Here is a 115,343-nt window from a genome sequence, read left to right on the forward strand (position 1 = left end):
CAAGATTGGGATAAGACCAAGGAAACCACGCAACATGACCGCTGCAAGAACTGTTATGACCACAGTAACGAGCGAGATTTCAATGGAAGTCAGTGACATTTGCGATTGACCGTCTACAGTGACTTTCGTTGCCATGTCTACTGCTACACCAGCCAGGCTCAGACCGATTACAACGATGACGGATGCGATGACAACTGGTGGCAGTACCCGATCGAGCCATTTGACTCCTGCCTTCTTCACGATCCCGGCGACGATGATGTACACAATCCCGGAAAGGAAGCAGCCTAAGAGTGCCGTCCCTACGCCATGCGATTGACTCACGACGATAATCGGACCAATGAAGGCGAAGGAAGAACCGAGATAGTTCGGAAGCTTTCCTTTGGTGATCCACAGGAACAGGAGTGTCCCGATCCCGCTCGCCAAGAGGGCGGTTGCAACATCCAGACCCGTCAAGATCGGTACGAGTACAGTCGAGCCGAACATCGCAAACAAATGTTGAATACTAAGTGGCAGCAATCGCGAAATATGTGGTGTTTCGTCTACATCGATGTAATTTTTTTGGCTCATGCCTGTATGCCCCCTGTGTTGTTTCTTTCATTCAAAAAGCTTCTTTTTATACAAAAAACCTCTTTGTGCGGACACAAAGAGGCTAGCTTCGCCATGCTCATGGGAAGTTTCTTGCCTCTTGCCGACCTCACGGGATCGTTTTTAAAGAGGAGATATTTTATTTTTACAGTAGCTGTCGGATGGACACAATGTCCATAACGTCCACTTCTGCCAATTGTACATCGACAATTTCCGTTCGAGCAGTTGGGAGGTTTTTTCCGACGAAGTCAGGGCGGATTGGCAGTTCGCGGTGACCGCGATCAACCAGAACAGCCAGTTGAATCATTCGTGGGCGACCGTTGTCAATCAGTGCATCCAATGCGGCACGCACGGTTCTTCCTGTGTAGAGAACATCATCCACCAGAATCACAGTCTTGCCTGTGATTTGATCCGGGAGCTTGGAGCCTTGCAAAATGGCATCTTCGGACTTGTGTTGCAGATCGTCACGATAGAACGTAATGTCCAGCTCACCGACTGGGACTTTCACATTTTCAATCATTTCGATTCTTTCCACAAGACGTTGTGCGAGGTAGATCCCTCTGGTCTTAATACCCACGATAATGAGATCCTCGACGCCTTTGTTTCGCTCGATAATTTCATGTGCGATTCGAGTGAGCGCGCGGCGGATTGCCGCTTCATCCATAATGACGCTTTTGTTGATCATCTCAATATCCCCCTTCTCGACGGGAACAGTGGACCTTACGAAAAAAGGCTCCTTGTCAGGAGACAAGAAGCCCTCGGACAAACTGACCGGACTGTAAGAGTCCCGCCTGTTTGTCATTCCGTGCCCTTGCCAGCCTCACTGGACTGGATTTAAAGGTTCCATTCGTCATGTAGAATTATGTCACGATTCTGGACGGGTGTCAATGCAGCCCAAAAAAGTCTAACTATTCCCAATAGACGCTGACCCAGGGTGGCAAGTAATTCGCATAATACCCAATGTCTCCTGTAATGTCTTTGATCAGCTCGACTTGTTTGTCCGCATCCTCGCCAATTCCTTGGATAAACAGGGAGCCATGCTCCGCTCGATCCAAACGCAAGAAAAGTAGCAGTTTCCCATCTGGAGACGGTGCAGGATAGTAGTCTGCTGTATGCGCTTCCCCTTTTGTCACCTGCTGCTCTGCTCCACCTGCGGACCGTCGCCAGATGCCTTGTTCCGGTACCATGACCTTTTTGGGATCATACGAATACGCTGTAGCCAAGCCTCTAGTGAAAAGCAGCGTGTACGGAGCTTTTGGAATCCATACCGGATAAGTGTCTACCACCACTGGACCAGGGCTGACTGTTTTGACCTTTCCTGCTCGATCGGCCAGCTTCACCTGCTTGTTAGTCGTGGCGATTCGGTCAGTGCCATCGACAAAAGCGAGCTGTTCGCCATTTGGTGTCCAGGCAAGCCAATCAGGATAAGCCAATCCAGTACCGAGCACTATTGGCTTTTTGGCAGGCTGTGTCAAATCAAACTGTTGAATAGGTACGCCATCAGCAGACAAGGAGCCGGAATTATACCGGACAAAGTAGGCCACAGCCTTCCCATCCGGGGATACTTGTAAGCCTGTCGCTGCCCATGGGTAGATACCTTCCTCCACTTTTGGCGGTTCTGCAATCGGGTAGGCAGCCAACGTTTTACCTGCAAGCGTGCGCAAGGCCAGCGTCATCGGCTTATTTTTTTCGGCAGGTAGCGAGACAAGCATGGTTTCCCCACCTGGCATTCAGGCAAAATCTGCGAAATCAGCCTTCGTTGTACTTTGCAAGGCTAATTCTCCCTGCTCATGGACGTCTTTTACTATCAGCAATGGTCTTGGCGCTTCATTACTACCGATATTTACCGTGTACGCTAGCTTGTTCGCTTTCGGGGACCATTTTGGCGTTTCAAAAACCGCTCGCTCGTCTACCTGCACAGCTTGGCTGCCGTCAGCTCTGACGATCCACACGTAGCCTGGTGTCGAGTAATTGTCGTTGCCTTTGTATTTTACGAACAGGAGCCACTTGCCATCTGACGACCAGCCTACGATCTGTGCATAGCCATCCTTGGTGATTTGCATTATCTTTCCCGTCGCATCCCGTCCATCCACCAAAAACAAATGCTGGTTGCTCGTAAATGCAATTTTTGCCGGAACGCTTATTTCCTTGTTCACACGCTCTGGCTGTTGGCTTTGGGCTGCCACCTTTGCTTCACCGTTTGCTGTGACAAGTACAACCAAAAGGACAAAAAGGCTGATCCGCTTCCCCCATTTTCCGTTCACATGCATTCACTCCTTACACTCTCTATTGAATGATAAAAAACGCCAGAAGAAAGTAATAAGCTCTCTACTAGCGTTTTCCAATCCAACTGCCATTATGTAAGTATCATAGGAAGACTGGCTGCAACAACAAAAAACGATTGCCATACAGATCCTCGAAAACAACCTCAATGCCATACATCACTTCGCTTGGTTCACTCACAAACTTCACGCCACGTTGACGCAGTGTTTCGTATGTAGACCCAAAATCATCCGTCTGCCAAACCCACATTGGATTTTTGCCGACCTGACGAAGCATTTCCTGCGCAACGTCTTCCCGATGCCAATGGGTAGGGTCATGCAATACGATCTCTATCTCCTCCCCTGGAAGACCGACAGTGAGCCACCGAGAACCATCATCCATACGAGAATCCATGCGTTTTTCAAAACCGAGTTTTTCCGTGTAAAACCGCAATGCCTCTTCACAATCGTGAACGTACAGCGTCACATGCGCTAATCTTTTTAGCACAGCTATTCCTCCTGTTCTCTTACGCTTGTCTGAGAACTTCGATGACGTCAAGCATTTCCTTCGGCATTGGTGCTTCGAACTCGAGCTGTTCTCCGGTACGGGGATGGATGAAGCCCAGTGTTTTCGCATGTAGAGCTTGTCCATCGAGCTCCAACGTATTTTTCGGACCGTATTTCGGATCGCCCGCCAGTGGATAGCCAATGTACTTCATGTGTACGCGAATTTGATGGGTACGTCCTGTTTCGAGTTTCAATTCCACCAACGTGTACTCCTTGAAACGCTCCAGCACGATAAAATGCGTAACAGCCGGCTTGCTGTTTTCAAAGACGACGGCCATTTGCTGGCGATTTTTCGGATCGCGCCCGATCGGCGCTTCAATCGTTCCCATTTCATGCGGGATGACACCATGAACAATCGCGACATACTTCCGGTTTACCGTATGTGCTTTCAATTGTTCAGCCAAACCCATGTGAGCCTTGTCGTTTTTGGCTACCATCAACAGGCCGGATGTATCCTTGTCAATGCGATGCACAATTCCCGGACGCAAAACGCCATTGATTCCGGACAAATCCTTGCAATGAGCCAAAAGTCCATTAACGAGTGTCCCACTGTAATGACCAGGAGCAGGATGCACGACGAGACCACGTGGTTTATTCACGACCACGACATCGCTATCCTCGTATACAATATCAAGCGACATCTCTTCTGGCTGGATCGCCATTTCTTTTGGCGGCGGAACACGGAGGGTCACTTCGTCCTCTGCCTGCAGCTTGTAGTTGTTTTTGATCGGTTCACCATTTACAGTGACACGGCCTTCCTTCACCCAAGCCTGCACCTGTGAACGGGACCAATCTTCATTTTGCAGCGTGATAAACTTGTCGATGCGCTCGCTCGTATCTGCTGGCTCTACCGTCCAATCGTAACGTTCAAATAATTGCGTGTCATTCATGTATGTTCTCCACCTATCCGAGCTTTCCCACTATTATTCTCATGACTATCTGTTTTTCTTCCCATCCAGAAAAACATCGAGAAGCAAAATCCCCACACCAATCGTGATGGCCATATCAGCCACGTTAAAGATCGGGAAGTTAATCAACGTAAAATCGAGAAAATCTACAACTTGACCGGTCATCGCACGATCAATGAAATTCCCGACGGCTCCACCCAAGACCAATGACAGCGCCAACGATGCACGAGGTTGTTTTTTTCCCAAGCGAATCAAGGAGATGACAATCCCAATCACAACGATAGTGGTGATGACAATAAAAAACCAACGTCGATTTTGCAGGATGCCAAACGCCGCTCCCATGTTTCGATGGGAAGTTAGATGAAATACGTCCGCGATCAAAGGAATGGATTCTCCCAATTCCATATACTTCACGACTAAATACTTTGTAAACTGATCAAGCGCAATAATTACTGCCGCAATGAGATAGTACAACAATGGAATGTCCTCCTTATTCTGCTTCGACCAGCAACTGTACAAACACAATGTCAAATGATCATTTTACCAGAGACAGCCTAGGTGAACAAGCGCTTTCCTTTTTTGTACAGTCGATAGCCTTTGCGTACGCCTTCCAGCATCCACAATGGGATTTTCCATCCACGATCCTTGATAAATGGCAGATACACCTTGTAATACGCCTTGCGTAAATCACGCCATTTCGTGTCTGTATCATTGACATAGTAATCCGATACGTCAATCAGATAACCTCGTCCCTGATCCATTAACACATTTTTCCCATGGACATCGTGCGGAAACAACCCCTTCCTGCGCGCCTCTTCTAGCGCTTCCTCCACGTCTTCAATCACCTGCGGAGGAATCGGAATACCAAAGCGAACACAGTCAAACAGGGGGATACCGTTCATCCGCGTAATGACCAAGTATCCTTCCCCATAATCATAACAGATGGGGAAGGAACGAGTCTCCCCAAGCTTGCGATAGACTTCGATTTCCTGTTCGGCTCCTGGTCTTCCAGGTGCGTACAGCTTGATCACTACCTTCGGATAGTCCGGGTGGGCAAATACGGCAGCATAATTGCCGGTACCGACCAGCTCCCACGGGTACGGCGTGTGGTGCACGACGACTGGGTCATCCGGTGACAGACTCTCCACTTGAACTTCCTGTAAAAAAGCTTGCAATATATGCTGATCGATCCGCATCGTTTCTCATCATCTCTCATCAGTTACCGACTTCGAACTACGTTAAAACAAAATTAATGAAGGTTCATCTACTACGATCATTCAGACACTTCCTATAAGGGGCAAAAAATCCTTTACACTGGTGAGGCCAGGAAGTCCTGTCCGATTCCAATGAAAGGATTGCATATGGACAAGAATACCTCATTTTTTTGATTTGGTAAATGGGTAGTGAATGTCCACCAATCATACCTGTTTGATGTAGTGTATAACGAATGATTCTATCTGATTCATTTAGAAATACGTCGTTGGTACGTTGCTGTAGTGCTGGGGAGGAAATAGGAGAAAACGCTCAGATTCTAGGTCCACCCTCTGTGGGATTGACTGCCCGGCTCCATGAAAAAAAGTGAAACCCGCGTCCAAAGTCGTCCATTCTAGGGGTATCTCAGAGGTGGACGCTAAGGGCTTGTTTCCCTTTTTTTCATTGCGCCTCGGTCGGTGTCCCTAAGATCTTCGCTTTTTTCTCCTGTTTCCTCTACGAGCTTTCCGTGTTAAACGGGTTTTTAAATCCTTAAAAGATTGAAGAATGTAACAAGTTACGACAGAGAAGAATATTTCCAGACGTAGCGACTTGTGGAGTCCGACCCAGCGGAGAAGGGATGAGCGGGCAAAAGAAACGCAACGTGCCCACGCGACGTAGCGGCTACCACTTTTGCGTTTCCCCGCGAATCCCTTCGGAGCGGACAGTCTCAGCCCCCAGCAGGACGGAGCCTGGAGCCTAGACTGGAAATATTCTTCTCTTCACCGCAGCCACATAACAGAAGCCTTTAAAAAAAGAAGAACCTAGCACATCCATGCAGGCTCTCCCCTTCGGAATCTACACATTAATTTCCAAAAACCATTCATGAATCGCATCTTGAAGCTTCTGTAAAGCCGTCGCATTCGTTGCTTCACAATAGATGCGTACCAACGGTTCTGTGCCAGACGGACGGATCAAGACCCAATGTCCTTCCTCGAGCAACAGCTTGACCCCGTCCACTCGTTGAATCTCCAAAACCTGATAAGGGCCAATGAGTGCAGGTGGCTTGGCGATCATTTGCTGTACCCATTGATCTTTTTCCGGCAATTTCATATCAAGCCGCGTATGGAACAGCTCGCCGAACTGCTCGTATACATCTCGCAATATTTGATCGATTCCTTTGTTTTCATACGCACACATCTCGGCGAGCAACAAATTGATGAGTACGCCGTCCTTCTCCGGGATATGACCGAGAATACTGGCCCCGCCACTTTCTTCTCCGCCGATGAGCACGTCACCTTTGCGCATTTCCTCCCCTACGTACTTGAAGCCGACCGGCGTCTCCACCAGTTCAAGACCATAATGCTCAGCCATCCGATCCAATAGATGCGTGGTTGCTACTGTTCTGACAATCCGTCCGGTCAAGCCACGATTTTTTCGCAAATGATAGGTTAGGAGCACGAGTGCTTCGTTTGGCGTGATGTACTGTCCGAAGCGGTCGACGACTCCGAAGCGATCCGCATCTCCGTCATTGGCAAGACCAAGAGAGGCTTGGCGTTCTACAACCTCTTTTTTTAGTAAATGCAAATGCTGATCGTTTGGCTCGGGCAAATCTCCTCCAAATGCCGCATCCGGGACTTCTCGGATTCCGACGTTTTTCACCCCCACCTCTGATAAAAAACCGCTTACATACCCCATACCTGCACCATGCATGGCATCGACAACGACGGACAAGGAAGCGTTTCGCAAAACATCCATGTTTATCATCCGTCTAAGATGCGCCTCGTAATGAGGACGCAGCACAATGACTTGCAGCAGCTTGCGGGCCTTTGCTTCCGCGAGGGAAATCGTGCGTACCGATTTCGTCTGGCAGGTTTCGGTGATCCACTCTTCCAATCTTTGCGTGATCGCAGGCGTTGCAGGTCCAGCATACTCTGGAATGTATTTGATGCCGTTATATTCGGGTGGATTGTGACTGGCCGTGATCATGATTGCGCCACTCGCTGCAAAATGCTTCACGCCAAAGGCTACGGCAGGCGTTGGTGCAGCTTCGTTCACCAAATAGGTACGAATGTCATTTGCGGTCAGGACTGCTGCAACCTCCTCCGCGAAGCGTCTCCCCAAAAACCGCGTGTCGTGCCCGACCAAAACAGGCTGCTCCTGTTGTCCGATTTCTTTGGTATAGCTGGCGATGGCTTGTGCGACAATGCGGACATTCTCGACAGTAAAGCCATCTGCGATTATGTCACGCCAACCGTCCGTACCGAAACGGATCGTTGTCATCTCCTCATCTCTCCCCTCGTTACCGCAACTCATTCACCTTTTCCAAATAACGCAAAACAGTGGCAACATAAGTAGCATGCGACCATGTCAGCGGTGCAACGGATACGGGAGCACCTGTATACGGATCGAGCTGTTCGGATAGCACGCCACTTTGTAGAGCATGGCGTACGACCCAGGCCAGTCTGTTCTTTGGCTCTTGGAGTTCATCGAGTGATTTTGCTTTGGCAATTTCCCAATCAGCCACCCATAAGGTGCAAATGATCCATGGATTTCCCGGCACCTTCGCCGTGTCATGTGATTTTTTGAAATAGTAGTCCCCTTGATAGCGAGCAATTCCACCGATCGAAGTATCTACCCGCAAACTCTTTTTGACAGCTTCCATGGTCCGCTCCACTCTCGGATCATCTACAGAAAACACATCAAGCGCAAACAAGGCGAACAAGCTGCTCTCCACCGTGAAATCTTTTTCGATACTCCCATCTGATCTTACATAAATCCCACGCAAAAAACGCCCGATTTCAGGGTCGTACAGATGTTTTTCCATTGCCTCACGAATGCGCTCTGCCCCTTCTGCGTAGCGTTTGTACCGCCGATCATCCCCGAACAACTGGGCGAAACGAGCCGCAGCCATTAAGCCTGCAAAAACCGTAGCACTGGTAAACGTAAAAATTCCCCGTCGCTCTTCCCATAAGTCGTAGCTTGGTTTTGGGAGCTGTAGCTCTGGATGGACATACGCCAGCAAAAAGCGAGCTGCCGGACGAACCAGCGTGGGATAGAGCGCCTGGCAGTCTTCAATTTGCTTGCCGCTCTTGTATTGCTCCCAGAGCGCGTACAGCACGAGCGCCGTCTCATCCTCCTGAATCGGGAGCTGAACCTCTCCGTCGACCATATACGGATGCCAACTGGAGCCGACAGACCCGTCTGGATTGTACTTGTGTAGCAAATACCCTTCCTTATTCAAGGCGTCCGCGCAAAATCGGAAAAATGGTGCGACCACTCCCGTATAGCCCGCTTTCGCCATCGCACTCGCAATTAATGCCCCATCTCTTGGCCACATGTAGCTGTAATGGTCGCGATTGAATTGGAGAATATCCGAGTCATTCGCAGCGAGAATAGCTCCGTTCTGATCAATTTGCGTGCGCACGAGAAGCAAGCTGGTCTTGTACAGATTGACAACCTCTGCCGGAAGATCAGCAAAGTCCCGCTCTTCTTTATTGACCCAACGCTGCCAATACACCGCGACCCGACTGAGCAAACGTTCCGGATCACTTTCAAGTACATACTGGTTCAATACTTTAACATCCTCATACGATTCACCAATGCACATCCAGTAAAAGAGTGCCTTCTCTTCTTTGGGTTGCAGGATGAGGGAAAAAGAGATTGTACTATCTACGGAGCCTTGTGCAATCGGATTTCCGGACAAAAGACCATCCTCCGCGTCCCTCCAGGTCCCCTCCGCATAGTTGAACCGCTTGATCCCGACGCTATATTGATCGATCCCACCCGTATCCGTTTTTCCATTCGCCATGATGTACACATTGCGCTTGTAGTGATAAATGGTGCGCAGGATGGGCTCAAAAACAGCGGTATCCCCTACCTCCGTCTCATTCAAGCTGAAATCGTGATTAAAAAACAGCCTGACCTCCCGCACCTCGCTCGTCAAATTCCGAACGCACACCTTTTTCAAGTAAATCGGATCTCGCTGATGCACCCCATCTGCAATTTGCAAGGAGATGCCCAGATGTTCATGATGCGCATGAACATCTGTCACCAAAGACTCCTGTCCGTATCCGAGCTTCCGCGTCCAGCCGTCTTCATCCAGCCAGGAAAAACGACCTTGCACCCATATCCCTAGCTTGCTAAAGTGTCCCCCGACATGATTTAGCTGACCAACATACGGAAAATAGAGATCTCGCATGTGCAGCTTGTCATCAAAATTAATCAGCAGTTTTCCGTTCCCGACGACGAGCGGTCTCGGCATGCCTTCACGTCCTTTTCGTTATAGGCTGTCGATCTCTCTCTTTTCGTGAAACTGATATTCGGCAATTCGCCTCGCGTAGGAAGAAGCAAGCGTAGCTGCGGTCTCTGCCGTCGCCCCTTGCGAAATCACTTTTACGTGCGAATCCTCTGAATCAGGTAAAATCAGCACCCAGCCGTTCGAATCGTATACCTTGATTCCATCGACGAGCTCCAGCAGCTTGCCTTTGTTTTCTTCCATCACTCTGCGCATGACCTTCCCTTTTGCTGCCCATGGACAAAAGACAGTCTTTTTCTCCATATGACAAGCTGGCAACAGATCAAGCAAAACGCTGAGCGGTTTTTCTTCAGAAGCGAGATACGAAAGAATTCTCATGAGGCTGTACACAGCATCAAACATCGGATGAAAGCGCTGCTCGCTCGATACCTCCATCATGGAACGTGGAGAGACCTTGGTCCGTACAACCTCCATTTGCAATAGCTGGGCCATATGCTCCAATTCAATCGGTGCACTCACAGGAAGACCGATGCGCCGGTGCTGACCACTGCAAGCCAGCAGTTGCAGAGCCGTGATCTGTTCGTTTGCGAGCTTCTCTCCCTGCTCGGTAAACAAGGTAAATTGCTCGCCATTTTTATCGAGTCGAACCCCTAAATCCGCTCCCTTTTTACGAATACCTTCTTGTATGGAACTGTAATGGGCACTGACTCCCAGTGCATGCATGAGTGGCGCAAGAAAAGTCGGAAAAAAACGCTGTTCACAATCGATCAGCAGATGGAAACGCTGACGCTGGATGGACGATACATTCAACTGCTGGACTAAAGCGTGAAGATAAGCTTCTTGTACTTGATGCTCGACTTTCAGTGCTCCCAATCGATTCAGGTTGCGAACATACGTCTCTTGCCAGTAAGCATTCTCAATTTTGCGTTCCCTATCACGAGAAATCGGCAAGCCCGCATGATCGATGAATTGGATGACAATCTCTTTATCATCGACTGGCTCTGCCATATAAATATGAATGCCGCCTTGGCAATCCAAGGAGCGCACGCCGTATCGAATCAAGGGGGAATTGCCAATCCCGAGATCGACTGTATCAATTCCGGAGGAGCACAAACTCGTCATGATGCTATGCTTCAATAGTTGAGCAAATGGGTGTGCGCATGCCGAGAGCGCAATTTTATCCCCCGCTTGTAATAAGTACGCGTAGGCAGCAGCAAGTCTTGTAACGAATTCGGGCGTGATGTCAACGTTGCCAATGCCCTTGATTCCATGCGTCCCAAACAAATTTTTGGTTTGCTTGGCACCGTAGATGAGAGAGGTGGTGACAGTCGCATTTTCCCCGACTTCCTTATCTGGCCAAATTTTGACCCCTGCCTTTACCACCGACTTCGCCCCAATGAGGCACTGATCTCCAATGACCGCCCCTTCCCCGAGTTGTACGCAATCTGCTATTCGGGTGTTGCGGCAGAGGGTCGTTCCTGTGATCTCTGTTTTTTTCCCAATGACACTGTTTTCCCAAATGATCGTCCTGGACAGCTTCGTACCAGAAGAAATCACGGTATTTTTCCCCAGAATGGAATAAGCACCAACGGCAACTCCAGCCTGCAAGTGTACATTTTCACTGATATAGACAGGGCCTTCCAAACGAACCGATGAATCGATGCGAACATCATTCTCCAAGAAAATGCGCGGTGCGATTTCCTGTGCTTTTATTTCGAGATGTACGCGTCCATCCAGCAAATCAAACTGGGCTTGCTGATAAACCTCCAAAGAGCCAATATCAGACCAATAACCGCTTGCCTCATATCCGAATAGAGGCTTTGCTGCTTCTAAAAAGGACGGGAAAATTTCCTTGCTGAAATCTACTTCCCGCTCTTCTTCTATATAAGACAAGACCTCGGGCTCGCAGACGTATATCCCGGTATTCACCGTATCGCTAAAAACCTCCGCCCAGCTCGGTTTTTCTAAAAAGCGGGTAATGCGTCCGCCCTCATCTGTCATGACAACTCCGAATTCCAGCGGTGTTTCTACACGAGTCAAAATCAACGTAGCCAATGCGTTATTTTGCTCATGAAAACGTATGGCTGCCGACAAATCGATGTCTGTCAACGTATCCCCACTGATCACGACGAAGCGCTCATCGAGAAAATCTGCGCAGTTTTTCACGCTGCCTGCCGTGCCCAAAGGAATTGTTTCTTCAAAATAGGCGAGCGAAACACCGTAGCGAGATCCATCACCAAACGTATCGCGGATGACATCAGGCAGATACTGGAGTGTCACTGCTATCTCTGTAATCCCATGCTTTTTCAATAGATCAATCGTGTACTCCATGCAAGGCCGGTTTAAGAGTGGCACCATTGGTTTTGGCGTATGGCATGTTAACGGACGTAGTCGTGTACCTTTTCCTCCAGCCATGATTACTGCCTTCATCTTCTTTTCTTCCTCCTTCATCGTTGCAATCTATGTTGTCATGCCGATTTCCGCGGGTACGCCAAGTGAACGGTATAGATCGATGGTTTGACTAGTCAGAAGAGTCCAGTTATAAAACTGTTTAACATCTCGCATAGCCGTCTGGGCCAGTTGATGCCGCTGATCAGGGTCGCGTAATAGCCAGCGGAGTTGATTCGTTAGCGATTCCGGGTCGCCTGTGTACATCATGGCGCCGTTTTCTCCATGGCGAACGATCTCCCTCAGCCCTCCCGTATCCGCAACAAGAACTGGCGTACCCAAAGCCATCGCTTCCAGTGCAACAATTCCAAAAGGCTCATACAAGCTCGGGAATACCGCCACATCAGCCAAGGCGAACAGCTTATTTCGCCTTGCGTCGTCTACAAAACCCAAGAAGTGGACTTGCTCAGAAAGTCCCATCTGATGAACCAACTGCTTCCACTCGTCTTGCATTGGTCCTCTGCCAGCTACAAGCAACATCACATGCGGAAACTCATTGCGCAGCCTTACCATGGCTTCCAACAATAGGTGAACACCTTTTTCCTGGACCAAGCGCCCTATAAAAAAGAGGACCGGTCCATCGCCTAATGCCAACTCCTGCCGAAGCTGTTCCCGATTTACATCCGGTAGGGGAATCAGATCGACACCATTGTGAATGACCCGCAATCGGGAGGATGGTGTTCCAAACAGCCGCATGACTTCCGACTCCATATACTTGCTGCAAACGATCATCGAGTCAGAGCTTTGTGTTAGCGTACGTTCACACTCATGAATCCTTTGCTGCAACGGTGTATGAATGCCTTGATGCCGACCATGTTCCAAAGCATGAATCGTGCTGACGAGCGGAAGAGAGTACCTCTGTTTCAGTTCGATTGCAGCCCAGCCGACAAGCCAATCGTGAGCGTGGATGACATCTGGTCGCACCCCGAGTGACCAGAGCTGGGAGGTAGCATCGACCATCGCCAAATTTAGTTGAAACACCCATGCCAGAAAGTCAGTTTGTTCGGAGGGTATGTACGTAGGCAAACGGTGTACGTGAACCCCTTCCATCGTCTCATCTATGGAGCATGAATCTGTTGCACGCGTCAGCACATGCACCGCGATTCCTTGCTGGACAAGATGCCTAGCGAGATCGTAGACAGCACGACCAAGCCCCCCTACCACATGAGGGGGAAATTCCCATGCAAGCATCAACACTGTTTTTGTCGAAGATTGATCTTGCGTAGCCGCAACCAATTGACGCGATACGTTCACTCTATGCGTTTGTTTAGGCAAATAGAACGTGATATCCAAGTCAGGAAAGACCGGAAAGTCAGCTTCTGCTTGTGTAATTGTCTCTTCATCCAGTTGATGCTCTCGATACATCGCCAAGAGGGCCCGCATGCGAACCAAGTGGTCATGAACGCGTTGCACTGCATACCGGGTGACCGTTTGACCATCTAAAATAAACGCCCAATCACTGCTTTGGGCCAGCATCAATTCGCGTGCAGCCTGCTTGAGGCACCGTAAAGAAAGCTGATCTCCTTTCTGCTCAGAAAAGGTCGTAATCGCTCCGATCAGTTCCCGCTCTGCTTGATGCAGATGCCTGTATATCCAGCCATTGTTCTCGTTCAGCCAGACTTCTCCGTAGCCATTTCTTCCCCATGTAGACATAGGCAAGTGACCGCGATCCTGCTCTGGATACTTCTCCAAATATTCTGATGGTGTCATTAATTTCACTTTTTTTGAATCACAAACCGTTTTCCGTATGAGGTCATCCAAAAACTGCGGACCCTCGAACCACCAATGCCCAAACAGCTCCGCATCATAAGTGGCGACGACCAACGGCATACGATCCATCCAGTGACTAGCTTCCTCCACTTGACGCTCTCGGTGATACAGGAAGTGTCCCGCATGTGACGCTGCTTTTTCCCGCGCCCAGCTTGGCTCATACCAGTCTTTATCCCCTTCTTTTCCGGTGATCCGATAGTATTTCAAACCAGTACGCACCCGAATGCCATCAGGATGGATGTACGGCTCGATGTAGCTCATCTCCCTTTCAAATCCAATATCCCGGTAGTATTCACGATAGTCATAGTCCCCTGGATATCCATCGTTCGAGCTCCATACCTGGCGAGAAGCTTCTTCATCTCTGGCAAAGGCAGCTACATCATGCGGCGTGAACAAGGGAGCGAACCCCCCTCTGCGAGGTAAAGGCGTCGCATGCTCTATCGTGTGACTGTCTACAAAGAAATACCGAAGCCCTGCCTCTTTCAGCAAGCGATCCAGTCCAGGTGTATACCCGCACTCTGGCAGCCAAATTCCCTTCGGACGCCTTCCCAGAATCCGCTCGTGTGTATCGATACCCACCTGAAGCTGAGCTCGAATCGCCTCTTCTGTTTCCACATAGGGCAAAAAGGAGTGTGTGGCTGCGCAAGTGATGAGTTCGAGGCATCCACTATCCGCGAAATGCCTAAAGGCCTTGATTAGTTGAAAATCCCACTTGCGGCAATAGGCAATGATGCTTCGAAAACGCTCCACGTACATTTTGGCGATACGGTGTTCTTGGGGTTGAGCTGCGGTTCGTTTGACTTCCTTCCCGGCCAATTCAACGGTCTTCGCTAGATGTGTGCGAAAGCGTGTCACGATCAGATCATCATCCAGCATGGAAAGTAATGTCGGAGAAAGAGCAAGGGTCATACGGAAAGCGATGCCGTCTGAGAGGAGCTTGTCGAAAACCATGAGCAAGGGAAGATAGCATTCCAGCATGGCTTCATACACCCAGCGCTCTTCCAGGCGATCGTCCCGATCCCCGTGTCGGACATAAGGCTGATGGGCATGCAACACGAGGGAGAGATAACCTTTGTGCACAAATGACACCTCACTTATTTGATGTTTTGGTATACAACGAGTAGGAGGAAAAGTTCTCAAACCAGGAGGGTGTAGCTGAATCGTGGACAGGCTCAACTAACGGCTCCCCCCAGCCAGCTTTTGAATTCTGCGGGGTAACTACCGTTTCCGAGCGTAAAATCGGACAAAACCGATTGTGTTCATATAAACCAAAATCAACAATGTATGTACGTCCTGGCTCTACATCTTTCACGTACCAGGAATGAGCCTCTTCATCTACGAGCACATCTCGGACGGAATGCGCATTTTTTCCATCAAATAACCGTTCCGTTACATCATACAAACGCAAGCCTTTCTGGATATGACGATAATCGGCTTGCAGGTACGATGCGACCATTCTCATGCGCGGCCAAGTGATCTCCCAATAGATAAATAACACAGTCGGTCCTTGTGTCATGACTTTGACAATGTCCCGACCATAAAACGCAGGCAATTGCCATTCTAATTCTGTTCTAGCGGGAGGTGGTGTCACTGGCTTCACACGGTCTTTTTGCAGGAGATACTTAACTTGACCGATCGTTAAACCACACTCTTTGGCAATTTGTGTAATGGACATGGATCGTGAACGCAGTTCGAGAATTTTTTCCAGCATCTTCTAGCACTCCCCTCCGCCAATTTCACCTATCTGTTCTTTCCCAATGTCAATCATAGCCAATGCTGCTAACAAAGACTGTCGAATGCTGGATGCACATCCCTTCTTCTTTTGTCGATCAACAATCAGGTTTTCGTCATAGGCAAACAAAAATCGCTCTCCTTTCATTCTTACAAAGCTACTTCTCTAGACATTCTTTTCTTTTTGCCAAATAGGAAAAAAGAGCCATATTCCCTCACCTTTTGTTTTATTTGTAAGGATTTTCATATTGGATACCGATACTATAAAATATTCACTTCTACTTCCAAAAAGACTGAAAAGGAGTCATAAAAGAAATGAATCATTCATGGATTAGCATGGTAACAGCAGGATCAATTGCAATTTCAACGGTAGCGGCAGGCTTGCCACTAGCAGCTCAAGCCAAAAGCACGCTGCCAAGCCCATCTCAAGAGCCCAATGATTCGCAGCTTGGTCATACACCGGTTCAGGAAAACATGTCGAAGAGTCAGTTGCGCCAAGCAGCCAAACAGGAGAAGTACAGCATCTCGCATCTGAAAACATTGGACAATTCAGAGCTTGTTGAATTGTTGAAGGAAATCAGTTGGACGCAAATCCCTGAGCTGTTTACTTACAACGACGACACCCAGGAATTTTATGAGGATCGGGAGCGTGTTCAGGCCATCATCGATGCCTTGCAAGAAAGTGGTAAGAACTTTACCAAGGATGACGAGCAAGGCATACATACATATGTAGAGGTTTTGCGTTCGGGTTATTACTTGGGGTATTACAATGATGAATTAAAATATTTGATGGAGCCAAAGTATAAGGAAAAGATTATTCCAGCACTTCAAGCAATAACTACCAATCCCAATTTCACCTTAGGTACAAAGACTCAAAATGAAATCATTAGTTCTACGGGAAAATTAATCAGCAACACGACTGTTGATTCTGAGACAATCGGCCTTCTGTCAAAAGTAATGGAGGACTTTAACGACAATCGGGATAAATGGTCAGATGATCGCGAAGCAAGCGAGGCCTTTTACAGCGTCCTCCAAGGTGTTGGCTATGTTCTGATTTGGGGAGTCGCTGATTCAGAAAGAGATGAGCTGGAAAGCAACATCGATGCATTTCTCGACCCCATTTTTGACATGGCGGAAAATGGTGAGACTTCCGCTGATCACGTATGGTTAACGAACAATGCCTTGTATTACACAGGGAAATTGGGAAGCTACTACAGTGATCCAGACAAAGCCAACGACATATTGACGAAAGCGATGAAAACTTATAAAAAGTGGAGCGAGCCATACTTCACTGCCGCGCAACAAATCGCGGAAACATATGGCGAGGATGCCAATGGTAAAAAAATCGACCTCGAGGAAATGAAAAAAGAAGGGAAAAAGCATTATCTTCCACAGCAATTTACTTTTGATGACGGAGCGGTTGTGTTCAAAACGGGAGATAAGCTAACAGAAGAACAGGTTGAGCGCTTGTATTGGGCATCTAAGGAAGTGAAGGCACAATTTCATCGTGTCATCGGGAATGACAAGGAGCTTGAGAGCGGTAATCCGGATGATGTACTGACCATTGTCATCTACAATACGCCTGATGAATATAAAATGAATCGCTTCTTGTACGGATACGACACAGATAATGGTGGTATCTACATTGAAGGTACAGGTACTTTCTTCACCTACGATCGGACAAAAGAACAAAGCATTTACAGTCTGGAAGAGCTGTTCCGTCATGAATTCGTCCATTATTTGCAAGGCAGATATGAAGTGCCGGGCATGTGGGGACAGGGAGAGATTTATGAAAACAGCCGCTTGCCTTGGTATGAAGAAGGCGGAGCTGAGTTTTTCGCAGGTGCTACCCGAACAGAAGGAATCAAGCCTCGCCAATCAGTTGTAGGCAATATCCGAAATGCATCGCCTTATCTCGATTACACAGCAGCCGATATGATGCGTGCCAAATACGGAACCCTGGCATTCTACGACTATTCATTCGCGCTTCAGTACCATCTGTTCAAGAATGATTTTGCTCGTCTGGATAAAATCAATGATACGATCCGTTCCAATGATGTATCTGCCTATGATGACTTGATCGAAGATTTCAGCCGTGATCGCGCTCTTGAACGTGGCTATCAAGAAACCTTAGAAGAATTGATCGACCAATATGAAGAGTTGGATGTCCCTCTCGTTTCAGATGATTACTTACAAAAAGTGGACGTAACGAGCAAAGAAGAGGTTTATCGTAAAATCGCAGAGGCTGCCGCTCTGACCGATGTAAAAACAGATGAAAAAGACTCTGGAGAATTCCGCAGCTTCACGTTGCGTGGGGTCTATACGGGAGGAGCTTCCCAAGGGGAATATCAGGATTGGCAAGAAATGAACCGCCTCACAGATGGATTCCTCAAGGAGCTATCGGATCTTTCCTGGAATGGCTATGACACGGTTACGAGCTACTTCACCAATTATCGTACGACAAAAGATGGACGATTTGCCTATGATGTCGTGTTCCACGGGAAGCTGGCTCAAGAAGATGGCTCCGAAACGGAACAGCCAAATCCAAATCCTGAGGAATCGTCTATTTCATTAGGTAAGCCGATCACCGGTATCATCCATCCACAAAAACCGAATCAGGAGTTCCGTCTCGATGTGAAATCAGCCCAACAGCTTCAAGTTGAGATGGAAACGAAGCAAGGGGATGGCGTGGCGTGGCTTGTATTCCATGAGTCCGATAGAGAGAACTACATCTCCTATCCCACCAAGCGTGAAGGTAACAAGCTGATCGGATCATTTGATGCGAAACCGGGGACTTACTATGTGACTGCTTATACGTATCGTACAGAGCAAGTGGACCAACCGTTTACGTTATTGGTTACGGGTGAAGATCGCCCGCAAGAGCAACTCTATCAAGAAAACGAGAGCAATGATTCTCCTGAGCAAGCAAATGGTCCATTGCCGATAGGTACGACTGTTTCAGGTGACATGAAAGGAAACGACTGGCAAGATATCTTTGCCTTCCAAGTAGATAAGCCAGAAGAAATACGTATTTCTCTGAATCCTCAGCAGGGACAAGGTGTGACTTGGATGCTATTCCACGAGGGAAATCAAGATCAGCCTGTAGCGTACCCGCAAGAGATAGAGGGAAATCTGCAAAGTGCCCATTATCAAGTAATGCCTGGCCGTTACTACTTGTATGTGTACAAATATCAAAATGAAGACGTGGTGTATACGGTAGAGACCAAGCAGCGCTAATTTGCAAAACAAAACCACCCCCAAACGAGCTGCAAAAATCGTTTGGGGGTGGTTCGTTTCTCCTATTTTTTTACAGTTATCGGCGCTTTGTAATTCGCCCAGAGCCCCCTACCTTCGTTCGTGGAGGCGATTTACTTTTCGGCGGGGAAAAGCTCGAGCGTTTGGATGAGACAGATCCACTCGACTTCGACGATTGTCCGCTGGAGGAACGAATAATTTTACCTGAACTACCGCTGGAAGATGACTCCGCCTGCTTCTTGAAAAGGCTGCCGTCAGAGCCTACCGTACCATCCGTGTTCTTCGCATTACTCCGTTTGAAAATACTTCCCGTACCCTCTTTGGTGATCGGCGGCGCAACTTTTTTGTCCTCGATTGTGGGCACGCGATACGTTCCGGAAGGCTTGTAAATATCCTTGCTAGAGTAGCCACGATAGCTACCCTTTGTACTTTTCTTGAGCCCGTCGAACAAATCATCCAGTACGCTGGCTACAATGTATCCCTGCAAAAACGAAGAATCGTAGTTTTGCCGGACGTACTCTTTGCTATCGACCTCGATCAACGTATCCGTCGGCTTGGCAGCGTCTTGCTGCAAATGGTATATCTCGTCCGGATAAATGAGGAACATATGCTGCGGATCTTCTTTGGAGATTTCATCTGGCGTATTCTGCTCCGCCAGCTCCAAGGCTACTTCCGGTACAGTCTTGTCTTCCGCACGATAGATGCGTGACGACTGTCCATTGTCCTTGGTTGAGACAGATTCAAGCGGATATGTCTCGCCAACCGCAGGACTGCCACAACCCGCTAGCGTAAGGAGGAACAACGCCGGAATCAGCAGGAGCTTGATTGATTTCATCCATGGATTTGGCATGTACTTGTCCCTCCTCTCTATGTGCCGCGCAGTACCTGCACATCCGCTGGCAGAACACTTTCTCCCTCATAGAGCATGAAACGGCCATCCTGCCACTCGATTCGCAGCAATTGGCGCTGATCCGATTGGAATTGCCAGATGTACTGCTCCCCTGAAGTGTGAAAGGGCGCTTTCCCCACAGTATGGACGGAGCCATTATATTGCTCCTCCAAATGGTAGGTGACGTCGTCCATCTCAATTGTGGTGGGTACTTCGTCTATTGAATCCAGTCGTCCATCAATCACGCTATACAGATGATAGACAATCTTCTCCCGTTCCTCGATGTACAGGTAGCGAATAGTCGTTCCATCCTGCAACGTAAGCATCGTGGCTTTGCGACTCGCATTGCTCGCCTTCCCGATTACTTGATAGGTAACAAGCGATACATCGACCACATCACCCGGTCCCACCGTCAGGATGCTCTTCTCCGGTGCAGGAGGCTCATGCTTGGCAAAAATGTTTTGGATTCGCTTCATCAAACTCATGCTGTACTCCCTTCCCTTTCACGTCTTACAGACATGCAGCCAAAATCAAGGCACCCACGAGATGGAATGAACCAGCCATCATGGCATGTGCCACTTTTCCTTCCTGCGTCCCTTTTTCCAGGTCCAGTCCGGCTACTTGCTTTAACAGCCATTCCACGATTCTCTCCAAAAGGAACAGAATGATAAATGAGAGCACAGAAACGAGCAGCGCTGTCCACAATAGGTTGGAGGTAATGATAGATTGCGATAAGATATATCCTTGCGCAAACAGCTTCATGACAAAACGCGTCGTGACCGCGATGTTTCCATTTTTGATTTCCGTGATGTCCTTGTATTTCGTAAACAATGAATCAATCCACATCAAAACAAAAAGCAAAACGCCGCCGGCTCCTGTCCAAACCAGCATCCCTAGTATTTCTGTCCACGTCAAAGCGAATCACTCCACTTTCGTCAAGGTGTGTAAGGTCTGAAAAAAAGGGAAACCGCCTGAAGCGGTTTACCCCTCATATTTTTTCATCAGAGCAGCCAGTTCGTCCTCAACGGCTTGATCCTTATTCAGCTTTGCAATTTCATCATCTAAAGAGCTCTGTTTTTTGTAAATCTCGCCGCTTGCTTCTGCTTCTGCTTCCATTTGCAGTGCTTTTTCTTCCATGCGTTTCAAGCCAGACATAGCCGAGTTCGTGTCGAAGCTACCCATCGCCTGATTGATCGTCTTTTGCGCTTTAGCTGCATTGACGCGGGCAACTAATGTTTCACGCTTGTTTTTCAGCTCGGTTATCTGTTTTTTCATTTCAGCCAGCTTCTCGCGCAATCCATCGGCTGCCAGCTTGTTTTTCTCGTAGCTGTCCTTGTATTCGTTCATTTTTTGCTCGGCGGCTTTCTTTTCTTCCAGAGCTCGTCGAGCCAGATCGATATTCTGAGCTTGTGCTGCAATATGAGCTTGCTCATCACGCTTTTTCACCAAGGCTTCCTGTTCTTCGTACAGCACCTTAAATTTCTTTTCCAAAGCAATTTGGGCGGCAACCGCTTTTTCTGCTTCATTCAAGTCTTCTTGCATATCACGCAAATACTGGTCTGTCATTTTGATTGGATCTTCTGCTTTCTCAATCAAAGCGTACAAATTGGACATGGTCAAATCACGCAGTCTTTTAAAAATGGACATGGATTATTCCTCCTTAAGTACGTGCTAGGTAGTTCGGCCTAAATGTGCCGCCTCCGTTATACCTGTATTTACGATGGTTACGCAAGTAAGTTTCATAAATTTATTTTTTTATTGCTACATTATGGCTCGAAAGTAAGTTCGCCCGATTCTACACTTTTCAAGATAAGCTTTGCTTGAAATGGTGTCCCGTCCTGACGTTCAAGCTTCATTTTACCCGTTTTGCCTTTTTCAATGAGTGCTTTAATCTGTGTATCCGTCAGCATACGTCCATAATTCTCTTTCCATATGACGAATTTACAGCCCACGTTGTAATTCGAACAACCGTAGCCTTTGCGTCCCATGAAAATGGAGCCTCCGCAACCCGGTCGTGGACATTTGGTGATGATACTCGAAGTTGTACTCGCGGTCTTTGCTACCGTTCGAGTTGAAGTCTTTGTTGTGGCATTCCTGCCACCTGATCTGCCTGTACTTCGCTCGCCAGCTCGTCCTTTTGTTTTCAAAGCTCCTTTCCGAGTCGTACCCTCACTCTCAAACAAGGTCTTCTCAGCACGAGATTGTACGCGAACCTTTTCGACGATCATCGTAGCGAATTTCTTCACATTCTCCATAAATTGCCCGTCGGAGGCGGTCCCACGGGAGATCTCATTCAAGCGTCGCTCCCAATGCCCCGTCATTTCAGGAGAGGTTAATAGTTCGATACCTGCTCCCCTAATCAATTCGATAACGGTACGCCCTTTTAGGGTAAGTTGAACCCTTTTCCCCTGCATCTCAACGTATCCGACCTTTTTCAGTCGTTCGATAGTAGCGGCACGAGTTGCCGGGGTTCCCAGACCCGATTCTTTCATCGCATCACGCAGTTCCTCGTCCTCGATTTGCTTGCCTGCGCTTTCCATGGCCTTTAGAAGCGTTCCTTCCGTAAAATGCTTGGGCGGCTGTGTTTCTTTCTCTTTTACCATCGCATCCGAGCATACTACGCTGGCATCAGGCTGAATGATAAAAGGCTCGTTCACTTCAATCTCTTCTTTATCCTCTTCTTCTTTGGCCGCACCTTTCCCATTCTTGGGCTTTTCCTTTTGCTGATCGGCATAAATAATCTTCCAGCCGAGACTTTTCCGTTCTTTCACCGACGTTTTAAACCTTTCATTTTCTACATCGGTTATGACCGTATGCATCTTATATTCAGCTGGCGGATAAAACTGTGACAGAAAGCGGCGAACGATCAAATCGTATAATTTCTGCTCATCTGGCGTAAGCCCTGAAGCCTTACGATTTGTCGGCAGGATAGCATGGTGGTCGTCTACTTTTGCTGGATTACATATAAATTTGTTGCCTTTATGAACCAAACTACGGTTTGCACCCTTTACCAGGTCGTCATATCCAGTGCCTTGCAAGGACGACAGGGTGTTGTGCATTTCGGGAATATTTTGCTCTGTCACATAGTTGGAATTCGTCCGCGGATAAGAAATCACCTTGTGTTTTTCATAGAGTGCCTGTGCTACATCCAAGGTTTTCTTGGCGGAAAAGCCGTATTTGCCATTGGCCTCACGTTGCAGCAATGTCAGGTCATACAACTTGAAAGGATACTCCTTCGTATCCTTTACTTCATAGGATGCGATCCGCCCTTGTTTTCCTTTCACTTTTCGAGCCAACATTTCTGCTTTGGATGGATCGGTTAAGCGATCCCCTTGCCAAAGACCTTTGTACGTCCTCTCCCCCTGTGAAAAATGCCCTTCCACTTGATAAAACGTAACCGATGAGAAAGCCTCTATTTGTTTCTGTCGATCATAAATGAGAGCAAGGACGGGTGTCTGTACTCTTCCTACAGAAAGGAGCACGTTATGTTTGGTTGTAAATGCACGTGAGCCATTCATCCCGATTAGCCAATCAGCTTCACTACGCGCTTTTGCTGCTCTTGTTAAGTTTTCATAGGCTGCGGCATCCTTCATCTCCGCAAATCCTTTCCTGATCGTTTCAGGTGTCAAGTCTGAGATCCACAGTCTTTTAACGGGGTGGCTCAATTTTAGATGTCGCTGAATGAGCGAAAAGATGTGTTGACCTTCCCGCCCGGCATCGCATGCATTAATCAGCAGATTACTTCGTTTGGCCAACTGCCCGATCATTTTTAGCTGATCGAATGTTTTCCGATTGGGCACCAGCTTAAATGGATCGGGAATGATAGGAAGATCATTGATGTTCCACTTTTTATATTTTTGGTCGTACGCCTCCGGTTCCGCCAGTTCAATTAAGTGCCCGATTGCCCACGTAATGATGTATTTTTCACCTTCTAAATAGGTGCGGTGATTTTTCGCTTTAGGATCTATTGCGGCGGCAATATTTCGTCCCATGTCAGGCTTTTCCGCAATAATGAGTGTCTTCACCTGTTTATCGCTCCTTTAAAAAAACTCTCAAAGCAAATGTATCGAATACATGCTTCTTTGAAAACCCTATCAAAATATTAATTAGTACTCGACCATATATTTTTTATCTGTGAAAATATAATTATATCCTATAAAAATAAAGACTGACTGCAAGTAATAGCTTGTACTAGAAACGGCAGGCGTTGCATGATCAATACGGGAGACGAATAATAAACCGACTTCCTTGATTCAGATTACTTTGTACTTCAAGGATTCCATTGTGAGAAAGTACATATTGTTTTGCAATGGCAAGACCTAACCCTGTCCCACCGCTGACCCTTGAACGCGCTTCATCGACGCGGTAAAAACGGTCAAACAAGTGTGGCAGGTGCTCAGGGGAAATACCGATACCGGTATCCTGAACAATGACTGTCAAATATTGATCATTCTCATTAAAAAGCCGGAGATAGATGGCTCCTGGGCTCGGCGTAAATCGGATTGCATTGGTAAGCAAATTCACCAAAACCTGTTTGATTCGATTGGCATCCGCGGATATGGTTGTCTGATTGGTCAATACATCTAGTTGAATAGAAATACCTTTTTCTTCCGCGATTTGCTCCATAGCTGCGAGGAGTTTTTTTGCTAGGTCTGCCATATTAGTAGGCTCTTTTTTTAATGGCAATTCTCCTGCTTCTGCTAATGACAATGTTCGCAGATCTTCTACTAATTGGTTTAGCCGAATGAGCTCGTCCTGTAGCGGCAACAATGTCTCGGGCGGTATCATTTTCCCCTGCTGTTGCAGTGAATCCAGCTTCCCTCCAATAATGGTAAGGGGAGTCCTAAGTTCATGTGCGACGTCCGCGGTTAGATTTTGACGTGCCTTTTCAGCTTGCTCTAGTTTTGTTGACATCACATTGATTGCATTCGCAATTTTGCCGTATTCATCGTGCGTGTTTACATTGGTTTGAACGCCAAATTCTCCTTTTCCTAACTGCTCAATCACGGGAAGTAGCGCTCGCAGCGGAGAGGCCAACCAGCGTGATAATTGGTAGGTGATAATAAGAGAGATGAGTATGAGCAACGCACCGCTAACAAGTAAGATGATCACGACGGATATTGGTATGCCAATCATGATTTTATTTAAGTTTGCAACTTCTGGATCATAATAAAAAAATTGACCGACGATTTGCTCATTGATCATGATTTCTTTATGAATACCCAGGTGAGTTATTAACGTTTCAGGTGAGTCTCCCAGATAACAAATGACGTTTTGATTACTGTCCATGACAATGATGCTCGGATTTTCCTGGTGAATATCTTGTAAAAGATTGAACTGTTGAAGCTTATCCCATGAATACTTGTTGTCTAGATAATAGTTCGATAATTTGTTTGTAAGTAATCCAACTTCTTTTCCCCTTGTTTCATTTATGCCCGCGTCAATCGCGTTCTTCACAATAAGATGAGTAAGGGTAATAAATATGATGCTAATCCCCACGACCGTAGAAGTCATTGTCAGGAAAATTTTCCAGTGAAACTTCATGGCTGGTCCCCAAATCGATATCCGAATCCGTATACGGTTTGAATGTATCTTGGATTCGAAATATCGTCCTCTATTTTTTTTCGCAATCGGCTAATATGGGCATCCACTGTTCGCTCCTCGTTAAATAGATCGTCTTCCAATGCAGCCTTTAAAAGCTGAAGACGGCTGTAGACAATACCAGGCTTGTCGGCCAGCGTCAATAAGAGCTTGAATTCCGTAGGCGTCAAACTGATTTCAACTCCACGCTTCCAAACCTGATACTGCGAACGGGAAATGGTTAGGTCGCCTCTTACCAAATGTTCCTCGAACGAGGGGCTGCCATCTATCCTGCGCATCACCGAACGAATGCGCGCCAATAATTCTCGCAATGAAAAGGGTTTTGTCAGGTAATCATCGGCACCGACCTCGAGGCCGACTACCTTATCCATCTCGTCTGCCTTTGCGGTCACCATAATAATGCCGACCCGGCTCTTCTTCCTCAGTTCACGACAGACATCCAGCCCGCTCATACCGGGCATCATCCAATCAAGCACGACCACAACCGGATTTGTTTCTTTCGCTTTAGCCAATGCCTCCGTTCCTGTTCGAGCCGTAACAACCTTGAATCCTTCACTCTGGAGAAATGAACGCATAAACTCAAGGACCTTTTCCTCATCATCCACCAGTAGAATGGTTTGGTCCATCAATCTCCCTGCCTTTCCAAAGCCTCTCTTTCGTTAGTATATCCTATAGAATATAACGCGTCATAAATGTCATGAAAGCCGCAACGGATCGTCATAAGTTCACAACATTTTTTTGTTACGGTTAACGGGAGCTAAGCTGCTCGCTCAAGAGCATTTGGCACTTATATTTGATAGAGGGTGATTACGATGGCATATAGGCTTAGTCAAAAGAAAAAAAGCTTTCTAGTGGCGATACACGTTATTGCAGTTGCTTCCTGGATCGGCGGAACATTGGGGATGATGCTGTTTGGTTTTTATTTACAAAATGCCGCTAATGGTGAACAGCTTGCTTATACATTGGTGAACATGGAGGTAATTGATGAAAATTTGCTTAAGTATCCTGCATTGTTGAGCTTGCTTACCGGCATCATGTTATCTGTGTGGACCCAATGGGGGCTTGTCAAGCACTACTGGGTCATGGTGAAACTTGTCTTGACGATTATGACGATATTGATCGGCATTTTCTTTCTAAACGATTGGACAGCTTCACTTGCCGAAATGGTAGAAAAGATGGGCTTTTCAACCTTGCAAAATCCGGATTTTCAAAATACATGGTTGTCCATCATCATCACGGCAAGCTTCAACTTGTTATGTTTAGTGCTGATGGTCTTTCTTACTTATTTCAAACCATTCGGAAAAACCAAAAAGAAATAGCTGCTCGAATCCAACGGAAAGGAATTGATTTTATATGGCATTATCGAAAGTTCTAAAAGACAACTTTCTTCTCATTCTTGGTCTAGGTGCTTTGGCGCTTATTCGGCCACTCATGAAAATGATCGGGTTCATGAACATAATCGGTCAGCAATTTGGCGCTATTTTGATGACGATCCTTATCTCATTGGCTTGGCTTGTCATCGTCGTAAAGAGAAAAGTCCCCAATCCAATCACCGTTCTTGTTTTTTCTGGTATGAGTTATGCCTTATTCGTAATTATTTTAAGCGGTATCTTATCGCCCATTCTCCTGGGGAATTTGCAAGGCCCTTTGACTAATCCACTTGCAATTGTCAGTGTTTTCATCACCAATGCGATTTGGGGCTTTGTTATAGGAGGAATTGCTAAAGCCACAGGCCGTGTACAGAGGTGCTAGATAAAACCGGCTTATGTTTGTAACGTGATGTTGAAAGGGAGGGAGCAACAAACTTCAAACGAATTTAATACGGATTAATCCCTTCCAAACATAATGACGCTAATAGAAATTAGCCTTGGGAGGTTCTTTTATTCAAAAAATGAAATCAATGGAAAAAAAGTGATAAGTGCCTTTTTGAAAAAACGAGAGGGCTGGATAAAGCTGGGTTAAAGACCTTCAGCCCAGTATTTGGGCATGCGGGAACCAAGGAATTGCCTCAGCTATTGCGTTCTGCCATACTCTACTGCATGCAAGCTCCACAAGTGCACTGGTGTTTACCATCCCAAGGCTCATCGGAGCTAGACCTTTACATGCTATCGTCATATTTAACTAAGGCGTGGTGACCGTAAATATTTATAGGCCATCCCTTACAGGGTGGCCTATAAATTTGCTTGACAATCATGTTTACTTGATTACAAACGCTGTCTCCGCTCATCTATTCTTTCGTTTTCGTCATTTCCCTCATAATCAACATCGAGTTCCAGAACAAGCCTAGCGAGATGACGGGATGTGCCGCTGCCGCGAATCCGATTTTTTCCGAGAAGACAGCCGTCGCGAAGATCAAAAGGGTTAGGCCGATCAGTACCAAATTCTGAATTTTTATGCCCTTGGGCAGTATGGCCGGAAAAGACAATATAAACAACAATACGGGGATAGGCGCGAAGTACATGGCGAAATTACCGTGCATCCTCCATTGAGTCGAATCTACGAACAGCGCGAGTCCAGCCAAGAACACCTGTACCGCGACGCAGATCGAAAAAAGCACGTTCAATATTCTAAAACCTAACCGTGCGTATTGAGCGGCTGCCGGCAGCGAAGAGCTTGTTGCGGCCATTTTGCGTACTTCCATCGTTTCATTCCTCCCTTAGACTGGCCTTTCGGAAACAGCGCGAATGAAGTAGGGGTACGGATCCAATTGAAACTCCCCTTCTTTAGGATCGAGAATCGTCATTCGAATAGGGTGAACTTCCGGAATCTTCATCGAAGGATACCACCCGATGGCCATATCCCCAAGGATGAACATTCCGTGCTCGTCACCGAGCATCTGAAACGTCTTTCCGTCCCCGTTATAAGGCATGACGTCAAATCGAGAATCTAGGCGCTGAATTGCCTCCGATACGCTGCCGCGAAGCGGAAAGCCGATCTCGCTGACATTCAGAATGGATTCGTGATCAAAAGGCTCTGTTGAGGCATTGTCCATTCGATGCCGAGCGATGAGCTCCACCAGATTCCCCGAAGGATCTTCGAAATAGAAGGCATGCGCATCCGTTCCTTCGAAATAAGCGATATCTTCGTTTGCCTGGATTCCTGCGAAGGGAAGGGGCGCAGCGGAAAGCACCTGACAGCCTTTGGCCAGAAGCCAACTTTTCGCTTCGCGAATTTGGTTCTCGGGGATATTCATTGCCAAATGGTAGGACGGCGGTAAGCTTCCCTCCTCCTCGTGAACGAAAGTCAATCGCGTTCCCCCGGTAACGATCGTGATTGAATGTTCCGTTATATCTGCTAAAACAAATCCAAGTCTTTCTGTGTAGAACACCTTCATTTCAGCTAACCGGGTAGTTTTCAGTTCCAATTCGATGATTCTCATCTTACAGCCTCCTCCAGATACTTGAGTTTGTCAGGATTTGCAACTGCATAGATGGAATGAATCCTATTGTCCGAAGCCTCGAACGAGTAAACGTAAGCAATACGTCCGCCGATCATCATTACGATTCCCGGGCTTCCGTTCACCGTCGTGATTATATAGGAATAGTGGCTGTCAGGACGCCCGAACCAATCCATCCATTGCATATAAAACGGAATGACTCGTGACACTCCGACGACGGGCCGCTGTGCAGCCGGCGCCTTGCCACCTCCATCTGTATAATGGACGGCGTCAGGAGACAGCAACTGCAACAGGCTGTTTGCATCGCCCGCGATCACGCTTTGGATGAATTGCCGCACTTGCGTCTCCGTAACGGTGCTCGTTGCTAAGTCCGGCGGTTCATGGCGGATACCTTTCTTGGCCCGATGGAAAATTTGCCTGCAATTGAAGCTGCTTTTCCCCACCATGTTGGCAATTTCATCGTACGGATATTGAAACATTTCCCGCAGGAGAAACACTGCCCGCTCGACCGCGCTTAGCTGTTGCAAAAGCATCAAATAGGCCGTTGAGATCGTTTCCCTTTGTTGATAAATTTCAGAAGGGTCCAAGCTTACGCCTTCAAGATGCACGAGTGGCTCCGGCAACCAGGTCCCCACGTAAACTTCCCGTTGTTTCGCGGACGATTGCAACAGGTTCAGGCAACGGTTCGTTACGATTTTGCACAAGTATGCCTTTTCGTTCCGGATATTTGCGTCCATAGGCAATTGACTCAACGCCAGGAAAGCATCCTGTACGATGTCTTCCGCATCCATGACGCTTCCCAACATTCGATACGCCAGTGAGAACAATAACATCCGATAGGTTTGATATAGTTGTTCCGTGTCCATACAGACCTCCTTTCCGAAATCGTCCGATTAGTGAGCGAGAATATGGAGGGAAGCTCGCTTCGCGCTTGCTGCCGCCCCGCCTGCCAAATATTCACCGTGTGACACCCAATCTCCAGCCACGTACAAGCCCTTGATCTGAGGGACGGCAGGACCCGGATTCTCGACCCGCTTCATATGTGGAAAGTCATGAACGACCGTCATCTTGGGCAAATACTGCTCCGCCACCACTTCTCGTCTCCAACCGGGATGAACGAGATCCATTGCTTGCTCAAGTTGTCTGCGGTCTCCTTGCGCATCGCTTCCTTGCACTTGGAACTTGATCAATTGAAACACTTGAACGTCATCGTTCTCGCTGAGCTCTAGCCCTTTGATTCGTGATTGGTTGATCATAAGGACCGGTTGATCGATGCCGTAGACGAATTGATGCTGTGGTACAGGAAGTCGACGGAGCCCAATATCCAAACAAGCGGCCGTGATCGGAATGGCCTGCTGCTCCCACGTCTGCAACGAAGTCAGTTCGACAGATGGAACCAGCCTGCTCGCTATCTGCGGCGATGTCGTCAGGATCACGTAGGGAACCTCAATCGTTTCGCCATTCTCGCAGCGAACTCGTTGCACCCGTCCGACATCATGCTCAACGATGTTGACTTTCCTACCTGTAGCCACTACCACGCCCAGCCGACGTGCTTCCGAACACATTTCCTCGATCAGGGATCCCCAGCCTTTCTTCAAATAATACACTCCCGTGATGGAACGTTGCATCTGTCTGAACAAGGGTCCCGCCACTTGTAAATCCGGAGCTTGCACGTATGTTCCTCCTCGGGCCAGTACGTACAGAAGATGACGTACCATCGGGCTTCCCACGTGCTCCTCCATCCAGTCGCGCAGACTCATGTGTGGAATCGTGGCCGTGTCAAGTTTGAGGATCTTCAAGAGGATGGCTCCGAACCTGTATTTGTCCGCCACCGTTAACAAGGGAGTCTTAAGCAGCGAACTGACCGCAGCCGGAAAAGGGTGCACCTGCTCTTTCCAAATTCCGTACGGGGTGAACTCGTCGACTTTTCGAAAAATATCCGGATTTAAGTTTAATTCCCGGAAAATGTCGTACGCATCCCCGGCATAGAGTGCATGCGAACCCAAATTGAAGCGTATTCCGTCCTTCTTGTTCGTGATTGCCCTTCCCCCCATCTGATTCTGACTTTCCAAAACTACGACGCGTTTTCTTCCTCTTGCTAAATAAAGAGCTGCGGTCAGTCCGGCAATACCTCCACCAACAACGGCCACATCATACTTTGCAACCATTCGAAGAAACCTCCTTCATGTGCTGTCATTAAACAAGACAGGAAGGAGGTCGAAGATGTGACAAAGTGGGAAGAACCGTATTACAAATAGTGGTAAGGTGGAAAGTGGAGATAACTATTGACAGGTCAACAGTCGGAAACTAACATTTTGTGCAAAAAAGTACTGTCATCACAGAGCATAAGAAGACAGGATTTGGGTTCCTAGAGTCAGTATCATTTAAATTGGGAGTTGAACCTTATGGCATTGGTCGAATCATTGCAGAAGGCAATCGATTACATGGAAGAACATTTGCTAGAGCAACTGACGATTAAAGTGATTTCCAAACAGGCGAATCTATCTCCTTTTCATTTTCAACGCACCTTTATGATATTGACAGATTTAACTGTCGGTGATTACCTCCGGCGACGCCGTTTAACGTTAGCGGCACAAGAGTTAACCAGCACGGTATGTAAAATTATCGACCTTGCCTATAAGTACGGCTATGAAACTCCCGAAGCTTTTTCAAAAGCTTTCCGTAAACAGCATGGCATTACTCCAAGTGAAGCTCGAAAAGGGATCGGAAAGCTGCAATCTTATAACCGCCTGACGATTCAGGTGAGTTTGAAAGGAGCAGAACCCATGAACTACCGCATTGTTGAAAGAGAGGCTTTCCAGGTAGTAGGCGTAAAACGGATATTTCCTTGCGGCGAGAAGGCGGAAGGTCCGGGTATTCCAGAATTTTGGGCTGAAGTGAATATAAACGGAACGGCCAACCAGTTGATTCAAATGCTCAACGGTGAGATAAAAGGTTTATTGGGGATGAGCATCTATAAAGAAGAGATAAGCACGACTGATTACTGGATTGCTGCTGAACATGTCGGAGATGTGCCGGAAGGTTTCGCGTATTTTGATTTCCCTCCATCGAAATGGGTAGTTTTTGAGGTGCAGGGGGAATTTCCGACCTCAATTGTAAATACTTGGAAACAGATCTATTTGGAATGGATCCCTTCTAACGGATATATGCTTGCTGAACTTCCGGCTATAGAGGCTTATATTAGTCCCGATCTCAATAGTCCGAATTCCACGAATGAAATCTGGCTTGCCGTTAAATAATTGAAGCAGAGACCACCGATCCAGATTGCATGGCGGTGGTTTTTACAAGTTTGTAATTGAGTTTTACCACGAGGGAGAAGTAATAATAGGGTTAGAAAGTTCAAAAATCCAAACATAAAGGCAGCCTTAACGATGGGCTGCCTTTTCTACGCTAACGGGTAGAATAGCATAATGATATTTAAGGTTTATAACACGGTATGAGAATCTACATAAGAATACTAATAGCTAGTCGACCCCCAAATCATCTAGACTCGCTGTATACTCACCGGTTTTATCGAGTTCAATCAAACTCACGTTAACTTTTTTAATCTTTAGGATCTATTGCGGCGGCAATATTTCGTCCCATGTCAGGCTTTTCCGCAATAATGAGTGTCTTCAAATCATAATCGCTCCTTCTAAAACTCTCTAAGCAAATCTACCTATCATCTTCTGCCATGATCATAACGTTTTAAGTATTCTCGTTCTGGCTGCGACAGCCCACTCGATTTTTGTCAATACCTGGCAGTACGCTTCACTCATCTCTGCTACATTTGCTGTCTCCTCTGCTTGAGTCAGCACACGCCATACGTCACTCTTGCTTTTATACCAATCTAACTCCTTTGGCGGATCATGGTGCACAGGTCTCCAAACTTGACGCAGCGTTGGGGAAAACATCCGTTTTGCCTCTGAGCGTAGCTGACAGTTCATTAGTTTTACCTGATAAGGCTTGCCAGGATCTGTATTATTCACATCGTGAAAGAGATGGGGCCAATAATCTTTTCGCGAACCTGTGTGTGGCTGTTCCAATGCCCAAGTGTACGCTGCCTCCTGCCTTTTCTGGCCCCCGAATAGCAGACTGTACAGCCTTTTTCCCAAGCTGATTCTCTCTAATAAAGAGGCAAAATGAAACACTCGCTCACCCGCGAGCTGCAAGGAGCTTCCCTGTTCATCAGCCACTGTCCGATGGGGAAACAAGATCATATTCAGTTGCAAAAGCTCCTGTAGGGCAAACGGGATTGTGCGGACAACTGAATTTTGATAGGCCGGTTCTTTCATGACCTGTTCTTCCAAGTAGTTTTGTTCATTGATAATCAAGCCAATGGTGAGCAGCTCTTTGTCGGTGGTCTTCCAGAAATGATTCCAGATCGCCTGCATGAAAGTAGAGACGCCCAGATGAGGAAGTATATAAAAAAGGTTGGTCTGTCGCCTCACACTCTCTTCATACAGTAACAATTGAGGGTACGCATCGTGAAAAATCAGCCAGTTTCCCCGCTCCAAAAACGAAAAATAATCCTGCTGCTCTTTTGTTCGTAGCAAGCGAGGCAATAATTCTCCCCGCAAATCGGTCATACTCCATCCCGCATTACGCGATACGAGATGGGCCAATAGCGCCCAATGAATTTGTGGATGCTTTTGATAAAACGACAAATAGGCGCGCGTTCTGTCTATGTTGTCACGGTTGTGGGCGAGCGTCTCCTGCCTAATCTGCTCTACCGTCTTTTGATCTTGTGCTGGCAATGGTGCTGCTGTCGCCGTACGGACTTTCCCCAGATTTTTGGCAAGCGGCAAGCGAGATGCGTATTGGTACCACGAGAAACCCACCGATGCTCTTCCCCCTCTCTTCCTCAGGCGACGTATTTTATCGGGAGGTGAATGAGTTGCGTGAAGTCCAGCAAGAAATTAACCGCATTCAAGCCTTTTTGTTACAGCGCCAACAAGAGGATGGCACTTGGCGCTTTTGTCTGGAAAGCTCACCAATGACAGATTCTCACATGATCATCCTATTGCGCACGCTGGGTATTCATGATGAGCGTTTGATGGAGAAGCTCACTGCTCACATCACGTCTCTCCAACACGATAATGGGGCATGGAAGCTGTACCCTGACGAGCATGAAGGCCATCTATCTACGACGATTGATTCGTATTACGCCCTTCTGCTATCAGGCAAATACACGAAGGACGAACCGAGAATGGCTCTGGCTCGCTCGTTTATTTTGGAAAAGGGTGGGCTGACACAAGCGAACATGCTGACCAAATTCTCTACAGCCTTGACCGGCCAATACCAGTGGCCACCGCATTTTCTCGTTCCCGTCGAGATTGCTCTATTGCCCCCGAGCTTCCCTGTCAGCTTTTATGATTTTGTCGGGTACGCACGAGTCCATCTTGCCCCCATGATGATTGTGGCTGATCGCAAATATGTAAAAAAGCCTGACGATGCGCCAGACTTGTCCGATCTGTATGCAGATACACCTATCACTCGCGGGCTATATCCACATCGATTCTTAGAGAATTTCCTCCAAGAGGGGCAAGCGTTCCTCGCCACCATTCACGATTCCTTACAGCGTCTCCCCTTTTTACCCGGGCAACTGCACAAGCTCGCCCTACGGCGCCTGGAACAATACATCCTTGCGCGAATCGAGCCGGACGGTACTCTGTACAATTATTCGACCTCCACCTTATTCATGATTTTTGCGTTACTTGCTCGCGGTTATTCTCCGAAAGACCCTCTCATCCAAAAAGCGATGCAGGGCCTTACGAATAGTGTCTACGATTATGAAAACGGCGCACATTTGCAGTTAGCTACCTCAGCCGTCTGGGACACGGCACTCTTGGCTTCTTCTCTGCAAAAAAGCGGACTTTCTACCACACATCCCGCGATTCAAAAAGCAAATCGTTACCTGCTCCAAAAGCAGCAGCATACGTACGGTGACTGGAAAATTCGCAATCCAAATGGAAAGCCTGGCGGTTGGGGCTTTTCTGACTATAACACCATGAACCCGGATATTGATGATACGACGGCTGCTCTGCGCTCTCTGCGCCATCTTGCCCGTACGGATATCACAACAGCAGCCGCTTGGAATCGCGGTCTCGAATGGCTATTATCCATGCAAAACGACGATGGGGGCTGGCCTGCTTTTGAACGAAATACTGATGCTGATTTCATTCGCCACCTGCCGATCGAAGGAGCCGATACCGTCAGTACAGATCCCTCCTCTGCCGATTTGACAGGGAGGACTTTGGAATTTTTTGGAAACTATGCCGACCGAACATTGACTGACCCCCATGTAGAAAAAGGAGTCCGCTGGCTTCTCAAACATCAAGAGTCCGACGGCTCCTGGTATGGACGTTGGGGAATTGCTTACCTATATGGTACATGGGCTGCGATTACCGGACTGATGGCGATTGGCTTTTCCCCTACGGATCCCGCCATTCAAAAAGCGGTTGCGTGGCTGGTTGCCAACCAAAATCCCGACGGCGGCTGGGGAGAATCTTGCCAAAGCGATCAGAAAAAAACGTACGTCCCCCTCGGAGCAAGTACTCCCTCGCAGACAGCATGGGCAACCGATGCATTAATAGCCGTATCATCAAACCCGACACCAGAGCTTCAACGAGGGATTCGCTATTTGCTCACTCACAATCAAGCAAATGACTGGACAACTCGCTACCCGACTGGCGGGGGACGTCCTGGCGGCACTTACTTTGCTTATCACAGCTATCGTTGGATTTGGCCGTTGCTGGCTCTCAGCCACTACCAGACGAAATACGCGAACACGTAAAAAACACCTCTACCCTCTTCGCAAACCAAGGTCTAACGGCTGGAGAGGGACCTGGGGGGAATAAATCACGGCGTGTGGCGGCGTATCAAATATAGAGTAGCAAGACAGGACATCGGTGTCCCCAATCAGCACAATCGACGACTTATTTACGCCACCAAAGCTGAAATCACCGACGTCTATTTTTTTATTCGTCACCTTCATATTCATGGAACTTTTTCTCCTTTTCCTAAAACTCGCGCCTATCTATACATCGTATGCTGCTCACATGAGTTCGGTCGCAAAAACAGGTATGAACACCCACTGGCCTACGACATACAATACAGAGAGGATCTCTCCCAAAAGGATGTGCCGAACATGCCAGCATTCGTTGGAGTCATCAATGTAAACAACGTGGGCGGCGTTTTCAATGTCGGAGACGTCCGTAAAATCGCACCTACCACTTATGCCAAAACCTTCGCGGGTGGAGGATCATTCAATTCTGGTACCAATCTGTCCTTTAAAATTCCACGTAGCGTCGTCTACGTCAATGAACAATCCGATAATGATATTCCGCTTTTTGTAGAAGAAACGAACGATTTCAGGGCAAAGGGACGAGATTTCGCATGAATTTTTTTGTGACGCAACATATCGTCATCAATTCACTCAAGATCGAAGGCATAAGCAACTCTTCGGTGTGCCAAATAGGAAGCGCAGGGATTATCAAGCCCGTTTCCAAGCTGTACAACACCGGCGGATTCACAGAGCCAGCACCACAGGTGGGACCTCTACCCTCAACCGGTGCGGAAGAATTCGTGCCCCTCATTCCATTGGTTCAGCCTTCACCTGTTCGCTCTGGCACTCTTAGATGAAGAAGGATGGTCGTCATGTACATGGATCCCGAAATGATGCAGTATATTCAACAGTTACATGACTATATACAATTGCAAAACGATAAGATCGAGAAATTGAAGCAAATGATTGAACAGCTTCAGCAAGATGTAAATGATCTCAAGGAAAAACAGATTCCTTCCGTCATCAAAAACGAGTACAAATTCGACCTGCTAAAAGTTGAGCGACTGGAAGGGACTCTCAATATCGGTTTAAACCCGAAAGGAAATGATGCAGGAATCGGTGATTTTTCCATCAATCAATCGATGGATGTCCCTAATCCGCACCAAAGCAATGCCCCACTTTTTGACCGTGTCCAGAAAGAAATTTATCAATACTTAGAGCAAGATGCCTACCTCGTTCTTGAAAGAATCGAAACAGAGTGCAACTATCCACTGGATAACAATTATCGTGCCTTTATCTTGGATGACATTAAAAAGCAGATCGATCAACGGATTAGGTATTACCTGAGCGAGCTCCCTACCGATGAACTAGAACCAGAGCAGCTCGATGCTTTCGTGCAAAATACGGTCCAAAAAGTGAAACGGGATATCAACAAGACCTGCGAAACATTCGTGAAAAATTTGCCTCGTGAGGTGAACGAACCATGATGAGGTATCAAGTGATTAACGAAGCCATTTGTGTAAAGAAGGTCTCTGTCAGTGCTCTCACTTCTGCCGCTTCCTTGTTTATTGGGGACACACAGACAGTAGACCTCAGAGCGATTTATGAAACGCCACCCGAAAAAATGATTGTCGGAGCCACGATCCCGATTGATACTGCGCTGCCTGCTTCATAAGGAGGGTTGTCACCATGTACCGAAGGACCAGTCATGTCCGTAAGCTGGATGTTCTCTCGGTCGATACCTCATCTGTTCTGCAAATAGGTGATTCGCGGCAGATTGATGCTGTCGCAAACATATTAGCTGTCCAACGCGAGCAGGCCATCTTCTATGAAAATGAATTTATGTTTGAGAATTACTCGGCCTTTTCCGTTCCTTTAACTCCCCCTAGTCTCTCAGATCCGATTTGCATCGATACGTTCCACGACTGCCCGTACATTTTCATCCGAAAAGTGGAAGTCCCTTTCTTAGCAGGATCCTCCGTTGTCCATGTTGGTTCGAACGAATCCATAAAACTCGAAACACGAGTCGTAAATATTCGTCACATTTTCCGAGAAGAGCCAAAAACTGGAGGGAGGGGGTAAGCTGTGCCTTCTGTCATTGGAGCTGTCAATATCAATAATAATTCGGGTACAGTTAACTTCGGAGATACGCTCAACATATCGCCAAAAACAGCCGCCAAGACATTCTCCGGTTCAGGAGGCGGCAACACAGGTAACGTCGTCAACACGCTCAATGGTGTCAACGCAACGAATACACTGGACCCCAATGTCGTCGATCAACCGATGTTTGGGAACATCTAATCCCGGCAGTGTTAATGTCTTTCCATTGACACTGTTTTTATTTTGGCTGAAAACGAAACAAAAAAGGAGGCACGAGGCCCCCTGACTACAATATTTCAATATACCCCTCTGTTCCATTCACGCGAATTCGTTGCCCGTCTTTTATCAGAGTGGTAGCATTTTCCACACCGACAACTGCTGGCAAGCCATATTCACGCGCGATAACTGCCCCATGGGTCATCAGTCCACCCACTTCGGTGACCAGACCTTTTATGGATACAAACAACGGTGTCCAGCCAGGGTCCGTAAAGGAGGTGACTAATATATCTCCCTCTTCAAGATCAGCATCTTCCATGTTTAAGATGACTCGTGCTCGCCCCTCTATAACTCCGGAAGAAACAGGTAGACTTACAATCGCATTGGCAGGCAGATTTTCTCTTTTGTACTCACCTGCAATGATTTCACCATCTGACGTGATTACACGTGGGGGAGTCAATTTTTCAAAAAACTTGTAATCGTCTTTTCGCTTGCTGATGATCTCATCATCCAATTTGTTTGTGCGTACGACCTCGTGAAGTTCTTCAAAAGTGAGATAGTATATATCTTCTTTGTCATGAATAACGCGATCTTGTACGAGTCGTTCGGCTTCTTTTAGTAAAGCCTGCTTATAAGCGAAGTAGCGATTCACCATGCCGTATTTTGGATATTCCCTAAACCCGATGAAATTCCGGATGAGGTCGATCATTTGTTTTGTTTCTTTTGCTTTTTGTTCACCATCCGGTAATTGCTTCAATCGCTCTACTAACTCTTGTTCTTTTTCCAAGGCTTCCTGTCGCCCATGCTCAAATTTCCGATTGCCAGCATTCGGCTCAAAGTTTTTGATGTTACCTAGAATCATCGGGACAAGTGTCATTGGCTTTTCACTCCAACGAGTTCTCGTAAGATCGATTTCTCCGGCACATCTCATTCCGTATTTCGTGAGATAAGCATAGATTGCGTCTTTCGTTTCCTGGCCACCTTCAAGCTGAACCAGTTCATCCAAAAAGTTATCTTCTTTTACATGCTGTAAAAAATCAATTACTTCTGGATAAGGACGAACGACATCTGCAACATCCATTAGCGCCAGCCCCATTTCCGAAGTAATATTGTTTGGCACAGATTGAGAAAGCGTGTCTGCTACGTTTTTTTCCCCCAACCACTCATTCATTTTTTCGTTGATCCATTTTGAAGCATTCATAGCAGCCGTTATTACACCGATGTTTTGTGGATCAAATAAAATCTTCTTTAATTGCTGGATGTCTTCTCGAATAAAATCAAACAAATCCGGTCCTGATTTCGTTTGGATGTTATGCTTCAACTCTTCGATCGATATTTGCATGCGCTTAATCAAATCAGAAACAATTGTCGGATCGTTTTCGAATTGTTCTTGAAAACCCAAAGCCGACATACCTGGATTGCTTTGACCGGGACTCTGCTCTTTTTTATCGTTTGGTAACAATTGTATAAAATCTCCTCGCTCTATTACGGTCATAAGCGCGTCTTTTATAAGCGGATCGGATTGTCCCAAAGTATCTAATATGAGTTGTCTGCTGTCAGGTGAAGCGAGCATATTTGTAACATCAACAAACAACCTTCCACCCGCTTTGCGCATAGGTGCAGGAGTCGTTAACAGGAAAAAAGACAGTCCCAATGGTTTCATGGGGTCAGTCATCATTTGTTGATGGCCAACAGATACATAGACGTGATTATCTGGATCATTCGCTTCAGGGATGGGGTATAAAGTCGTAATTGGACGACTCTGGACAATATAAAAAGTGTCATCAACCAAACACCATTCGATATCTTGTGGGCAACCAAAATAAGCTTCGATCTGTCTTCCAATGCGTGCCAGTTGTAAAATTTGTTGTTCAGTAAGTGTTTGGGTCTTTTGCTGATCAGGATCAATCTGCTGTGTCTCTGTTCCGCCTTCTTTTCGTCCATAGATAGCCAAACTTTTGGTTGCTATCCTCTTATCGACGATTTCCCCTTCCTGTACTTTATAACAATCAGCAGATACCAGGCCTGAAACCAGTGCCTCTCCAAGTCCATAACTGGCGTCGATGGATAGCAACTTCCGATTAGATGTAATGGGATCAGCGGTAAATAAAATCCCGGAAGCCTGTGAGAAAACCATTTTTTGAACGATAACCGATAAATAAACGTGACTGTGGTCAAATCCATTTTGCATCCGGTAGATTACCGCACGATCCGTAAATAGGGAAGCCCAACATTTGCTGATGTGCTGCAAAATGGCTTCTTTGCCGATGATATTTAAATAGGTGTCTTGTTGTCCTGCGAAAGAGGCATGTGGTAAATCTTCAGCAGTGGCACTAGAACGCACTGCATAAGCATGCTCCTCTCCGAATTGGGAGAGATAATGCGTAACGGCTTTCACAACATCGGAAGGAATTTCTACTTCCATAATGATTTGTCGAATCTTCCTGCAGATTTCACCAATTTGATCTCGATCTTGTACGTTTAGCATCGTTAGTTGCGCCAACAAAGCATGATACGCTTCGTTTTGTTCGATGGCTTTTTGATAACCTACTGTTGTCACACAAAATCCTTCCGGCACTTGTATTCCTTGAATTTTTGACAATTCCCCCAAATGTAACCCTTTTCCGCCAACGAGCAAAAGCTGCGTTTTATCCATTTCCTGAAAACCGAGAACCAATGAACTCATTCAATATCTCTCCTAACCATTAAATTGAGAAAAAACATTTGACAAGAGTTCGCCAGCATGATACGATTAAAGTGTAAGATGCGATATTTATGACTACATAAATAAAACAGTCGTGATTTGATTATATCATCGTGTCTGTTTATGTGCAATAAAAAAGAACCTGGTAGAAATACTCAGGTTCTTTTTTGATTTTTCCAGTACCACCCTGCTTTTACAAGCTCGCTTTAAATGTTGTTTTTCGTTCGTTCGCAGCTCCATCACGCATCAAATAGATTTCTAACACCCCATCCTGATACTGGGCCCTCATCCCTTTTGAACGAACAGAAACCGGTAGAGCCAGCTTGCGATAAAAGGGGCCGTAGCTTCGTTCCCCTTGCGTACGAAGCCCCTGGTGCTCACTTTCTTTGATGATCCCTTTGATCTCCAGCAACCGTTGGTCGGAGAGAGTAATCTCCAAACTATCGCGATCGAAGCCCGGCAGTTCACAGGAAACAATGACCATTTGCTCTGATTGGAAGATATCCGAGACGGGGGAAAAATGCGAATCGTCTACCTGCCCGAAACGCATCGATTTTTCCTTCGTCTTTTTTTTCCCCTTTTTCACGGGTGGTACATTTGGCGCGGCGGCGGTGGCCGTCTTTTGTGCTGCTTGCTTGTTGAGCGTCGCAATATTCTCCCAAAAATTCGTATCCAGCATTTGTCCCATCTGGCTCAATGCTTTCCATGGATGATCTGGGTCAAAGCCGAGCTTGGACAAACTTTCGGATGCTTTTTGCAACTGTTTCATGGTCTCTTGCAGGTTTTTCATCACTTCCGCACTCCCTTCCCAGCAAAGGCAAGACTGTCTATGTACAATAGAATATGTGCTTTTGCCTGGGGGGTGTGCTCATGATCATCCAGTTTGCCCTACATCAGCACTATCTGTCGCTGGTGCAGGCGGAGCCAAAATATCTGGTGGTGGCATGTTGCTGTCCGTTGGCTCAGGATGGGATTGGCCGACATTTCCATCTGGTACACTCGGCGATGTTACAGGCTCCTGTGTTGGTTCTGGAGCCGTATTTGGTGGTGGTGTGGCTGGTTTTTGTGTTTTTGGCTGCTCTTTTGTACCTGTCGTGGGCTTGGGATTGGGAGCTGACGTTCTCTTCTCCGCTTTCATTTCGACCTTGGCTACTTCTGCTACGGCTGCATCACTGAGCTGTTCGCTCGATCCAGCTACACCCACTTCTGTTTGCAGGGCAGTTCGAACAGCTTGCATGTTCTCCCTCGGCCACAAGGAATAAGGAGAGCTCCAGATCGCCCCATTATCCAAAGTAACCATGTTGCTTGACGAAAAGCTGGCAAAATCGAGTGCCAATCCTTTAATTTGGTCTGTCGAGAGATCGGTTTTGATATGCTTACCAACGGTATCCAGCACAGCTGTCAAACTCGTTAATCCATCCATCGACATGCTCTTTTCTGCCACGGCACGAATCACCTGCTGCTGTCTACGGTTGCGATCGAAGTCGCTCGAGTTGTAAGCGTCTCCACGTCTGTCGATGCGATGACGGACGAAGCCGAGTGCCTGCTCTCCGTTCAATACTTGTTTCCCTTTTTTCAAATTACGGTATACCCCTTGCTTCGGCAATTCATATACGAGATCGCGATCTACGTCAACCGTAATCCCGCCCAGCTTGTCAATGACCGCTGTGAAGCCCTCAAAGTCAAGCTGCACGTAATGCTCAACCGAGATTCCCAGCATGTGATTCAATGTTTTTTTGAGCATCGTCATGCCATTTTCTGTAACAGGCTTTCCTTTGATTTCCGCATCTTTCCTGATATTTTCCCCTAATGCAAATACTTCATTGACCTTGTGGTAGCCAGGATAGCCTGGGATTTGAACGCGGGTATCACGAGGCAACGATACCATGCTCAGCTTTTGCGTAACCGGATTGGCGACTGCGACGACGAGAACATCCGTGTTCAACATGCCGATGTTTTTGCGCGTATCCACCCCGACGATGACAAAGGCGATTGATTTCTTTTGTTCGTACGGCTTTTCTACTACAGGTTGATCCGGCAGCTTGTAAGGGTCTTCCGTTACGATGTCCAGTGTCTTGTTAAACTGGTTGAGGGCGAAGCCTGCTCCTACAGCCAACAAACAGAGGAACAAGCAACCCGCCAAGAGCAGATACATCCGCTTGCTTCGCTGGCCACGCTTGATCCGTTTACGCGGCTGTTTTGCAGGAGCTTGAGGCTTGTCATTCTTGGCTTGCACGTTCGGTTCACTCCTTTTTTAAATCACAGGGTCCATAGTGCTTTGGGCTTTTCATTTTCAATATATTCTGGAAAACTTTCGTCCCATTTTACCACAAAATGCCGTCAAAATGTAGAATCCTGCCGATTCAACTCGAGCGGTTTTCCCTCTGAGTTCTTGCACTTGCGAATCGAAACAGGTAGTCTAAAAATGAGGAAAATCAGATAGATGAATAAGGGAATCGGAGGGACTTGAGAGTGGAACACATACAGGTGCTGATCGTAGGTGGCGGCATCGCAGGGTTGTCCGCAGCAATATGGTGCCAACGATTAGGTCTTTCTTGTCTTCTTATCGAAAAAACGGATCGACTCGGCGGCCAACTGCATCACATTTACAACGAGATTACCGACTTTCCGCCCCTTGTATATGACCAGGGAGCTGCCCTTGTAAAGGTACTGATTGCACATCCTTTCATCCAGCAGCCAAACATACGATTGAACGAAGCCATTCTTTCCATTGATCGGGAGACGAAACAGGTAATCACTTCGAAATCCGTTTATCGTGTCGACTATCTACTCATCGCCACAGGAGTCGGCTGGAATGAAATACCGGCCCTCGCTGATTGTTCGAACGTCCTGTCGCCTTGGTTTTCTACAACTGCCCAAGCGCACACCATCGCCGGGCAAGACATCGCCGTGATTGGCGGAGGAGATCGTGCATTAGAGAGTGCAGCAAATTTGAGCTTTCATGCCCGACAAGTCTATCTGTTGGTTCGGAGCAATGAGTGGCGTGCTCGTCCCGAATGGCAAAAGAAAATCACAGGCCTCCCCAACATCCAAGTCCTGTGGGAAACACAAGTAAGTGACTATCAGGACGAAGAGGCACGGACGGTTCTGACACTCATCTCTACGCGCGCAGATAATCCAGAGACGATCGTAGTCGATTGGATTCTGCCGCGAATTGGTGTTCATGGAAACACAGCGGGTCTCGAGGGCTTGGACACGTTTGGCGATGACTATTTGCAAACGGATTCGTATCAACGCGTCAACTCTCCATGGATTTACGCAGTCGGAGATGTGAGCAACGGAGCCGCTTATGCGAGTTTGTCACTGGCAACTGGTCAAGCGATGAAGGCGGTCAAGCATATTTCCTTGCAAATCCAAAATAACAGATCAATGAGCCTGTAGAAGGAGAGCTTTGCATGTACGCTTTTTACGACGATTTTGGCTTACCTGTCAAGCTAACCTTTTCCTCCGAAGAGTATCGTAACCACCAAGCAGGTCACGTGCTGATCTTCGCTTTTTATCAAGGGAAGCTGTTATTTACTCGCCATCGTACACGCGGCGTGGAGCTACCAGGGGGAAAAGTAGAAGCGGGTGAAAACAGCCTGGCGGCAGCAGTTCGTGAGGTCTATGAAGAAACCGGCGCCATTCTGGAAGGGATTGAGCGCATCGGACAGTACACCATCGACGACTCGATGCGAAAAGATATTTATATCGCAAAGGTAGCGTATTATACAAACCAGCCAAGCGGCTCAGACGTGCTTGCCACCATTGTGTTTGCGGATATTCCGCGAAATCTAAAAGGCAAGCAGGAATTTAGCCGCATTCTCCAAGATGATGTGTACCCGCTCGCACTTGAACGAGCTTTACGTCATCCCTTTGCGAAGTCCTAACCATCATAAACAGGCTCGTCTCTGTCGCTCTCCGATATTGTATTCGGTGAGAATGACCGACAGAGACAGCCTGTTTATTGTTTTTCCTTTTCCTTCTTTCCAGACAACACACGCTTGACGAGCTCATTGGGATCAAAGCCGTACTTTTCGATGGCGCTCTCACGTTGTACCTCGTGTACCGTTTCTGGTTCAATTCCCAGTACCTCTGATATTTGCCGCCACCCTTTCGTCTCGCTGTCTTTTGCCCCTTGCCCTTGCTTCTCGACCTGCTTGGGCTTCAAGAAAAAGATCGCAAGCACAGCGAAAACGAGCGATAAACCTGCGATCGATAGAAACATGACCGTCCGAGAAATTCCGAGCAACCAGGTAAAAATAGGCGGGCCAATCGCAACACCGATAAAACGGACACCGCTATACAAAGAAGTAATCATACCCCGCTCTGTTTTTTGTACGGCCCCAACGATCATGGAGTTCAAGCATGGTAATATCATCCCCGTTCCCACGCTACCGATGACCAAAATGCCTATGAGGACATAAGCCCCTTTGACAAAGCTGGCCAGAATGTAAGACGTAGCCAGCAAAAACATGCCGATTATCACAAACAGACGCATCAGCTTCAGCTTCTTTTTGATAATGATTCCTGTCACATAGGCCGCTATACTCATCACGAGCAAGGGAATCGCCAAAAAGAAGCCTTTGATGACACCATCAATCTTATATTTTTCCTCCAATAAGTCAGACAGGTAAAACAGTACCCCAAACAACGTGAACAAGCAGATGCTCCCAATAAAAAACGCGGGGACAAGCCATTTTCCATGCTGTTTAAACACCTGCGCGATCGAATGCATGTACTGCTTAACGGGGAGCGGCTTCTTATCCTGTTTCTTTTCCTTGGTCAGAAATAAAAACATCAGGAGGACGACACCGCAAATAATTGGAAAAGCTAAAAAGACCATGTACCAAGAAATGAGAGCAAGCAAGGAGCCAAAAATCGGACTTAATACTTTTCCCATCCCGTTGGATGTCTCCAAGAGCCCCAATGCCCTACTCTCCGAAGCGCCGTCGAACAGATCCCCTACCAATGCCATCGCGATGGGCGCTGTACCGGCGGCCCCGATCCCCTGCAAGACACGCCCTCCCATGATGGCCATATAAGGTTGATCTATCCACAACGCGGCAAGCCCTGCGACCAAACCACCCAGACCATATAGAGCAAGGGAGATGATAATGACGATTTTTCTCCCAAATCGATCCGACAAATAGCCGGCAAAAGGAATCACAATACCTGCTGCAATCGAAAAAGCGGTGATCAACAAGCTCGACTGTAAAGCGGTGAGCTTCATTTCTGTTTTCATTGTAGGCAGTACAGGGATCAGCATCGAGTTGCCCAGCACCATAACGAGTGGAACCCCGACGAGCCCAATCAGGTTTTTCGCATTTTGTGCCATACGAAACTCCTTGTCTTACGCATAAGCGCTACCGTCCCAGCGCAACGCGTTAATAATCTCCCAGTCAGGTTCAATGCCTATTCCCACGCCAGTAGGAAGCGTCACTTCGCCATTTATGGGTCGCAGCGGAAACAATTGTGTAAACGGGTTCTCCATAACGTCCCATTCGACAGGCTCAATCGGATGGCTATCCATCTTGGTCCATGCCAGCAAGCACGCCTGTGCAAATAACGTATACAATCGTGCCAGTGATCCGTCAAAGGAATGTGGAGACACGCGATAGCCAAACTGACGGGCCATTTGCAGATGCGTTCGATAATCGTCAATGCCCCCCGTATGCATTAGGTCAGGCTGAGCAATATCGATGGCCCCGCCCTCATACAAAGGCAAAAACTGTGCGCAGCGAATCAAGTTTTCTCCTCCAGCAAGCGGAATGGATATAGATGCACGAAGCTTGACATATTCGTTTGTGCGATCCATGGGCATCGGCTCCTCCAGCCAAAGCCAATTGCCATAACGGGAAAAAAGCCCTTCCCACTTCCTTGCAGTCGCACAGTCGTAGCTCTGATTGGCATCTACCGCTACGTGAACTTGTTCCGGTAGCAAATTCATCAGTTTTTCGATATGCGTCTGATCCTCTTGAACAGAGCGCCCGCCAATCTTTACTTTCACCATTTTGAACCCATCGTCGACTTGCTGGCTGACTTGCTTCCATGACTGCTGCATCCAGTCTGCTGTTTCACGGTAAGATTGGAGGGAAGCATATACCGGGATGCCAGAATGAATCTGGCCTCCCCACAGTTGACACACAGATAGCCCCGCTGCTTTCGCCAAAATTTCCGTAAGTGCCATACTGACACCTGAAGCTGATCGCTGATGCCACTTTCCTATGACATCGACTATGGCTACTCTGTTATCCACCTGCTTACCCAACAAGTACGGGATGATGCGCTCACAAAAGCCCTTATGGAGCGTCGGCAGCCAATCGATAATTTCTCCCCAGCCATCGATTCCAGCCCTCGTGATTATCCGAATGAGATAACTGGTTCGATAACGCTTATACCCATTTGCATCGCCGTAAGCTTGCGATAGACGTTGTAGAAGCGGATACGTTTCCACGCGCTCAATTTGCAGGTCAAAGACCGCTACCTGATCATGAGTAGTCATCCATGCCCTCTCGTTCTGCTTGCTCTCCCTCGTAATCGTCATACGAGAGGAAATTTCCTTTCCCTTCTCCTTTTCTCATGTACTCCTCATACGTCCCGCTTCTCATAAAATGCACACTGTCCGGTCCGTGATAGCCCTCAATATCGGTATAACCGATTTCCTCTACAGCTTCTACAAAGCCATCCGGCTCATTGCTCTCGATATACATTTCGTCGTAATCCGTTTTATCGGGTTCCTGGTACGAGAAAGGCGTGCTGGATGTCCCCCATGACTCGACAATTTGCCAAGCATCCTCACCATCGAATCCGTTCTGTCCTTCTTTTTCATCCAGAGATGTACGTCCGAAAGGCGGCTGCAAAAACTGTTCCTCGATCGGACGTGACTCGTTGATTGACGGCGCTGGTGCATGCTCCTTGCACGTTTGTGCCTGAGGCAGTGCTTCCAGTCGCTCCACCGGTATTTGCTCTCCACAGACCGTACAGAGGCCGTAGGTGCCTTCCTCCATACGCAGTAGCGCCTGATCAATCTCTTTTAATGTCTCACGATCGAGACTGTCTAGGGCCAAATCTTTTTCCCGTTCAAACATCTCACTGCCGATATCTGCCGGATGATTATCGTACATGGCAAACTCTTGCAAAGAGGTTGTCATCGGTTCTCTCATGCCATAATGGTCCTGTACGCGGTCTTCCAGTTCTTTTTTCTGTTCCAGCAGCTTTTCCCGGAAGCTGGCCACCATCTTTTGGTCCACGCTGTACACCACCTTTGTTTGGTTTCCTCAACAGGTAGTATGTCTTGGTCCCGTAGGAAATATGACCACGAAACGGTCATGGCCGTTTTGGTGGTTCGCATATGGCCTATCACAGCAAAAAACCTGCCACCCCCAAAGGGAATGACAGGTTAATCAACCGATTTTTATTCTGTTACATGTGCGTAGTGTTGTTCTACGACATCTGCGCAACGCACGCAGAGCGACGGGTGCGACTCGCGAGTGCCAACATCCGGTTTCACTACACGGCAACGCTCGCATTTACCACCGTCTGCGGCCGAAACCACAGTAGCAATTCCTTCGAGTTGTACTGCTTCTGCCGGAGCAGAACCGCTGTGTACATCCACGTGAGCTACGATGAACAGGTCAGCGAGATCGTCCATTGCTGCCAATGTTTTCGCAACTTCTTCCGTTTGTGGGTACAGAGCCAGCTTCGCATCAACGGAGTTACCGAACACCTTGTTGCGGCGCGCTTCTTCCATGGCTTTGAGAACCTCGTCACGAATCGCCAGGAACGCATCCCATTTGCTCTCTGCTTCTGCTGCAAAGCTGAGATGTTGTTCATCGCCTTCTGGCATGTCCGTCAACTGCACACTCTTCTCTTCCACGCCTGGAATGAACGCCCATACCTCATCGGCTGTGTGTGGCAACAGTGGAGCAACCAGCTTCACCAGATTGAGCAAGCAATCGTACATCACTGTCTGTGCAGCGCGTCGTTTCAGACTATCTGGCGCTTCTACATAAAGGCGGTCCTTGCAAATGTCCAGATAGAACGCGGACAAATCAATGACGCAGAAGTTGTGAACAGCATGGAAAACGGTATGGAACTGATATTCATCGTACGCTTTGCGTGTACGCTTCGCGACTTTTGCCGCTTTCGCCAGAACATAACGATCCAGCTCTCCCAGCTCTTCGTACGCTACGCGGTCTGTTGCTGGATTAAATCCATCCAGGTTACCCAACAGGAAACGGAACGTATTGCGGATTTTGCGGTACACCTCAGCGATCTGGTTCAGAATCGCATCGGAAATCCGCACATCAGCCTGATAATCAACAGAAGCTACCCACAGACGCAAGATGTCTGCGCCCATCTTGTCAATAACTTGTTGAGGCACGATGACGTTACCGAGGGATTTGGACATTTTGCGTCCCTCTCCATCCAATGCAAAGCCGTGGCTCAGGACGGATTTGTAAGGAGCTGTGCCATACACGGCAACACCCGTCGAGAGAGAAGAGTTGAACCAGCCACGATACTGGTCAGAGCCTTCCAGATACATGTCGGCTGGCCAAGCAATGCCTCTTTCGCGTAAAACAGCCTGGTGGCTGGAACCAGAGTCGAACCAAACGTCCATAATATCCGTTTCTTTACGGAAATCCTTGCAATCGCATTTGGTGCAAGAAAGCCCTTCTGGAACCAGCTCATTTGCTTCACGGGAGAACCATACTTTCGATCCTTCTTTGCGGAACAGATCAGCAACATGGTTGATTGTCGTGTCGTTAATGATCGGTTCGTTACACGATTTGCAATAGAAGATTGGAATCGGAACACCCCATACACGTTGACGGGAAATGCACCAGTCGCCACGATCCGCAATCATGTTTGCCAGACGAGTTTCTCCCCAATGCGGAATCCATTTTACATTTTTAATCGCTTCGAGCATTTGTGTACGGAATCCGTCGATAGACGCGAACCATTGCTCTGTCGCGCGATAAATAACCGGTTTTTTCGTACGCCAGTCATGTGGGTAGGAGTGGGTGAAGAAATTGAGCTTCAAGAGTGCTCCGTTTTCTTTCAGCTTTTCTGTAATCACTTTGTTGGCATCTTCGTAGAACAGACCTTCAAAGCCTGGTGCCTCGTTGGTCATTTTACCTTCGTGATCTACTGGGCAAAGGACACCCAAATTGTATTTTTGACCAATGTTAAAGTCATCTTCCCCGTGTCCTGGAGCAGTATGAACGCAACCAGTACCTGCATCCAGGGTTACATGCTCACCCAGGATGAGTGGAGACTTGCGATCGTAGAACGGATGCTGCGTTTCTACGCCTTCCAGATCTTGACCTTTAAAGGTCGCGAGAATCTCTACGCCTTCCCAGCCAATTTCTTTGCTCGCAGCTTCAATCAGACCGTTGGCTACGAGGAATTTGCGGCCATCTACCTTCACTACGTTGTACTCGAGTTCAGGGTTCAGGCTGATTGCAAGGTTTGCTGGCAATGTCCACGGAGTCGTTGTCCAGATAACAACGCCTGTTTCTGTATCCAGCTTGCCTTTTCCATCTGCTACCTGGAAGCTGACGTAAATAGAAGGAGAGCGCTTGTCTTTGTATTCGATTTCTGCGTCAGCCAGAGCCGTCTCAGAGGACGGAGACCAGTACACGCAACGCAGACCTTTGTAAATATAACCCTTTTTCGCCATTTCGCCGAATACGCGAATTTGGTTGGCTTCATACTCAGGCAGGAGTGTTACATAAGGGTTTTCCCAATCTCCACGAACGCCCAGACGCTTGAATTGGTCGCGTTGCTTGTCGATGTAGGACCAAGCATACTCTTCACAGCGCTGGCGGAAATCGTTCACTTCGATGCTGCGACGATCCAGCCCTTGTGCATTGATAATCGCTTGCTCAATCGGCAAACCATGTGTATCCCAGCCTGGGATGTACGGCGCATAAAAGCCTGCCATGGATTTGTAGCGAACGATGAAGTCCTTGAGGATTTTGTTCAGTGCGTGACCGATATGGATGTCTCCATTCGCATACGGAGGGCCATCATGCAAGACAAAAGACGGGCGGTCTTTCGTACGATCTAACACCTGTTGATAAATATTTTGCTCTTCCCATACCGCTTGCATCTGTGGCTCGCGGCTTGGCAAATTTCCGCGCATGGGGAAATCTGTTTTTGGTAGCGCTAAGGTTTTGCTGTAATCCATGGCCTGATTCACTCCTTAAATAAATAAAAGCCTTCACTCATCCCATAAAAGGGACGAGAGAAAGCTCCCGTGGTACCACCCTGATTGAACAAACCCGTACGGCAAAAAGCCTTCATCGGATTTGTTCCACTTCACTCATTCGTAACGGGAATGACGCGCTCACTTACTCACCTGTTTCACCATCAAGGTTTTCTGGGCTTTCGGATATTGAACTCCCGGGTGATTTTCTGCGAAAGCAACTGGCCGGGTTTTCACCTTTTCCCGGCTCTCTAGGCAGTGCTGGCTCACGTACTCTTCCCGTTCATCGTCTATGATTTGGATAAGCCTGTTTAACTACGATAAGTGCTTTGTTTCGAAAAAGTTGTCTTTCATTATAATACCATCATTGCTCGAACGTCAATGATTTATTCAACTGTTACAGGCGAATCAACTTGTGGCTGTTCAATGCTATCCCAATCGCCATTCTCCAGCATTTCCAACTGTGCTTCCAAAAGTGTCCGAAAGCGCATTCGGTAAACCGAAGCACGTTTTTTTAATTCTTCGATTTCGATTGCGATTTTGCGCGACTTCGCCAGTGCTTCATTGACAATTCGGTCTGCATTTTTCTCGGCTTCTTTTAAGATGAGCTGCGCTTCTTTGCGGGCATTCGACTTCACGTCTTCCGCTGTCTCCTGCGCCACCAGAATCGACTTGCTCAAATTTTCTTCCAAGCTCTTATAGTAATCTACGCGTTCATTCAAAATGGCTACGCGTTCTTCCTGTTCTTTTTTCTCTTTTATCAAGAGCTCAAAATCTTTGATCACCTGATCGAGAAATTCATTCACTTCGTCAATGTTATACCCGCGAAAGCCTGTGCTGAATTCCTTATTGTGTATATCCAACGGCGTTAATGGCACATGAACCCCCCACTTTTCCCGATAATTCGTATTCAATCATTTCGACAGGATTAGCAGTGTTTCCTGCCGTATTTTACAATTTTTTGCGCCATGGTCCATCTTATGTAACCAGTCCGACAATCATGCGAAGTCTTCCGCTGCGTGTTGGACCTGCTACCTCAAGAATTTTGAACCGACCATAGCCCGCTAGAGACACCATATCACCCATCTGAAGTTGATAAGATGGGTCTTCGATTACTTTCCAGTTGATTTTTACTTTTCCCGCTCGAATTGGCACCAATGCTTTTGCGCGAGACATATTGTGTACTTCTCCGATGATCGCGTCAATCCGCGGTGAAGGCACGGTGATCGTTTTCTCTACAAACCTGGGTGCAGGTGGTGTGAACGCCTCCCATGCTACCCGCTCAAACTGAACAGATGTCCGATGAATTTGCGTCACCTGCGCACAGACAAAATCAGCGACTTCCTCTGCTACAATCGCGTAGCTCCCAGCTGAATCTGTCAGCATATCTCCGAATTTCTCCCGTTTCATCCCGACACCCAGCATTGCCCCCATCACATCTCGATGCTCCAGCACATGAAAGCGCTGATCAGCCTTGATTGCCAATAAGGTAAGGCGATAATCCTCAGGCTCGACAGGAAGGTACTCCGGATGGACGATAATCCGAACACGCTCTGCCCCCTCGTAGCCTCCATAAGAAGAAACCTTCACATCGGTTACTTGGGAAGAGAGACTCTGAAAAATCATCAACTGCCTCGGGTCTACAAAATCAGTAAGGCGCATGGCCTGCTTCCGCTCTACTTGCGTCAGCATTTCCAGCGCCCGTTCAACAAAGGGACGTTCTTCTTTTGAAAAATGGTCAAATATGCTCATCGTATCACTCGCCTACATGATTTGTTGCAAAATGGCGAACAGGCCAGATTGGGCAAAGCGCAGTGCAATCAATGCGACAATGGGGGAGATATCGATGAAGCCGAGCGGTGGGATAAACCGGCGAAATGGAGCCAAATAAGGCTCAACCAGTTTTTCCAGTAACTGTCCGATGCCTGTACCTCTCATTTGAGGAACCCATGACATCAAAATGTAAGCAATAATCATGTATTGATATACCGTAAAAACAAAGTTTAAAACCGAAAAGACAGCAAACATTTGCTCACCCTTTTAATTTCGTCTTAATTGGCTACTCTTCCAATACGCTGGAGATCGTACCCTGAATATCTACATGGTCAGGCGTGCACACGAAGATCGTGTCTCCGACCTTTTGGATATCTCCGTTTAGTGCGTAGACCGTCCCGCTCAAAAAGTCGATAATTCTTTTAGCTTGGTCTTTTTCCACGCGATGGAGGTTGACCACAACCGGTCTACGATGACGCAGGTTGTCAGCGATATCCTGTGCATCGCTGTAATGACGGGGTTCACAGAGAATCAAACGGATTCCCTCCTTTTCCCGTGCTTGAAACGGTACCACGTTGTTAGATCGGCCGATCGCTGGCTGGCGTTTTTGCGAGGACTCTTGCTCTTCTCTTTCCTCTTCCACCGTTGTTGTCTCTTCGATGTATTCCTCGTTCTCTAACCCCAGAAACCCCATCAATTTATTCATAACACCCATACTCTTCCTCCTCTCTTACTCCGTGGTTTGGTCTGTTTTCCTTTACTCTGGCTTGACCAATACCGATCCCAAACGAATATATGTAGCTCCCTCTTCAATGGCCACTTCAAAATCACTAGACATGCCCATAGACAGCTCTTCCACCTGTGCGTGTGGGAATGCCATTTCGTTAATCCGTTGCTTCCACTCATAGAGGCCACGGAACACCTGTCTGGCTTCCTCTTGGTTTTCGACAACAGGCGCCATCGTCATTAATCCGACGATACTTATATGTTTCATATTACTGGTTTCGCGCAAAAAAGCCAATACGTCATTGGGACTAAGCCCAAATTTTGTCTCTTCACCGGATATATTGATCTGCAAAAAGCATTTTACGACATGATCCAACGCTTCACCGCGTCGATTCAGCTCTTGTGCCAAAGAAAGTCGGTCCAGAGAATGGATGTACGGAAATCGTCCCACGACTTCTTTTGCCTTGTTCGTCTGGAGATGCCCGATAAAATGCCAGATCCCTTTATCGCCGTGTAGCTGGTGCTTGGGCAGGGCATCCTGTACGCGATTTTCCCCGATATTCTCTACGCCTACAGCGAGCAAGTCCCCAATGGCATCTGCATCGACATACTTGGTCACGGCAATAATTTTTACTTCCTCACGTTTGCGGTTCGCCCGATCGCAAGCAGCCTGAATTCTTGCTTCGATGGATTGCAGTCGTTCTTTTAACAATTCTTGTTCCTTGGTCATAACGAACCCTTCCCTTTCTTCTACAGGTTTTCCTTCCAGCCGATATAGGAAGCCATGCGTCCAGTCGTCCCTTGTATCCCGGCTTCCTTGCGATGAGAGAAAAACAAGTCTGTTCTGCAGCTTGTACACCAATCTGTGGATAAAATATTCCCTGATGAAATTCCTGCTTCGAGCATTATCGCTGTGTTTAGCTGACGAAGGTCCAGCATATACCGCTCCCCTGTCGAGGAGATGACTGCTTTTTCCCATTCGCCTGCACAAATGCGTACCTGCGTCATGATTCGCTCATCGACTTCATAGCAACAGCCGCCAATGGATGGGCCAATTGCGACGCGGATATCCTCTGGCTTTGCTTGATAGTGCTTCGTCATGGCCTTCACCATTTCCTCGGCAATACGGCCTACTGTCCCTTTCCAGCCTGCGTGCGCAAGTCCGATTGCTCCCGATTGGGGATCCAGAAAATAGAGGGGAACACAATCTGCATAAAACGAGGTCAGCATGACTCCTTTTTCAAGGGTAAACAAACCATCCGTTGCAGATATGACGTCCTCCAGACTTTCTTTTCCCGCACCGCCTGCTGTGACCTGACAAACCCGATTCCCGTGCACTTGATCGGCGCATGTCCACGCCGTAAAAGACATCCCGACTTGTTCTGCCAGCTTGCGTCTATTGGCTACTACGTTCGTAGATTCATCACCCACGTGCAGCCCCATATTAAAAGACCCGTACGGTTGTTCACTTTCCCCGCCTGAGCGAATGGTAAACCCCGCCACTAATCCAGGAAATTGTTGCTCCCACTCTGTTAACGATAAGATTGACTTATCCTCTACCCTGACAAATGGTTCTCTCATGCTGTCACCTTCCTCATATGGCTAATCATACCATAGCCGAAAAGAAAAGAAAGGCTATCCGTGCCTTTCTCCCTTAACGCGTTAGTATTCATCTCCACCAGAAGTTTTCGATTCAACTTTAAGTGCTTCTTCCATCCGAACAAGCACCACATCTTTCCCGATCTTCACAATATTACGCCAGGGTATAACGTAATCGTTCCCGGCAGAAAAGAAGCCGAGAAACTTGCCTGGTCCCGGTACGACGATTGCCTCTACACGACCGTGACGCAGATCGATCTCCAAATCTGAAACTTGCCCAAGACGTTTCCCATCGAGAATATTTACCACTTCTTTGGTCTGGAAGTCAGAGATTTTTACCATTCTTCCTCACCTTCTTTTCTCCGTTACTTTCAGTATATGAGTCCAAAGAGGAATATGTCCGCTTCTTTGCCAAAAAGTAAAGGCGAAGGAAAACTAACTTTTCTACTCGTACAAAAAACCCGAACGGTACAAGACCGCCGGGTCGCCTATGTCGTTTCTCCTTACGATTGAACGTGCTTTTGCATATGGGCAATTGCCGCTTTTTCTAATCGAGAGACCTGTGCCTGCGAGATACCGATTTCCTCTGCTACTTCCATCTGCGTTTTTCCTTCGTAAAAGCGCATGGATAATATCATTTTTTCTCGGTCACCTAGCCGCTGCATTCCCTCACGAAGCGCAATTTCCTCTACCCACGTGACATCTTTGTTCTTCTCGTCACTAATCTGATCCATGACGTAAATCGGATCGCCGCCATCCTGATAAATCGGTTCAAACAATGAAACCGGATCTTGGATCGCATCGAGTGCAAACACGACGTCTTCTTTGGCTACGTTCAATTCCTGAGAAATCTCGATAATGGTAGGCTCTCGCGAATGTTTGTTGGTCAGATTGTCACGCACCTGCAAGGCCTTGTACGCGATGTCTCGCAAAGAGCGGGAAACGCGAATCGGATTGTTGTCCCGTAAATAGCGTCGAATTTCTCCGATGATCATCGGTACGGCATACGTAGAAAACTTCACATTTTGTCCGAGATCAAAGTTGTCGATCGCTTTCATCAATCCGATGCAGCCCACTTGAAACAAGTCATCCACGAACTCTCCGCGATTGTTGAACCGTTGGATTACGCTAAGCACCAGTCGCAAGTTGCCGTTGACCAGCTTCTCGCGAGCAGCCAGCTCCCCACTTTGCAGGCGCTCAAACAATTCCCGCATCTCTTTGTTTGTCAACACCGGAAGCTTGGAGGTATCTACCCCGCATATCTCTACCTTATTGCGCGTCACGTCTTTCCCTCCTCGAAGCAAGAAAAAAGTCCCTAACCCGGTTGTCTTGAAAGGCCGCGTAACTGACGCGTAGCCGACCAAGAAGGTGGCAAAAACCACCATCTGTTTCGGTTTAGGAACAGTATCCCCCCAAGCTGGGAAAATATGCGTTAGACCATCTTGTTGAATTCTTTTCGCAACCGTTTTATAATTCGCTTTTCCAAACGCGAAATATACGACTGTGAGATTCCCAACAAATCCGCTACATCCTTCTGTGTCTTCTCCTCTTCTCCCGCTAAGCCGAAGCGCAGCTCCATGATGATTCTCTCTCGGTCAGACAGCTTATCCAGTGCTTTTTTCAGCAGCTTTCGATCCACTTGATCCTCGATATTTTTATAGATCGTGTCATTTTCCGTACCCAAAACATCTGACAGCAACAGTTCATTGCCATCCCAATCAATGTTAAGCGGTTCATCAAAAGATACCTCTGAACGAATTTTATTATTGCGACGAAGGTACATGAGGATTTCGTTTTCGATACAACGAGAAGCATAGGTTGCCAGCTTGATGTTCTTGTCTGGATCAAAGGTGTTCACTGCCTTGATCAAACCGATGGTGCCAATGCTGACCAGGTCCTCAATGTTAATTCCCGTATTCTCAAACTTGCGGGCGATGTATACGACCAGACGGAGATTGCGTTCAATTAGCATTCCGCGGACAGCCGGATCACCAGACGGCAGCCGTCCGAGCAGCAGCTCCTCTTCTTCTCTGGTCAACGGTGGAGGTAATGCTTCACTCCCGCCAATATAATAGACTTCTTCGGCGCGTACACCAAGCCAGAGCAAGATTCGGTACCAGGTCAATTGGAGTTGTAGGCGAAGTTTTACATACATGATTAGCCCTCCTGTTTGAGAATAAAGGTTGTTTCATTTGTATCATTTTCCATCATCGCTGGGTGCACGATGGCCTGATACTTGCCGTCAGCGGCCAACGGGATGGGGTTAAGCCCGATTAACACCCGTTCTGTTTCAAAACGAATCCCGTCTTGCACGACCATGACATGGTCTGGTTTGATTGCGAGCAAAAAATCCATACCTCTTGACACACTGCGATACGGGATCAAGCGTACCCGAGACTGCCATTCCAGCGGCAGATGGTCCCAAGATCCGTCCAGCTTCTCCCACACTCCACCGTTTTCATCGGCTTGTCGGAGAAGCGACGGCGGAAGCAAATGTGCGAACATGCGATTCTCCATAATCATGACGGGTATGCGTGTAATCGGTTCGTGGAGCTGGTTTCCTGTATCCACAAGTCCACGGCAAATGACTTTTTCCCCTGCCAACGTAACGACGACATCGACGAGAAAGGTTTCGATCCTTCGCGGCTCCTGGATTGCGCGGTAGCTCTTTTTCCCGAGAAAAAAGATCAGGATAAAACCAATCAGGACAATCCCCAAAGTAGGCTTGAACCCAACGCCAAACCCATCATTATGCGTGACCACCAGTCCATTGAAAATTTCACTCTGCGGTGCCAAAAAATACTGTAGCCCAAGCACTCCCCCTCCGAACACAAATGCGACGAAGTAAAAAATGATCAAGTTTTGCGCAAAGGACAACAACCTCCTGTTCCCAAAAGCAATCCACAGCATGATGACTGAAAAGAGCAGTTTGACCCACCATTGATACATGGAAGAAAATACAGGAAAAAAGAAAAAAACCAGATACACGGAGCCAAACAGAGAGGCAAGTATCATTCTCCACCACACCATGCGCTCTTTACGAAAATAAGCAGTAAACCAGAGTAACAAGGTATCAATAGCCACATTCAGGAGTAGAATGATATCAAGATACACAACCACTTGCTTTCCCCCTCATCTTTTGACCGACTTGGCAGCAAGCATGTGTCCTAGCAAAAATGGTAAATAGTAGGACGACTTCTATCAGTAAAAGCAGTATATATCAATGTGTATGTAAAGTCTGTCAATTCTTGACGGTGTTTTTTTGGTTTTTTTGTCTAACATTTTTCATCCAATCAACGAAAAAAAGCCTTGTCCCCACTGACGGGAACAAGGCTTTTGACAGTCGTTTTTCGCTTTAGTTTTTGTTGCGGCGGCGATTGCGCAGAAATGCTGGAATATCCAGATTATCCAGGTTGCCCATGGAGAAGAAAGACTTGTCTTCCTCTTCTTCCTTCGGACGGCTGTTATTCGTATTGGAAACTGGTGTCGGACGATTGCCAGGCGTATTGATCGGCTGTTGTTGACGGCGTGGAGCTTCCGCCGCGCGTTGACTATGCTCGAAGCCTGTAGCAATTACGGTCACTACCAATTCATTTTTCAGATCCTCGTTAATTACCGCACCGAAAATCATGTTAACATCTGGGTCCGAAGCAGAAGATACGATATCGGCTGCTTCGTTTACTTCGTACAAGCTCAGGTTGGTACCGCCTGTGATATTCATGAGAACACCGCGTGCACCATCAATCGCAGTCTCGAGCAGTGGGCTGGAAATAGCGCGACGAGCTGCTTCAGCCGCACGATTTTCGCCGCTGCTTACACCGATTCCCATGAGAGCAGAACCGCGCTCAGTCATGATTGTCTTCACGTCAGCGAAGTCCAAGTTGATCAATCCAGGTACCGCAATCAGGTCGGAAATACCTTGAACCCCTTGTCGCAGTACGTTGTCAACTTCGCGGAACGCTTCGAGCATTGGCGTATTTTTATCAACGATTTCCAAAAGACGGTCGTTAGGAATCACGATCAGTGTGTCTACTTTTTCTTTCAGAGCAGCGATACCGATCTCACCGTGCTGGGAACGTCTACGACCCTCGAAGGAGAATGGACGGGTTACTACACCAACTGTAAGAGCACCCATTTCCTTCGCGATCTCTGCAACAACAGGCGCTGCACCTGTACCCGTACCACCACCCATACCAGCAGTTACGAATACCATGTCAGCTCCACGCAGAGCGTTTTCAATCAAATCACGGCTTTCTTCCGCCGCTTTTTTACCGATCTCGGGATTCGCACCAGCTCCAAGTCCACGTGTCAGCTTTTCCCCAATTTGCAGCTTGATATCTGCACTAGAGAGCTGGAGTGCTTGCGCGTCGGTGTTCAAGGTGATGAATTCTACACCCTTTACTCCACCTGCGATCATGCGGTTTACTGCATTGCTACCTCCGCCCCCGCAACCAATGACTTTAATTCGTGCAAAGGATTCCAAGTCCATATCAAATTCCAGCATATTGCTAGTCCTCCCCAATTCAACATAAGAAAACTTCGTGGCTACAGAAGCCTGTCAACTAAACACAATGGAACGAATCGACCTCATCATCGTCATTGTAGTTAAGCTCGGTAAAGCGAACACCATTAAATAAATTCGCTAAACCAGTTTTTTACTTTTTCCATCAAACCGCCGCCTTCTTTTGGCTTAGACGAGACGGTTTGCTTCTGAGTGCCCTTGAATGAGGGGGTCACGCGAATGCTGCGGCGCTCCATCAACTGCAAGGCATATTGAATCAAACCTACCCCAGTGGTGTAGGCAGGATCTCGCACTCCGATGTAATCAGGAATCGCAATTCGAACAGGTGCGTCCAATTCTTCTTTTGCCAATTCCAACATGCCAGGCATGGCTACGGTACCACCCGTAAGAACATAGCCCCCTGCAATTTCGTCGCGGTAGCCCAATTTGTATACAGCATCCTCGACTAATTGGAATATTTCCGCAGCGCGCGGCTCGATAATATTGGCCAAATCCACTTGCGTAAATTGCTTCTCGACTTCGCTGCCAATCCGGTTCACCTTGAACTTCACATCTTCAGATGCTTCGTCAATAAGGGCACAGCCATTCTTGGTTTTCACACGATCTGCCACATCTGTATGCGTGCGCAGTCCCAGTGAGATATCGCTCGTAATGTGGTCGCCACCGATGCCGATCACGGTGGTCGCTGCCAGTTTCCCCTGTTCGAATACACCGATCGTGGTAGAACCCGCACCGATGTCGACAAGAACGACACCCATATTTTTGTCATCTTTGGAAAGTGCAACAGTGCTAGCCGCAAGCGGTTGCAAGAATATTCCAGCTACACGCAGATTGGTTCGTTGAGCACAGCGAACGATGTTATGTACGACCGTTTTCAACCCGGTCACAATGGTCCCTTCCATTTCCAGTCGGACACCAATCATTCCACGCGGGTCCTTAATGCTCCCTTGTCCATCAACGATGTACTCCTTTGGGACTACCTCGATGATTTCACGGTCTGGAGGAATAGCCACGACCTTCGCTGCCTGAATTACGCGTTGAATATCTTCTTCTCGTATCTCACGGTCTTCGCTGGATACAGCGACAACCCCTTGGGTTTCATGCAGATCGATATGGTTTCCAGTGATCCCCACATACACTTCTTCGATTGAAACGCCAACCATGCGCTCCGCATGATCAACCGCTTCTCGGATGGCATGCACGGTTTGGTCGATGTCTACAATCACGCCCTTCTTGATGCCTTCTGAGTGTGATTGTCCGACGCCGATGATGTTGATGGAACCGTTGTTGATCTCGCCGATCATGACGCGTACTTTGGATGTTCCAATGTCTAGGCTGACGATGAATTCATTGCTTACCAAACCTGTGACACCTCCCCTGCTACGTCTTTTTTCTTGCTAAAGTGAGAACACCTGCATAAATTATTCCACACAGGACAACCATTCCCTTTTTTTCTTATTGATTTTTTGTAAAAAAATGACCATCTTCCCATTTTTCTTCGCGTTATTCTTGCTGATTGATCCATTTGGATAGAACAATTCTCCTAATGACAGCGAGATTGTTGAACAAGCGAACCCCGAAAGCCACGATCGCAGCCAAATACAGATCAATCCCCAAGAACCCTCCGATGAAGGCCAAGCCTGCTGCAAAAAGTGTGTTGAAAAAGAATCCAGACATGAAAATACGAACGTTAAAAGTACGTTCTAAAAACGAACGAATCCCCCCAAAGATCGTATCCAATCCAGCCAGGAGGGCTATTGACAGATAGCTGCTATACTCCTGGGGCACACGCCAATCCAGCAGGAAGCCGACAACAAGACCGACAATCAGTCCGATAAGCGGGAGCCACATGGTTACGAATCTCCTTTTTCTTTCACAGGTTTCATAAATTGAATGACACGCGTTTCGTTATTCGCTGAGATCATCAGCTTGTCCCGTTTTTCGGCCAGCACCTTCTTATTCGCCAGCTGAAAGTTCTCCTCTACGCCCTCCAGCTTCAATGCGGACAACAATACTTCAGGTTCCCCCAATGCTTTTATCTCATACGGAGCCCTGATCGTCCTGGTATCGATTTGGATGACGTCTCCCACATTGCGAATCGCAGTGGTAGCAATCAGTCGATGACCATTAATGGAAACAGCTTGTGCTCCGTTTGCAAACAGGATATTTACCAACCAGCGCAAATCTTCATCGTCAATCGTATAGTCTCCTACAACTGGCACAGGCATATGTTCATCCATAGCTGGTTCTGCAGGCGTATGGGCATCGACAACATCAATAACGATGCCTTCTCCCTCCATCCCTACCATACCAGCCATTCGGCGAGTCCGTGCCAACTCCTCTTTCATAACGGAGATACTTTCATCTTCACTGAGTGAGGTTTCGTATTGGTAGTACAGTTGATTATACTTTGAAATGTCTGCGAGCAGGTTTTTGTGTTTCTCCAGTTCTTTTTGCAACGTGGTCCGAAGTTCCGCGATGCTGCGAGACTCTTTATGAACAGGATGAAGACTGCTTCGTAATTGCACAGTCAACATCACACCTATGATAGCACTAATAATGGCAAGAATAAATGTGATTTTACGGCTTTTTTGTAACATAGGTAAACGCATCCTTTTATTTAGGAGTGTTTCGTTTTCGCATCACCAACAAAGGCAGGCAGTTCGACCCGCTCTTTTTTGGCTACGCTGATTTGGACAAAATCTTGCAAGGAGTGCAAAACACCTCCCGGCAAGTTCAACGCACTGTCTAGTGTGTCGGGATTTCCGATCGCTGTTACGACGAATGGAGCGGCCGACTTGATGCCGTTTACGATGATCGTGGGTCCAATGCAACGGATCTCGGAATTACTCACCACTCGCTGTCCGTTAATGCTGATCGCCTCTGCTCCTGCTGCACGCAGTTCATTGACGACCAGGCGCACATCCTGCTCATGTACGATGTAGTTCGCGATGTCTGCGCTGTTCGCTGCATTCTGGCTATCCTGCATCGTTATGACGATACCCGGCCCTTGGACAGCGACTACCCCTGCCAGCATCCGCGCCGCATCCAGTTGACCGAGTGTCTCTGCAGCCTCCGATTTACGCTCCGCCATCGCTTCTTCCACTTTGCCCACCTGACGCTGCAAATCGAGCAGTTGATTTTCAAGATGCCGATTTTGCTCCTTCTCAGCCAAAATTCGGTCATTCAATTGCGTTTCCTGTTGGAACAGCTGATCATTCATCCGCTCTTTGCGCGTAAGCTTGTTCGTTTCGAAGGAAGTGGCCACTAGAAAGCCGGTAGAAAACGTCACGATGGTTAAATACAAATGAAATTTGCGACGACGACTCATTGTCTACTTTCCCCTTTTTCATTTACTGCTGTGGTTGCTCTTGCCCTTCCTGAATAGGAATAGCCCCTTGAGCCCCGTACGGAATAAACCATGGCTGCTCAAACAAAGAGAGCACCCCTTTCGTATCTGGCGGCAATTCTTTCACGATCGTCGGATACCAGTTCATCATCTTGTCCAGCTTGTAGATAACGCTTCGTACTTCATTCCCGTCTCGCATGTACAGCGTGACGCGTTGCTTGTCGTAAACCGTTGGCGTCAGTGTAATATCCGAAATCTCCGCGAGTACATCTGGCGATAATTTCGATAGCGACTTGGCGAGATGGGGAAGGAGCTCAGGTGAGGCCCACGAGCTAATCAATGGCCTGTCCACTACGCGCTTGGCGAAATTAACCTGTTTGAGCACATAGCCATTGTCCAGTAAAGCATAGCGGCTTCCGTCCTGCCCACTCCAAAATGCGACGCGCTTTTGTTCAGTTATATGTAGCGTGATCAATCCGGGGAAAGACCGGCTCACCGTCACATCTTTAATGGCCTCTAATGGTTTCAAGTTATTTCGTACACTGTTCTCCCATACGTTTAGAAACTGCATGTCCTTTGTTAAGCCAGATTGTGCAATGATTTGCTCCGTCGTATAAATATCATTACCAATCACTCGAATCTCTTGCACCTTACTGTAAGGGGAACGGATAAAAACGATGATGAGAATGGTAAGAAAAAACAACACTAGCAGAATGACCAGCTTGCGGTTGCCCCTTCTTCTGGGGCGTTGTTGCTTGACTTGCGGAATGCGTTCCTCGTATACCGCCATGGCCGTACCCTTCCTCATGTTTTTTAGGCTCATTGCCCAGAGCGAAAAAGTAAATTACTGGATGTCTTTCGAATAAATGTCATTCAACAAAACAGGGAAAGCGGCATAACATTATGCCGCCCACTCTCCCCCGGTTAAATCGATACGCGTGATATATCGGCCCCTAATTGACGCAACTGCTCTTCCAGCCGATCGTATCCGCGATCGATATGATGGATCTGGTTCACCGTGGTAATACCTTCTGCAGCAAGCCCTGCGAGGACTAAGGCAGCACCTGCTCGAAGATCCGTAGCTTCGACATTCGTAGCGGTCAATTTATTGACACCCCGAATGATTGCGGAGCCAAGATCTACGTATATAGAGGCGCCCATTCGCGCCAATTCATTCACATGTTTGAATCTTCCTTCAAAAATGGTCTCTTTGATGACACTTGTTCCCCTAGCCTGTGACAGAAACACCATCAGCTGCGCCTGCAAATCGGTTGGAAATCCGGGATAAGGCGAGGTAATGATCCGGTCGTAGGCACGTGGACGGGAGGTGCTTTTGATTTCCATTATATCATGGCGGGTCTTGATTTCAACACCGCAGCTACGGGCGACCTCAATCAATGCCGTCAATTGCTCAGGCAGAGTATTGGTCAGTTCAATGTGTCCCTGTGAAATACCGACAGCCAGCATATAGGTTCCTGTCACAATTCTGTCCGGTATGATCCGGTAACTAACGGAACGCAAGCGAGGTACACCACTGATCTCAATCGTATCGGTGCCTGCCCCTCTGATCCGCGCCCCCATTGCATTCAGGAAATTTTGGAGGTCGATGATTTCCGGTTCTCGTGCTGCATTACAAATTCGGGTCGTGCCTTTTGCCAGCACAGCCGCCATCATGATATTTTCCGTTGCGCCCACACTAGGGAAGGAAAGAAAGATATTGGACCCACGTAATTGTTTGGCCCGAAATGTAATGTAGCCTTCCGTTTCTTCGATTTTGGCTCCTAGCGCAGTCAATCCAGCCAAGTGCAAGTCAATCCTGCGCTCTCCAATGTCACATCCACCTGGCCTAGAAATTGTGACCTCACCCAGACGTGCCAGGAGTGGTCCCGCCAAAAAAATCGAAGAACGCATTTGGCTCATTAAATCATCCGGCACCTGCGGGACACAGACAGACGTTGTATCCAGATCGACACATCCGTCCTCATGCTTCGTATTCGCCCCAAGCAACGTCAAGATTTCGAGCATGACTTTAATGTCTTTTAGATGGGGGACGTCATAGATATAGAATTGCCCTTCCGCGAGCACAGCAGCGGCTAGAATGGGAAGAGCAGCGTTCTTAGCACCTTGGATCCGAAGCGAACCGGACAGAGGTCTTCCTCCTTCGATCGCAAAAGTCTCCAAACTTTCACCTCCGTGTTACCCCTCGCCCACCACCAGGACTTCCGGATGCAGGTCAATCCCATTTTTCTCGAGAATGGTGCTCCGAACGTGATCAATCAAGGTGAGGACGTCGGCAGCCGTTGCTCCTCCGCAATTCACGATGAAGTTGGAGTGTTTTTCTGAAACCTGAGCTCCTCCGATCCGATAACCCTTCAACCCAGCCGCCTCAATCAGACGACCTGCGTGGTCATTTGGCGGATTTCGGAACACGCTGCCGGCACACGGCATCTGCAGTGGCTGCGTATTGCGCCGTCGTTCCTTATTGGCAGCGAGCGTGCCCGCAATCTCTTTGCGATCTCCCGTCCTCAATTGAAAACGGGCCTCTAGCACGATCCCTTTTTGCTTTTGCAAAAGAGAAGTCCGATAACTAAAGCTCAGTTCCTCGTTACTCAACACTTTACTTTCGCCGTTTTCGAAAAGGATCTCGGCATCAATAAGAATACGTGAAAGATCAGATCCGTGTGCCCCCGCATTCATATAGACGGCGCCGCCTACCGTACCAGGAATCCCTCCTGCAAACTCCATACCTGTTAATCCCATCTTGCCTGTCTCCACCGCCAGGCGGATCATGGAATATCCGGCACCCACACACACCTCTTCGCCCTTGAACTCACAGTGGCTCAAGCCCTCGGCCACTTTAAGCACGGCTCCACGTATCCCTCTGTCCCTCACCAGAAGGTTTGAACCGCGCCCGATTACACTCCAAGGAATTTCATGACGATGGAGGATCTGCAAGGCTTTTTGCAAGGATGCTTTATCCTTGGGTTGGATTAACAAATCAGCAGGACCCCCGATCCGCCACGTTGTATGATTAGCAAGGGGTTCATCGGTCCACACTTTTTCGATTCCTGCTTGCATGAGTTCATCTGCGATCTTTTTCATTTGTGAACCTCCTGATACGTTTGCTAGGTCGGACCTAGTCTTCTCACGTGTTTGCTCCATACTATGCGTTCGCCCAGATCGGCGTGACAATCGCCCATCTGATCATTTTTTTCGTGTAATCGCCTCTAATTGACGGACAATTTCCGTCGCAGCCTGCGGCATCCCCAAGGAAAGAGAACTGTTTTTCATTTTTTCCCATTTCGCTGGATTGGCAAGGATATTTTCCAAGGAAAGGAGCAAGCTCTCTCCGGTAAGCTCCCGCTCTACAATGACATGAGCTGCCCCTGCGCGCTCCAATCCCCTTGCATTTTTCTCTTGATGGTTGTTCGTGACATACGGGGACGGAATCAAGATCGAAGGCACACCTAGTGCTGTTATTTCTGCCAAGGTCGATGCCCCTGCACGACCAATCAATACATGCGTTGCCGCCAAAACATCCGGCATATTATGGACGAAAGGAAGCACAGAAATGTTACTTGGAAGTGTTCCCAGTTCACGAAGCTGTGCTGAAATCGTTTCAAAATGAACGTCGCCCGTCACATATACAAAATGAATATCGGTATAATTGCCCAACTGTGTAACAACCGAAAGCACGGCCTCATTGATTGCCCGCGCTCCCCTGCTCCCCCCAAAGATCAGCACGATTTTTTTGCTGTTGTCCAAGCCCAAAAAGCTACGTCCCGCCTCTGCATTACCGTGCATGACTTCCGTTGCACGAGGGTTGCCGGTCAGTACTGTTTTAGAAGCGGGGAAATGGGCAAGCGATTCTTTGAACGAGACGGCCACCCGAGTAACGGAACGAGAAAGAAACTTGTTGGTCAAGCCCGGCACTACGTTTTGCTCATGGATGAGAGTCGGAATCCCCAATCGCGAAGCTGCATATACGACTGGACCACATACGTATCCACCCGTCCCAATTACGACATCCGGCTTGAACTCGCGCAGCATTTGCTTGGCATCGCCAACTGCCCGGACGAATTTCCACAAGGTCTTCAGGTTGTCCAACGACAGCTTGCGCTTCAACCCGCTAATTTCCACGGATTGGAAAGGAATATTTGATTTTGGAACCAAACCTGCTTCCAAGCCTTTTTTACTGCCAATATACAAAAAGGCAGCCTGCGGATTTTGGCGGGAAACTTCCCTCGCCACCGCAAGCGCCGGATAAATATGTCCACCTGTGCCACCGCCTGTTAAGACGACACGCATACGTTCACACCCTTTTTTGAGAAGGAGTAGCAATAGGCTGATTTTCTTGCTTATTGCATACTCCCTGTTGAGGTTTCTATTTATCGAGAAAAACGAGAGATGTTCAACAAGACACCTACACCAGTGAGCATCAGTGTCAATGATGAACCACCGTAGCTTAAGAACGGCAACGTGATCCCTGTCACCGGAAACATCCCTGTCACCACGCCAATATTGATGACCACCTGGATGGCAATCATGCCGATGATCCCTAGAGCAAGCATGCTTCCGAATAAATCTGGAGCCGTAATCGCCGTCCGCATTCCCCTCCACAACAAGAGGAGGAAAAGCAGGAGTATGAGCGTGCCTCCGATAAAGCCAAGCTCCTCCGCGACAATCGAGAATATAAAATCATTGTAAGGCTCAGGAAGATACAAGTGCTTCTGTCTGCTTTGCCCCAGACCAAGACCCAACAAACCGCCGGGACCTATTGCGTAAAGGGATTGGATGATTTGATAGCCGGTATTGAGCGGGTCAGACCACGGATCGAGGAAGGACGTAATCCTTTTAATTCGGTAAGGTGCTGACAAAACCAAGCCGATGAAGCCAGCAACTCCGATCATTCCTAATCCGACAAAATGACTGATCCGTGCACCTGAAGCAAAAATCATGACAACTGCTGTTCCCATCAAAACCGTTCCTGTGCCCAAATCCGGTTGTAGCATGATCAAGCCAAAACAAAGAACTGGGATTCCCAAGGCAGGCATAAGACCTTTTCGGAACAAGACAATTTGCTTCTGATTATCTGCGAGCCACCTCGCCAAGAATGCAACGACGCCAAGCTTCGCAAATTCACCCGGCTGAATACCAAAAGCTCCAAAACCAAGCCAGCTTTTCGAGCCATTTACTTCAATCCCGATGATCAAAACCAGAATCAACAAACCGATGCTCATCAAATACCCTGGCTTGGCCCATTGCTTCCACACCCAGTAGTCGATATTCATCGTAATGTACATGGATGTAATCCCTAACAGAGCGAAGATCAGTTGCCTCTTGGCAAAAAAATACGGATCAGAAAATGGCGGCTTTTGCGCCACGATCGCGCTGGCGCTGTACACCATCACGATGCCAATTCCCAATAAAAAAAGTGTTGCAAAAATAATTACGAAGTCGGGGGCAGAGCGTACCTTGCTCATTGTGCCAGGTCATCCTTTCTCATGCCGTCCCGCTTTTGTCATATTCTTGATGGTACAGTGGGACGTTATGCTAGGCTTGTTTTAAGTCTATGCACGCCGTCCTTAAACATGCTCCCCCTTGTCTCAAACGAAGGAAACATGTCCCAACTCGCACAAGCAGGGCTCAGTAAGACCACATCACCTGATTCGGCCAACCGGGAAGCAGCAAGAACGGCTTTTTCCACAGTATCGACATGGATACGCTCATTAATCCCTGCTTCCTGAGCACGTTCCAGTAAAATTGGAGCCGTTTGCCCGAGAGCGATGACTGCTTTTACCCGACCTTGGATCACAGGTAGCAGTTCCCGAAAATCAACACCACGATCGAGCCCGCCGCAAATCCATACAACCGGCTCCTTGCACGCTTGCAAGGCACGCGATGCCGCTTCCGGGTTGGTCGCTTTTGAATCATTGAAGTATTTGACACCGCGAATCGAATCTACGAACTCCATCCGGTGCTCTACCCCTGGGAAGGTAGTAAGAACTTGTATAATCGATTGCTTGTCCGCGCCCGCGAGCTTCGCAACTAGAATCGCCGCCAGAGCGTTGTCCAGATGAGGAACGGTAATGTCCGCTATCGCTACGATTGGCTCTGTATTCCCATTCCCATCCGCAAGCAGGATCAAACCATCCTTGACAAAAGCTCCCTTTGGAACCTCTTTACTCTTGCTAAAGTAGTAGATATCTGCCGGGAGGTCTTTACATTTTTCTACGATCTCTGGTTGGTCATATGGCAAGATAGCTGCGTCATCTGCCGTTTGGTTCGCAAACATTTTCAGTTTGGCTGCCAAATACTCTTCCATGGTGTGATGGTAATCCAGATGTGCAGGATACAGATTGAGCAAAACACCGATATGCGGGCGGAATTCCCTTGTCCCCATCAGTTGGAAGCTACTCAATTCGGCAACGAGCCATTCATCGGGACCAGCTTCCTCCGCCAGGCCGCACAACACGGTACCAATGTTGCCTCCTACCTTCGCATCCAGACCCGCTTCTTTAAAAATCAGTCCGACGAGCGTAGTGGTCGTGGTCTTGCCATTGGAGCCTGTAATGCCGATAATCGGTGCCTTGGCAATCTGGGAGGCCAGCTCCACTTCCGTCACCACAGGAATACCAAGTGCCTGCGCCTGCTTGACGGGTGCCGCTTCATACGGAATCCCCGGATTTTTAACCACAAGCGCTACTCCTTCATGAATCAGATCATCTGGGTGATAGCCGCAAATGACCGGAATCCCCAACGATTCCAGCTCTTCTATCCCCACCGCTTCTTCACGTGGTTTTTTATCATTTACGACGACATGAGCACCAAAGCGGTGTAGCAGTTTTGCCACTGCGACACCGCTCTTTGCCATACCAATAACGACGACATGCTTATCTTGAAAACGCATCATCTGATTGTCACCACCTCAAGGTATACACCCAATCCAGCAAAGAACATACCGACGAGCCAGAACGTGACAACCACGCGCCACTCTGACCAGCCTGTTAATTCAAAATGATGATGCAGGGGACTCATACGGAAAATGCGCTTTCCACGTGTCTTAAAGGAGACTACCTGCATAATAACAGAGAGCGTCTCGACAACAAATACCCCACCGATAATAGCCAAGAGCAATTCCGTCTTGGTCATGATTGCAATTCCCGCCAGCGCTCCACCAAGTCCGAGTGAACCAGTATCACCCATGAACACGCGTGCCGGATGTGCATTGAAGACGAGGAAGCCAAGTAGCGCACCTACAACAGCCGCACTAAAAATTGCGGTGTCATAATCTTGACCAAACCATGCGATGATCGCATAAGCACCAAAAGCAATCGCTCCCGTCCCTGCTAAAAGTCCATCCACGCCATCTGTGATGTTAACGGCATTCGTTGTACCCACCAAGAGGAACAACAGGAATGGGAAGTAGAAATAGCCGAGCTCCAGCTTCCACGGTGTACCTGGCAGATGGATAGACGTGTCATGCCCCATCATGAGCAGCAAAATATAAGCGCCGATTGCCAAGACAATCTGACCAGCAAACTTCTGTTTGGCGGTCAACCCGAGGTTGCGTTTTTTCTTGATTTTGATGAAATCATCCAGAAACCCGATTAAACCGTATCCGAGAGTCACCAATAACAGGAAGTAAATTTCCATTTTCGCATTAGCAAACTTCAGCACGGTAAATATGAGTGCCAAAAGAATGATGGTGCCTCCCATGGTGGGAGTTCCAGCCTTCTTATAATGGGATTGCGGTCCTTCCTCACGAATTGCCTGCCCAAATTTCAGGCGGCGAAGGAATGGAATAAACAATGGGCCAATGAGTACGGCGATGAGAAACGCAGCGACGATCGTGACGATTAGGACGTTGTCAACGAACATGCCCGAGCCTCCTTTCTTTCGATGCAGTGTGTGGCATCTGTTTTATTCTTGGTTGTACCGGGCAATCGCTTCGCGCGCAACTTCACGGTCATCGAAGGGCAATACCTGGTCTTTTATAATTTGATACGTTTCGTGTCCTTTTCCGGCGATCAAGATCACATCATCCGGCTTTGCAAGCGAAACGGCATGCGCAATCGCTTCGCGTCGGTCTGCCAGTGCCGTATAACGATCAGGTGCCACTTCTGACAAGCCAGCCAGCATGTCATCGAGAATCGCCTGCGGCTCCTCTGAGCGCGGATTATCTGATGTTAAGACGGTCAGATCCGCATATTTCGTTGCAATTTGCGCCATGATTGGGCGTTTGGTTCGATCCCTGTCGCCTCCGCAGCCAACGATGCAAAATACGTTGCCACGCGCAAATTCTTTGACTGTCATCAACGCATTTTCCAAGCTGTCTGGCGTGTGGGAATAGTCGACGAGTACGGCAAACGGCTGACCAGCATCTACTGCTTCAAATCGCCCATTTACGCCCGATACTGCTTCCAGGCTCGCTTTGATTTCTTCTAGTGGAATACCTTCTGCGAGTGTAACCGCGATGGCTGCCAAAGCGTTATACACATTGAACTTTCCCATCAGCTTCAAGTTCAGACGCGCACTGCCAGCGAAGCTTTCGACTGTAAAAGAAGTTCCTTTACTGGTGATTTCGATTTGCTTTGCCCTTACATCTGCCGGTTGATCAATGCCGTATGTAATGACTCGCGCCGGTGTAACGGTAGCATATAATTCGGACGCCTCATCATCCGCATTCAGTACAGCTGTTTTTAAACGGTCTGTGTCATAGCTGTTGCCCAGCTGGGAAAACAACAATGATTTGGCGTAGCGATAGTTTTCCATCGTTTTATGATAGTCGAGGTGATCCTGCGTCAGGTTGGTGAAAACCGCTGTATGGATTTCGCAACCGCGGACTCTTCCCAGCTCCAGTGCATGAGAGGAAACCTCAATAATCGCATAGTCTGTGTTTACATCGCACATGCGACGAAAGCTTCTTTGCAGATCTATGGCATCCGGAGTCGTATTTTTGACTTCCTCCGTTACGTCTCCAATTCTCATATGGATCGTTCCGATTAAGCCTGTTTGCTTGCTTTGATCGCTCAAAATTTTGTCGATCAGATGCGTAGTGGTCGTCTTGCCATTTGTCCCCGTTACGCCAATGACTTTTACTTCTTTCGTAGGAGATCCGAAAATACGATCAGCCAGCATAGCCATTGCCCGCCGGGTATCCGGTACTTTGACAATAGTCGCTGGCACGTCCAGATCTTGTTCGGATAACACGGCAACGGCACCATCCTTCACCGCCTGGGCCGCGAACGTATGTCCATCCACGGTATATCCAGTCAGACAGACAAACAAGTAGCCGGGCTTTACCTGGCGCGAGTCTGCTGTCAAACCCGTAATCTCCATGCTGTCATCCCCCGAAACCGTTACTGGCAACAAAGGCATGAGCAGATCCCGTAGAAACATGAAACAGGCACCCCATTCTCCAACTAGTATAGACAGAAATTTGAACATTTGTACTTGGCTACGCCGATCATTTAGGCGCAGTCTTGACGAACAAAGGCAGAGCGAACGTAGACAAGCCTACTCCCCTCCGCCTTCGAAATCTCATTTTATAGCTAATTGGTCAATTTGTCACCAAGGTATATGCGAATTTTTCCGCCCTCATCAATTTTTACTCCGGGTGCAGGGGACTGCTGGATGACGTACTGACCTTTACCCGAAACGACTAGCGGCAGAGTATCATACGTCGTCACTACGTCTCTCATGGATTGTCCGACCATGTTTGGTACTTCGATTGGCGCCCTTTCTCCAAGTGCTTTGTTAATTTCCTTGGGGATGCCATCTTTTCGCTTCGGTACATTCAAATGTTGAAGGGAGGATTCCATGATACTTTTTACACTCGGAGCGGCAATCAATCCACCAAACGCCAGTGCTTTCGGATTATCTACGGCGAAATATACGACGAGCTGTGGATCATCAGCTGGCGCAAAGCCGATAAACGACACGATGTATTCCCCGTCAACGTAACGGCCATTTTTTACTTTTTGCGCAGTTCCCGTCTTTCCTCCTACCCGATATCCTTCAATATATGCCTTATTACCCGTTCCTTGAGCGACTACACTTTCCAGGGCATGCCGAACTTTGGCGGAGGTCTCTTCCGTAATCACCTGTCGAACTTCCGTTGGCAAGGTCCTCGCTACGACATCGTGTGTCACACTATCCCGCCATTCTTTGGCGACAAACGGCTTCATAAGTTTGCCACCATTGATAGCAGCCGAGACCGCAGCCATTTGTTGAATCGGCGTTACCGATACGCCTTGACCGAAAGAAGTCGTACCCAGCTCTACCGGTCCCACTTTATTCAAGTTGAATAACAGCCCGTTTTCTTCGCCGATCAAATCGATCCCTGTCTTTTGTCCGAAGCCAAATTTTTTGATGTAGTCAAAAAGTCGTTCTTTTTGCAGTCGCTGGCCCATCGTAACGAAGCCAGGGTTACAAGAATTCTCTACCACTTCCAGCATCGTTTCCTGTCCATGCCCCTGCCGCTTCCAGCAGCGCAATCGCTTCCCGGCCACGTTTATGAATCCCGGATCGTAAAAGCCCTCGTTCAAATTGATGACACCTTCGTTTAAAGCAGCTGCCAATGTCACAATCTTGAATGTGGAACCAGGCTCGTATGTTTTCCAGATAGGGAGATTTCTATTGTACACCTCGGAAGGATAGTCTCTGTACGCATCCGGTTGAAAAGTCGGGCGACTTCCCATCCCCAATATTTCTCCTGTCTTTGGATTCATGGCGATCGCCAGAACATCATCTGGCTGATACGCGACGACCGCCTGATCCAGCTCGCGTTCGATAAACGATTGGATGGTACTGTCGAGTGTTAAATACATGTCCATGCCGTTCACGGGTGCTACGTAGTCTTCGGTTCCACCTGGCAGTACGCGCCCTTTGGCATCTGACGGAAATGAGATATGCCCCTCAGTCCCCATCAAGAAGGGATCATAAATTTTTTCAAGCCCTGTCAGCCCTTGATTGTCAATGCCTGTGAAACCAAGAATATGGGCTGCCATATTACCGTTCGGGTAAAAACGCTTCGTATCCCCTGCCAAGTATATACCTGGCAAATTGAGTTCTTGTATTTTTCTCGCCTTTTCAACAGACAGTTTTCTTCCACCAGGAATCTGGTTGTTACTCATTTCTTTTTTCGTAATGGCGCGAAATACATCTTCTTCTTTTTGCTCCAAAATGACGGCGAGCTGTCTCGCTGTTTCTTTAGGGTCTTTGATTTGAGCCCCTACCGATACCAATGTGGGGACGGTCATATTCGTCACGAGCTCATTGCCACTTCTGTCTAGAATGCGACCGCGATTGGGTTGAAATTTAATTTCCCGCTTGAGCAGTTCATCTGACATTTGCGAGAGTTTTGGTCCTTCTATCAATTGGACATAACCCAAACGGGTGACAAGTGCCGAATACAAAACGACTCCTACAATCAAGATGATAAAAATGCGACGGCGTACAGTAGCATTGGATACCCGCAAAGCGAGTCCCCCCTCAAATAGGTTGTCTCTTCTTAACCTTATTCGCAGGGGGGACTAGTTAGAACTATGGAGTTGTCGGTGTTTGCGTTGCCTGGTCTCCTGGTTTGTCTGGAGGAGGTGCCTGTCCAGATGCTGGCGGCTGTGCTGCTCCACCTTGCCCAGTTTGTTGACCAGAACCAGTTTGCTGACCGGAAGATGGTGGAGCCGGATTATTTCCACCTGTTGGATTTGTAGTAGCATTCTGCCCTGGATTGTTTGGTGTTGTTGTAGCAGGCACTGTGCTGCCCTCCTGACCTGAAGGAGGCGTGGTCGGCACAGGTGGTTCCGACACGGATTGCAGCGTCACCTGAAGCAGCTCTGTGCCCTGGAGGATCGTTCCCGGAGGAATACTTTGTTGGGTGACGAAGCCAGTTCCAGTCGATTTCATTTCGAGATTGATCAAAGAGCTGAACTCCATGACGTCCCGTAATGATTTTCCTTTGAAATCAGGCATCTTCGTTCCTTTTACCCTGTCAGTTACGAGGATGATCTGTTCACCTGGAACGACCTGATCATAGGCTTCCGGATACTGTTTGACGATTTTCGTACCTGTCCCGGCTACTGTTACCGTCAAATTGTCCTGCTTCGCTCGCAATTGAGCAGCTGTCGTGGACATCCCTTCAAACTTAGGCAATGTCTTCGGTGTAGCAGGCGAGGATGCCAGTGCTGCCTGCGCTTCTTTTTTCGGCTTCGCCTTATCAATCTGTTTATTCTTGACTAAGGACAAATCAGGCTGCTGCTGCAAATATTGAAGACTGCGTTCCATAATGGATGTAAACATGGGAGCGAGCATCATCTGCCCCCACAGCGCGTACCATGCATCTGTTTGCGGATCGTCAATGACGACATAAACTAACAGCTTCGGGTTGTCTTTTGGCGCAAAACCGATGAAAGAACCAACGTAACGGCCATCCATAATTTTCCCTGTGTTGGGATCATATTTTTGTGCCGTTCCCGTCTTTCCTGCTACTTGGTACCCTTCGATCTGATAGAGTGTACCAGTCCCGGGCTTCTCTGAGACAACCTTACCCAAAATGTCGCGTGTCTGTTTCGCAGTCGCTTCACTTACTACTCGCTCCACAACCTCACGTTGCGTGCGATTGACGACTGCTCCCGTGTGAGGATCACGCATTTCTTTTACAATATGAGGCTTTAGAAGCTCTCCTCCATTCGCGATCGCCCCTACAGCGGCAACCTGCTGGATCGCCGTGACCGTCGCTGCTTGTCCATACGTTGTTGCGGCCCAGTCACGTGGTGACCGAGGTTTTTCCAGGTTGATCAAACTTCCTTCTTTCTCGTAGGGAAGCTCAATTCCGGTCTTTTCACCCATCCCGAATTTTTTGAAGTATTTCTTCAGACCTTCCAGCTTCAACCGTTCATAACCCAACTTAGCGAACAATACGTTACTGGATCGCTGAACCCCTTCCAAAAAGGTGATGGTTCCCCAACCGGCACCATTGTTGTGGTCACGGATCGGAATCTGCCCCTTGATGGTATAAGCACCTGATTGATAGGTTTCATTCTGATTAAACATTTTTTCTTCAATCGCTGCGGCAAGCGTAATAATCTTAAACGTAGATCCCGGCTCAAACATCGTGGTGACAGCATGGTTATTGTAATTAGCAATCCCGTTGTAGTACGTATTCGGATTAAACTGCGAGCGGTTGCCCATCGCCAAAACCTCACCCGTTTGCGGGTCGGCTACAATAACCGTCATGCCCTGTGGCTTGTACTGCTGCTCCACCTTGTCAAGCGCTTGTTCAACATAATCCTGTATTTGGCGATCAATGGTGAGATAAACATCCAAGCCATCTTTTGCAGGAATGTACTCCCCTTCTCCGTCTGGGAGCTGGTAGCCTGCACGATCCCTCTGGTAGGAAATATGTCCCTTTTCGCCAGCTAATTGTGGGTTCAATTGCAGCTCGATCCCCATTTTCGGTTCATCATACAAATCAAGATAACCGATCACATGGGAAGCGAAGGCGTTATTCGGATAAATCCGGCGAGTCGTTTCAGTCAAATAGATGCCTGGGAGCTGGTTCTTTTTAACTTGCTCTCCACTAGGAAGCTTCGGATATTGCAATTCCAGAATGCGGTTCTTTTGCTCTTCACTGATCTTTTGACCGTAGCGCCCCAATTCCACTACTTTGTTCTGCTTGGTCAAATTCTTCACCAATTCCTGAACAGGCGCATTCAAAATCGGAGCCAGCATATTCGCTGTGTAGTAAGGGTCTTTCACCACATCTTCGTCTCTCGCATCAAGTGGCTTCAGCCTTGCATTTACCGTATATGCCTTACCCTCATACGCCAAAATCTCTCCGTTTCGATCATAGATCGCTCCACGCTTTGGCTTCAAAACATGTTCTCTGTCCCACTGCTTTTGTGCAGTTTCCATAATTCTGGCAGCCTCTGCCGTTTGGATCCAATAAATTCGAAAGCTCAACGTAGAGAAGATCAAGATCAGGCATAAGGCTACCACGAGAATTCGCCAATTTACTTTTCGTTTCCATTCCATCTCCATTCAACTCCGTCGCATCAAAAATCGCCCGGCTCCCAAGAAAGGCTTAGGGGAACCGAACGCAACCTAGCCGAGTCAGGAGTAGACTCGGGTTCATCTAAGAAAAAATGTTACCGCACGTCAGAGCAGTAACATTTAAGGTTTTTGGGGTTGTGTTTGAGGCAGAGAACTCGCTTGTACTCCTGGTTTCCCAATCGTATGTACAGCTGCTGGATTGTATACCATCCCCTGCTTCTCTGCTTCTTTTTGCAGGCGATCCCGGTTGGTCATTTGTTCAATTTGCAATTTCAATGTTGAATTTTTTTCTGCCGTCACACGATTTTCATGTTTGGTGCTTTGGATTTCGTAATTCAACTGAGAAATTTGCGAGTAGCGGACACCCACTAGACCCAAGCCGACAACGGTTAACGAGATAAATAAGAGATACAGCAATTTTTCTCCGGTCGGAATCGTTGGCTTGATTCGAACCGTGCGCTTTGTTGTTTTCGTTACAGAGCGGGATTTTTGTTCCAACTCCATAGCTAGATTTCCTCGGTAGTAATAACTCATCGCTTCTCCCTCCCCTTCTCGTCGATCCCGGTCTACAGCTTCTCCGCTACCCGTAGTTTAGCTGATCGTGCACGCTTGTTTGCTTCTAATTCTTCTTCTGATGGCAAAATCGGCTTCTTTGTAATGACTTTGACTACCGCTTTATTTCCGCATGTGCAAATCGGAAAAGCTGGCGGGCACGTGCATCCTTTTGAAAAGTCTTGATAAATTTGTTTGCAGATTCTGTCCTCTAATGAATGAAACGTGATGACACTTACGCGACCTTCTGGATTCAAAACCTCAATAGCATCGACGACGGCCTCTTTGAATGCATCCAGTTCATCATTGACTGCGATCCGAATTGCCTGAAAGGTGCGTTTCGCCGGATGGGGTCCGGTGCGACGCGCAGCAGCAGGAATTCCTTCCTTGATCAACTCAACGAGTTCACCTGTTGTTTGGATCGGCTGCTTCTTGCGTTGTTGTACGATTTGCCGGGCAATTCGCCGGGAAAATTTCTCTTCTCCGTACAGCCAAATGATCTTGGCAATCTCTTCTTCATCCCACTCATTGATAATGTCATAGGCGGACAAAGACGCTTGTTGATCCATTCTCATATCCAAGGGCGCATCGGCATTGTAGCTGAAGCCACGCTCTCCCTCGTCCAATTGCGGAGAGGATACCCCGAGGTCAAACAATACCCCGTCCACACCTGCCAAGCCTAAATCTCTCACAATGTCTTTGATATGGCGGAAGTTGCTCTTTACCAGCGTGACTCTATCCATATAGGAAGCGAGTCTTTCGCGGGCATTATCCAGTGCCCAGTCGTCCTGATCGATGGCGATAAGTCGACCGCCCTCCGTCAGCTTGGAAGCAATCAAGCTGCTATGCCCAGCTCCACCGAGTGTACAGTCTACATAAATGCCTCCAGGACGTATGTTTAGCCCTGCGACAGCCTCATCCATCAAAACGGTTACGTGATGAAACGACAATGTCGTCACTCCTGTTCTTCTCGCTGCTACAAATTAAAATCAACCAGTTTTTCGGCAATTTCTCCAAAAGAGCCTTCTGACTGGGCAAAATAATCTTCCCAGCGTTCCTTGCTCCATACCTCTACACGGTTTGACACCCCGATGATCACACATTCTTTTTGCATGCCTGCATGCTCACGTAAATTGGGTGGTATGTTTACCCTTCCCTGCTTGTCCCACTCGCATTCGGTGGCACCTGAAAAGAAAAATCGTGTAAATGCGCGAGCATCTGCTTTTGTAAATGGGAGAGACTTGAGTCTTTCCTCTAGTTGTTTCCACTCATCTTGCGGATAAGCAAACAAACATTGGTCCAGCCCGCGGGTAATTACAAAGGAAGTGCCTAGCCCTTCACGGAATTTGGCTGGGATCGTCAGGCGGCCTTTTTCGTCGATGCTGTGCTGATATTCCCCCATGAACACGCCCTGGTCCCCCACTTTCCTGTCGCTTGGCTCCACTTTCCCCCACTTTTCCCCACCTGGTACCTATTTGTTATTATAAAAAAAAATCCTGCGTTTGTAAGCAGGATTTTTTCGCTTATTTTTTTGCCGGGAAAAGACGGGATTCGAGGGACTATTCGACCCAGCTTTCCAGGTAAGATTTTTGCTCATCTGTCAATTTGTCGATTCCGATGTTCAGAGCTTCCAACTTGTACTGAGCCACCATTTGATCCAACTCGAATGGTACGTTCAGCACTTGCTTGCCAATGTTTTTGTACTGTTCATTGACATAAGCCAAGGATACCGCTTGCAGAGCAAAGGTCATATCCATGATTTCAGCCGGATGTCCGTCGCCAGCAGCCAGGTTCACGAGGCGGCCTTCTGCGAGCAAATACACTTTTCGACCATCAGCCAGGACAAATTCTTCAATATCTTTACGCACAATACGGGAAGATGTCGACATTGCAGTCAGATCGACCTTGTTTACTTCGACATCGAAGTGACCCGCGTTGGACAAGATTGCGCCATCTTTCATCACTGCAAAATGCTCTTTGCTGATGATATCGCGGTTACCTGTCACTGTTACGAAGTAGTCACCATGCTTCGCAGCTTCGAGCATTGGCATTACTTCAAATCCATCCATGTAAGCTTCTACCGCTTTGATTGGGTCGATTTCGGTTACGATTACTTTTGCGCCCAAACCTTTTGCACGCATCGCTACACCTTTACCGCACCAGCCATAGCCAGCTACCACAACCGTTTTACCAGCTACTACGAGGTTTGTTGTACGGTTGATACCATCCCATACGGATTGACCCGTACCATAGCGGTTATCGAACAAGTATTTGCAGAATGCATCGTTTACGGCAACCATCGGGAATTCCAGCTTGCCTTCTTTCTCCAACGCTTTCAGACGCAGAATACCTGTTGTCGTTTCTTCTGCACCACCACGTACTTGAGACAACAGATCACGGCGCTCGCTGTGCAAAATCGTGATCAGGTCGCCACCGTCGTCAATGATCAGGTCAGGACGAGTTTCCAGTGTTTTGATCAGATGCTCTTTGTATTCAACAGGATCTGGGTTGTATTTCGCAAATACGCGAATACCGTCTTCTACCAATGCTGCGCAAATGTCATCCTGCGTGGACAGCGGGTTGGAACCAGTAATGGTTACTTCAGCGCCACCAGCTTGAACTACTTTTGCCAGATAAGCCGTTTTCGCTTCCAAGTGCAAGGAGATCGCAACTTTCAGGCCTGCAAACGGCTGCTCTTTTTCAAAGCGCTCACGAATGCGGTTAAGGACAGGCATGTGTTCTTTTACCCAATCAATTTTCAGATGGCCGTTGTGTGCCAACGACATATCTTTTACGATGCTTTCAGACACTGTGTTCATGTATGGATGGACCTCCTTTTATCTCATAAAGCAACCTTACCTATCATATCATACGCAAGTTCAACCATCACCTGTTTTTCCTATTATCGGCAGTTTACGGCACTGCGCTTTCTACCGTTAGCAGCTCCAAAAAGCGCAGCAAAGCCTGTGGCATCCACTTCTTTTTATGGTAGACCAACTGCCGGAAAACACGGATATCCGGATGGGAAAAGGGGAGTATCACAAGTGTACCATTTTTCACTTCTTCCTGTACGGCAATTTTCGGCAGTAATGCAATTCCTAAATCATAAGCAACACACTGTTTAATCGCTTCCAGACTGCCGAACTCAAATGAAGACTCTACAGTGGCCCCTGTTTCACGCAGCACCGATTCCATCATCCCTCGGTAACTGCATCCCTTTTCTGTAAAAATCCAGGTTTCCCCTGTAAAATCGAGAGTTTCTACCTTCTCTTTTTTCGCCAGCGGATGGGTAGGTGCAGCAACAACAACTAGTTTTTCCTCACCTAAAACGACATTTGTCAGCTCAGATTGATCTTGGAGCCAATCGAGCACAAAGGCGAAATCGAACTTCCCTTCCTTTACCCCTTGTCTCAAGTCTTGGCAGATACCCGGCGCAAGCATGATCCGCATACGCGGCTGCTCCAAGCGAAATTTTTGCAAATAAGGGGGTAAATAAAAGGCCGCCAATGACTCCACTGTTCCGATACTCAATGTTCCCGCCAGATGTGCTTGCTCTGACAGATTCGCTTTTGCCTCATCTAATACGGCTTGTAGCTGTTCACTGTAACCGAGCAGCACTTCACCTGCGTGGGTAAGCCTGATTTTTTTGCCCCAACGCTCGAATAGGCTGACACCGAACTCCGATTCCAGATTTTGAATTTGGGCTGTTACACTCGACTGCGCGTAGCCTAACATTTCTGCTGCACGTGTAAAGCTCTGGCATTTTGCTACTTCACGGAATGTTTGCAAATAACGAGTATCCAGATTTCCCCCTCTTTTCATCGAAAAAATCGATTTGAATTATCTAATATTATAGATAACTCCGATGATTAAGTCTATGCTACACTTCAGTTACCAACGACATGGTAAGTAAAAAAAGTGAGGGATCTACCCATGGGGAAATTATCCACGCAAGCCCCCGGTCTAGCCAAAACACTGCGACTTCCGCAAATCGTCGCCTTATACATCGGGGCGGTGATCGGTTCCGGCGTACTGCTCATCCCCGGACTCGCAGCCGAGAAGGCTGGTCCTGCTTCCATTTTAGCTTGGCTCGTCATGTCTATTCTCGTTCTGCCCATGGCCATTACGATGGGGCTGTTATCTGCTCGTTATCCGAGCTCAGGTGGCGTCTCCACATTTGTACGGACAGCGTACGGAGATCAATTCGGAAACATGGTTGGCTGGTTCTTTCTCTTGTCTGTCCCGATTGGCGCACCGATCCTGAGTGTGACAGGGGCCAACTACATTGCGATCCTGCTGAACTGGAGTGAGTGGCAAGTATATGTGGCGGCTGCACTGCTTCTTCTCGCTGTCCTTATGATGAATGTTGTAGGCTTGCATGTAGCTGCGCGTGTCCAAACGTTTGTTGTCTCGCTGATTATCACGATTTTGATTTTGGCTGTCGTCGCAAGCATTCCGCATGCATCTGTCACTCACTTTACCCCTTTTATGCCAAACGGTTGGTTGAGTGTCGTGCAAGCAGCAGGTTTGATGTTCTGGTGCTTCATTGGGTGGGAAGCCGTGACGCATCTCTCAGAGGAATTCGTCGATCCTGCGAAAAACGCGATTCGCGGGGTTTTGTGGAGTGCAGGAATCGTCGCTCTCTTGTATTTTGCCGTTGCCTTTATGACTGTCGCTACGCATAGCTACGGGGTCGGCATCTCCGCTGCCTCGCTCAGTGTCATGGTTCAACTCTCCCTGGGTCCGATCGGTGGATGGATTGTAGCCGTAACTGCCTTGTTCATTTGTATCGCAACAGCCAACGCTTACATTGGTGCTGCTTCCCGCATCGCCTATTCGTTGGCGCAAGAAAAGATCGCTCCTCGCTGGTTTGGTACTCTTCACGCCAAATACCGGACACCAACCGGAGGGCTTCTGTTTCTCTCTCTTTGTTTTGTCGTCGTTCTCGGTGTACTCTATTTCGACGTAATCGACTTGTCGAGACTTATCGAACTGCCCAATGCTACCTTTTTTGCAACTTACATCGGCGGGTGTCTGGCTGGGGTCCGACTCTTGCGCAATAGTCGCGTAGGACGTACCGCTTCCTGGACTTCACTCGTTTGTACAGTAGGACTCTATCCTTTTTTGGGGTGGTCCGCTCTCTATCCGCTCTTGATTGCACTCGTCCTTTTTATCTGGCAAAAACGTCATGCCTGACACGAAAAAAGGCTGGGGACATGTCCCAGCCTTTTTTCTTATTCATCTTTTCCAATCAGTCGAAACGTTTTGCCATCGCTCGAGGAAAGGTAAAACGTGCGATCGACACTTCCTCCCAAATCTCCAGCGTAATATTGAACAGTCATTCTGTATTTATTCATTCCGATTTTTGCAAAGTACATCAGCTCATTAAATTGCGGAAACCGGACATAATCATACACTTCATACTGCATAAATGAGAAATGCTCACGTAAAAACGATTCGCTGACAGGCAGATTGTTTTTCTTTACATACGCGACCAAGTCATCAAAACGACGAATCTTTTGCTGATCCATCACGTCTCCTACAAATGACGAGACCGCTTGTGTCATTGCCTTTTTCTCGCTTTCCGATACATTGCCAGGGTACAGCTCATCAATTTTTGTTTCCAAACGATTTAACAAGACGACTGCCTGTGCTCTGTTGATTTTGTCATCTGGACGGAAGCTTCCATCTGGAAAGCCAGCCAAAATCCCCATTTTATAGGCAGGGTAGACCGTCATCACCTGTGCTTCATTTTCGACCGAAAGATCCGTGAAAAACTTCGCTGTCGTTCCCCGATATTTTTCCCCTTCTGATTGATGCCCGATAGCTGCCAGCAAGGTCCTTGCCGCTTCCAACCGCGTCATGCTTTCCGTCGGTTTCCCAGATGGCATGATACCCGCTGAAGCCAAATGATGATAGGTTTTTTCCGACCAACGTCCCGCAGCAGCCTGCAAGTAGGTCTCTTTGATAAAGCTGTCAGGCTCATGACCTGTAAAGGAAGGAATGACGCGTTCAATCAGGGATAAAAACTGTTCTTGCGTCACTGTTTGCTCTGGCTTAAAGGTTCCGTCGGGAAAGCCTTTAATCAATCCTTTTTTGGTCGCAATCCCTATTTCTTTTGCTGCCCAATGTCCATTTGTGTCGATAAATGCAGGGGAATTGGCTACGTATTCTTCCCGTGCGTCAGCCGTTTTCAATCCTGCAGTTGCAATGCCCGTCAAAAAAACCGACAAGCTAACAACTAGTAGAGTGGCTTTTTTCCCGATTTGTTGTAATGTAAACTGCATCCCGAGTACCACCTTTCCCCTAAAACAATCCATTACTACTAAGACGCAGAATTTGTCGGAAAAGTTTCGGCATAATTGGAAGAAAAGTTTTCCATCAGCTTAAACAACAAAAAAATAGCCGGGTCCACTTCTAGGACGATCCGACTATTTTGTGCTGCATTTTACAGGTAATAAAGTTGATGAGTACCATCATGCGCGAATGGCGCATTTACCAATCGGTCAATCAAGCCAAGACCATACTTATTTGCAAACGGGAAAAACGAATGCTTTCTTTCTTGCAACCCACCTTCAGGCAACAAAGCGGTCTCAATTCGTTGGACGCGCACATGCTCCACGTCATCTTTTTGCTGTAGCGAACGAATCAGACGCTCTTCCAAAAAGGATACTTGTTCTAGCAGCAGCTTACTATTTTTCTCAGCCAGGCCACGCAATCCGCCATCCAGAGAAACAACCTCCTCTACCAACGGACGATAAATCGACATGATCGACTCCCGTGCCGATGCGAATTGCTGCTCCAACGGATGTGGCCCCTGGTTTTTCGACCACTCGGTTTTCCAAGCGGTGAAATCAGTCAAAACTTGTTCAATAGAAAGCCCCAAGCTCTCCAGCAGTCTCTGTTGAGCACCTTCTACAAGGGTAATGGACATACGAGGCAATACGATCGGCATCTGCATCCCGAATAGCTCGAATACCTCCCGATAAAATGCCCAATAAGCAATCTCGCCCGGACCTCCAATGAAGGCAAGCGTAGGAAACAGATGCTCCTGCATCAACCCACGGCTAACGACATTTGTGCTAAAACGCTCCGGTGAATCCGCAACCTGCTTGAGCAATTCATCGCGACTGTAAGAACGTCTCCGATTGATAAAGCGCTCCCCGTGACGTTCTAGCAGCAATCGATCATTGCCCTCATAGACGAACAAATTAGCTTGATGCTCTTCCACTTGCAATTGAAGCGGATAGCCAGCCGTTGAAATCCGATCCGCTGCCCGTAGCAACACCTTTGCCATTTGCTCATTGTTTTCAATGATCTGGGAAAAGATGGGTTGCTGTAGTTCACGAACAAACGGCAACGAGGATTCAACCAGAACAAGACCGTGCTTGCCAAACAGTTTTGCCATCAAGCGGGCAAACCACTCTGCGACTGTACGCGAATCTGCCGCAGTCTGCGTCAGCAGCTCACGAATCTGTTTGGTTTCGGCAGTCTCTGTCTGTCCCTGGAAAAACTTTTCCAGGAACTGCGTACACAGCTCAGGTTCCAAGGGGAGCGTACTTGCCGATTGGCGGCCCTTTTTGTTCAGAGCCAGTCGCTCTTTTTGCAGGCGCTTCCCATCGTCCGCTGCCCAGTACACATGATCGATCTCATCGATGTCATGGTCTTCGCCAGCAATCCAAAACACCGGAATGACGTTCGCCTGAAGCTCGGCAGACAACCTCTTCGCTGCCTGAATCAGATGAACAGCTTTGTTGACCGTATAGAGTGGTCCACCCAGAACTCCTGCTTGCTGACCGCCGATAACCACATAGGTGTCAGGCTGTTTGAGCAACTCGATATTATTCAGTGCTTCAGGGTGAGTACCCATCTCTTTATTAAAATGATATAAGCCTTCCACGAGCTGGTTCCGGTGAGGATAGGATTGACTTTGAAGCCATTCCACGCGTTCTCGGTAGGACTGTTCACGGTAGGGATTATGTGCAAAAAACTGTAATGCAGAGGCATTTTGCTGCTGGTACTCCTGTGCCAGCGGATTCGCCAATGGAAGCGCGAGACATTCAACATTCATGCTAGCTCACCTTTCTTAGGGCCATGGTCAACCAAAATTATAACATGCTCCACAGCCACAAAAAACAAGACAACCCACTTTAATGGGTTGTCAAAGTGTAATACAGGCTTGTTCGCGCTTGCATTAAAATTGCGGAGGGGTGACGGACCAGATTAACAAAGCTTCCGTTTCTCCTGTATTTTCGATTGAGTGTGTTTTGCTGCTGTCAAATGAAATACTGTCTCCTGCTTCCAATACATGCTCTTCATCGTTGAAGCGCGCTGTCACACTACCAGTAATGACCGTGAAGCACTCTTCTCCCTCTGACTGCACGAACTTGTCGACAGCCATTTCTCCAGGCATCAGTCGCACTTCTAGCATCCCCAGCTTGGCACTACCTCCCATCGAGAGTAGCGAATAAGTGCCCGTCGATTCAGGAAAGACCAGTTGTCTGCGTTTTTGCAAGCGAGTCACATGCACCTGCTTTTGATCAATATCTTCGAAAAAATGAATAATCGGTGACTCCAGAGCTTTGGTGATTTTCCACAGCGAATCCAGCGACGGCTGCGAAATTCCACGCTCTACTTGGCTCAGCAAACCTTTGCTTAACCCTGTCTTGCCTGCCATAATTTCCAAGGTAAAGCCGCGTTCTTTCCGAATCATTCGAATCTTATGACCGATGGTCTCGATGGGAAGTCGCATAGTTCCAACCTTCTTTCTTATCGGAATAAATACGATATGTATCAACAGTGCTTTACACGACACCCATCGTTTTGATAATTCCGGTCGTAAACAGCACTATGTAGACGATTCCAAACCAGAGAAACGACAACCGCCAAGCCGAAAATCCTACCTTTTTGAGGGAGAGCCGTCCCTTCCACTTCATCTGTACCCACCCAAGGAGCACGATTACCACCAGGTAAAAGCAGAATACCCACCACCAAGCGGAAAAAGCCTCTGGCCAGATCAGTTCGTAAGCGGAAACGGCAGAACGAATCACCAAAAGATTCGTGATATTTATCGCGAAGCGGCCTGCCAATTTCTTGTTCCGCGTCATTCCATACAAGCTGAAATAAACGATCGGAAATCCGAGAAACGGCACAACCGTCAGCGTCCCCCACAAATAGGCCCAGACATTCGCCAAAAAGGTCATCTACTGTCGCCTCCCTCCTTCCGTATTCCCATGTCTGACTTAAGAAGGATAACGCGAAGCAAGGTTTCGTGCAGCGGAGTCGGAATCCCGGCCTTGTGTCCCACTTGGACGAGATAGCCGTTGATAGACTGCACTTCCGTCGGTCTGCGCTTCTTTATATCCTGCAGCATGGAGGAAAGATTACGGGAAGTATTTCGGCAAATGGAGACAATTTCCTGCAAGTCTGTATCCTCGATTTTTTGTCCGGCATACGCAGCCACCGTAGCTGCTTCCACAAATAAAGCACGCATGAGTTGTTGCGTATGTGGATTTTCGAGGAGAGCACCATTTGGGATTTCAAAAAGCGCGGTTAACGGATTGATCAGCGCATTTGCGATGAGCTTGCGCCAAGCGAAGGGCTGTATTGTCTTTTCATAGACAGCCTCCATGCCTGTTGATAACGCCCACTCGACAAATGAGCGAATCAGTGGATCACTGCAATCAGAAGTCTCCCAAGAACCTACGCGCAAAGTACCTGTACCGGTATGCACGACTTCTGTAGGCGACAATCTCCTTGCTCCTTCCGTATTAATCGCAAAGAAGCACTGTGTCTCCGTTAGAACGGTTCGAAGCAATTCGTAATGACCCATGCCATTTTGCAAAGCGATCACCCTTGCCCCAAGGTCTACCCTTTGTAAAGCTGGAAGCAAGCTGTGCAAATCTGGCTGTTTTACAGTTAACAGATACAGATTCCCTTCAGGCAATCCTTCATCAATGGAGCTGGCAGTGACGGGAACAGTGACTGTTTCGCCATTCAGCTTTTGAAAGCTGAGCCCGCGTTCATTTAGCTGATTCGCCTGGAGTGAACTGCGTGTAACAATCGTAACAGGTTGTCCAGCAAGTGCGAGCCTTGCTGCATACAGCAGCCCGACAGACCCTCCACCTATGACTACCACCTGACACGTCCTTTGTTCTAGCAGCATTTGTTCACCCACATTAATCAATGCTTATTTTTCAAGAATAACAGAGTTTTCGGGATTGTTCAATTGATTGCCACAAAAAAAGATCGAAATTATCGAAATATTCCTAGGTTCTTACACATTTTCTGTAAAAAAAATCAGGCTATCGCCTTTTGACGACAGCCTGAACCCTGATCTATACGGGATAAACTGCATGCTTTCTGTCTGAAAAAACGTGACGCTTTTCCTTGTAAACCTCGTAGCGCTGGATTAATTCCCTTCTCAGCTCGCTTGGAGGCACAACAGCATCAACAATCAAGTTGGATGCCAGTAAGTACAGATCGATATCTTCCTGATACTCTCTACGTTTTTCCTGAATAAACGCTTGACGCTCTGCCGGGTCCTCAATCGCCTGAATTTTGTTGCTGTAGACGGCGTTGACCGCTGCCTCTGGACCCATTACGGCGATTTGGGCACCAGGCAGTGCGAGGCAAGCATCTGGTTCAAACGCAGCGCTGGCCATTGCATATAAGCCGGCCCCATACGCTTTGCGGACGATTACAGATATTTTCGGTACCGTGGCTTCCGCCATGGCGGAGATCATTTTGGCCCCGTGTCTGATGATACCTGCCCGCTCTACTGCTGTCCCGATCATAAAGCCAGGAACATCCGCCAGGAACAGAAGTGGGATCGAAAACGCATCACACAACGTAATGAATCGAGCCGCCTTGTCAGCCGAATCGACAAACAGGACTCCTCCCTTCACACGCGGTTGATTAGCAATGATACCGACAGGCTTGCCATCTAGTCTCGCCAAGCCGGTAATCAGTTCTTGGGCAAATAATTTTTTGATTTCAAAGAACGAATCCTCGTCGACCAATGCTGCAATCACATCATGCATATTGAAAGCTGCATTTTGGTTCTCTGGCACGATGCTCGTGATTTCCTTTGCTGTAGGCACAGGGGCTTTCGCCAGTGCAGTCGGCGGCGTCAACGTATAGTTCGCCGGGAAGAAACGCAGATAGCTACGAGCTGCTTGAATCGCTTCTTCTTCATTGGCAGCCAGCACATCGCCGCATCCGCTGACGGAGCAATGCATGCGTGCGCCGCCCAACTCTTCCAGGCTCACTTTTTCTCCAATCACCATTTCCGCCATACGCGGAGAGCCCAAGTACATGCTCGCGTTCTTGTCGACCATGATGACAATGTCACAAAAAGCTGGGATATAAGCGCCACCAGCAGCAGAAGGTCCAAACAAAATGCACACTTGTGGAATTTTGCCGGAGAGCTTCACTTGATTGTAAAAGATTCGCCCAGCCCCCCGTCGGCCTGGGAACATCTCCAATTGATCAGTGATACGCGCTCCTGCTGAATCGACGAGATAGAGAAGAGGAACACGCATTTTTTCAGCCGTCTCTTGAATGCGAATGATTTTTTCGACGGTTCGCGATCCCCAAGACCCTGCTTTCACTGTCGAATCATTGGCCATCACGCAGACAGTTTGACCATTTACCTTGCCGATTGCGGTCACAACTCCATCCGCTGGCAGATCACCTGCCATGACATTCGCGAACAGACCATCCTCAACCATGAACTCGTCATCGAACAATAGCTTGAGGCGATCGCGGACGAATAGCTTGTTTTGCTCCTTGAGCTTGTCATGATACTTGGCATCGCCCCCTTGCACTACTTGGGCAATTTTTTCGTGCAATGTGTCTTCCAAATGTTTGGTCATCAGCGTAATCCCCCTCGTCACTCTCCGCGGTATATCGGTTTTCGTTTTTCTTGAAAGGCTGCGAGTCCTTCTAGGCGGTCTTTCGTCGGGACGAGCAGCTTGTACGCGTTGCTCTCAATTTGAAGTCCACTAGCTAGCTCGACTTCCACTCCACAATCGATGGCAAACTTGGCTTGGGCTAGGGCAAGTGGAGCATTCGCTGAAATTTGCTCGGCCATAGAAATGGCTGTCGCCATGAGCTGATCAGCGGGAACAATCCGATTGATCAACCCAATAGACAGTGCCTCTTCCGGAAATACACGCCTTGCCGTAAAAATCAGTTCCTTGGCGACGCCTTTTCCAACCAGTCGAGGCAAACGCTGTGTTCCGCCAGCACCCGGAATAATCCCGAGCGATGTCTCCGTTAAACCCATCTGGGCGTGTTCACTCATGATCCGCAGATCGCACGCCAACGCCAATTCTGTACCGCCCCCCAGTGCCAGCCCGTTAATCGCCGCGATGACTGGTTTCGGTAGCTTTTCCAGCTCTGTGAACGTATCCCGAATCGTTTGGATATAGACTTCGACCTGTTGTGGTGACATGGAGCGCCGCTCTCTTAAATCCGCACCAGAGCAAAACGCCTTGTCACCAGCACCTGTAACAATGACCGTCCGAAGGTCACGATCATGGCTGATTTCACTGATCAAGCCACGCAGTGTCACGAGCGTTTCAAGATTGAGGCAGTTAAAAACTTCTGGCCGTTGCAGCGTTAGTACGCCAATTGCACCCTCTCTTTGCAGGGAAACCGTCATCTTCTACCCCCTCTTTGCGAATGTGTGGAACATACCGATCATCCAGCTGGTTTGCTTGCAAGCGATGCCCGCAGCACTTTTGAGGGGAGCTCTTTGTCCAACTGCTTCCCAATATACGCACTAGCCTCAATCAACTTCTCGAGATCAACGCCCGTTTCATAGTCCATTCCATGCAACATGTAGACCAAATCTTCAGTCGAAATGTTGCCTGCAGCTCCTGGGGCATACGGGCATCCGCCAAGGCCGCCGATTGAGCTGTCAAAGATCCGGATTCCTTCATCTAGCGCTGCTGCTACGTTCGCCAATCCAGTTCCTCTCGTATCGTGGAAATGGGCGGCTAAGCGCTCGTTCGTAACATCTTTCACAAGCTCTCTAAAAACCTCATGAACCTGCTTCGGCGTTGCAACCCCTATCGTATCCCCGAGAGAAATCTCGTACACTCCCATTTCCAAAAGAGCCTCTGTCACCCTGCGGCTATTGTCCAGCGGTACGTTTCCCTCGTACGGACAACCGAACACGGTTGAGATATATCCGCGAACTTTCATCCCGAGAGCCAGCGCTTCCCGGGCAACCTCCCGCAGGATCGGAAACGTGTCTTCTATCCGTTTATTGATGTTTTTTTGATTATGCGTTTCAGAGGCAGACATGAACAGAGCAATCTCTGTCAGTCCGCATTGGCGCGCCCGCTCCAGACCACGAATATTTGGAACCAATGCGCTAAGCGTTACCTCTTGACTGCGATTGATCCCCTGTAAGACCTCATCTGCATCCGCCAATTGCGGTATCCATTTCGGATTCACAAACGAACTTGCTTCTATTCGCTTCAAGCCTGCTGCCATCAGCTTATGAATCAGCGCGATTTTTGCTGCTGCCGGAACGATCGCGCTCTCATTTTGCAGCCCGTCACGAGGACCGACCTCCACGATTTGCACACGCACAACAAGTCACCTCCTTGCCTAGCGGTCGCTCAGTTTAGAAGTATTCTAATCCTATTCCAAAACGACAATGATATCGCCATCGTTGACAAAATCTCCAATGTTCGCCTTTACTTCCACAACTTTTCCTGAGGCTTGAGCCTGTACAGGAACTTCCATTTTCATCGATTCCAGTACAAGGACGTCTTGTCCTTCAGTGATCTCGTCTCCTGGCTGTACCAGGACATTAATAACAGTTCCTGCCATATTGGCTGCTACTTGTTTCATGGATGGTCTCTCCCTTACATATCATTTTTTTCGCTTAGCGTTTTTCCGTGCTTGACGCAGCTCCGCGCTCAGTAACGAACCATGTCGTATAGTTACCTGCTCGGAATTGTTCGTCCTGTAATACTTCTTGTAAAAACGGAATGTTCGTTTTAATGCCAGTAATCAGAAAATGATGCATAGCGCTCTGCGCCTGTTGCACAGCCTCTTCTCTTGTCGCCCCAGATACAATCACCTTTGCAATCATCGGGTCGTAAAATGGAGTCACCTGTGTCCCCGTCTCTACCCCATCATCAATTCGTACATGTTCGAATGCAGGTGGCTGGTACAATGTAATCGTCCCTGGCGATGGCAGGAAGGTGACAGGGTCTTCCGCATAGACACGCAGTTCAATCGCGTGGCGCAGAGCCTTGACGTCCTCTTGCTTGATCGACAGCGGGTGACCATCGGCAATGTCCAGTTGGAGCGACACGAGGTCAATACCCGTCATTTCTTCCGTCACGGGATGCTCTACTTGCAAGCGTGTATTCATTTCCAAGAAGTAAAAGTTTTTTTGCTCATCTACGATAAACTCAACCGTTCCAACTCCCGAGTAGCCCACTGCTTTCGCTGCTGTAACCGCTGCATTGCACAGAAGCTCTCTCGTTGCTGTGTCCAAAAAGGGCGAAGGGCTTTCTTCGAGCACCTTTTGATGTCTGCGCTGTATGGAGCATTCCCGTTCTAATAAGTGGATGACGTTTCCATGCTGATCGGCAACGACCTGCACTTCGATGTGGCGAGGACGTTCCACGTATTTCTCCATGTACATCGCATCGTTACCAAAATACGCTTTTGCCCGACCTTTCGCCGATTGGTAGGCTTGGCGCAGCTCGGCCTCGTCCCGACAAATGTGCATCCCGATTCCTCCGCCGCCAGCACTGGCCTTGAGCATTACGGGATACCCGATGGACAACGCGATGACCGCTGCTTCATCTGGAGAATCGATTGCCTGTTCGCACCCTGGAACGACTGGTACTCCGGCAGCCTCCATAATATGGCGGGCAGTCAGCTTGTCACCCATTTGACCGATGACCTCAGGGGTCGGACCAACGAATAGAATACCTTCCTCCAGAACACGGCGGGCAAAAGATTCGTTTTCTGACAAAAGACCGTAGCCTGGATGAATGGCATCGGCACCGGTGCTTTTCGCTGCTGCAAGAATGGCCTCTACGTTCAGGTAGCTGTGTGGCACAGGTGGTGGACCAATATGGACGGACTCATCTGCTTCACGTACAAACGGCAGATCCTTGTCTGCATCCGAATAGACAGCAACCGTAGCCACACCTCTTGCCTTGCATGTACGGATAATTCGTCTGGCAATTTCACCACGGTTTGCGATTAATACCTTATTCATGGCAACGCTCCCCTCTTTGACAAACCGACTACAATCGTAAGCGCTTCCAAATTGTTTGCCTGGTTTGTATCATGTGATGCTACTTTCTATTTTGCCACGAGAATGATCATAGTTCTAGGATGAAATTTTAAATTTTTCCAAGGAAGCGAAATCATTTCCTGACAATCCCTCCAATAAAAAAAGAAAAACACTTCGGAAAAGCCAATCATCGTGTATAATAAAGGGGCGGGGCCAAAAGGTGGCCAAGGCAAAGAGCTGTGAGAGGAGTGGCTAACCATGTTTGAAGTAAGACGTTTGCAAATCAACTATAAGACACTGGAGGAATTCCAGAAGTTTCGCGAATTTGGCCTGGAGGAGCTTTCTATGAAGGAAGACCTGGAGGCGAACATCGTGGAAAACGATTCGGAATCTCCATTTTACGGTATTTATGATAACGATCTTCTGGTAGCACGTATGAGCCTCTACAAAATTGACGGGAAATACGACCGTTACTTCCAACCTGCGCAAGACTATTATGAGCTGTGGAAGCTCGAAGTCCTGCCCGACTACCGTCACAAAGATTACGGAACTGCTTTGGTCAACCACGCGAAGAGCTTTGGAGCTCCTATTAAAACCAACTCCCGCTGTCGCGCAGACGATTTTTGGTTGAAAATGGGCTTCACGCCTGTGAAATACAACCTCATGCGTGACCGTGGTGAAAACCCGTACGTATGGTTGCCAGAGAGCGTAGAGCTACAAGACTAGCTCTCCCTTTCCCAACACGAATGACAAATGAATGCGTAAACAAAAAGAAGCGGATTAATGTCCGCTTCTTTTTTCATGCTTTCTGCTTATTTTTCTACGCGCTCCAAGTTTCCGTTTTCATCCATTTTGAAGATCGCTTTGTTGGAATCCTCTTCCTGTAAAAAAGCAAGCTTGCGTGCACGTTCCATGATCTGTACCAAGGCACGGTAGTCATCATTGACACCCTGAACCTGATCCAGCTCTTTTCTAGCGCGTTCATGGGCTTCTTTCAATTCTTTTAACTCCAATTCTTTTCCTTCCAACTCTTGTTCCAATTGTCGCAAACGACGACTCATTTCTTTTTGATTCACGAGCATGCGAATGACTGCTTCAATCTGCTGCTCCTCTACATCCGCGTACTTTTGCACCTCTGCTACTGGTGGCTCAGAGCGTTTGGTGTGCAACGTGACGACCTCGACCTCAGCCACCACAGGAGGCGGCGCTTGAATCCTCCCGAGCTTTTTCAGCTGCTGCCTTTGGCTTTTCGCAATCGAAATGGCCGCATCGTACCGTTTGCGCACGCAACTGTTCCAGCGGAAGCCGCACGCAGCTGCTGTCCTTCCTAACCTTTGACCCACTTCTTCAAATGCAGCAAGCTGTGTGCCGCCTTCGCGTATGTGGCGCAAGGTGACTTCCGCCAACACTAGATCGTCATCTTCGGTCCATGCGTCTTGTCTGGAAGCTACCATATGAGTCCCTCCCGTTACCTTTAAAAAGGATGATGTAATTCATCCTATGCTTTTCCCTACTCTTGTAGAATCGCTTTCTACTAGAAAAAGTATGTCCAAGCAAATAAATGTTTAAACGAAAAGGACTACATCGATCACGATGTGGAGCGCTTTGTCAGGAAGCTTTCCACTACGGCGACATGTTCAGGGCTACCCCAAAGATGCGCACATTGACTCACTTCGCGCCGAATTCGTTCTTCTTGCGGAAGGCCCATACGCTTCCACTGCAAGACCTTCATGTACGCCTCAATGCCAGCTAGCGGCTGGGCAGCGATTTTTCGAGCGAAACGATATACTTCCTCATGCAACTTCTCTTCTGTGTATACCTCGTCAACAAAACCGTAGGACTTGGCTTCCTCTGCACGCAATCTGTCACCTGTCAACAGGAGTGCGAGTGCTTTTGACTCTGGCAGCAAGTCCAACAGCCGACTTCCTCCACCCCAGCCCGTCGTGATATGCATGCTGATTTGTACAAACCCGAAAGTCGCCCGGTCAGTGGCAAAACGGAAATGACACGCGCCCGCAAACTCACAGCCACCTCCGACCGCTGCACCGTTAATCATGGCAATCACCGGTTTGGAATACTGATCAATGGCGGACAAAAGCCCCGTTACTTTACTGAGCAAAGGATGCGCCTGTTCAAAGCCGCGCGCTGCAATAAACTGATTCAGATCGCCTCCGGAAACAAAGCTTCTCCCTGTCCCCGTCACAATCAAAACCTTGACCTCAGGATCGGCTTGGCAATCTTGCAAGACCTGATGCAGTTCATCAACCAGCTCCACGCTGATCGCATTATGTACATGCGGTCGATTTAATGTGATCGTGGCGATACCGTCCTGTTTTTGTAAAAGCAAGGTCTCCATAAGAACTCCCACCTTTTTATCAGCTTGTGGCTTTATTTTACCTTTCGATGGACAAACAAAAAAGAGGAGGTCTTTCCCCCCTCTTCATTAGGACAGTAGATTTTTCATGGCGGAAGAATTGAATCCGACGATCAGGTTTTCACCGTCAGTCAGGATCGGACGCTTCAAAAGCTGAGGCTCTTCGCTAAGCATTTCGAGCAGTTCCTTCACCGACATATCATTAATATCGACATCCAGGTTTTTAAAACGCTGACTTCTCGTCGACAGAATCTCATCCAGGCCATTTGAAGTCATTTTAATAATATCAAGCAGTTCTTCTGCTGTTGGTGGATTTTTGAACAAGTGACGCTCTTCGTAATTCACTCCGTTTTCTGCCAGCCATGCCTTCGCTTTGCGACAGGATGTGCAGCTAGGATAAGTGAAAAACGTCAATTTTTGTGTTTGTGTACGTTCAGCAACGGCCATTGGTTACCCCTCCATCTCATCTATCACGAATGATTTCATCTATAAAAGTCTTACTATTTGCAGTTCTTGATGTTTGGTTCAAGCTCTTACAAAAAGTTAGTCAATAAAATTTCCTTCCTTACTTTGGATTTTAATGCTTCATTAACACTATGTCAATAGTAGTTAATTTAAAAACTAGATGAAAATTCGTGTGATCTGCTGTTGTAGCACACTGCTACCTTAACAAGTAACACAAAATGGGATACACTTATGGAGATTGTTTTGAGAAAGGGGTATCGGCATGGACCACGATGCGCAAAAGTTAACCAGTGCTTTAGCTGACCCCACCCGTTTTTCCATTTACCAATTTGTCGCCTACAGTAAAGATCCCATCACGGTTCAGGATATAGCTGATCATTTCTCTATCCACCCTAATGTGGCACGCTTGCATTTGACGAAGTTAGAGGACGTGAATTTACTCACTGCTGTTACAGACAAAAGTGGTAAGGGAGGACGTCCCAGTCGGTTGTACTCACTGTCTGAACAGGTTGTGAGTCTACAATTCCCTCCTCGTGACTATCAGCTGTTGGCCGATATCGCGATTGAAAGCCTGCTCTCGCTCGGCGAAGCTGGCGAAGCCGCTCTAATTAAAATGGGACATCGCATTGGAACAGAGATGGCAAAACGGGCGGTTGTCCAAAGCGGAATCAATTTAGAAATAGCCTCTATGGAAGAAAAATTGGACCTGGTCCATCGGATTGTCGTGGCTCAGGGATTGAAACCAGACATCGAAGCAATGGATGAAGGAAAACTGCGTTTTCGCGTAAATAACTGCACCTTCTCTGATAGCGCAAAAAAATATCCGAATGCCGTATGCCAGATGCATAACGCTCTGTTGATGGGAATATTCGAAACGTACTTGGGGAACATTGAATTACGTGAGGATGATTCCAAAATTCGCGGATGCCAATCCTGCAACTATACGGTGATTCAGTATTAGCACCGCAAGTCCAGTCTCTCCTCCCCGGGTGACAACAATCCGTCATACCTTTATCGTTTACACGTGTTCACCTGTCCTATATAATGGGGGAGGAATCTTGTAAATCTTACCGGTCGAGGCAAAAAGGGGGGACAAAAATGGATCGTATGTATCGCGTTCTTGGTTTCTGGACCATCGTGATCGCGTTGATGGCGTTTTGGGCAGAATTGTACCCGATGGCGCTCATCTTCTTCAGTTTGACTGCTTTCTTCGTAGCGCTGAGCTACATGAACCTGACTGAACGAGTATACCTAAACATTTTCTTCGGCTTCATGTTCCTGTCTTTTGTTGGATTCACGTATTACACATTCTTCGTGATGCCTGTTGGTCCACAAGAACACGCTTTGCTACAATTGATCATGTAAGAAAAAAGATGCTCGCCTTGAGCATCTTTTTTGTGTTCTCCTCTTTTTTACTCCCCGGTGTCTTTCTCTTGGACCATGACCCAGAAACGTCCACCCAAGCCAGCAGGATCAATCAACTGCTGAATCGCCCGATTCCGTTTCATCGCAACGCTCGTGAAAGGGTCTGTATCCATATGCGCGACCGCTTTATGAAGCAAGCCATTCCGTATCAAAAACCGATCCTGTCTCATATAGTCTATTTCCCGTAAACCCGCCTTTTCTCCATACTGCTTCCACGCAGAAAAATTCACATGTGTTGTCAAGTCTTGTTCGCCTATGTTGATATACGGATTTGTATGAGCCTGATGACGATGGTAGCACATCAGTGTTCCGTTTTTTCGACTGGGATGGTACAGCTCTTCTTGCAGGTCGCCGTAATCAATCGTGATGACGAACCCTTTTTTCAATAGGCTGGAAACTTCTTGTGCAGCTTGCTCCATCGCCATATTTATCTCCATCCGCATGCCGATTGGCAGCTTCAAGTTCAGCCCGCGCAAATATTCCCCTAGCGCTGGTGACATCTCCCCCAGATACTCTTCTAACCCGCCCTCGCCAACACGCACCCACACTTCCTGCCAGCCCGATCTAGTTTTCTCCACAATATGTACGGGAAATGCGTCCAGCCATTCATTCGAGAAAATAACCCCTTCTATTTTCTCATGCTTGGTAGCTTCATTCACGGAAGAATACCAACGCTTCGGACCCTCGTGCCACTGGAGCGCCTCCTCCTGCATTTTCCTGTGATACGGACTCGCCTCTATTAAAATGACCGTCAACTGTTTGTATACCTCTGGTTTGCTCTCACGGATGCGCTCCAGCATGTGACGGCAATTGGACCCGGTTCCACCACCGATCTCAACGAGCACAGGCGAAGTGATATTCGCCTTCTCCCATAATGCCAAGACTGCATCTGCGATTGTTTCCGCAAAGACAGGATGCACCGATGCACTCGTATAAAAATCTCCCGCTTTGCCTACTTTGGGTTGTTCCACCATATAATATCCATAAGTGTCATGATAGAGGGCCAACTCCATAAAGCGTGCGAACGTAATCGCTTTCCCTGGTTGGCTTGCTATTTCCTCGTGAATCAGTTCGATCATCGTCATAAGCTCTTCTCCTGCTATCCAAATTCAACTAGATAAGGCTATAATACGAAAAGAAGCATACAATATGGAAAGGCAAAAGCAAAAGGTGAAATCATGCGCAAAATTCTTCTCGTCTTGTTCCTGCTTGTATGTCCACTGACGGTATTCGCCCAGGAAGAGCCCTCTACTCCTTTGGAGCAGCTCATCCTGCAGCAGCATTTTACACAAAAAGAGCTGGAGCGAACCCTCACCTTACTCAAGGAAGAAGAGACGCGGACATACGGGGAAATCGCTCAAATGGATCTCGATTTGCAACGACAAAAGCTGGTGATGGAAGCGACACAACGCCGGGCCGGTGAGGTAGCGCGGGCCTATTACATGGGCGAGCGTACTAATCTTCTGACGTTACTATTAAATGCGGAAAATTTCAATCAGTTCTTATTGATGTACGACTTCTACGAGATCTTGTACGAGCGTGACATGTCTCGACTAGAGTCCTATCATACTGAGCGCACCAAGCTCACCGCGATGCAAACCGACAAAAAAAATCGATTGGACCAACTTCAAACACTGCGAAAAAAATACGAGCTTCAATTGTCGGAGATGCTCGCTGTTGCCGCTGAAAAAGAAAAAAACGTACAAAAGCTGGACGACCCGACGGTTGTGGAATCGATGATGAATCACTTGATTTTAGATTGGGAAAAACGTGGTTTGCCCGCTTTCCAGACCTTCTTCGGAATGCTCGCGCAGGTCATGGTTAAAGTTCCCGAGTTGGCGACGCCGGATCGAATTCAGTCGGAAGGTCTCCTCAAGCATACGCTGACCATCAACCAGACTGACTTCAACAATTTTTTGATAGAGAAAGACGCCTTGTTTAAACAATCCCACTTCTCCTTTGAGGATAACAAGCTGACCGTGGAAGGCACGTATGATCAGATGGAGCTAAAGCTCGTTGGTAACTATGAGCTCGTCTCTCCTACCCATCTCAAATTCCACATTACCGAGCTGTACTTTGACGGCTTTGCCTTGCCTCAATCGACCGTGGAGGAAATGGAAGAAGCTTACGATCTCGGATTTTATCCGGAGCTGATCTCCCCCAATATCCAAGTACAGGGCATCACGCTGATGGACGAAGAATTAAAACTCCAATTACAATTCAATCTTCCATTTGGATTCGGAAAGAAGTAAAGCCAGCTATTCGTTAGCTGGCTTTTTTCTTGGAGACAACCTTATTAACATGAGCCGGCATTTCCTTCTGCAATTGTGTCATGTATTGGATCGCTTCTTTCGTCAGCGTAGGATATTTCTGCCCCTGCTTCAGCTTCTCCAATGTTTCTGACACCGGGTAAATAACATAGTTGCGCTTGTTATTTTTCCGATAAAAATGAACGTAGGTCGGAATCATTTCAGCACTTTCAATGCTAGCCTCTCCTGACTCATTCTTGTACAGCACTAGCTTCAGGATTGCGCCAACATCCTTGTAGTCCCATCGCTGCGCAGAGATGAAATTGCCTAAAGAGTAAGTGATTAGTCCTTTGTGTTGCCGTCCATCTTCGAGGGTAACCGTCTTCCATTCATAAGGTTGTACCACATGTGGATGCGCACCCAAAATCAAATCCGCTCCAAATGTTAGAGCTTGCTCGGCGGTCTTGATTTGTTCAGGACTGGGCATGCGCTGATACTCATTTCCGAAATGAAGCGCCACTGCAACCAGATCGGCTCCTTTTTCTCTTGCCCGTGCGATGTCTTTTTTCATCAGTTCAGGCGAAATCAGATTGACCAGGTACGGCTTGCCCTCTGGGATTGCGATGCCATTCGTCCCATACGTATACGCTAGCAAGGCGAGTGTGAATCCGTCCTTGGTCAACAACAAGGGCTCATCTCGTTCCTCGGGACTCGCAAACGTTCCCGTGTGCGGCAGACCAGCTTCATCGAGATATTTGATCGTTTGCAGAACCCCTTGCTCTTTGCGGTCCATCGAATGGTTGTTCGCTGTCGATACCGCAGTGAATCCAATTTCCTTCAACGTATGTGCTAGCGACTCTGGAGAATTAAACATCGGATAGCCTGAGTATTTGGCCTCGCTGCCGCTCATCGTTGTCTCAAGATTGCCGATGACCCAGTCTGCCTCGCGGAACATCGGAATGACATTCGGGAAGAAACGTTTAAAATCATAGCTTTTCGTCGCTGGGTCCCAGACGGCATCCAACTGCTCCTGATGCATCATGATATCCCCAACAGCGAGAAGGGAGATACGCTGTTCCGGAAATCTTGATGGCAAAGTCGGAGGTTGTGTCTCCTGTCGATCGGGCGCTGTCTGCGGAGGTGTTTCGGGATCAGGCACTTTCACGTTGGGAGCTTGGTTCGTCCTGTCTGCTTGGGCGACGGGTGCCGCACACCCAACCAGACTCGTGCAGGCGATAACGAGAAGGAGTGCCCATTTCCATGTTCGCTTCATAATGAATAGCTCCTTTAGTAAATGGTGACCCCTTCCTTTTCTCCACCACCTGACAAAATCCTCTCCCAACCTTTATAAAGAATGATGAAGTAACTAGCGAAGCATGCCTGTAACAAACGGATTGTACGTTTTCTCGTAGTCGATCGTCGTCTTCGGACCATGCCCTGGATAAACAATGGTTTCATCATCGAGCTCAAACAGCTTGTCTTGGATGCTGATCATCAGTGTCTCGTAATCTCCTCCGAAGAGATCCGTACGCCCGATGCTCTGGTTAAACAGAACGTCGCCACCGAAGCAATGCTGGCCAATTACAAATGAACAGCTGCCCGGTGAATGACCTGGCGTATGAAGCACCTGAATGTGAAAACCTGCCAGTTCCAGAGTCTGACCATCCTCTAGCTCGTGCTCCGCCCGCTCACATACGATGAGTTCAGGTAGATTCCAGCGTCGAGATCCGTTGAGATCCGGGTTTGTGAGCCATTCCTGCTCCAGCGGATGAATGTAAACCGGTGCTTTTGTCAATTCTCTTACTTGGTTGAGACCACCAATATGATCCAAGTGGGCATGCGTCAAAAGAATGGCAACGACGTTTTTATTCGCGAGGGCGTGGAGCAACTGATCTGGCTCCATGCCCGGGTCAATCACAATGGTTTGATTGGTATCGGTGTTTGTCACCACATACGCATTGGTTTGAAATGCTCCCAACGCATAGGATTCAATGGCAAGATTTTGATTCTCCATAAGAAACCTCCTTGATTTTTTGATACGATAGAAAAAACACGCTTGCAAACATGGGGGTATGACATGCGCCATATGTACGGAATTGAACTGAATGTACCAGCCGGGAAGCTCCCTGGCTTCTATGCTCAAGTCATACATAAAATCGGAGATCATGTCAATGTCTTTGATCGGGACAAACTGCTTTTTATTGTAGAGAATCAAGCTGAACAGGAGAAGCTGGTAACCATTTTGGAGAAGTCCAACATGTTAGGTGATGCCTTCTCTCTATTGCTGCTCCCGTCAGCAACCACAATCGATCAACTCGATGATATCGGTTTTGTCTCCCAAAATGAACATTTGTATGTATATGCAGATCAAGTTGCCATCGTAACGCTCGGAGCTCCATCCCACTCTGAAGATCAGTGGGCAGCCAAGGAGCAACTCCGCGAGCATGTTCTAGGCGTGATACCCGAAAATACACAACAGCCCGAAGCCTACCTGATCGATCAAAGCTTGATTCCACTGGCAGAGGGAATCGCGAAGGCTTATCAAGTGAAGCTCGTTTGGCTCCATCCGACTACATAAATCCATGACACGCAAAAAAAGGGAGCTCCTGATAAGCGAACTCCCTTCTCCTTTTTACGATGATTTACGATCAAATCGGAACCACGCAACTTGATTGTCCACAAGACCAAAATTGGCGGTGTATTTGCTGCCTTCATATATCACTTCTTGTTCGCCTTTTCCTTTGCCGTACAGCTTCTCTAGCTGTTCCGCACTGTCAAACATGGCGAGTCCTCGATATGTTTTGAATTTTTGCGCGTCCTCACGTGGTACTCCTCCCAGCATGATCGATGTCAATTCACCTTTGTGGACTTTGAGCATCATCTGGGTCTGATCCACTAGCAGCATCCCCATCACGGCATCTCCCGCACCCTGCGCCATCTGCTCTACCGTGTAGCTTTGCCTTGTCACCATATCCATAAAATCAGCTTTTGTCGGTTTCAAAATATCCATCGCTTCTTTTATGTTCTGCCCGAGATAGACGCCGTTTACTCCGTATTCCTTTTGATTTTCGGGGTCAAATGTAGCAGTTGGTTCCGACTGGGTCGAACACGCGGCCAAAACTACTATTGTTACTACCCAAAACGCAGTCATTCGCAAGCATTTCCACATCATTCACCTGTGCCCACCTTTGCTACCGCTCTTTTGGTTATCTTAGCGTATTCGGCAAGCATCGGGCAACCTTAGGGAGACGAGCTTATTCTCGTGTTCCGCTGACTTTGCGGCGAGGTCGATTTGGTGGCAGATTGTTGTCCACCGATTGTTTGAAGCTCTCTAGTATTTTGAGGAGTGATGCGAAAAAAGGCGAGCCAAATACCGCAACAATTCCCCACATCCAGGTTCCTAGCTGCCACGAATTTTTTACATAAGCGGATTGGGCACCAGTTAAAATAAGAGCCGGGTCCAGCCCAAGCATGCCAAAAATGACACCCGCAGCCAATACGGAAATAAGTAGATTGAAAAAACGCTTGTAGTGCATCAATCGAGCTGCGTGATACTGATCCTCCCAGCAATTTTCTTTCGCCTCATAGTCCGTCGCCAAAAAGGGAATGACTGATTTAAAAGCTTCGGTAACGCCTGCTGCCGCGCTGGACACCGCTGTTATATAAATCAAAAAAGAAATAGATGAATCCAACGTAACCATCATTCTTCCCCCCTTTGTACATATGTATGGAGTTAGAGGGACAACTTGCAAATTTTTTTGCAGTTTGTATATTTCCCCTTTTCTGTTTATGCGGTAACATGTTGGTGCATGTAAATATGAGGAAGGGCAGGGATTGCTATGCAGGACTTTTCTTTTGTATGGAATCAGTACGACTTGATTCGCGGAATGTTTTTGAAGAGATTAACAGAAATAACCGAGGAAGAAGCAGACGTGGTTCCCGATGGCTTTAAAAACAACATTCGCTGGAATATTGGTCATCTTCTCCTGACACAAGATTACTTGCTCTTCGGACCAGAAGGAATGAAATGTCCTCCGTATTACGCAGCCATGTTTTCTCCAGGAACCAAGCCTGCTGATTGGCAAAAAGAAGGACCTTCCCTCGAGACTTTAGCTGCCGAGCTAAAAGAACAGCATGTGCGTATCAAAGAAGAATTGCACTCCCGCTTGAATGATCCATTGCCAAAACCGTTTGAACTAGGAGACAGAGGTACTATGCATACTTATGGGGAAATGATGGTCTTCACTCTTTTCCATGAAGGTATGCACATCGGATGTATTTCGTCTTTACGAAATGCGATTGCAGCTGCTAAATAAGGAAATTTGGACAAAAACGCGGAGATTTTTTATCCGCGTTTTTTTTTGCCTCCGAATCTCAAAAAAATGAAAACCGCTCCAATGAGGAGCGGTCCTTGTCGAGCCCGAATTGCTTATGGGGTTCTACCGGTTATTCTCTTTGGCTCTTCAACCTCCATCGTAGAGAAAAGTAGCTAAAGGAATCGGTTTATCTCCATACGACTTTCGTCGATTGCTTGATCATGATTATCCACGGATCTTCGCCTCCTGCAAGGCATTTCGCCGTTTACTTACATGAATCATCGGGCTCGACAAAAATAGTATGACCTCCTCGCAGTTTTTCATACATCCATCTTTACAATAAATCTGCGGCCAGCTGTGCGAGCACACTCCGTTCGCCTTTTTCCAAGCGGATATGCCCAGCCAGCTTTTGGTCTTTAAATACTTCTACCACGTAGGTTAAACCGTTGTTGCTCTCATCCAGATACGGATGATCGATCTGCTCAGGATCACCCATTAGCACAATTTTCGAGCCGTCCCCCACCCTCGTCAGGATCGTCTTCACTTCATGCTTTGTCAAGTTTTGGGCTTCATCAATGATAATAAATTGTTCGGGGATGGAGCGCCCCCGTATATACGTCAAAGCTTCCACCTGCAAACTACCCATGCCTGCCAAAATTTTATCCAGATCTCCTGGCCGCTTTGTGTTAAACAAATATTCCAAATTATCATAAATCGGTTGCATCCACGGTCGAAGCTTCTCTTCTTTTTCGCCGGGCAAATAACCGATGTCTTTTCCAAGCGGAACAATAGGTCTTGCCACTAACAGTTTTTTGTATTTTTGCTGGTCCTCGATTTGCAGCAGGCCCGCTGCTAATGCCAGCAAGGTTTTTCCTGTACCGGCCTTACCGGTCATGGTTACTAAAGGAATATCATCACGTAACAGCAATTCGGTTGCCATCCGTTGCTGCACGTTACGGGCTCTGATGCCCCAAATCGGATCATCATCTGAAATAAGCATTTCTAACATTTTTCCGTCCGGGTCGACTTTTCCAATAGCTGAAATAGATGGGTTGCATTCGTCCTTCAGCACTAAAAATTGATGAGGGTAAAAGCGATAGCGCGGAAAACAGGAGGCCAGTTGCAGCTTTCTTGTCGCATAGTAAGTCTTGATGATGTCGGACGCTACCATCATCTTCTGATACCCCGGGTAAATACTGGAGAACTCTCCCACAACTCGATCCGAAAGAAAATCCTCTGCGGAAATATTCAATGCATCAGCCTTGACTCTCATGAGAGCATCCTTACTTACCAAAATGACTGGTCTTGGCTGTGGCTTTCCGTTTTCCTCCTCCTGTAAGTTTAGTGCGACCGCCAAAATGCGGTTGTCATTACTCATTTCCGTAAATTGTTTCTGAAGGCGGTGGAAAGAGGAATGATTCAATTCCACCCGAAACAACCCACCTGTTTCTAGGGTAATGCCTGTGTGCAATTGCCCCAGCTCACGAAAACTGTCAAAGAGCCGAGATACGTACCGAGCATTGCGGCCAATTTCATCCATGTACCGCTTTTTGGAATCGATTTCTTCTAATACGACGGCTGGTATGACAATTTCATTGTCAGCGAAAGAAAACATCGCCCTTGGATCTTGCAGGAGTACGTTGGTGTCCAGTACGTAGATTTTCTTCAAAATCTCGCCTCCTATTACCCTTCTTATATACCCTATGCAATTTTTGGAGGGATGCTCAAGTGCGGCGACGTGATGTACTACAGTCTATGTTCAGGTAGACAGAGATAGACGACCCATTGGCAGAATGAAAATGGACAGCCCAGAACAAAATACTTGTAACCCTGCCCTCCTCACGAAGGACGGCAATACTGGGAAAGGGAGAATGCCTGTGAAACGGATCATGATCTGCTGCCTCGGTTTTAGCTTGTTGCTTACAGCATGCATGTCGGGAAATAAACCACCGGCGAATCAGGCTGCACAGCCGAAGCATGCCACTCATACGCAACGCGTTCAGCAAACAACTCCTGAGCCTGCTTATAATCAATCTTCTCAAGCCACCGCTGACCGTCTGGTCCAACTGGCAACACGTGTGAAAAGGGTACACAGCGCGACTGCTGTGGTCTTGGGCAAATATGCCGTAGTCGGTATTACGGTGGACCCGAATCTGGATCGCCCAGAAGTCGGCGTCATTAAGTATACGGTTGCGGAAGCACTGAAAGAAGATCCTCAAGGAGCGAACGCTGTCGTAACGGCAGACCCTGCCATCGTACAGCGGTTACGTGAAATGAGAGATGATATTCGTCGCGGCCATCCTGTTGCCGGAATTACGGAAGAGTTGGCAGATATCGTAGGTCGGATCATTCCCCAACTGCCGCGCAGTGTGCAGCCTCGCGAAGAAACCCCTTCTCAGGTAAAAGAAAAACGCATGCACAAAGAGCCGCAAGGACAAAACAAGATCAACGCAAATCGTACAGGAACACCTTAAAAGAAAAGAGGTATCCCCCCGGATTAAGCCCGGGAGAATACCTCTTTTTCTTTATAGACTGGTGTTTCAGATGGTAAATGATCCAAAGCTTGCTTCAAATCTGCCACCAAGTCATCGAAATCCTCTAAACCAGCTGACAACCTGATCAAACCATCTGTGATTCCCCTTGCTGCTCTTTCCTCAGCAGGCATGGCTGCATGTGACATCGTAGCTGGGTACGAGAGAATCGTTTCGACTGCCCCGAGGCTGACAGCCACAATCGGCAATTTTACGCGATCAAACAACGCTTTTGCTCGCTCGCGGTTCCCTACATCAAAAGAAAGAACAGCCCCATGACCAGTCGCTTGTTGTGTTTGAATCAAATGACCGGGATGATCCGCCAGTCCTGTATAGTAGACTCGGCTTACTTGTGGATGCGAAGACAACCAGTCAGCCAAGCTCGCGGCTGTTTTCGTGCTCACATCCAATCGGGCTTTCAATGTTTTGAGCCCACGCATCACGAGCCAGCAGTCCTGCACACCCAGAATCGCTCCCATGCCATTCTGGATAAAGTAGAGCTGCTCCCCCAACGCAGCCTCTCTGGTTACAGCCAGACCTGCCACGACGTCGCTATGCCCTCCGATAAACTTCGTTGCACTATGAATGACCACATCCGCGCCAAGCTCCAATGGTCGCTGGTAATATGGGGTAAGGAACGTATTATCGACTATGACGAGCAAGTTGTGATCCTTCGCGATACGAGAAACTGCTACAATGTCTGTCACCTTTAAGGTGGGATTGGAGGGGCTCTCCAGGTATACCCCTTTCGTTGCCGGTGTAATGGCCGCACGAACAGCTTCTGTATCTGTTGCATCCACGAACGTAACGGAGATGCCCATTCTTGACAATACCTTTGTCAAAAACCGAAACGTGCCACCGTAAACATCCTCCGCTACTACAACATGGTCTCCAGCTGAAAACAACATGAACACGCTGGAAATGGCAGCCATGCCAGATGAGAACGCGAAACCGCGTGCGCCTCCCTCCAGAGACGCAATGGCTTCCTCCAAAGCCTGCCTGGTCGGATTGCCTGATCTGGCATAATCAAATGTACCTGGCTGATCAATATCAGCCTGATGAAACGTGGAAGCCTGATAAATCGGAACCGACGACGCACCTGTGAACGGGTCAATGCAAGTCGAACCGTGGAGGAGCTTGGTTGCAAAATTCATCGTACACTCCCCCCTACGACCAAACTAGCATTTAATGCCTGAAACAAATCGGCTACGACATCATCTGGATGCTCGATGCCAACCGACAGTCGTAACAATCGATCACAAACACCGACATGCTCTCGTACTTCTTGCGGGATATCGGCGTGAGTCTGCGTCGCCGGATACGTACACAATGACTCGACGCCACCCAGACTTTCGGCAAAGGACACGATTTGCAGATTTTGCAGGAACAATCCCACCTGCTCTGCATCACGTACACGGAACGATACCATCCCACTATGCCCAGTCGCTTGATTCACCTGGATCTCATGCCCCGGATGCTCGGGCAAACCTGGATAAAACACCTCCGCAACTGCTGGATGCTCACGCAGCTTTTCCGCTACGATCAAGGCATTGGATTGATGGCGCTCCATCCGCAATGCCAATGTTTTCATCCCGCGCACGAGGAGCCAACAATCTTGTGGTCCGAGCACAGCACCGATTGAATTGTGCAAAAACCGGATTTTTTCCGACAACTCTTCCCCTTTTGTGACGATGAGTCCAGCCAGCACATCGTTATGTCCTGCCAAATACTTGGTTGCACTATGTAGGACGATATCTGCGCCAAGCTCTAGTGGGCGTTGACAATACGGGGTTAAGAATGTGTTGTCTACAATCGTCAGGAGCCCGTGCTGCTTCGCCAATTGCGTTACTGCTCGAATATCGGTAATCTGCATGAGTGGATTGGTTGGTGTCTCAACAAAGATAGCCTTTGTATTTGGAAGAAGCGCATTTTTGAGTGCACCAATGTCACGCAAATCCACGTATGAAAACGTCAGACCGTAGCGAGAGAGCACTTGCTCGAACAATCGATAGGTTCCCCCGTACAGATCGAGTGAAACGATCAGATGATCCCCTTGGGAAAACAAGCCCATGACAGTATGAACAGCAGCCATTCCTGAGGCGCAAGCGAATCCTGCATCCCCTGATTCCGCTTCAGCGATAGTCTCCTCCAATATGGTGCGAGTAGGATTAGCAGTGCGCGTATAATCATATCCAGTGCTCTGGCCCAAGGCAGGATGGCGATAAGCCGTTGCATAGTAAACAGGAAAGCTCACCGCCCCTGTTTTTTCGTCTCTGCCTACTCCCGCCTGAATCAACTTTGTTTCCAATTTCATGTCTGTTTCTCTCCCTCCAATAGTGTACGAGGGCATCAAAAAAGCCCTCTTTCCTCTGAAAGAAGGCTTTGTTTACGTCACCGTAAGCAAATCCTTCTCATCTTTCAGAGTTTGATAACTCTGCAGGAATTAGCACCATTATCTCCCTGTTAACATACAGGTGATTGGTTGCCGGGCATCATCGGGCCAGTCCCTCCGCCGCTCTGGATAAGAAGATTGCTATTCAATTCGATTGAACCTAATACTAATGGATCGGCAGGATTCTTGTCAACAATTTATTTCCACCTGTTAATTTGCATCTTTCAAGGCGGTCATAACTTGATTGTCCAGCTTCGCTGCCGCGTTTTTGTCATACGTCTTTTCATATTGTGGTTCTACGGAAATACGGGAACCATAAAACATAATATCACGAACGGCCTCAATTTTGATTTCTGCCATGGCCAGCTTGAGCGGAACACCTTCCAGTCGGTCTGTTTTGACGGTAGCACGACCATTAATGGCAAAAGATGAGCCGGCACCGATTAAATGCAGGACAACTTGCGGTTCCTTCGCAATATTAGCCAAAATACGTGAGCGATTATCCACGGCAAAACGAATCGTATCGGCGCTGACAGCATACGTCCAGGACAAGGAGCTGAGCGATGGTGCCCCTGACTCATGATCTACTGTGCCCAAGGTAACAAAACGCTCCTTTTGCAAGAGCTGGAATAAATCTTCGGAAAGAGATTGGGAAACAGTTTCAGCCATTTCAAAGCCTCCTAACAAACGTTTTGTACGTTCATTTTACCCTTCGCCTAGCGGATAGGCAAACGTTTCCTCTCCATCTTGATTCTGGTTGTCTTTTTCCCTAGACTGGTAGGTAACGATACCGAATGATGGAAGGGGATGGACAGCTTGTCGCCTACAGACCGCCTCATGCAGCAAATTGACCAAGTTCTTGAAGAGCTTCAGGAAGTTCGGAAGGTAAATGAGCGGATGCATAAAATTGCAATGTTCCTGGAAGATATTCGACTAGCAGATGTGATCCAAAATTACACAGCCCCGCGCAAGCTGCTCTGGATCAATTTCCTCGCAGGTCTTGCCCGGGGTCTGGGATTGACGATTGGTACTGCTATCGTTTTGGCTTTCCTCGGCTCCCTCTTGACGCAATTTCTATCAATCCCCATTCTAGGGGATTACATCAGACAATTGGTGGAGTACGTCGAGACTTACAAGCAGCGACCTTAACGTTAGAGACTAGTCTCTGTCGTCGTCATGATCTTCGTCGTCGTCATCGTCCTGGTCATTATCGTCATCATGATGTTTGTCGTGCTTTTTCCAATAGCCATACGCGTTGCCGTTGGGATGCTTATCTTTCTGCTTCCCTTTTTCTTTTTTCTTTTTGTCATCATCGTCGTCTTCATCCTCGTCTGTTGGCTTCACAGGCTCGACAATGACTTTTGTGCTTAATGCAACGTCAGCTTTCTTAACCAGCTTATCGTCTTCATACAATGCGAATTGAATCGATTTGGCGCTAAAGGAACGATTCTTGTAAGACAACGTCAAAGAAAACTCACCTTTGTCATTCGGTTCAATTTCTTTTTTCTGACCGTCTGGAGCGATCACAAACAATTCAGTATCGTCCTTTTTATTCCAGCCGCTTACTGTCCCCTTCACCTGGATGGACTTGGCGGCAGGATTGTTTACAGCAGTTGCCTTGATGGCATATTCGGTCGCTTGATCCTTGTCAGGAGCGTTAACAATTTCTACCTGAACGGATTCGGAATCAACCTTCTTGCCATCCTCGTAAACCTCGATCAAGGCTTTTTGATCTTTTGCTGCTTGTACATCCTTCACTGAAACCGTAAAGCTGCCTACGCCATCCCACAGCTTCTTCACGCTTGCGTCTTTTTTCACGCCATTATAGGTGACAGTTACTTTGTCTGCCCCCTGCTTGACAATTCCTTTTACTTTTAATTCCTTTTTCTTCGCATCCAATACAGACATCGTATGGATGATCATTTCCTTATCTTCTTCTGCTTTTGGAACGATCTTTACCTTTTCGCTATCGACCAGCTTGCTGCCTTCATAGGCACTCACGGTTACATACGGCTCATAGGATGCATCAGGAGCTTCAAAGCTGACTGTGAAAGAGTGCTCGTCGGTTGGAACGACTTCAATGATATCGGAATTCGGCTTTTTCACAACCACCTTGGTGACATCCGAAGTCACAATCCCCTTTATGTACACCTTGTTATTTTCAGTCTTGGCATTTACGCTCACAATTTCTTCATCGTTGTCTGTCAGGCGCACTTCCAGCCAAATATCGCTGTAGTACTCGTTGTAGATACGCTCCCACTCCGCTTTGTTTTCTTCCATAAACGTTTGGAGCTTCGTATTCAAGTTGATTTCTTCTACAATGATGTACAAGTGATCCGCTTGATTTTTCAAGAGCATGTTCAGTGTGGTTGGATCATTTTGGGCAAGTTCTTTCAGATTGTAGCGTGTAACTTGCTTACCCTCGTCGTTCATGACTACCTTTGTGGCACTTGGACTTGCAATCGAGCTTGCATCGGCAAAAATTGGCGTCAAACAGCCAAGAATACCTGCCGCAGTCACCACTGCTAATACGGGCTTGGTCATGTACTTTTTCAATGGTAGTTCCCCCTTCTAGTCTGCCAAAATCCCCCTGCATGCTTGGGGCATGAATATTGACGGGAAATCATTTTCAAAAGTTGCATCTTCCAAGAAACCGCGTCTTATTACCTATAAAAAACGCTTGATACAAAAAAACTCCACCCAACTTCCGAATCATTTCGGCAAGTAGAGGGGGAGTCTTTGTCCCGTTAGTTGCAGTTGTACTTGGGTTCACTTTCAATCGCGACCAATAAAGCTTCGACTGATTCAGCAGGGTATCGCACTTCCATGGACTGAGAGTCAACGCTCCCGAATAGCACGTACCAACTGCCTTCCTGTCGATAGCCAATATCACTCATTTGATGATCCTCTTGCAGCAATTGCAAGAAAAAAGCAGCTGTATCCAAAGCAGAGCGGTCTTCTGGTCGCGCATCGGCAACCACTTGAATTTGCAGCCAATTAAAAAGTGCATCTTCACGCTTCACGCGGTTCTCCTCACTTTCGCCCAGTTTGCTCCGGCTTGATCCGTACCTTTACAATCACGAGAATCGCGATCGCCACCATCATTGCACTTTTCACAGGAAGCTGCACATCCAGAATAGCGAAAATGAGAGCTCCGGCAAATAAAAGGATGTACAAGAGCACGTTTTTCAAAATAGGCATACGAATACGGGTAGCAAAGCCAAGATAATAGACAATAATTAATTCCACAAACAAAATCCAAGCCCGATATTTATCAGCCCATATGCGAAAGCTGTCATATGCTGTGAGCTGATCTGGATTCGTTGGCACATAGGTTGATGCGATTTGTATCCAGTCCATCACTTATCTCTCCTGTCTTCAAGCGGTGAAACCTCTACCGCTTCACATGCCACCTCATAGGCGGAATGAAACGAATAGTCACTCCTTTTTTCTTAGGAAAACGCTATCTTTCTTACTTTATCAGGTGGTGGATTCTGTGTCAAAAAACGGTAGGCTCTTCCATGTAGCTAGCATGAATTTCGCGGTACATGCTATGATGAGGATATGTCAGTAGAAAAAGGTGGGAATAAGATGAGCTTGTATGATATTGCCGTCAAAACGATTTCCGGTGATGAAAAGACATTAGCCGCCTTCAAAGGGCATGTCCTGCTAATCGTAAACGTCGCCAGCCAATGCGGCCTTACCCCTCAATACAAAGGGCTACAGGAGCTGTATACGCGTTATCAGGATAAGGGTCTCGTCGTTCTCGGCTTCCCTTGCAACCAGTTCGCTGGGCAAGAGCCAGGAACAGAAGAAGAAATCGCAACGTTCTGCGATCGAAATTACGGCGTAACGTTCCCGCTGTTTGCAAAGATCGATGTCAATGGTCCTGGTACTCACCCGTTGTATCAGTATTTGAAGGAGCATGCCCAGAGCGATGAACATTCAGATATCGAATGGAACTTCGCCAAATTCCTCGTGGATAAAGACGGTCATGTCGTAAAACGCATCAGTGCTCGTACTCAACCGGAAGAACTCATCTCTGATATTGAGAGTCTGTTGTAAGAATAAGCCCAAACAAAAACGCCACTTCATCCCCAACAGGATCAAGTGGCGTTCTTTTCTTTCTATCTTACGCTTGCGGTTGTGCTTCATAGCGTCTTTGCTTCTCATAGCGCTCACGATCTGATTTGTTCAGATATTTTTTGCGCAGACGAACGGATTGAGGTGTTACTTCGCACAGCTCATCGTCGTTCAGATATTCCAGTGCCTCTTCCAAGGACAACATGCGAGGAGCCTTCATTTTGACAGTCTCATCCTTGGTCGCAGAACGTACGTTGGTCGCATGCTTTTCTTTACATACGTTAACAACAAGATCGTTGTCACGGTTGTGCTCGCCCACGATCATGCCTTCGTATACTTCTGTACCTGGGTGAATGAACATGGTTCCGCGATCTTCAACGGACATCAAGCCGTACGTGGTAGCTGTTCCTGTCTCGTGGGAAATGAGTACCCCTGCGTGACGTCCTCCTACCGCTCCTGGTACAAGTGGACGATAGCTGTCGAAGGAGTGATTGAGAATACCGTAACCGCGAGTAATCGTCAAGAACTCTGTACGATATCCGATCAAACCGCGGGATGGAATAATGAATTCCAGGCGAACTTGTCCAAAGCCGTTGTTGATCATGTTAACCATCTCGGCTTTACGTTGACCCAATGTCTCCATTACTGCCCCTGTGTATTCTTCAGGCACATCAATGATCAGCAGCTCAGCCGGTTCCATTTTTTGTCCATCGATCATACGAATGATAACCTCAGGCTTGGACACACCTAGCTCAAAGCCTTCACGACGCATGTTCTCTACCAAGATGGACAAGTGCAATTCACCGCGTCCAGAAACCACATACGCATCTGGCGAATCTGTTTCATCTACACGCAGAGATACATCTGTCTCCAGCTCAGCCATCAGACGATCACGCAGCTTGCGGGAAGTCACGTGCTTACCTTCGCGACCAGCAAACGGGCTGTTGTTCACAAGGAACGTCATTTGCAGGGTAGGCTCGTCAATTTTCAAGAGTGGCAATGCCTCTGGATGGTCAACGTGGCAAACGGTTTCCCCTACGTTGATATCGTCAATACCCGAAATCGCTACGATATCTCCTGCTCGTGCTGTTTTTTGCTCAACACGTTGCAATCCGGAGAAACCGAACAGCTTTTGAATCCGTGCTTTTTTCACTTCGCCTTCGCGGGTAGTGACAGATACCATTTCATTCAGGTTCATGGTTCCGCGATAGATGCGGCCAATCCCGATACGACCCAAAAAGTCGTTGTAATCCAGCATGGTTACTTGCATTTGGAGCGGAGCAGATTCGTCTGCGTCAGGAGCAGGCATATGCTCTACGATGGTGTCAAACAGTGGGCGAAGGTCGCCTTCCAGCTTATCTGGCTCAAGTCCTGCAATCCCTTGCAGACCGGAAGCATATACGATTGGGAATTCCAACTGGTCTTCCGTCGCATCCAGATCGATGAACAGGTCGTACACTTCGTTGATAACTTCTTGAGGACGTGCATTGTCGCGGTCAACTTTGTTCACGACAACGATAGGGGTAACTTTTGCTTCCAGCGCTTTTTTCAGTACAAAGCGCGTTTGTGGCATACAGCCTTCGAAGGCGTCGACGATCAACAGAACGCCATCCACCATGCTCATGATACGCTCAACCTCGCCACCGAAGTCAGCATGGCCTGGTGTATCCAAGATGTTAATTGTGAAATCCTTGTATTTAACAGAAGTGGTTTTCGCCAGGATCGTAATTCCACGCTCGCGCTCCAGGTCGTTAGAGTCCATCATTCTCTCTTCTACCTGTTGATTCGAGCGGAATGTGCCCGATTGGATCAAAAGTTTGTCAACCAGCGTTGTTTTTCCGTGGTCAACGTGGGCAATAATTGCAATGTTGCGTATGTCAAGACGCTTCATGTGAACCTCCTCTATTATGCATACCTTCCATATTAACAGGTAGTGAAACGCGGCACAATGGGCAGTTTTTTACGGGAGCCACTTCCTGAGTAAGAGACTTTAATTTCGTCATACTAAGGAAAATGGAGGTGGCAAACGTATGGAACGGTACGGCCCAAAATGTTTGGTTGGCTTGCTTATGATTGCAACCATGATGAGCGGATGCGCAAGCTTCAGCAGCCATCCAAAAAATCAAGCGCACACACAAAGTACCACCTATCAGCAAGCCCCAGGTGCTAGGACAAGCCTCGCTCATGATTATCATGCCTACACTGGCGGAATCAATGCCCGCAATTATCGAAACGGATATACGGTTAACGGTTTTAATCAGGATTTGGCTGAACAGCTCACCATGGTCGCAGATGACGTGCCTGGTGTGGAACGTGCTACTGTTCTCGTGAGTGGCACCGATGCGGTCATCGGAATTCGTGTTCGGAAAAATTTTGGCCCTGAACAAACGCGCATAATCGAACAGCAAGTCCACTCCGCCGTTCGTTCACGCGTTCCCAATTTCTCGATCCAAGTAGCATCCGACGCAGCCACATTTGACCGGATTCGTGCCATCCATGCAGATATTTATGAAGAAGCGACGCATCGGACCAATCAAGTTGATGTGAGACCCGACATGAAAAGCCAGATCACCAATACATCCACGGAATTTCGTTCTCTGCTCCACGATATTGGCCGCAGAATTCCTACTGTCACTCCATAATGACAAATATGAATCGAAGTTCCATATAAAAGAGGTGCGGAATCAGCCCGCACCTCTTGAAAACTTTTCCATTTGTTACTTACTTTGTCGCTTCAACCAGTTTCATTTCTGGCTCAACAACTTGCAGTTCAC

Annotated in this window: 115 protein-coding genes, 1 riboswitch and 1 other annotated feature (2 of these 117 running past the window's edge); of the genes, 24 read left to right on the forward strand and 91 right to left on the reverse strand. The window is 47.8% G+C overall.

Going from position 1 to position 115,343, the window contains the following annotated elements; genetic code table 11:
• From AB432_RS19525 to AB432_RS30850, 14 genes are all read right to left on the reverse strand, one after another.
• Positions 1-567: the 5' portion of a solute carrier family 23 protein gene (locus AB432_RS19525; protein WP_048033696.1), read on the reverse strand. Its footprint begins 792 nt before the window's first position; only the first 567 of its 1,359 coding nucleotides appear in the window; its start codon is at positions 565-567; the stop codon falls past the left edge of the window.
• A gap of 163 nt (positions 568-730) precedes the next feature.
• The gene (pyrR, locus tag AB432_RS19530; RefSeq protein ID WP_007728461.1) at positions 731-1,270 is read right to left on the reverse strand and encodes a bifunctional pyr operon transcriptional regulator/uracil phosphoribosyltransferase PyrR; all 540 of its coding nucleotides are present in this window, start codon (positions 1,268-1,270) and stop codon (positions 731-733) included.
• Positions 1,271-1,493: 223 nt separating this feature from the next.
• Positions 1,494-2,297, reverse strand: coding sequence for a hypothetical protein (locus AB432_RS31140; RefSeq protein ID WP_235617503.1), 804 nt, complete (start codon positions 2,295-2,297; stop codon positions 1,494-1,496).
• Positions 2,298-2,315: 18 nt separating this feature from the next.
• The gene (locus AB432_RS31145; RefSeq protein WP_235617504.1) at positions 2,316-2,849 is read right to left on the reverse strand and encodes a TolB family protein; all 534 of its coding nucleotides are present in this window, start codon (positions 2,847-2,849) and stop codon (positions 2,316-2,318) included.
• Between the two features lie 103 nt (positions 2,850-2,952).
• Positions 2,953-3,354, reverse strand: a complete 402-nt coding sequence (locus tag AB432_RS19540; RefSeq protein ID WP_048033697.1) for a VOC family protein — start codon at positions 3,352-3,354, stop codon at positions 2,953-2,955.
• Positions 3,355-3,373: 19 nt separating this feature from the next.
• Complete coding sequence (locus tag AB432_RS19545; protein ID WP_048033698.1) at positions 3,374-4,303, reverse strand: RluA family pseudouridine synthase; 930 nt, start codon at positions 4,301-4,303, stop codon at positions 3,374-3,376.
• 45 nt (positions 4,304-4,348) lie between these two features.
• Positions 4,349-4,798, reverse strand: coding sequence for a signal peptidase II (gene lspA / locus AB432_RS19550; RefSeq protein WP_048033699.1), 450 nt, complete (start codon positions 4,796-4,798; stop codon positions 4,349-4,351).
• A gap of 77 nt (positions 4,799-4,875) precedes the next feature.
• Positions 4,876-5,517: a serine/threonine-protein kinase gene (locus AB432_RS19555; RefSeq protein WP_048033700.1), complete on the reverse strand. Its 642-nt coding sequence runs from the start codon at positions 5,515-5,517 to the stop codon at positions 4,876-4,878.
• A gap of 853 nt (positions 5,518-6,370) precedes the next feature.
• A complete protein-coding gene (locus AB432_RS19560; protein WP_048033701.1) occupies positions 6,371-7,795 on the reverse strand; it encodes a phosphoglucomutase/phosphomannomutase family protein in 1,425 nt (474 codons plus the stop codon).
• Positions 7,796-7,814: 19 nt separating this feature from the next.
• The gene (locus AB432_RS19565) at positions 7,815-9,776 is read right to left on the reverse strand and encodes a glycoside hydrolase family 15 protein (protein ID WP_048033702.1); all 1,962 of its coding nucleotides are present in this window, start codon (positions 9,774-9,776) and stop codon (positions 7,815-7,817) included.
• Between the two features lie 18 nt (positions 9,777-9,794).
• The gene (locus AB432_RS19570; RefSeq protein WP_048033703.1) at positions 9,795-12,200 is read right to left on the reverse strand and encodes a sugar phosphate nucleotidyltransferase; all 2,406 of its coding nucleotides are present in this window, start codon (positions 12,198-12,200) and stop codon (positions 9,795-9,797) included.
• A 30-nt stretch (positions 12,201-12,230) separates the two neighbouring features.
• Positions 12,231-15,068, reverse strand: coding sequence for a 1,4-alpha-glucan branching protein domain-containing protein (locus AB432_RS19575; protein WP_048033704.1), 2,838 nt, complete (start codon positions 15,066-15,068; stop codon positions 12,231-12,233).
• A 10-nt stretch (positions 15,069-15,078) separates the two neighbouring features.
• Positions 15,079-15,699 carry a DUF4912 domain-containing protein gene (locus AB432_RS19580; protein WP_048033705.1) on the reverse strand — a complete coding sequence of 207 codons (621 nt, stop codon included), beginning with the start codon at positions 15,697-15,699 and terminating at the stop codon, positions 15,079-15,081.
• Between the two features lie 3 nt (positions 15,700-15,702).
• A complete protein-coding gene (locus AB432_RS30850; RefSeq protein ID WP_201265897.1) occupies positions 15,703-15,849 on the reverse strand; it encodes a hypothetical protein in 147 nt (48 codons plus the stop codon).
• Between the two features lie 185 nt (positions 15,850-16,034).
• Here AB432_RS30850 and AB432_RS19585 point away from each other — a divergent pair, with 185 nt between their 5' ends.
• Positions 16,035-18,956, forward strand: a complete 2,922-nt coding sequence (locus tag AB432_RS19585; protein WP_048033706.1) for a collagenase — start codon at positions 16,035-16,037, stop codon at positions 18,954-18,956.
• Positions 18,957-19,032: 76 nt separating this feature from the next.
• Here the strand turns inward: AB432_RS19585 and AB432_RS19590 are convergent, their stop codons facing one another.
• The 7 genes from AB432_RS19590 to AB432_RS19620 all read right to left on the reverse strand — a co-directional run bounded on the left by AB432_RS19590 (position 19,033) and on the right by AB432_RS19620 (position 26,090).
• Entirely contained in the window at positions 19,033-19,824 is a 792-nt protein-coding gene (locus AB432_RS19590; RefSeq protein WP_048033707.1) for a DUF4247 domain-containing protein, read from the reverse strand.
• 17 nt (positions 19,825-19,841) lie between these two features.
• Positions 19,842-20,348 carry a DUF4178 domain-containing protein gene (locus tag AB432_RS19595; protein ID WP_048033708.1) on the reverse strand — a complete coding sequence of 169 codons (507 nt, stop codon included), beginning with the start codon at positions 20,346-20,348 and terminating at the stop codon, positions 19,842-19,844.
• Between the two features lie 25 nt (positions 20,349-20,373).
• Positions 20,374-20,778: a DUF350 domain-containing protein gene (locus tag AB432_RS19600; RefSeq protein WP_048033709.1), complete on the reverse strand. Its 405-nt coding sequence runs from the start codon at positions 20,776-20,778 to the stop codon at positions 20,374-20,376.
• A 66-nt stretch (positions 20,779-20,844) separates the two neighbouring features.
• On the reverse strand, positions 20,845-21,510 hold the full coding sequence (locus AB432_RS19605) for a PspA/IM30 family protein (RefSeq protein WP_048033710.1): 666 nt from the start codon (positions 21,508-21,510) through the stop codon (positions 20,845-20,847).
• A gap of 119 nt (positions 21,511-21,629) precedes the next feature.
• Complete coding sequence (locus tag AB432_RS19610) at positions 21,630-23,888, reverse strand: type IA DNA topoisomerase (RefSeq protein WP_048033711.1); 2,259 nt, start codon at positions 23,886-23,888, stop codon at positions 21,630-21,632.
• A 190-nt stretch (positions 23,889-24,078) separates the two neighbouring features.
• Positions 24,079-25,407, reverse strand: coding sequence for a sensor histidine kinase (locus AB432_RS19615; RefSeq protein WP_048033712.1), 1,329 nt, complete (start codon positions 25,405-25,407; stop codon positions 24,079-24,081).
• Complete coding sequence (locus AB432_RS19620; RefSeq protein WP_048033713.1) at positions 25,404-26,090, reverse strand: response regulator; 687 nt, start codon at positions 26,088-26,090, stop codon at positions 25,404-25,406. The genes AB432_RS19615 and AB432_RS19620 overlap by 4 nt, the downstream gene beginning before the upstream one ends.
• 186 nt (positions 26,091-26,276) lie before the next feature.
• Here AB432_RS19620 and AB432_RS19625 point away from each other — a divergent pair, with 186 nt between their 5' ends.
• Both AB432_RS19625 and AB432_RS19630 read left to right on the forward strand, forming a co-directional pair.
• On the forward strand, positions 26,277-26,783 hold the full coding sequence (locus AB432_RS19625; protein ID WP_048033714.1) for a DUF2269 family protein: 507 nt from the start codon (positions 26,277-26,279) through the stop codon (positions 26,781-26,783).
• 34 nt (positions 26,784-26,817) lie between these two features.
• A complete protein-coding gene (locus tag AB432_RS19630; RefSeq protein ID WP_048033715.1) occupies positions 26,818-27,216 on the forward strand; it encodes a hypothetical protein in 399 nt (132 codons plus the stop codon).
• A gap of 475 nt (positions 27,217-27,691) precedes the next feature.
• On the opposite strand, the gene AB432_RS19635 is transcribed toward AB432_RS19630, so the two are convergent.
• The 4 genes from AB432_RS19635 to AB432_RS19650 are packed head-to-tail and all read right to left on the reverse strand — an operon-like array spanning position 27,692 to position 31,029.
• Positions 27,692-28,105, reverse strand: coding sequence for a DUF6220 domain-containing protein (locus tag AB432_RS19635; RefSeq protein ID WP_048033716.1), 414 nt, complete (start codon positions 28,103-28,105; stop codon positions 27,692-27,694).
• Between the two features lie 15 nt (positions 28,106-28,120).
• Positions 28,121-28,843, reverse strand: coding sequence for a VOC family protein (locus tag AB432_RS19640; RefSeq protein WP_048033717.1), 723 nt, complete (start codon positions 28,841-28,843; stop codon positions 28,121-28,123).
• Entirely contained in the window at positions 28,840-29,727 is an 888-nt protein-coding gene (locus tag AB432_RS19645; protein WP_048033718.1) for an RNA polymerase sigma-70 factor, read from the reverse strand. The genes AB432_RS19640 and AB432_RS19645 overlap by 4 nt, the downstream gene beginning before the upstream one ends.
• 27 nt (positions 29,728-29,754) lie before the next feature.
• A complete protein-coding gene (locus tag AB432_RS19650) occupies positions 29,755-31,029 on the reverse strand; it encodes a phytoene desaturase family protein (RefSeq protein WP_048033719.1) in 1,275 nt (424 codons plus the stop codon).
• 237 nt (positions 31,030-31,266) lie between these two features.
• Between AB432_RS19650 and AB432_RS19655 the strand changes: the two genes are divergently transcribed.
• Entirely contained in the window at positions 31,267-32,121 is an 855-nt protein-coding gene (locus AB432_RS19655) for an AraC family transcriptional regulator (RefSeq protein WP_048033720.1), read from the forward strand.
• A gap of 438 nt (positions 32,122-32,559) precedes the next feature.
• Here the strand turns inward: AB432_RS19655 and AB432_RS19660 are convergent, their stop codons facing one another.
• Complete coding sequence (locus AB432_RS19660) at positions 32,560-33,702, reverse strand: DUF2515 domain-containing protein (protein WP_048033721.1); 1,143 nt, start codon at positions 33,700-33,702, stop codon at positions 32,560-32,562.
• Between AB432_RS19660 and shc the strand changes: the two genes are divergently transcribed.
• Positions 33,675-35,657 carry a squalene--hopene cyclase gene (gene shc / locus AB432_RS19665; protein WP_048033722.1) on the forward strand — a complete coding sequence of 661 codons (1,983 nt, stop codon included), beginning with the start codon at positions 33,675-33,677 and terminating at the stop codon, positions 35,655-35,657. The two genes, AB432_RS19660 and shc, sit on opposite strands and share 28 nt — an antisense overlap.
• Before the next feature lie 9 nt (positions 35,658-35,666).
• On the opposite strand, the gene AB432_RS19670 is transcribed toward shc, so the two are convergent.
• Entirely contained in the window at positions 35,667-35,864 is a 198-nt protein-coding gene (locus AB432_RS19670; protein WP_048033723.1) for a hypothetical protein, read from the reverse strand.
• Between the two features lie 147 nt (positions 35,865-36,011).
• On the opposite strand from AB432_RS19670, the gene AB432_RS19675 reads away from it, so the two are divergent.
• The 6 genes from AB432_RS19675 to AB432_RS19700 are packed head-to-tail and all read left to right on the forward strand — an operon-like array spanning position 36,012 to position 37,949.
• Positions 36,012-36,263 (forward strand): spore germination protein, encoded by a 252-nt coding sequence (locus tag AB432_RS19675; protein WP_016740748.1) that lies wholly within the window; start codon positions 36,012-36,014, stop codon positions 36,261-36,263.
• Positions 36,260-36,505, forward strand: coding sequence for a spore germination protein GerPB (locus tag AB432_RS19680; protein WP_048033724.1), 246 nt, complete (start codon positions 36,260-36,262; stop codon positions 36,503-36,505). Before AB432_RS19675 ends, AB432_RS19680 begins: the two co-directional genes overlap by 4 nt.
• 15 nt (positions 36,506-36,520) lie before the next feature.
• Complete coding sequence (locus tag AB432_RS19685) at positions 36,521-37,135, forward strand: spore germination protein GerPC (RefSeq protein ID WP_048033725.1); 615 nt, start codon at positions 36,521-36,523, stop codon at positions 37,133-37,135.
• Positions 37,132-37,323, forward strand: coding sequence for a hypothetical protein (locus AB432_RS30560; protein ID WP_053079609.1), 192 nt, complete (start codon positions 37,132-37,134; stop codon positions 37,321-37,323). The genes AB432_RS19685 and AB432_RS30560 overlap by 4 nt, the downstream gene beginning before the upstream one ends.
• Before the next feature lie 14 nt (positions 37,324-37,337).
• Positions 37,338-37,730 (forward strand): spore germination protein GerPE, encoded by a 393-nt coding sequence (locus AB432_RS19695; protein WP_048033726.1) that lies wholly within the window; start codon positions 37,338-37,340, stop codon positions 37,728-37,730.
• A gap of 3 nt (positions 37,731-37,733) precedes the next feature.
• Entirely contained in the window at positions 37,734-37,949 is a 216-nt protein-coding gene (locus AB432_RS19700) for a spore germination protein (protein ID WP_007717765.1), read from the forward strand.
• Positions 37,950-38,034: 85 nt separating this feature from the next.
• Here the strand turns inward: AB432_RS19700 and ppsA are convergent, their stop codons facing one another.
• The 3 genes from ppsA to AB432_RS19715 all read right to left on the reverse strand — a co-directional run bounded on the left by ppsA (position 38,035) and on the right by AB432_RS19715 (position 42,904).
• The gene (gene ppsA / locus AB432_RS19705) at positions 38,035-40,650 is read right to left on the reverse strand and encodes a phosphoenolpyruvate synthase (protein WP_048033727.1); all 2,616 of its coding nucleotides are present in this window, start codon (positions 40,648-40,650) and stop codon (positions 38,035-38,037) included.
• Positions 40,651-40,861: 211 nt separating this feature from the next.
• A complete protein-coding gene (locus AB432_RS19710) occupies positions 40,862-41,458 on the reverse strand; it encodes an Hsp20/alpha crystallin family protein (protein WP_048033728.1) in 597 nt (198 codons plus the stop codon).
• Between the two features lie 84 nt (positions 41,459-41,542).
• On the reverse strand, positions 41,543-42,904 hold the full coding sequence (locus AB432_RS19715; protein ID WP_048033729.1) for an LCP family protein: 1,362 nt from the start codon (positions 42,902-42,904) through the stop codon (positions 41,543-41,545).
• Positions 42,905-43,140: 236 nt separating this feature from the next.
• Between AB432_RS19715 and AB432_RS19720 the strand changes: the two genes are divergently transcribed.
• On the forward strand, positions 43,141-44,070 hold the full coding sequence (locus AB432_RS19720; protein ID WP_048033730.1) for an NAD(P)/FAD-dependent oxidoreductase: 930 nt from the start codon (positions 43,141-43,143) through the stop codon (positions 44,068-44,070).
• A 14-nt stretch (positions 44,071-44,084) separates the two neighbouring features.
• The gene (locus AB432_RS19725; protein WP_048033731.1) at positions 44,085-44,558 is read left to right on the forward strand and encodes an NUDIX domain-containing protein; all 474 of its coding nucleotides are present in this window, start codon (positions 44,085-44,087) and stop codon (positions 44,556-44,558) included.
• 74 nt (positions 44,559-44,632) lie between these two features.
• Here AB432_RS19725 and AB432_RS19730 read toward each other — a convergent pair whose 3' ends face one another.
• The 34 genes from AB432_RS19730 to AB432_RS19895 all read right to left on the reverse strand — a co-directional run bounded on the left by AB432_RS19730 (position 44,633) and on the right by AB432_RS19895 (position 81,261).
• Positions 44,633-46,006 (reverse strand): MFS transporter, encoded by a 1,374-nt coding sequence (locus AB432_RS19730; protein WP_048033732.1) that lies wholly within the window; start codon positions 46,004-46,006, stop codon positions 44,633-44,635.
• A 15-nt stretch (positions 46,007-46,021) separates the two neighbouring features.
• Entirely contained in the window at positions 46,022-47,173 is a 1,152-nt protein-coding gene (locus AB432_RS19735; protein ID WP_048033733.1) for a mandelate racemase/muconate lactonizing enzyme family protein, read from the reverse strand.
• On the reverse strand, positions 47,160-47,933 hold the full coding sequence (locus AB432_RS19740) for a TraR/DksA C4-type zinc finger protein (RefSeq protein WP_048033734.1): 774 nt from the start codon (positions 47,931-47,933) through the stop codon (positions 47,160-47,162). The genes AB432_RS19735 and AB432_RS19740 overlap by 14 nt, the downstream gene beginning before the upstream one ends.
• A gap of 152 nt (positions 47,934-48,085) precedes the next feature.
• Positions 48,086-50,863 (reverse strand): isoleucine--tRNA ligase, encoded by a 2,778-nt coding sequence (gene ileS / locus AB432_RS19745; protein ID WP_048033735.1) that lies wholly within the window; start codon positions 50,861-50,863, stop codon positions 48,086-48,088.
• A gap of 46 nt (positions 50,864-50,909) precedes the next feature.
• Positions 50,910-51,177, reverse strand: a binding site (T-box leader).
• Positions 51,178-51,267: 90 nt separating this feature from the next.
• Positions 51,268-51,759 carry a DivIVA domain-containing protein gene (locus AB432_RS19750; RefSeq protein ID WP_007717747.1) on the reverse strand — a complete coding sequence of 164 codons (492 nt, stop codon included), beginning with the start codon at positions 51,757-51,759 and terminating at the stop codon, positions 51,268-51,270.
• 100 nt (positions 51,760-51,859) lie between these two features.
• Entirely contained in the window at positions 51,860-52,633 is a 774-nt protein-coding gene (locus tag AB432_RS19755) for a YlmH family RNA-binding protein (RefSeq protein WP_048033736.1), read from the reverse strand.
• A gap of 12 nt (positions 52,634-52,645) precedes the next feature.
• Positions 52,646-52,909 (reverse strand): YggT family protein, encoded by a 264-nt coding sequence (locus AB432_RS19760; RefSeq protein ID WP_048033737.1) that lies wholly within the window; start codon positions 52,907-52,909, stop codon positions 52,646-52,648.
• A 31-nt stretch (positions 52,910-52,940) separates the two neighbouring features.
• Complete coding sequence (locus AB432_RS19765; RefSeq protein ID WP_048033738.1) at positions 52,941-53,369, reverse strand: cell division protein SepF; 429 nt, start codon at positions 53,367-53,369, stop codon at positions 52,941-52,943.
• A gap of 42 nt (positions 53,370-53,411) precedes the next feature.
• Positions 53,412-54,110 carry a YggS family pyridoxal phosphate-dependent enzyme gene (locus AB432_RS19770; protein ID WP_048033739.1) on the reverse strand — a complete coding sequence of 233 codons (699 nt, stop codon included), beginning with the start codon at positions 54,108-54,110 and terminating at the stop codon, positions 53,412-53,414.
• Positions 54,111-54,130: 20 nt separating this feature from the next.
• A complete protein-coding gene (pgeF, locus tag AB432_RS19775; protein ID WP_048033740.1) occupies positions 54,131-54,961 on the reverse strand; it encodes a peptidoglycan editing factor PgeF in 831 nt (276 codons plus the stop codon).
• 81 nt (positions 54,962-55,042) lie between these two features.
• Positions 55,043-55,321: a YlmC/YmxH family sporulation protein gene (locus tag AB432_RS19780; RefSeq protein ID WP_048033741.1), complete on the reverse strand. Its 279-nt coding sequence runs from the start codon at positions 55,319-55,321 to the stop codon at positions 55,043-55,045.
• A gap of 161 nt (positions 55,322-55,482) precedes the next feature.
• Positions 55,483-56,262: an RNA polymerase sporulation sigma factor SigG gene (gene sigG / locus AB432_RS19785; RefSeq protein ID WP_007717728.1), complete on the reverse strand. Its 780-nt coding sequence runs from the start codon at positions 56,260-56,262 to the stop codon at positions 55,483-55,485.
• Positions 56,263-56,411: 149 nt separating this feature from the next.
• On the reverse strand, positions 56,412-57,134 hold the full coding sequence (gene sigE, locus AB432_RS19790) for an RNA polymerase sporulation sigma factor SigE (protein WP_007717727.1): 723 nt from the start codon (positions 57,132-57,134) through the stop codon (positions 56,412-56,414).
• 2 nt (positions 57,135-57,136) lie between these two features.
• On the reverse strand, positions 57,137-58,099 hold the full coding sequence (spoIIGA, locus tag AB432_RS19795) for a sigma-E processing peptidase SpoIIGA (RefSeq protein ID WP_048033742.1): 963 nt from the start codon (positions 58,097-58,099) through the stop codon (positions 57,137-57,139).
• A 235-nt stretch (positions 58,100-58,334) separates the two neighbouring features.
• On the reverse strand, positions 58,335-59,483 hold the full coding sequence (gene ftsZ / locus AB432_RS19800; RefSeq protein WP_048033743.1) for a cell division protein FtsZ: 1,149 nt from the start codon (positions 59,481-59,483) through the stop codon (positions 58,335-58,337).
• Between the two features lie 125 nt (positions 59,484-59,608).
• Positions 59,609-60,862 (reverse strand): cell division protein FtsA, encoded by a 1,254-nt coding sequence (gene ftsA, locus AB432_RS19805; protein WP_007717723.1) that lies wholly within the window; start codon positions 60,860-60,862, stop codon positions 59,609-59,611.
• A gap of 142 nt (positions 60,863-61,004) precedes the next feature.
• Positions 61,005-61,352, reverse strand: a complete 348-nt coding sequence (locus tag AB432_RS19810; RefSeq protein WP_007717721.1) for a small basic family protein — start codon at positions 61,350-61,352, stop codon at positions 61,005-61,007.
• Positions 61,353-61,354: 2 nt separating this feature from the next.
• Complete coding sequence (locus tag AB432_RS19815) at positions 61,355-62,101, reverse strand: DUF881 domain-containing protein (RefSeq protein ID WP_048033744.1); 747 nt, start codon at positions 62,099-62,101, stop codon at positions 61,355-61,357.
• A gap of 20 nt (positions 62,102-62,121) precedes the next feature.
• On the reverse strand, positions 62,122-62,832 hold the full coding sequence (locus AB432_RS19820; RefSeq protein WP_048033745.1) for a DUF881 domain-containing protein: 711 nt from the start codon (positions 62,830-62,832) through the stop codon (positions 62,122-62,124).
• Positions 62,833-62,854: 22 nt separating this feature from the next.
• Complete coding sequence (locus AB432_RS19825) at positions 62,855-63,640, reverse strand: cell division protein FtsQ/DivIB (protein ID WP_048033746.1); 786 nt, start codon at positions 63,638-63,640, stop codon at positions 62,855-62,857.
• Between the two features lie 134 nt (positions 63,641-63,774).
• Positions 63,775-65,031: a UDP-N-acetylglucosamine 1-carboxyvinyltransferase gene (gene murA, locus AB432_RS19830; protein ID WP_048033747.1), complete on the reverse strand. Its 1,257-nt coding sequence runs from the start codon at positions 65,029-65,031 to the stop codon at positions 63,775-63,777.
• Positions 65,032-65,046: 15 nt separating this feature from the next.
• Positions 65,047-65,952 carry a UDP-N-acetylmuramate dehydrogenase gene (murB, locus tag AB432_RS19835; protein ID WP_048033748.1) on the reverse strand — a complete coding sequence of 302 codons (906 nt, stop codon included), beginning with the start codon at positions 65,950-65,952 and terminating at the stop codon, positions 65,047-65,049.
• Between the two features lie 102 nt (positions 65,953-66,054).
• Positions 66,055-67,158, reverse strand: coding sequence for an undecaprenyldiphospho-muramoylpentapeptide beta-N-acetylglucosaminyltransferase (gene murG, locus AB432_RS19840; protein ID WP_048033749.1), 1,104 nt, complete (start codon positions 67,156-67,158; stop codon positions 66,055-66,057).
• A gap of 80 nt (positions 67,159-67,238) precedes the next feature.
• The gene (gene spoVE, locus AB432_RS19845; RefSeq protein WP_048033750.1) at positions 67,239-68,333 is read right to left on the reverse strand and encodes a stage V sporulation protein E; all 1,095 of its coding nucleotides are present in this window, start codon (positions 68,331-68,333) and stop codon (positions 67,239-67,241) included.
• A 65-nt stretch (positions 68,334-68,398) separates the two neighbouring features.
• On the reverse strand, positions 68,399-69,763 hold the full coding sequence (murD, locus tag AB432_RS19850) for a UDP-N-acetylmuramoyl-L-alanine--D-glutamate ligase (protein WP_048033751.1): 1,365 nt from the start codon (positions 69,761-69,763) through the stop codon (positions 68,399-68,401).
• A complete protein-coding gene (mraY, locus tag AB432_RS19855; protein ID WP_007717699.1) occupies positions 69,760-70,731 on the reverse strand; it encodes a phospho-N-acetylmuramoyl-pentapeptide-transferase in 972 nt (323 codons plus the stop codon). Before mraY ends, murD begins: the two co-directional genes overlap by 4 nt.
• A gap of 42 nt (positions 70,732-70,773) precedes the next feature.
• On the reverse strand, positions 70,774-72,252 hold the full coding sequence (locus AB432_RS19860) for a UDP-N-acetylmuramoyl-L-alanyl-D-glutamate--2,6-diaminopimelate ligase (protein WP_048033752.1): 1,479 nt from the start codon (positions 72,250-72,252) through the stop codon (positions 70,774-70,776).
• A 152-nt stretch (positions 72,253-72,404) separates the two neighbouring features.
• On the reverse strand, positions 72,405-74,333 hold the full coding sequence (locus AB432_RS19865; RefSeq protein ID WP_048033753.1) for a stage V sporulation protein D: 1,929 nt from the start codon (positions 74,331-74,333) through the stop codon (positions 72,405-72,407).
• 64 nt (positions 74,334-74,397) lie between these two features.
• Positions 74,398-76,887, reverse strand: a complete 2,490-nt coding sequence (locus tag AB432_RS19870) for a penicillin-binding protein (RefSeq protein ID WP_048033754.1) — start codon at positions 76,885-76,887, stop codon at positions 74,398-74,400.
• Between the two features lie 138 nt (positions 76,888-77,025).
• Positions 77,026-77,439 (reverse strand): cell division protein FtsL, encoded by a 414-nt coding sequence (gene ftsL, locus AB432_RS19875; protein ID WP_048033755.1) that lies wholly within the window; start codon positions 77,437-77,439, stop codon positions 77,026-77,028.
• A 32-nt stretch (positions 77,440-77,471) separates the two neighbouring features.
• Positions 77,472-78,416 carry a 16S rRNA (cytosine(1402)-N(4))-methyltransferase RsmH gene (gene rsmH, locus AB432_RS19880; RefSeq protein WP_048033756.1) on the reverse strand — a complete coding sequence of 315 codons (945 nt, stop codon included), beginning with the start codon at positions 78,414-78,416 and terminating at the stop codon, positions 77,472-77,474.
• Positions 78,417-78,433: 17 nt separating this feature from the next.
• Positions 78,434-78,865 carry a division/cell wall cluster transcriptional repressor MraZ gene (mraZ, locus tag AB432_RS19885; RefSeq protein ID WP_007717680.1) on the reverse strand — a complete coding sequence of 144 codons (432 nt, stop codon included), beginning with the start codon at positions 78,863-78,865 and terminating at the stop codon, positions 78,434-78,436.
• Positions 78,866-79,016: 151 nt separating this feature from the next.
• Positions 79,017-80,276 carry an adenosylhomocysteinase gene (locus tag AB432_RS19890; protein WP_048033757.1) on the reverse strand — a complete coding sequence of 420 codons (1,260 nt, stop codon included), beginning with the start codon at positions 80,274-80,276 and terminating at the stop codon, positions 79,017-79,019.
• A gap of 94 nt (positions 80,277-80,370) precedes the next feature.
• Positions 80,371-81,261 (reverse strand): LysR family transcriptional regulator, encoded by an 891-nt coding sequence (locus AB432_RS19895; RefSeq protein ID WP_082196051.1) that lies wholly within the window; start codon positions 81,259-81,261, stop codon positions 80,371-80,373.
• A gap of 129 nt (positions 81,262-81,390) precedes the next feature.
• Between AB432_RS19895 and AB432_RS19900 the strand changes: the two genes are divergently transcribed.
• A complete protein-coding gene (locus tag AB432_RS19900; protein ID WP_048033759.1) occupies positions 81,391-82,653 on the forward strand; it encodes an APC family permease in 1,263 nt (420 codons plus the stop codon).
• Between the two features lie 38 nt (positions 82,654-82,691).
• On the opposite strand, the gene AB432_RS19905 is transcribed toward AB432_RS19900, so the two are convergent.
• From AB432_RS19905 to AB432_RS19950, 10 genes are all read right to left on the reverse strand, one after another.
• Positions 82,692-83,744, reverse strand: coding sequence for an S-layer homology domain-containing protein (locus tag AB432_RS19905; protein ID WP_048033760.1), 1,053 nt, complete (start codon positions 83,742-83,744; stop codon positions 82,692-82,694).
• Between the two features lie 161 nt (positions 83,745-83,905).
• Entirely contained in the window at positions 83,906-85,528 is a 1,623-nt protein-coding gene (gene bshC / locus AB432_RS19910; protein WP_048033761.1) for a bacillithiol biosynthesis cysteine-adding enzyme BshC, read from the reverse strand.
• Positions 85,529-85,651: 123 nt separating this feature from the next.
• Positions 85,652-86,209 (reverse strand): helix-turn-helix domain-containing protein, encoded by a 558-nt coding sequence (locus AB432_RS19915; RefSeq protein WP_007717657.1) that lies wholly within the window; start codon positions 86,207-86,209, stop codon positions 85,652-85,654.
• Between the two features lie 52 nt (positions 86,210-86,261).
• The gene (locus AB432_RS19920; protein WP_048033762.1) at positions 86,262-86,660 is read right to left on the reverse strand and encodes a DUF3397 domain-containing protein; all 399 of its coding nucleotides are present in this window, start codon (positions 86,658-86,660) and stop codon (positions 86,262-86,264) included.
• Positions 86,657-87,622, reverse strand: coding sequence for a ketopantoate reductase family protein (locus AB432_RS19925; RefSeq protein ID WP_048033763.1), 966 nt, complete (start codon positions 87,620-87,622; stop codon positions 86,657-86,659). Before AB432_RS19925 ends, AB432_RS19920 begins: the two co-directional genes overlap by 4 nt.
• Positions 87,623-87,794: 172 nt before the next feature.
• Positions 87,795-89,333, reverse strand: a complete 1,539-nt coding sequence (locus AB432_RS19930; protein WP_048033764.1) for an acyl-CoA carboxylase subunit beta — start codon at positions 89,331-89,333, stop codon at positions 87,795-87,797.
• Positions 89,334-89,350: 17 nt separating this feature from the next.
• On the reverse strand, positions 89,351-90,124 hold the full coding sequence (locus AB432_RS19935) for an enoyl-CoA hydratase-related protein (RefSeq protein WP_048033765.1): 774 nt from the start codon (positions 90,122-90,124) through the stop codon (positions 89,351-89,353).
• A 38-nt stretch (positions 90,125-90,162) separates the two neighbouring features.
• Positions 90,163-91,062, reverse strand: coding sequence for a hydroxymethylglutaryl-CoA lyase (locus AB432_RS19940; RefSeq protein WP_048033766.1), 900 nt, complete (start codon positions 91,060-91,062; stop codon positions 90,163-90,165).
• Between the two features lie 51 nt (positions 91,063-91,113).
• Positions 91,114-91,326 carry a biotin/lipoyl-containing protein gene (locus tag AB432_RS19945; protein WP_048033767.1) on the reverse strand — a complete coding sequence of 71 codons (213 nt, stop codon included), beginning with the start codon at positions 91,324-91,326 and terminating at the stop codon, positions 91,114-91,116.
• Positions 91,327-91,360: 34 nt separating this feature from the next.
• Positions 91,361-92,716 carry an acetyl-CoA carboxylase biotin carboxylase subunit gene (locus tag AB432_RS19950; RefSeq protein ID WP_048033768.1) on the reverse strand — a complete coding sequence of 452 codons (1,356 nt, stop codon included), beginning with the start codon at positions 92,714-92,716 and terminating at the stop codon, positions 91,361-91,363.
• 276 nt (positions 92,717-92,992) lie between these two features.
• Between AB432_RS19950 and AB432_RS19955 the strand changes: the two genes are divergently transcribed.
• Complete coding sequence (locus AB432_RS19955; RefSeq protein ID WP_048033769.1) at positions 92,993-93,460, forward strand: N-acetyltransferase; 468 nt, start codon at positions 92,993-92,995, stop codon at positions 93,458-93,460.
• 86 nt (positions 93,461-93,546) lie between these two features.
• Here the strand turns inward: AB432_RS19955 and AB432_RS19960 are convergent, their stop codons facing one another.
• The 3 genes from AB432_RS19960 to AB432_RS19970 form a co-directional block, all read right to left on the reverse strand.
• Positions 93,547-94,188 carry an RsfA family transcriptional regulator gene (locus AB432_RS19960; protein ID WP_048033770.1) on the reverse strand — a complete coding sequence of 214 codons (642 nt, stop codon included), beginning with the start codon at positions 94,186-94,188 and terminating at the stop codon, positions 93,547-93,549.
• A gap of 134 nt (positions 94,189-94,322) precedes the next feature.
• Positions 94,323-95,090, reverse strand: coding sequence for an enoyl-CoA hydratase/isomerase family protein (locus AB432_RS19965; protein WP_048033771.1), 768 nt, complete (start codon positions 95,088-95,090; stop codon positions 94,323-94,325).
• An 87-nt stretch (positions 95,091-95,177) separates the two neighbouring features.
• Positions 95,178-95,555 (reverse strand): Spx/MgsR family RNA polymerase-binding regulatory protein, encoded by a 378-nt coding sequence (locus AB432_RS19970; RefSeq protein ID WP_016740704.1) that lies wholly within the window; start codon positions 95,553-95,555, stop codon positions 95,178-95,180.
• 280 nt (positions 95,556-95,835) lie between these two features.
• Here AB432_RS19970 and AB432_RS19975 point away from each other — a divergent pair, with 280 nt between their 5' ends.
• The gene (locus AB432_RS19975) at positions 95,836-96,534 is read left to right on the forward strand and encodes a helix-turn-helix transcriptional regulator (protein ID WP_048033772.1); all 699 of its coding nucleotides are present in this window, start codon (positions 95,836-95,838) and stop codon (positions 96,532-96,534) included.
• Positions 96,535-96,671: 137 nt separating this feature from the next.
• On the forward strand, positions 96,672-96,938 hold the full coding sequence (locus AB432_RS19980; protein ID WP_007723294.1) for a DUF2626 domain-containing protein: 267 nt from the start codon (positions 96,672-96,674) through the stop codon (positions 96,936-96,938).
• A gap of 47 nt (positions 96,939-96,985) precedes the next feature.
• Here AB432_RS19980 and AB432_RS19985 read toward each other — a convergent pair whose 3' ends face one another.
• The gene (locus AB432_RS19985) at positions 96,986-98,083 is read right to left on the reverse strand and encodes a class I SAM-dependent methyltransferase (protein WP_048033773.1); all 1,098 of its coding nucleotides are present in this window, start codon (positions 98,081-98,083) and stop codon (positions 96,986-96,988) included.
• Positions 98,084-98,176: 93 nt separating this feature from the next.
• On the opposite strand from AB432_RS19985, the gene AB432_RS19990 reads away from it, so the two are divergent.
• Positions 98,177-99,250 carry a hypothetical protein gene (locus AB432_RS19990; protein ID WP_048033774.1) on the forward strand — a complete coding sequence of 358 codons (1,074 nt, stop codon included), beginning with the start codon at positions 98,177-98,179 and terminating at the stop codon, positions 99,248-99,250.
• Positions 99,251-99,263: 13 nt separating this feature from the next.
• Here the strand turns inward: AB432_RS19990 and AB432_RS19995 are convergent, their stop codons facing one another.
• Together AB432_RS19995 and AB432_RS20000 are read right to left on the reverse strand one after the other, a co-directional pair.
• Entirely contained in the window at positions 99,264-100,520 is a 1,257-nt protein-coding gene (locus AB432_RS19995; protein WP_048033775.1) for a CapA family protein, read from the reverse strand.
• A 93-nt stretch (positions 100,521-100,613) separates the two neighbouring features.
• Entirely contained in the window at positions 100,614-101,261 is a 648-nt protein-coding gene (locus tag AB432_RS20000) for an MBL fold metallo-hydrolase (protein ID WP_048033776.1), read from the reverse strand.
• A gap of 42 nt (positions 101,262-101,303) precedes the next feature.
• Between AB432_RS20000 and AB432_RS20005 the strand changes: the two genes are divergently transcribed.
• On the forward strand, positions 101,304-101,825 hold the full coding sequence (locus AB432_RS20005) for a hypothetical protein (RefSeq protein ID WP_235617507.1): 522 nt from the start codon (positions 101,304-101,306) through the stop codon (positions 101,823-101,825).
• A 54-nt stretch (positions 101,826-101,879) separates the two neighbouring features.
• On the opposite strand, the gene AB432_RS20010 is transcribed toward AB432_RS20005, so the two are convergent.
• Together AB432_RS20010 and AB432_RS20015 are read right to left on the reverse strand one after the other, a co-directional pair.
• Complete coding sequence (locus AB432_RS20010; RefSeq protein ID WP_048033778.1) at positions 101,880-102,419, reverse strand: hypothetical protein; 540 nt, start codon at positions 102,417-102,419, stop codon at positions 101,880-101,882.
• Positions 102,420-102,501: 82 nt separating this feature from the next.
• Positions 102,502-102,948, reverse strand: coding sequence for a hypothetical protein (locus AB432_RS20015; RefSeq protein ID WP_048033779.1), 447 nt, complete (start codon positions 102,946-102,948; stop codon positions 102,502-102,504).
• 138 nt (positions 102,949-103,086) lie between these two features.
• Here AB432_RS20015 and AB432_RS20020 point away from each other — a divergent pair, with 138 nt between their 5' ends.
• A complete protein-coding gene (locus tag AB432_RS20020; RefSeq protein WP_048033780.1) occupies positions 103,087-103,563 on the forward strand; it encodes a DinB family protein in 477 nt (158 codons plus the stop codon).
• A 334-nt stretch (positions 103,564-103,897) separates the two neighbouring features.
• On the opposite strand, the gene AB432_RS20025 is transcribed toward AB432_RS20020, so the two are convergent.
• Complete coding sequence (locus AB432_RS20025) at positions 103,898-105,232, reverse strand: PhoH family protein (protein WP_048033781.1); 1,335 nt, start codon at positions 105,230-105,232, stop codon at positions 103,898-103,900.
• A 202-nt stretch (positions 105,233-105,434) separates the two neighbouring features.
• On the opposite strand from AB432_RS20025, the gene AB432_RS20030 reads away from it, so the two are divergent.
• Complete coding sequence (locus AB432_RS20030; protein ID WP_048033782.1) at positions 105,435-106,037, forward strand: YhcN/YlaJ family sporulation lipoprotein; 603 nt, start codon at positions 105,435-105,437, stop codon at positions 106,035-106,037.
• 23 nt (positions 106,038-106,060) lie between these two features.
• On the opposite strand, the gene AB432_RS20035 is transcribed toward AB432_RS20030, so the two are convergent.
• From AB432_RS20035 to AB432_RS20045, 3 genes are all read right to left on the reverse strand, one after another.
• Positions 106,061-107,248: a trans-sulfuration enzyme family protein gene (locus AB432_RS20035; protein WP_048033783.1), complete on the reverse strand. Its 1,188-nt coding sequence runs from the start codon at positions 107,246-107,248 to the stop codon at positions 106,061-106,063.
• Positions 107,245-108,408 (reverse strand): aminotransferase class I/II-fold pyridoxal phosphate-dependent enzyme, encoded by a 1,164-nt coding sequence (locus AB432_RS20040; RefSeq protein WP_048033784.1) that lies wholly within the window; start codon positions 108,406-108,408, stop codon positions 107,245-107,247. The genes AB432_RS20035 and AB432_RS20040 overlap by 4 nt, the downstream gene beginning before the upstream one ends.
• A 94-nt stretch (positions 108,409-108,502) precedes the next feature.
• Positions 108,503-108,622, reverse strand: a riboswitch (SAM riboswitch).
• A gap of 74 nt (positions 108,623-108,696) precedes the next feature.
• Positions 108,697-109,155, reverse strand: coding sequence for a pyridoxamine 5'-phosphate oxidase family protein (locus tag AB432_RS20045; RefSeq protein ID WP_048033785.1), 459 nt, complete (start codon positions 109,153-109,155; stop codon positions 108,697-108,699).
• 168 nt (positions 109,156-109,323) lie between these two features.
• Between AB432_RS20045 and AB432_RS20050 the strand changes: the two genes are divergently transcribed.
• A complete protein-coding gene (locus AB432_RS20050; RefSeq protein WP_015892138.1) occupies positions 109,324-109,635 on the forward strand; it encodes a DUF5665 domain-containing protein in 312 nt (103 codons plus the stop codon).
• Between the two features lie 9 nt (positions 109,636-109,644).
• Here the strand turns inward: AB432_RS20050 and AB432_RS20055 are convergent, their stop codons facing one another.
• From AB432_RS20055 to AB432_RS20065, 3 genes are all read right to left on the reverse strand, one after another.
• Positions 109,645-111,042, reverse strand: a complete 1,398-nt coding sequence (locus AB432_RS20055) for a hypothetical protein (protein WP_048033786.1) — start codon at positions 111,040-111,042, stop codon at positions 109,645-109,647.
• 191 nt (positions 111,043-111,233) lie between these two features.
• Complete coding sequence (locus AB432_RS20060; RefSeq protein WP_048033787.1) at positions 111,234-111,509, reverse strand: hypothetical protein; 276 nt, start codon at positions 111,507-111,509, stop codon at positions 111,234-111,236.
• Between the two features lie 10 nt (positions 111,510-111,519).
• On the reverse strand, positions 111,520-111,846 hold the full coding sequence (locus tag AB432_RS20065; RefSeq protein ID WP_048033788.1) for a YlaH-like family protein: 327 nt from the start codon (positions 111,844-111,846) through the stop codon (positions 111,520-111,522).
• Positions 111,847-112,077: 231 nt separating this feature from the next.
• Between AB432_RS20065 and AB432_RS20070 the strand changes: the two genes are divergently transcribed.
• Positions 112,078-112,551: a glutathione peroxidase gene (locus tag AB432_RS20070; RefSeq protein ID WP_048033789.1), complete on the forward strand. Its 474-nt coding sequence runs from the start codon at positions 112,078-112,080 to the stop codon at positions 112,549-112,551.
• A gap of 67 nt (positions 112,552-112,618) precedes the next feature.
• Here AB432_RS20070 and typA read toward each other — a convergent pair whose 3' ends face one another.
• Complete coding sequence (typA, locus tag AB432_RS20075; protein WP_048033790.1) at positions 112,619-114,460, reverse strand: translational GTPase TypA; 1,842 nt, start codon at positions 114,458-114,460, stop codon at positions 112,619-112,621.
• Between the two features lie 139 nt (positions 114,461-114,599).
• Here typA and AB432_RS20080 point away from each other — a divergent pair, with 139 nt between their 5' ends.
• Positions 114,600-115,211, forward strand: a complete 612-nt coding sequence (locus AB432_RS20080) for a YhcN/YlaJ family sporulation lipoprotein (RefSeq protein ID WP_048033791.1) — start codon at positions 114,600-114,602, stop codon at positions 115,209-115,211.
• A 79-nt stretch (positions 115,212-115,290) separates the two neighbouring features.
• Here AB432_RS20080 and speD read toward each other — a convergent pair whose 3' ends face one another.
• Positions 115,291-115,343: the 3' end of an adenosylmethionine decarboxylase gene (gene speD, locus AB432_RS20085; RefSeq protein ID WP_048033792.1), read on the reverse strand. The gene runs 349 nt beyond the window's last position; the window shows 53 of its 402 coding nt (coding positions 350-402); its start codon lies off the right edge, out of view — the gene reads right to left on this strand; the stop codon is at positions 115,291-115,293.

The organism is Brevibacillus brevis (genome assembly GCF_001039275.2).
Classification (GTDB): Bacteria; Bacillota; Bacilli; order Brevibacillales; family Brevibacillaceae; genus Brevibacillus; species Brevibacillus brevis_C.

Excerpts from the sequence above, each read along its gene's own strand:
- pyrR (WP_007728461.1), bottom strand. The coding sequence starts at position 1,270 with ATGATCAACAAAAGCGTCATTATGGATGAAGCGGCAATCCGCCGCGCG.
- AB432_RS31140 (WP_235617503.1), bottom strand. The coding sequence starts at position 2,297 with ATGCTTGTCTCGCTACCTGCCGAAAAAAATAAGCCGATGACGCTGGCC.
- AB432_RS19545 (WP_048033698.1), bottom strand. The coding sequence starts at position 4,303 with ATGAATGACACGCAATTATTTGAACGTTACGATTGGACGGTAGAGCCA.
- AB432_RS19555 (WP_048033700.1), bottom strand. The coding sequence starts at position 5,517 with ATGCGGATCGATCAGCATATATTGCAAGCTTTTTTACAGGAAGTTCAA.
- AB432_RS19560 (WP_048033701.1), bottom strand. The coding sequence starts at position 7,795 with ATGACAACGATCCGTTTCGGTACGGACGGTTGGCGTGACATAATCGCA.
- AB432_RS19565 (WP_048033702.1), bottom strand. The coding sequence starts at position 9,776 with ATGCCGAGACCGCTCGTCGTCGGGAACGGAAAACTGCTGATTAATTTT.
- AB432_RS19570 (WP_048033703.1), bottom strand. The coding sequence starts at position 12,200 with ATGAAGGCAGTAATCATGGCTGGAGGAAAAGGTACACGACTACGTCCG.
- AB432_RS19580 (WP_048033705.1), bottom strand. The coding sequence starts at position 15,699 with ATGCTGGAAAAAATTCTCGAACTGCGTTCACGATCCATGTCCATTACA.
- AB432_RS19585 (WP_048033706.1), top strand. The coding sequence starts at position 16,035 with ATGAATCATTCATGGATTAGCATGGTAACAGCAGGATCAATTGCAATT.
- AB432_RS19590 (WP_048033707.1), bottom strand. The coding sequence starts at position 19,824 with ATGCCAAATCCATGGATGAAATCAATCAAGCTCCTGCTGATTCCGGCG.
- AB432_RS19595 (WP_048033708.1), bottom strand. The coding sequence starts at position 20,348 with ATGAGTTTGATGAAGCGAATCCAAAACATTTTTGCCAAGCATGAGCCT.
- AB432_RS19605 (WP_048033710.1), bottom strand. The coding sequence starts at position 21,510 with ATGTCCATTTTTAAAAGACTGCGTGATTTGACCATGTCCAATTTGTAC.
- AB432_RS19615 (WP_048033712.1), bottom strand. The coding sequence starts at position 25,407 with ATGAAGTTTCACTGGAAAATTTTCCTGACAATGACTTCTACGGTCGTG.
- AB432_RS19620 (WP_048033713.1), bottom strand. The coding sequence starts at position 26,090 with ATGGACCAAACCATTCTACTGGTGGATGATGAGGAAAAGGTCCTTGAG.
- AB432_RS19625 (WP_048033714.1), top strand. The coding sequence starts at position 26,277 with ATGGCATATAGGCTTAGTCAAAAGAAAAAAAGCTTTCTAGTGGCGATA.
- AB432_RS19630 (WP_048033715.1), top strand. The coding sequence starts at position 26,818 with ATGGCATTATCGAAAGTTCTAAAAGACAACTTTCTTCTCATTCTTGGT.
- AB432_RS19635 (WP_048033716.1), bottom strand. The coding sequence starts at position 28,105 with ATGGAAGTACGCAAAATGGCCGCAACAAGCTCTTCGCTGCCGGCAGCC.
- AB432_RS19640 (WP_048033717.1), bottom strand. The coding sequence starts at position 28,843 with ATGAGAATCATCGAATTGGAACTGAAAACTACCCGGTTAGCTGAAATG.
- AB432_RS19645 (WP_048033718.1), bottom strand. The coding sequence starts at position 29,727 with ATGGACACGGAACAACTATATCAAACCTATCGGATGTTATTGTTCTCA.
- AB432_RS19650 (WP_048033719.1), bottom strand. The coding sequence starts at position 31,029 with ATGGTTGCAAAGTATGATGTGGCCGTTGTTGGTGGAGGTATTGCCGGA.
- AB432_RS19655 (WP_048033720.1), top strand. The coding sequence starts at position 31,267 with ATGGCATTGGTCGAATCATTGCAGAAGGCAATCGATTACATGGAAGAA.
- shc (WP_048033722.1), top strand. The coding sequence starts at position 33,675 with ATGCGTATTGGTACCACGAGAAACCCACCGATGCTCTTCCCCCTCTCT.
- AB432_RS19670 (WP_048033723.1), bottom strand. The coding sequence starts at position 35,864 with ATGAATATGAAGGTGACGAATAAAAAAATAGACGTCGGTGATTTCAGC.
- AB432_RS19675 (WP_016740748.1), top strand. The coding sequence starts at position 36,012 with ATGCCAGCATTCGTTGGAGTCATCAATGTAAACAACGTGGGCGGCGTT.
- AB432_RS19680 (WP_048033724.1), top strand. The coding sequence starts at position 36,260 with ATGAATTTTTTTGTGACGCAACATATCGTCATCAATTCACTCAAGATC.
- AB432_RS19685 (WP_048033725.1), top strand. The coding sequence starts at position 36,521 with ATGTACATGGATCCCGAAATGATGCAGTATATTCAACAGTTACATGAC.
- AB432_RS30560 (WP_053079609.1), top strand. The coding sequence starts at position 37,132 with ATGATGAGGTATCAAGTGATTAACGAAGCCATTTGTGTAAAGAAGGTC.
- AB432_RS19695 (WP_048033726.1), top strand. The coding sequence starts at position 37,338 with ATGTACCGAAGGACCAGTCATGTCCGTAAGCTGGATGTTCTCTCGGTC.
- ppsA (WP_048033727.1), bottom strand. The coding sequence starts at position 40,650 with ATGAGTTCATTGGTTCTCGGTTTTCAGGAAATGGATAAAACGCAGCTT.
- AB432_RS19710 (WP_048033728.1), bottom strand. The coding sequence starts at position 41,458 with ATGAAAAACCTGCAAGAGACCATGAAACAGTTGCAAAAAGCATCCGAA.
- AB432_RS19725 (WP_048033731.1), top strand. The coding sequence starts at position 44,085 with ATGTACGCTTTTTACGACGATTTTGGCTTACCTGTCAAGCTAACCTTT.
- AB432_RS19730 (WP_048033732.1), bottom strand. The coding sequence starts at position 46,006 with ATGGCACAAAATGCGAAAAACCTGATTGGGCTCGTCGGGGTTCCACTC.
- AB432_RS19735 (WP_048033733.1), bottom strand. The coding sequence starts at position 47,173 with ATGACTACTCATGATCAGGTAGCGGTCTTTGACCTGCAAATTGAGCGC.
- ileS (WP_048033735.1), bottom strand. The coding sequence starts at position 50,863 with ATGGATTACAGCAAAACCTTAGCGCTACCAAAAACAGATTTCCCCATG.
- AB432_RS19755 (WP_048033736.1), bottom strand. The coding sequence starts at position 52,633 with ATGAGCATATTTGACCATTTTTCAAAAGAAGAACGTCCCTTTGTTGAA.
- AB432_RS19760 (WP_048033737.1), bottom strand. The coding sequence starts at position 52,909 with ATGTTTGCTGTCTTTTCGGTTTTAAACTTTGTTTTTACGGTATATCAA.
- AB432_RS19765 (WP_048033738.1), bottom strand. The coding sequence starts at position 53,369 with ATGGGTGTTATGAATAAATTGATGGGGTTTCTGGGGTTAGAGAACGAG.
- AB432_RS19770 (WP_048033739.1), bottom strand. The coding sequence starts at position 54,110 with ATGACCAAGGAACAAGAATTGTTAAAAGAACGACTGCAATCCATCGAA.
- pgeF (WP_048033740.1), bottom strand. The coding sequence starts at position 54,961 with ATGAGAGAACCATTTGTCAGGGTAGAGGATAAGTCAATCTTATCGTTA.
- AB432_RS19780 (WP_048033741.1), bottom strand. The coding sequence starts at position 55,321 with ATGGTAAAAATCTCTGACTTCCAGACCAAAGAAGTGGTAAATATTCTC.
- sigE (WP_007717727.1), bottom strand. The coding sequence starts at position 57,134 with ATGTATGTAAAACTTCGCCTACAACTCCAATTGACCTGGTACCGAATC.
- ftsZ (WP_048033743.1), bottom strand. The coding sequence starts at position 59,483 with ATGCTGGAATTTGATATGGACTTGGAATCCTTTGCACGAATTAAAGTC.
- AB432_RS19810 (WP_007717721.1), bottom strand. The coding sequence starts at position 61,352 with ATGTGGCTCCCGCTTATCGGACTGATTGTCGGTCTTGTTGTCGGCTTC.
- AB432_RS19815 (WP_048033744.1), bottom strand. The coding sequence starts at position 62,101 with ATGTTACAAAAAAGCCGTAAAATCACATTTATTCTTGCCATTATTAGT.
- AB432_RS19820 (WP_048033745.1), bottom strand. The coding sequence starts at position 62,832 with ATGAGTCGTCGTCGCAAATTTCATTTGTATTTAACCATCGTGACGTTT.
- AB432_RS19825 (WP_048033746.1), bottom strand. The coding sequence starts at position 63,640 with ATGGCGGTATACGAGGAACGCATTCCGCAAGTCAAGCAACAACGCCCC.
- murB (WP_048033748.1), bottom strand. The coding sequence starts at position 65,952 with ATGAAAAAGATCGCAGATGAACTCATGCAAGCAGGAATCGAAAAAGTG.
- murG (WP_048033749.1), bottom strand. The coding sequence starts at position 67,158 with ATGCGTGTCGTCTTAACAGGCGGTGGCACAGGTGGACATATTTATCCG.
- spoVE (WP_048033750.1), bottom strand. The coding sequence starts at position 68,333 with ATGAGCAAGGTACGCTCTGCCCCCGACTTCGTAATTATTTTTGCAACA.
- murD (WP_048033751.1), bottom strand. The coding sequence starts at position 69,763 with ATGATGCGTTTTCAAGATAAGCATGTCGTCGTTATTGGTATGGCAAAG.
- mraY (WP_007717699.1), bottom strand. The coding sequence starts at position 70,731 with ATGTTCGTTGACAACGTCCTAATCGTCACGATCGTCGCTGCGTTTCTC.
- AB432_RS19860 (WP_048033752.1), bottom strand. The coding sequence starts at position 72,252 with ATGTTTCTACGGGATCTGCTCATGCCTTTGTTGCCAGTAACGGTTTCG.
- AB432_RS19870 (WP_048033754.1), bottom strand. The coding sequence starts at position 76,887 with ATGGAATGGAAACGAAAAGTAAATTGGCGAATTCTCGTGGTAGCCTTA.
- ftsL (WP_048033755.1), bottom strand. The coding sequence starts at position 77,439 with ATGAGTTATTACTACCGAGGAAATCTAGCTATGGAGTTGGAACAAAAA.
- AB432_RS19890 (WP_048033757.1), bottom strand. The coding sequence starts at position 80,276 with ATGAACACAGTGTCTGAAAGCATCGTAAAAGATATGTCGTTGGCACAC.
- AB432_RS19900 (WP_048033759.1), top strand. The coding sequence starts at position 81,391 with ATGGGGAAATTATCCACGCAAGCCCCCGGTCTAGCCAAAACACTGCGA.
- AB432_RS19905 (WP_048033760.1), bottom strand. The coding sequence starts at position 83,744 with ATGCAGTTTACATTACAACAAATCGGGAAAAAAGCCACTCTACTAGTT.
- bshC (WP_048033761.1), bottom strand. The coding sequence starts at position 85,528 with ATGAATGTTGAATGTCTCGCGCTTCCATTGGCGAATCCGCTGGCACAG.
- AB432_RS19915 (WP_007717657.1), bottom strand. The coding sequence starts at position 86,209 with ATGCGACTTCCCATCGAGACCATCGGTCATAAGATTCGAATGATTCGG.
- AB432_RS19920 (WP_048033762.1), bottom strand. The coding sequence starts at position 86,660 with ATGACCTTTTTGGCGAATGTCTGGGCCTATTTGTGGGGGACGCTGACG.
- AB432_RS19925 (WP_048033763.1), bottom strand. The coding sequence starts at position 87,622 with ATGCTGCTAGAACAAAGGACGTGTCAGGTGGTAGTCATAGGTGGAGGG.
- AB432_RS19930 (WP_048033764.1), bottom strand. The coding sequence starts at position 89,333 with ATGACCAAACATTTGGAAGACACATTGCACGAAAAAATTGCCCAAGTA.
- AB432_RS19935 (WP_048033765.1), bottom strand. The coding sequence starts at position 90,124 with ATGACGGTTTCCCTGCAAAGAGAGGGTGCAATTGGCGTACTAACGCTG.
- AB432_RS19945 (WP_048033767.1), bottom strand. The coding sequence starts at position 91,326 with ATGAAACAAGTAGCAGCCAATATGGCAGGAACTGTTATTAATGTCCTG.
- AB432_RS19950 (WP_048033768.1), bottom strand. The coding sequence starts at position 92,716 with ATGAATAAGGTATTAATCGCAAACCGTGGTGAAATTGCCAGACGAATT.
- AB432_RS19955 (WP_048033769.1), top strand. The coding sequence starts at position 92,993 with ATGTTTGAAGTAAGACGTTTGCAAATCAACTATAAGACACTGGAGGAA.
- AB432_RS19960 (WP_048033770.1), bottom strand. The coding sequence starts at position 94,188 with ATGGTAGCTTCCAGACAAGACGCATGGACCGAAGATGACGATCTAGTG.
- AB432_RS19965 (WP_048033771.1), bottom strand. The coding sequence starts at position 95,090 with ATGGAGACCTTGCTTTTACAAAAACAGGACGGTATCGCCACGATCACA.
- AB432_RS19970 (WP_016740704.1), bottom strand. The coding sequence starts at position 95,555 with ATGGCCGTTGCTGAACGTACACAAACACAAAAATTGACGTTTTTCACT.
- AB432_RS19975 (WP_048033772.1), top strand. The coding sequence starts at position 95,836 with ATGGACCACGATGCGCAAAAGTTAACCAGTGCTTTAGCTGACCCCACC.
- AB432_RS19980 (WP_007723294.1), top strand. The coding sequence starts at position 96,672 with ATGGATCGTATGTATCGCGTTCTTGGTTTCTGGACCATCGTGATCGCG.
- AB432_RS19985 (WP_048033773.1), bottom strand. The coding sequence starts at position 98,083 with ATGACGATGATCGAACTGATTCACGAGGAAATAGCAAGCCAACCAGGG.
- AB432_RS19990 (WP_048033774.1), top strand. The coding sequence starts at position 98,177 with ATGCGCAAAATTCTTCTCGTCTTGTTCCTGCTTGTATGTCCACTGACG.
- AB432_RS19995 (WP_048033775.1), bottom strand. The coding sequence starts at position 100,520 with ATGAAGCGAACATGGAAATGGGCACTCCTTCTCGTTATCGCCTGCACG.
- AB432_RS20000 (WP_048033776.1), bottom strand. The coding sequence starts at position 101,261 with ATGGAGAATCAAAATCTTGCCATTGAATCCTATGCGTTGGGAGCATTT.
- AB432_RS20010 (WP_048033778.1), bottom strand. The coding sequence starts at position 102,419 with ATGATGTGGAAATGCTTGCGAATGACTGCGTTTTGGGTAGTAACAATA.
- AB432_RS20015 (WP_048033779.1), bottom strand. The coding sequence starts at position 102,948 with ATGGTTACGTTGGATTCATCTATTTCTTTTTTGATTTATATAACAGCG.
- AB432_RS20020 (WP_048033780.1), top strand. The coding sequence starts at position 103,087 with ATGCAGGACTTTTCTTTTGTATGGAATCAGTACGACTTGATTCGCGGA.
- AB432_RS20030 (WP_048033782.1), top strand. The coding sequence starts at position 105,435 with ATGCCTGTGAAACGGATCATGATCTGCTGCCTCGGTTTTAGCTTGTTG.
- AB432_RS20035 (WP_048033783.1), bottom strand. The coding sequence starts at position 107,248 with ATGAATTTTGCAACCAAGCTCCTCCACGGTTCGACTTGCATTGACCCG.
- AB432_RS20040 (WP_048033784.1), bottom strand. The coding sequence starts at position 108,408 with ATGAAATTGGAAACAAAGTTGATTCAGGCGGGAGTAGGCAGAGACGAA.
- AB432_RS20045 (WP_048033785.1), bottom strand. The coding sequence starts at position 109,155 with ATGGCTGAAACTGTTTCCCAATCTCTTTCCGAAGATTTATTCCAGCTC.
- AB432_RS20050 (WP_015892138.1), top strand. The coding sequence starts at position 109,324 with ATGCAGCAAATTGACCAAGTTCTTGAAGAGCTTCAGGAAGTTCGGAAG.
- AB432_RS20065 (WP_048033788.1), bottom strand. The coding sequence starts at position 111,846 with ATGGACTGGATACAAATCGCATCAACCTATGTGCCAACGAATCCAGAT.
- AB432_RS20070 (WP_048033789.1), top strand. The coding sequence starts at position 112,078 with ATGAGCTTGTATGATATTGCCGTCAAAACGATTTCCGGTGATGAAAAG.
- typA (WP_048033790.1), bottom strand. The coding sequence starts at position 114,460 with ATGAAGCGTCTTGACATACGCAACATTGCAATTATTGCCCACGTTGAC.
- AB432_RS20080 (WP_048033791.1), top strand. The coding sequence starts at position 114,600 with ATGGAACGGTACGGCCCAAAATGTTTGGTTGGCTTGCTTATGATTGCA.